This window comes from Lentzea roselyniae, from assembly GCF_039537795.1.
Taxonomy (GTDB): Bacteria; Actinomycetota; Actinomycetes; order Mycobacteriales; family Pseudonocardiaceae; genus Lentzea; species Lentzea atacamensis.
In genome coordinates, this window is record NZ_BAABBE010000020.1 from 54,417 (window position 1) to 153,643 (window position 99,227).

Genomic DNA, 99,227 nt, shown 5'->3' on the forward strand with positions numbered 1-99,227 from the left:
CGCGCTGGTCGCGGAGGCCCGAAAACACATTTCCGATGAAATTGTCAACGTCCTCCGCGCGATGGACGGCGCCGACACCGTCGTGAACGACGGAGTGCGTGTGCATGTTCGTCAAAACACGCTCGAAATTGGCCAGGAAGGCGCTTTCGCGGAATTCAATCGCATCTCGTTTGGGACCGTTGGAGGCGTGGTCGGCGCGATTCAGCGGGGCATTCGCGACAATCTCGCGCAGGCGGCCGAGCACCGCTCGATTCGGACCGGCGGGCCGTTCTGCGAGCGTGTGCCGGGGCTGCGTTACCCGATCGCGCAGGGGCCGATGACGCGGGTCAGCGACCAGCCCGCGTTCGCCGCGGCCGTCGCAGAGGGTGGTGCGCTGCCGTTTCTCGCGCTCGCGTTGATGGAGGGCACCGCCGTCCGCGAGCTGCTCGAAGAAACCTCGCGGAAGCTCGGAGACCGGCCCTGGGGCGTTGGTCTGCTCGGCTTCGCGCCGCCGGAGCTCAGGGCGCGCCAGCTGGAGGCCGTGCTGGCGGTGCGGCCGAAGTACGCGATCGTCGCCGGTGGCACGCCCGCGCAGGCGCGCGAGCTGGAGGACGCGGGGATCGAGGCGTTCCTGCACGTGCCGTCGCCCGCGTTGCTGCGCCGGTTCCTCGACGAAGGCGCGCGCAAGTTCGTCTTCGAGGGCTCGGAATGTGGCGGTCACACGGGTCCTCGAACCAGCTTCACGTTGTGGCAGCAGCAGATCGACGTGCTGCGCGGGCGTGAGAAGGACGTCACGGCACTGTTCGCGGGCGGCATCCACGACGCGCGCTCTGCTGCCATGATCGATGCGATGACCGTGCCGATCGCGGCACGCGGTGCGGCGATCGGTGTTCTCGTCGGCACGGCCTACCTGTTCACCGAGGAAGCGGTCACGCACGGCGCGATCCAGCCGGTGTTCCAGCAGGTCGCGCTCGAGTGCGAGGACACCGCGCTGCTGGAGACCTCGCCCGGCCACGCGGTTCGCTGTGCGCAGACGTCCTATGTGGACACGTTCGAGCAGAAGCGGGCCGAGCTCGCCGGCCTGCCCAAGCAGGAGAGCTGGGAGCGGCTCGAACAGCTCAACCTCGGCCGGCTCCGGCTCGCGAGCCGCGGGCTCGTCCGCGATGCCGGCGGGCTCAAGGAGGTCGGCGAGGACGAACAGCGCCGCGAAGGCATGTTCATGATCGGCCAGGTCGCGACGCTGCGGTCCGAGCGCACCACGATCGCGGAGCTGCACGAGGACATCGTCTCCGGCGCGCTGCCGGAGACCGGCTCGGACGTCGCCGAGCAGGAGCCGCTGGACGTCGCCATCGTCGGCATGGCCGCGATCATGCCCGGCGCGCGGGACGTGGCCGAGTTCTGGGCGAACGTGCTCAAGGGCACGGACTCCATCACCGAGATCCCGCCGGACCGCTGGTCGCCCGAACGCTACGGCAGCCCGTTCAGGTGGGGCGGGTTCATCCCGCGCACGGCGTTCGACCCGCTCGCGTACGGCATCCCGCCCACCTCGCTGACCTCGATCGAACCCGCGCAGTTGCTGGCGTTGGAGGTGTCGGCCCGCGCGTTGAAGGACGCCGGGTATGCGACGCGTGTGTTCGACCGCGAACGCACGGCGGTGATCTTCGGTGCCGAGGCCGGTGCCGATCTCGCGAACGCCTACACGATCCGCACCGCGTTGCCCGCGCTGGGAATCCGCGGCCTCGACGACCACCTGCCCGCGCTGACCGAGGACTCGTTCCCCGGCGTGCTGGGCAACGTGATCTCCGGTCGGGTGGCGAACCGGCTCGACCTCGGTGGCGCCAACTACACGGTCGACGCGGCCTGCGCGTCCAGCCTCGCCGCGCTCGACGTGGCGTGCAAGGAACTCGTCGGCGGCACCAGCGACATGGTGTTGTGCGGCGCGGTCGACCTGCACAACAGTGCGCACGACTACCAGATGTTCGCGTCCGTCAAGGCGTTGTCCGCCAAGGGGCGGTGCGCCACGTTCGACTCGGCTGCGGACGGCATCGCGCTCGGTGAGGGCGTGGCCTGTCTGGTGCTGAAGCGGTTGCCGGACGCGGAACGGGACGGCGACCGGGTCTACGCCGTGATCAAGGGCATCGGCGTGTCCAGCGACGGCCGCTCGATGGGCCTCACCGCGCCACGTCCGGAAGGTCAGCAACGAGCGCTGCGTCGTGCCTACGCGTCGGCTGGTCTGCCGGTCACGTCCGTCGGACTGGTCGAGGCACACGGCACCGGAACCGTGGTGGGCGACCGGACCGAGCTCGCGTCGCTGACCGAGATGTTCACCGGCGTCGAGCCGGGCACGTGCACGATCGGCTCGGTGAAGTCGCAGATCGGGCACACCAAGTGCGCGGCGGGCCTCGCGGGCGTCATCAAGGCGGCGCTGGCCGTGCACACCGGACTGCGGCCCGGCACGTTGCACGTCAAGCAGCCCAACGCGTTCTGGGACGCGCGGACCAGCCCCTTCGCGTTCGGCCACCGCACGTGGGCCCGGCCGACCGGCGAACGCGTGGCGGGCGTGAGCGCGTTCGGCTTCGGCGGCACCAACTTCCACACCGTCATCGCCGGGTACTCCGGCGCCGACGAGCCACGCCACGGCCTGACCGCATGGCCCGCCGAACTGTTCCTGATCCGCGGTCAGGATCCCGCAGCCGCGCAACGGGAAGCAGCTCGCCTCACCGCGTTGGTGGACGAGCGCACACCGTTGCGTTCCCTGGCTGCTGCATGCGGCAACGGGCCTGTTCAGGCGGCCTTCGTTGTGAGCGATCACAACGGCCTGCGGGCAGCGCTCGCGGACGTCGAGGCCTGGTGTTCGAGCGAGACCGTCCGGCTGCGCGACGGTGAGCGGCCGAAGGTCGCGTTCCTCTACCCCGGCCAGGGCAGCCAGCGACCGGGCATGCTGCTCGACCTCGTCACGGCCTTCCCGCGACTGCAGGAGTTCGTGGACGCGCGGTACGAGCGGGTGATGTACCCGCCGGTCGCGCTCACCGCCGACGACGTCGCGAAGCAACGCGCGGAGATCACCGACACGCGGATGGCACAGCCGACGCTCGGCATCGCCGGGCTGATGGTCACCGCGCTCCTGGAATCCGTTGGTGTGCGGCCGGATCTGGCCGGTGGCCACAGCTACGGCGAACTGGTCGCGCTCGCGGCCTCCGGCGTGTTCGAGCCCGCCGCCCTGCTCGACCTCAGCGCCGCCCGTGCCGAGGCGATGCTGGAGGCCGTGGGGGAGGACCCCGGCACGATGGCCGCGGTGTCCGCACCGCTCGTCGACGTCGAGGCGCTGCTGCCGCCGGACGTCGTGGTGGCCAACCACAACGCGCCCGACCAGGTCGTGATCTCCGGTCCCACCAAGGCCGTGGAGAACGCCGTCGAAGTGCTGCGGAACGCCGGGTTGAGCGTGAAGAACATCCCGGTCGCGGCCGCGTTCCACAGCCCGTTGATGGCGGGTGCCCGTGACAGGTTCGCGGCCCGTCTCGCGGAGATGTCCATCGGTGAGACGGCTTTCCCGGTCTGGTCGAACGTGACCGCGCAACCCCACACCGACGTGCGGGAGGGCCTGTCCGCGCAGCTCGCGGGCCGGGTGCGGTTCGTGGACCAGATCGAGTCGATGTACGCGGCCGGCGCGCGGATCTTCGTCGAGGCCGGACCGGGTGGCGTGCTGACGTCGTTGGTGGGCAGGACCCTCGGCGACCGGCCGCACCGGGCGTTGCGCTGCGACGACCACGTGACGTTCCTGCGCACACTCGCGGAGCTCGCGGTCGCCGGCGTCGAGGTGGACGCCGCACCGCTGTTCGAGGACAGGGCCGCACCGGCCACGGCCGTGCCGCAGCGGCCGTCCTGGTACGTGGATGGAGGTCTCGTGCGCGACGCGAACGGCGACGCACTGCCCGGCGGGCTGCGGCCCGCCACCGAGTTCCCGACCCTGCGCGCCGGAGCGGGGCTCAGTCGTGACGAGATCGTCGAGAAGTTCCTGGACGGCATGCGGGACGCGGTCAGCGCCCAGCGCGACGTCCTGCTGAGCTACCTCGGCAACGCTCCCGCCGCTCCGGCGCCGATGCCGGTGATCGAGCAGGCGAAGGCGCCGGAACCGCAGGCGAAGCCGCAGGAGGACGTCGCGACGGTGGTGCTGCGGACGATCAGCGACCGCACGGGTTACCCGGTCGAGATGCTGCAGCCGGGCCTGGACCTGGAAGCGGACCTGTCGATCGACTCGATCAAGCGGACGGAGATCGTCGGCGAGCTGGCCCAGGAGCTGGGCGCCGCCGGGTCGATCGACGAGCTGGCGCAGATCAAGACGATCGAAGGCATCGTGGGCTGGTTCGGCGCCACGCCCGCCAGTGCTCCGGCGAAGGATGTCAAGGCGATCGTGCTCCAGACGATCAGCACCCGCACGGGTTACCCGGTCGAGATGCTGCAGCCGGGCCTGGACCTGGAAGCGGATCTCTCGATCGACTCGATCAAGCGGACCGAGATCGTCGGCGAGCTGGCCCAGGAGCTGGGCGCGACCGGTGAGATCGACGAGCTGGCGCGGCTGAAGACGATCGAGGCGATCGTGGCGTGGTTCGGCGCCGGGCAAGTGGCGTCTGCAAGCACCACCAACTCGCAGCCGGCAGCACTTGCAGACGCGCCGACGACGGGCCGTCTCGTGCGGCTCGTGCCGCAGGTCGTGCCGTGCGAGCCCGCCGAACCCGCCGACCTCACCGGCAAGACGGTCCTGATCGTCGACGACAACGGCATCGGTCTCGAGCTCGCCGACCTCCTGGAACGCCACACCGCCCGCCCGCGCGTCGAACCGGTCTTCCCGGACGACCTGACCGGCATCGACGTCGTGGTTCGGCTCGGCGGACGGCTGCCGGAGGCGTTCAGCGAGGTCAAGGCCAGCGTGACCAAGGGTGTGAGCCTCCTCGTCGTCACGACGGGCGGCGGCACGTTCGGCTTCGACCACACCCCGGACGAGCTGCCCGCGGACATCGGACTGCACGGCCTGATCCGCACGGCCGCGCTCGAGCACCCGGACCTCGTGGTGCGCGCGGTCGACGTCAACACCAAGGAAAGCCACCGCGACATCGCCACCGCCCTGCTCACCGAGATCGGCCCCGGCCCCGCGGTCGTCGGCTACCACGCGGGCAGGAGGCAGGTCATCGAGGCGGTGCCGGCGGAGCTCGCGCCGAGCACCCTCAACCTCGACGCCGACAGCGTGGTGCTGCTGACCGGTGGCGCCCGCGGCATCACCGCCCTGGTCGCGACCGCGCTCGCCGAACGCACCGGCTGCCACATCGAGCTGCTCGGCCGCACCCCGATCGCGCCGGAGGACCACCGGCTCGCCCACGCCACGACCGAGCCCGCGCTCGTGAAGGCGTTGTTCGAGCTGGGGCACACGACGGACGTTCCCGCGATGGCGCGCAAGGTGCTCGCCGAACGCGAGGTCCGTCAGACCGTGGAACGCCTGCGCGCGAAGGCGTCGAGCGTCAGGTACCACGAGTGCGACGTCACCGACGCCGTAGCCGTCGCGAAGGTGCTCGACGACATCAAGGCGCGGTTCGGCCGGATCGACGGCGTCATCCACGGTGCGGGCGTGCTGGACGACAAGCTGATCGCGGACAAGACCCAGGAGTCGTTCAACCGGGTCTGGGCCACGAAGGTGAACGGCGCCAAGGAGTTCCGCGACGGCTTCCTGGTTCTCTTCGGCAGCGTCAGCGGCGTGTTCGGCAACCGCGGCCAGGCCGACTACTCGGCCGCGAACGACGCCCTCGACCTGATGGCGAGGTTCTGGGGCACGCAACGCCGGGTCGTGGCCGTCGACTGGGGTCCCTGGGCCGGCGCGGGCATGGCGGTCGGGCTCGCCGGCGAGTACGCGCGCCGCGGCATCCCGCTGATCGACCCGGAGCAGGGCGTCACCGCGCTCCTCGACGAAATCGCCGGCGGCTCGGACGTCCAGGTGGTCTACCGATGGGAGGCATAGCGATCGTCGGCATCGGTGCGGTCTTCCCCGGCGCCCCTGATGCCACGACGTTCTGGCGCAACATCGTCACCGGTGTCGACGCCATCGGGCAGATCCCGGCAGGACGCTGGGACCCCGCCACCTACTACGACCAGGACAGCACCACCGGCGACAGGTTCTACTGCCGCAAGGGCGGGTTCGTCGACGACCTGGCCGAGTTCGACCCGACCAGGTTCGGCATCATGCCGTCCACAGTGGACGGCGCGGAGCCCGACCAGCTGCTCGCCCTCGCCACGGCCGCCGAGGCCATCGCGGACGCGGGCGGCGAATCGGCTCTGCCGGACCGGAATCGGGTCGGCGTGGTCGTCGGACGCGGCGGCTATCTGACGCCCGGCTGTGCGCGGCTCGACCAGCGGGTCCGGCTCGCTGACGAGGTCGTCTCGGTGGTCCGCGACCTCTTCCCGAACCTGACCGGCGCGGACCTGGACACGGTCCGCCGGACCATCCGCGATCGCCTGGGGCCGGAGCAGCCGGAGTCGTCCATCGGCCTCGTGCCGAACCTCGCGGCGTCGCGGATCGCCAACCGGTTCGACCTCAAGGGCACCGCCTACACGGTGGACGCGGCCTGCGCGTCCGGTCTGGTCGCCGTCGAGCACGCCGTCCGCGAGCTTCAGGAGGGCCGCGCGGACGCCATGCTCGCCGGGGCGGTGCACGTCTGCCACCACCCGACGTTGTGGAGCGTCTTCACCCAGCTCCGCGCGTTGAGCCCGAGCGAGCGCATCAGGCCGTTCGACGCCGCCGCGGACGGCACGCTGCTGTCCGAAGGTGTCGGCATGGTCGTGCTGAAGCGGCTGGAGGACGTCGGCGACGAGCGCGTCTACGCGGTGATCCGCGGCATCGGCACGGCCAGCGACGGACGCGCGACCAGCATGATGACGCCCAACCCCGAGGGCCAGCTCCTTGCCGTGCAACGGGCATGGGCCAGTGCGGGACTCGACCCGCGCAGGGACGGGCTCGGCCTGATCGAGGCCCACGGCACCGCCACCCCCGCCGGTGACGCCGCCGAACTGCAGACGATGATCAACGCGTTCGGCGACCAGGGCGACGAGATCGGCATCGGCACGGTGAAGTCGATGATCGGTCACGCGATGCCGGCGGCCGGTATGGCGGGGCTGATCAAGGCCGCGCTCGCGTTGCACCACAACACGTTGCCGCCGACCCTGCACGTCGAGAAGCCGCACAGCGCCCTGCGGGGCACCAGGTTCACGCCGGTCAGGGAGGCGCGCGAGTGGAGCGGGCCGCACCGCGCGGTCGTGAACGCGTTCGGGTTCGGCGGGATCAACGCCCACGCCGTCCTCGACGGCCACACGATCGCCAAGCCGCGCAAGCCCGTCATGACGTTCGCCGCCGACACCGCGGAAGAGCTGGCCAGGGCACTGGAAGAACGCCGCTGCTCCAACGCCGACCGGGCGTTCCGGCTCGCCATCGGCAATCCCGACGAGCGCAAGCTCAAGCTCGCCGAACGCGTGGTCGCCCAGGGCAAGGCGTGGCCCGGCCGGCACGACATCTGGTTCGCCCATCAGCCGCTGCTGACCAGCACCGACCAGGTCGCGTTCCTGTTCCCCGGATTCGAGCGCGAGTTCAGCGGCGAGGTCGTCGACCACGCCGTCGGGTTGCTGCAGGACGGGCGGCGCGAGGCCCGCGAGCTGATGGCACTCGGCATCACGCCCGGTGCGCTGGCCGGCCACAGCATGGGCGAGTGGACGGCGATGGTCGTCGGCGGGATCTACCCGACGATCGACGAGTTCGTCAGCGCGCTCGGACCTGGCGCGGTCGCGGTCGTCGACATCGCTTACGCCGCACTGGGTTGCTCGGCCGACATCGCGCAAGAGCACCTGATCGACGGCGTCACGATCAGCCACGACAACTGCCCGCACCAGTCGGTGATCTGCGGCCCGATCGACCAGCTCGAAGTCGTGCTGGAACGGCTGAAGGCCAACGGCGTCATGGCGCAGCTCATGCCGTTCCGCACCGGCTTCCACACCCCGGCGCTCGCCCCGTACCTCGGCCGCGCCAAGGAGATGCTCGACCAGCTGCCGGTCCGCGCGTCGGAGATCCCGGTGTGGTCGGCGAACTCCCTCGAACCCATGGGCGCCGACGAGGTCCGCGAGCTGGTGCTGCGCCACCTGGTCGAGCCGGTGAAGTTCCGGCCGCTGCTGGAGCGCCTGCACCAGGCGGGCTTCCGCGCGTTCGTCCAGATCGGACAGGGCAGCCTGCCCGGGTTCGTCGCCGACACGCTGTCCGACCGGCCGCACCTCGCCGTGAACGCCGACATCGCGCCGGAAGCGCTGTGGGCGTTCGGGCTCAAGCGCGGCACCACGCACAAGGTCAAGCTGCGGCTCGGTACCCCGAAGATCAAGGTCGACCCGCTCGGCACCGAACCGGTGCTGGTCGCCGACGACAGCCCGATGTCGGCCGCGGTCAACGCGCTGCTGGCCCACACGAACGCCGTCGCGCGCGAGGTCGTCGGCGCGCTGCGGCCGAACGAGGCCGGGTTCACCCGCGAGTTCTCGTTGCGCACCATGCCGGAGCTCGTGGACCACTCGGTGTTCCCGCAGCCGCCCGGCTGGCCGGACCTCTCCGACGGGTTCCCGATCGTGCCGGCGACCGGCCTGCTGGAGGTGTTCGCGGACGCCGCCAGAAGGCTCACCGGCGGCACCGTCCACGGCTTCACGCAGGTCAGGGCCAAGCGCTGGCTCACGGCCCTGCCTGCCACGACCGTGAAGGTCTCCGCTCGCGCGGAAGACCCGGCCCGCGTGGTGGTGAAGGTCGGCGACTACGCCGAGGGCGTCGTGCTGATGGCGCCGGTGACCGCGCAGCCGGTCGGCAAGGAACTGCAGGGCGTCCGCGAGGCACCGGTCGACGCGGAAGCCCTGTACCGGGACAACTGGATGTTCCACGGACCTGCCTTCGCGGGTGTCACGAAGATCGACTGCCTGGCGGACAACGGAATCGCCGGTGTGCTGACGCCGTTGCCCGCGCCGGGAGCGTTGCTCGACAGCGCCGGTCAGCTGATCGGCCACTGGATGCAGGTCACGCACACCGTCGACCAGACGGTGCTGCCGACCGGCATCGAACAGGTGTCGTTCCACGGACCCGCGCCCACGGGCGACGTCCGGTGCACGGCCTGGATCCGTTCGGTGACCGCCCAGGAGATGGTCGCCGACGCCGAGCTGACCGTGAACGGCGAGCTGTGGTGCCGGATCACCGGCTGGACCACCCGCCGGTTCACCACGGACGACCGGATCTGGCAGGTGAAGCTCCGCCCCGGCACCGAAATGCTGTCCACCCGAGACGGTGAGTGGCTGCGGGTCGAGGAGAACTGGTCGGACAGCGCGACCCGTGACCTGATCATGCGCCGCTACCTGAACTCCGCCGAGAGACTGCACTACGGCGGACTGGACGTGCCGGCTCAACGGGACTGGCTGCTGCGCGTGATCGCGGTGAAGGACGCCGTGCGCGCGTCGCTGTGGGATCGCGGTGCCGGGCCGATCTACCCGGCGGAACTGACGGTGGACGCCGATGTCAACGTGCGCGGTGCCTTCGCCGTGCCCCGGATCGAAGTCGTTGCGGAACAAGGCAGAGCAGCCGCCCGCGTGAGGACGGAGAAGTGATGGACGAGGTGCTGCGGCAGGTGGCCGAGATGATCACCGAGGTGGTCGGGCCCGACTTCCTGCTGGGCGTGGAGATCACCCGTGACACCACGTTCAGCGACGACCTCGGCCTGGAGTCGATCGAGTTCGTCGCGCTGGCGGACAAGCTCAACGCCCACTACGGCGTCGACCTCGTGGCGTTCCTGGCGGACATGGACATCGACGAGATCATGGCGATGTCCGTCGGCCGTCTCGTCGACCACATCACGGCTCGTGTCTGACGTTCACGCCCGAGGGCTGCGCTTCCACGTCCAGCGGCTCGGGCCGACAGATGCGCCGACGGTGGTGTTCGTGCACGGCCTGGTGATGGACAACCTGTCCAGCTTCTACTACACGCTCGCCGCGCCGCTGGCCCAGGCCGGCTTCGGCACCGTGCTGTTCGACCTGCGCGGGCACGGGCTGTCCGAGCGGCCGCCCTCCGGTTACACGCCCGAGGAAAGCGCGCTCGACCTCGTCGCCGTGCTGGACGAGATCGGCGTGACGGAACCGGTCTACCTGGTGGGCAACAGCTACGGCGGTGTGGTCGCGATGCACGCGGCCGTGCAGTCTCCCGAACGGGTCGGCGGCGTCGTGCTGGTCGAGTCAGCGTGCGGGGGAGTGGTCGGCGACGCGTGGTTCGAGGACATCACCAACACGCTGACGGTCGCCGCCCTGGGCCTGGAGTTCGACCGGACGCAGGACCAGCTGATGGCGCTCGGCCAGCGCAAGATCGCGAAACTCGCGGTGAACGCCAACGCGTTGCTCAACGGCACGACCCTGATCGACGATCTCGGTTCCGGGACGAAGCTTGATCTCACGCAGGTGCGGTGCCCGGTGCTCGGGGTGTACGGCGCCGAGTCGGAGCTGATCGGGGCGGCGGCGGAACTGCAGGAGCGGATCCCGTCCTGCCGGCTGCACGTCGTGTCCGGACTGGGCCACACGGTGCTGCGCGAAGCCACCGCGGAGTTGCTCGACGTGCTGCTGGACTGGTTGCCGTCATGAGCCGGTTCCTGTTCGTGGTCCCGCCGCTGACCGGCCACGTCAACCCGACCGCGTCCGTGGGCGGCGAGCTGCTGGCGCGCGGGCACGAGGTGGCGTGGGTCGGGCATCCGGGCACGCTCGCGCCGTTGCTGCCGGACGACGCGGTGGTGTTCCCGGCGATCGACGATCTGCTGGAGGCGGACATCCGGGCGAAACGGGAGCGCTGGCTCGCGTTGCGCGGGATGGCGGTGGTCAAGTTCTTCTGGGAGGAGTTCCTGATCCCGCTCGGGCACGCGATGGTGCCAGGGGTGGCGGACGCGGTCAGGGAGTTCGCGCCGGACGTGGTCGTCGCGGATCAGCAGGCACTGGCCGGGCCGCTGGTGGCGGGTCACGCGGGCCTGCCGTGGGTGACGTCGGCCAGCACGTCCGCCGAGCTGATCAATCCTTTGCGGACGATGCCCAAGGTCGACGCCTGGGTGCGGGATCTGCTGCACGGCTTCGCAGGCGGGGACATCAGGTTCTCCGACCGGCTGGTGCTGGTCTACAGCTCGGCGGCACTGGTGGCGGGGGAGTTCGGCGAGGAAGTGGCTTTCGTCGGGCCCGCGCTGACGCATCGCGTCGAACGAGTGGAGTTCCCCTGGCACCGGTTGACCGGTGGACGCCGGGTGCTGGTGTCGCTCGGGACCCTCAACGGCCCCGCCGGCGAGCGGTTCCTCAACCAGGTGCTGGAAGCGGTCGTGGACCTCGACGTCCAGGTGATCATGGTCGCGGAGCCGCGCCCGTGCCCGCCGAACGTCCTGATGCTGCCGTCCGTGCCGCAGCTGGCGCTGATGCCCCACCTGGACGCGGTCATCACGCACGGCGGCCACAACACGGTGTGCGAGGCGTTGGCCCACGGCTTACCGCTGGTCGTGGCACCGATCCGGGACGACCAGCCGACCGTCGCCGCCCAGGTCGTGGCAGCCGGCGCCGGAGTGCGGCTGACCTACTCGCGGGCGCGCGCCGCAGATGTTCGCAGTGCACTGGAATCCGTGCTGGACGAGCCGGAGTACGCGGCCGCCGCGGAGCTGGTGCGGGAGTCGTTCTTGGCGGCTGGTGGCGCAACTGCCGCGGCCGACCGACTTGAAAAGGTGGTGGCCGGGTGATTCTCACCGTGCTGGTGGTGCTCGTCGTCCTGCTGGACGTCCTGCGCCTGCGTTCCCGCGCGTCCAAGCTGCGAGTGCTCGCCAAGGGCGCGGGTGAGCACTCGCTTCTCACCGCCACCGGTGTCCATCCCGAGGGCTCGTGGGAAACCGACGCCGACCTCGTCGACCTCGTGCCGCGCGACCTCCCGACGGTCGCCGCGCTGGACCTGCTGGGTTCGGTCGATCCGGCCAAGTACCGCGAGGACCAGTGGGCGCGTGGGATCAGCGCCTCGCAGGCCGTGCTGGTGCGTGAGCAGTACCGCGAGGACGTCAACCCGGACGACCCGACGGAGTTCGTCGCGTACGTGCGCAGGGTCAAGGACCACGTGCGGGCGCAGGTCGACATCGCGGTCGCGCCGGGGCTGAAGGCCGGGCCGTACGACCTCGGATACCGCGCGGCGACGTTGCGGCAGCTCGGAAAACGGCCGTCGCTGTGGATCGCGGGCTCGGTCATCGGTTACGCGACCGTCGCGGCGGCGCTGGTCACGGCGTGGCCGTGGGGGCTCGTTGCGCTGGCCGCGTACTGGGCGCACCCGATCCTGGTGTTCGCCGGAACGCCGCTGCGGCCACGTGACCTGTGGGTGCCGCGGTTCCTGCGCACCCCGTACCTGTGGGTGAAGACCGCCGGTGGCGAGAAGTCCGCGGCCGAGAAGCGCCAGGCCGAGCACCTCAAGCAGGCCACGCCGTGGTACGAGCAGAACCGCGACAAGAACTTCCACGAGGCCCGGCGCGACAACTGCCCGTCGTGCGGGAGCACCGACTTGCGCCGGTGGGTCACCGCGACGGATCTGGTGCAGCGCAAGCCCGGCACGTTCACGATGGACCGTTGCGTCCGATGTGGACACGTCTGGCAGAACCCGCGGCTGAGTGAAGAAGGCCTGGGATTCTACTACCGGGACTTCTACGACGGCCTCGGCGAGACGTCGGCGGAGGCGGTGTTCTCCGGCAAGACCGATCCGTACTACGGGCGGGCGCGCATGGTCGAGCCGTTCACCAAACCCGAGCGGTGGCTGGACGTCGGCTCCGGGCACGCGCACTTCTGCCTGGGCGCCAAGGAAGTTCTGCCGTCCACCGTGTTCGACGGGCTCGATCAGGGCGCGGCCATCGAGGACGCGGCGCGGCTAGGGCGGATCGAGCAGGCCTACCGGGGCAGCTTCAAGGAGTTCGCGGGCGAGCTCAAGGGCCGCTACGACGTGATCAGCATGCACCACTACCTGGAGCACGTGCGGGATCCGTGGGAGGAGCTCGACATCGCCGCGGACGTCCTGCCGGAGGGTGGCTACCTGCTGATCGAGCTGCCGGACCCGGAGTGGCGGCTCGGGCGGTTGTTCGGCCAGTACTGGATGCCGTGGTTCCAGCCGCAGCACCAGCACATGATGCCGATCGGCAACCTGGAACACGCGCTCGCCGCCCGCGGACTGGCCACAGTGGCCAAGGAACGCTCGAAAGCCCACCTGTGCAACGACTTCACGCTGGCGTTGTTGCTGTTCCTCGGCAACATCGCACCCCGCACGCCGGCGCCGTGGCGACCGGAACGGGTGCGCCTGCGCAGGACCCGCAGCTTCCTGGTGTGGTCGCTCGGCATTCCGGCGTTCTTCGTCGCGATGGCGCTGGACCAGACGGTGAACCGGTTCCTCGCTCATCGCAGTGACCGCGGCAACGCCTACCGGCTGCTGGCCCGGAAAACGGCACAGGAGAAATGACGGACATCGCGGATCGGCCTGAGATCGCGCCGGAGCTCAGGCTGGTGCCGCACGCGTTCCGGCGGACGTTCGGCAGGCCCGCCGAGGGTGTCTGGTACGCGCCAGGCGTGCTGAACCTGCTCGGTGGCGCCGTGAAGGTGCCCGCCAAGTGGGGCGCGATCGTGGCGGGGGATCGGCGTGACGACGGCAAGCTCGAGCTCGTGTCGGTCAACCGGCCGACCGAACGCGCCGTGCTGCCGTCCGGTGAGATCCCGGCGTGGGCGGCACCTGTGGCCGGCAGTTCCGGTGGCGCGACGTTGATGTGCAGCGTCGATCTGCCGCAGGGGAGTGGCCTGTCGGCGGGTGAGGCGCTGAGGACGGCGGTCGGGCTGGCGTTGCGCGATCTCGCGGGAAACGCTTACGAGGGGCCGGAAACCGCCGAGCTGGATCTGCCAGGTCAACGGCTGCTCGTCGTCGACACCCGGATCCGGCGTCAGGAACCGCAGGAGGAACGGCCGTACACCCCGGACACAGAGGATCTCGGGGCGGCTTTGACGGCGTACCACCGGGCGCAGGACCCGGACCCGGAGCAGGACGCGGTGGTCCGCGCAGCACTGGCCTCCGGTGCGCGGGGTGCCAGCATGCTGGTCGACCCACCGGGCAGGCCCGCTGTCGTGCTCGTCGACGCGGACCTGGTCCCTGCGGTGAAGAGGGCGATCACGAAGGCGGTGGAGATTCCTCCGCGCTACCTCACGATCGTTCCGGCTCCGTTCAGAACTGAGGCTTTACGGTGAACTCCGCCCGGCGCAGGTCCTTCGAACTCGGACCGACCAGGAGGACGAACTCGCCGGGCTCGACCACGCGGCAGCCGTGCTGGTCGACGATCGTGCAGGCGGCGACCGGGAGCTCGAGCTCGACCGTCGTGGTCTCGCCGGGACCCAGGTCGACCTGCTTGAACGTCTTGAGCTCCTTGTCCGCCCAGCTGACAGACGTGACGGCGTCGCTCACGTAGACCTGAACGGTCTCGCGGGCGGGCCGGGTGCCGGTGTTGGTCAGCGTGATCGAGGCCTGCACCGTCTCGTCCGGCCGCAGCACCGCCGTCTCCACGTGCAGGTCGCCGTACTCGACCGTCGTGTACGACAGGCCCTCGCCGAACGCGAACGCCGGCTCCTGGGTGAGGTCGGCGTAGCGGGAGCCGTGCTGGCCGCGGATCTGGTTGTAGTAGGTCGGCTGCTGCCCGGCGTGCGCCGCGAACGAGATCGGCAGGCGGCCGCTCGGTTCGATCAGGCCGTGCAGCAGCTCGGCGATCGCGCGGCCGCCCTGCATGCCGGGGTTGGCGACCCACAGCAGCGCGGCGGCGTTGCGCGCCGAGTCCGGCAGCACCAGCGGCTTGGACGCGAGGAGCACGACGATCAGCGGCTTGCCCGTCTCGGCGAGCGCGTCCAGCAGGGCGATCTGGCCGCCGATCAGGTCGAGCGTGGCGGTGGAACGGCCCTCGCCGACGAGTTCGATGCGGTCACCGACAACGGCGACCACGTAGTCGGCTGCTTCCGCCGCCGCGACGGCTTCCGCGATCAGGTTCGCGTCCGGCGGGCACGGCTGGACGATGTGCGGACGCGGCTGGCCGTCCGGGAAGGTCTCGCCCTCCGGGTCCGGTTCGAGCGTCAGGATGTCGGCACCGCGCGCGTACGTGACCTCCTGCGAGGAGAGCTCGCGCAGGCCGTCGAGCACCGTGGTGATCATGTCGCGCGGCTGGCCGTCCGGCAGCCAGTCGGCCTGGCCGGAGGAGCCGGCCCAGTCACCGAGCTGGGTCTGCGCGTCGTCGGCGAGCGGGCCGACGACCGCGATCCTGCCCTTCTGCAACGGAAGCACGCCCTCGTTGCGCAGCAGCACCAGTGACCGTCGCGCGACCTGAAGGTTCAACGCCGCGTGGTCGTCGTGGTTGATGATGACCCGCTGGCGCTCGGTGTCCGGCCTGCGCGGGTTCTCGAACAGGCCCAGGTCGAACTTGAGCGTCAGGATGCGGGTGACGGCTTGGTCGAGGTCCTTCTCGTCGAGCAGCCCGTCCTCGACGGCCTGCAGCGCGCCCTCGAAAAACTGCGGGGTCGTCATGATCATGTCGTTGCCGGCCCGGACGGCGGCCGCGGCTGCGTGGGCGTGGTCGGGCTGCAGCTTCTGCTCCCAGACCATGCGGCCGACGTTGTCCCAGTCGGTGACCAACGTGCCCTTGTAGCCCCACTCGCCGCGCAGGACCTCGTCCAGCAGCCACGAGTTGACCGTGATCGGCACACCGTCGGTGGTCTGGTAGCCGAGCATGAACGTCGCGCAGCCCTCTTTCGCGACCCGTTCGAACGGCGGCAGGAACCACGACCGGAGCTTGCGCCGCGACAGGTCGGCCTCGCTCGCGTCACGGCCGCCCTGCGTCTCCGAGTAGCCGGCGAAGTGCTTGGCGGTCGCGAGGATCGCCGTCGGGTCCGCCAGCCCGTCGCCCTGGTAGCCCCTGACCATGGCCGCCGCCAGCTCACCGATCAGCACGGGATCCTCGCCGAACGTCTCGTCGACGCGGCCCCAGCGCAGGTCCCGCGCGATGCACAGGACCGGCGAGAACGTCCAGTGCACTCCGGTCGCCGCCGCCTCGACGGCGGTGACCCGCGCAACCTGCTCGACCAGGCTCGGGTCCCACGTCGCGGCCATGCCGAGCTGGGTCGGGAAGATCGTGGCGCCCTCGTGGAACGAGTGGCCGTGGATGCAGTCCTCTGCGATGAGCAGCGGGATCTTGAGCCGCGTCTGCGTGGTGAGGTCGTGCGCGCGCAGCACCCGTTCCGGCGAGGTGTGCAGGATCGAGCCGACGTGCTTGCGCAGCACGTGGTCGTCCAGGTCCTCCCTCGAGTCCAGCTGCATCATCTGCCCGACCTTCTCGGGCAGCGTCATGCGGCCCAGGAGGTCGGCGACCCGTGTCGCGGTGGGCAGCGTGGCGTCGAGGTAGGGCACGTCGTCGCGATCCATGTGGTCTCCGGGAGGGCTCGTGCGGCGGCAGCGTCTGTGGGAGCGCTCTCACAATGTCTAGCCGAAACCGGTTCCGCGCGAAACCGGTTTCCCGGATTCCGGTACAAACGAATCGGTCGAGCTGCCCCGAACGCGACAAACCGGCTGCCCGTCCGGACAGCCGGTTCCAGTGTGTGTCCTGAGCGTGACGCCTTGTCAGCGCCGGAATTCCGGCCTAGTGGCGTGACCCGGAACGTCGGCTGGGTAGTTCGCGCTCAGCAGGGCACCTCGCGGCACCGCCCCCGTACATCCAGCATGAGGACGCGGGGGCGGCACCACGATGCACCCGTCTGACCGCGAATTCGCCCAGAAACGGTCCGGGCCACGCCACTAGCGCGCGGCCTTGGTGCCGTTCGGCGCGATCGCGAACCAGCGGCCGTCGATCCCGTGCCCCTTCGCGTCACCCGCCTGCTCGTCGTCGACGTACCGGTGGACCGGGTGGCCGCCGAGGGTGACCTGCTCTGTGCCGTCAGGTCGTTTCACCGTGCCGAGCAACGCCTTGTCGAGTGCCGGGGCGTCGAACTGACCGCCCTTCGCGAGCAGCGGCGGCCACACGAGGGTGCACTCGGGTTCGAGGCAGGTCGGCTTGGGCGGGTCGGTGCTGTCCTGGGTGTTGAGGTAGAGCGTGTAGTGCTCGCGGTCGGCGACGACGGGGCCGACCGCGGGCGACTGTTCGACCTGCAGTTTCGCGATGTCTCCCGGCAGCACGGGGGTCGGGCCGGCGACGGGGCCGGCGGCGGCCTCCAGTTGCTCGAGGGTGGCGGTCTCCTCGGGCTCTGCCGAGCAGGCGGCGAGGAGCAGGGTCAGCACGAGAAGGGCGAATCGGCTCACGCCAGGGAACTACGGACAGCGGGCCCGGCGCGGTTCAGCGCGGTCGGTAGGCGTCGTTGACGTCCATCGGCGCGCCGCCGCCGCGGTTGCCGCCGCCGGGGATGTGGATCGTGTCGCCGACGCCGACGGCCGCGGTGCCGTGGCGGGGGATCGGCATGGGCGCGAGCTTCTCCCAGCGGTTGCGACGGGTGTCGTAGGCCTCGGTCTCGCTGAAGACGGTGTTCACGCCGTTGACGACCTTGCCCTCGCCGCCGAACGTGTAGATCTTCGTGCCGACGACGGCCGACGCGATGCCACCGCGCGGCGTCGGCATCGGAGCCCGCTCGGTCCACCTGCCACCGGCGAACGCGTAGACGGTGTCACGCACGTTGATCTGGCCGCGGTCCCGGCCACCCAGGACGTAGAACGTGCCGCCGACGAACGCGCCGCCGACGTGGTCACGGGCCTCGGGGAGGGACGGCAGGGTCGTCCAGCGACGGGTGATCACGTCGTAGGAGTGCACGTCGGCAACGGTGTCCTGCAAGCCGCCGGGGCCGGGCGTGAGGGTGCGCATGCCGCCCGCCAGGTAGACGCGCGTGCCGTGGACGCCCGTGGCGGCGCTGCCTCGCTCGACGCCCTGCGGCATCGGCGGGAGAGCGGTCCAGCGGTCGGTCGCCGGGTGGTAGACGAAGCTGTCGCCCAACGCCTGCCAGGACGCGCCGCCGGACAGTCCGCCGAGCACGTAGAGCTTGCCGCCGAGCGCGACGACGTTGGGGTGGTTCATCGGCACCGGCAGCGGAGCCACCTTCCGCCACGTGTCGGCGCGGGTGTCGTAGACCTCGACGTCCGGGACGGTGACGACGCCGCCGTTGCCGTCCGGGCGGATGCCGCCGACCACGTACACGTGCCGGCCGATCGCGGCGACGCTGTGCTCCTGGCGCGGTCCGCCGGCGATCGGGGCTCGCTGCTGCCAGCCGTCGCCGTACACCGGGTTGACGACTGCTGTTGGGGCCGTCGGGTGGTCGGGGTGTGCGTGTGCGGTGGCGGGCAGGGCCAGCGCGGCCACGGCGGCGGTGATGATGATGCGTTTCACGGGATTCCTCCAGTTCACAGACGGACGAGGCCGTCGAAGGTCTTGCCGGGGTACCAGGGAGTGGTGAGCAGGTCGGCGAAGCCGGGGACGGCTTCCAGGTGCCGGACCATCCGGTCGCGCAGGCGCTGATCGGGCAACGGACCGCGCAGCGCGCCGAGGTTGTCGACGACGTGATCGGGGTTGGTGGTGGCCGGCAACGCGCACGTCACGGCGGGATGCCCGATCACCCACTTCAGGAAGAACTGCGCCCATGACGTGGCGCCGATCTCGGCGGCGAACCCGGGAAGCTGCTGGTTGCGCAGCAGGTGGTGCAACCGGGCCTTCTCGAGCGGCATGTTGACGAGCACCGCCGTGCCCTTGTCGGCAGCCAGCGGCAGCAGCCGTTGCTCGGCCGCACGGTTGCGGATCGAGTAGGAGACCTGCACGAAGTCGAGGTCGCCGTCTCGGACGTACCGCTCCAGGAACGGCAGGTACGCCGGGTCGTGGTGGGTGACGCCGAGATAGCGGATGCGGCCCTCCCGTTTCCAGGTCCGCAGCACGGGCAGGATCGCGTCGGCGTTGACGAGGCTGTGCACTTGCATGACGTCGATCTGCGTGCGCCACACGCGGGTGAGCGACTGCTCGAACTGGCGGCGCACCTGGCTGTCGTCGCCGAGGTACTCACCGGTGGCCCAGGCCTTGTCGGCGATGAAGAGGTCGAGGCCGTTGCCGAAGTCGCCGACCGTGACCTCGGACAGCCCGTACAACGGCGAGGTGTCCACCACGCGGCCGCCACCTGTGTGGAACCGGTGCAGCACCTCACGCAGGTGGTCGCGAGGTGCGCCCGGCTTCTTGTCGAACGTCATGAACGTGCCGAGCCCGATCGCGGGCACCTCCTCGCCGGTGCGCGGGATGCGCCGGGTGATCACGGGCTGTTGCGTGGCCTCCTGGGCGGATTCCTGGGCGGACGCGGTGCGGGCGGCGGTGCCGAGCAGGGCTGCCGCGCCGCTCGCCTGCAAAACCGCACGCCGGGACAACGGGGACATCGGCCCTCCGAGGGTATCGGTGTTAGCGTGTATTCCGTATCGACGCTAACATGAAGCATGTAACGGTGACAATGCCTGGTATAGTGCGGTTATATGAGCAGGGAGCGGATCCTGGCCGCGGCAATCGAGCTGGTCGACGCGGTGGGCGTGGAGGGCATGTCGATCCGTGACGTGTGCGCCGCCGCCGGCGTCACTCCGCCGACCGTCTACCACTACTTCGGCGACAAGAAGGGGCTGCTCGACGCCGTGGTCGCGGCGGGCTTCGAGCGCTACCTGCAGGAGAAACGGGATCGTGCCGAGTCCGCCGATCCGGTCGAGGACCTGCGCAGGGGCTGGGACGGGCACGTCGAGTTCGGCCTGCGCAACCCGGCCCTGTACGGACTCATGTACGGCGGCGCGCGGACTTCTCAGCACCCAGCCGCGGCGGAGGGTGAACGAATCCTGCGCCGCATCGTCACGCGGATCGGCGAGGCAGGGTTGCTGACGATGCCGGTGGACGACGCCGTGCAGACCATCCACGCGGCCACTGTCGGGGCCACGATCCTGCTGATCACGAATCCCGGCGCGGCCGGACTGTCCGCGCGGACCAGGGAAGCGGTGCTCGGCTCGGTGCTCGTCACGGGGCTGGCGAAGACCGATCTGGCCTCCGCCGCCGACTCGCTGCTGGTGCAGCTGGGCCGTGGTGACGTGCCGCTGACGCCGGGGGAGCTCGCGATCCTGCGGGAGTTGCTCGTCAAGCTCGGTGGATCAGGGGAGGACCAGTCGCAGGAAGTGGGCGACCAGGAAGAGCGCGGGCACGAGCAGTAGCACCTTGCCGTACACCGCGAGCAGGTGGCTGTTGGTCCGCATCCCCATCGCCCGCCTGCGCGCCTCGATCGACCGCAACGCTTCCTGCATCGCGCGGGCCACGTAGAAAACCGTGGAGCCGTACCGGTTCTTCTCGCCGGGAAACGGCCCGACCGGCTGCACGACCGGAGTCCAGTCCTCCCTGAAGGCGACCACCGCGGACGTCCACCGGCCGGGGATCGCGTCCTTGATCCCGGCGGGGACCGGAAGGTGGGCGTCCAGCCGTTCGGTGAGGTCCGGCCGGTCGCCGGGGATCAGCAGGACGAGCTTGCCCGGCGGCTGCCCGGCCACCGCCTGGTCGACCTCCCACCACACCCCTTCACCTTCGCCGAGCCGCAACACGATGAGCTGGGACAGCTCCATCAGCCGCAGGACACCGGACTGCCAGTCGTCACCTGGCAGGTAGAACCGCGCCGCGCCGAGGTGCGGCAGCCGCTCGCCCGGCCTGCCCACCGCGACGACAGGGCCGAACGCGCCGAGCGCCCCGATGAGGTGCTCCTCCCGCGAGTGGATGCTGAGCAACCCGGCCGACAGCGCGCCGGGGCAGTTCGTCGACGACCGCGGCGTCCGGGTCGTCGCCGAAACCGCGCAGGTAGCACCGGCTTGCGCCAGTCGGCCCGCAACGCCTGCGCCGCACCTCGCGCGGCCCTCGGGCGTGAGTGCCGCAGGACGAAGCAGGCGACCGGCAGCGCCGCGACGCCGCCCGCGAGGAGGAATCCTCTTGCGGCCCAAGGCAGGTCGTTGGCGCGGGTTGCCGCGACGACCGCCAGGAAGCCGCACACCAGGAGTGTGTGGCCGATGCCGCTGACGACAAGGAAGACAGGGCGTCGCCACCGCGGCTTCGGCGGCACGTACTGCAGGACCAGCTCGACCACCTCGGCGTTGGCCGCACGTCGCCGGTGTCGCAGGACCAGTGCGGCTGCGGTGAGGAGCGTGCCGATCACCAGAAGCCACGGCACTGCTCGCGACCACGCCTCGGAGGTCGTCCGGTCCAGCGCTTGTTGGTCCTGCTCGATCTTCGCGGCTACGTCGTCGGTGTACCGGCGGGCCAGGTCGAGGTCGCCGTCTTCGGCGGCGCTCGCGCCCAGCGAGATCGAGGCGGCGGCGGTGCTGGTGGATGGTGAGTGTTTGCGGAACCAGCTGGCGACTGCGCGGAGGTCGGTGGTTGAACCGGTGTTCAGGGCGGCGACGAAGGCGGCGTACTGGGCGGGGGCTTCTCGGAACGCGTTGCGTTCGCGCAGGTCTTGGCCCGCGGTGATCGCCAGGATCAGGGCCACGTAGCCGACCACGGCTGCTGCCGCTGTGACGAGCCTGGCCACCGTGCGCACGGTGCCATCTGATCACGGTCGCTGGGGCTGTTGGGCCGGTTCGGTGGTGGGGTCGCCCGAACCGAGCAGCGGGCTACGGCCGCGTGATCGCGGCCAGCATCAGCTCCCGGATCTCCGCGGCGATCTCGTCGATCGCGAGCGGCGGCTCGTGCGCCTGCCACTCCCGCAGCAGCCCCGTGATCGCCCCGACCAGGGCGATCGCCGTGAGCCGGTACGACCTCTGCGGCGCCACCCCGGCCGCCGCCGCGCGCAGGGCCTCGGACTCGATGAACTGCGCCCACGTGTTCACCCATCGCACGTGCTGCTGCTCGATCTCCGCGTTCACCCCCACGGCCTCCACGTAGTTGAGGCGCGGCGCACGGGGATCGGCGGTCACGGTGCCGACGAACACGTCCAGCAGTGTGATGATCCTGGTGCGCACGTCGGCGGTTTCCAGCGAGGTGAGCGCGGTGCGGACCTCGTTGAACGCCGTGGCGTTGATCAGGTCGTGCAGCTCGCGCAGCAGGTCTTCCTTGGAGCCGAACTCCTCGTAGAAGTTGCGGGTGGAGACGCCGGCCTCCGTGCAGAGTTCGGTGATCTTGGTGGTGGCGAAGCCCGTGGTGGTGAAGAGGGCCAGGCCGGCCTGCAGCAAGCGGGACCTGCGCTCGGCTCTGCGCTGCTCGGGTGACACACCGCCGTAGGCACGGGCCACTGGGAGGGCTCCAATCCGGTAATCGTGGTTGTCAGATTACGTCGGCGCAACCTCGTGCGCACCCCAGGCGTCTAGACCTTTGCACGAGCGCTCAGCTGCCGGTCGCGCTCTTCTCCAGCGGGGGACAGCCTCCCGTGGCGTAGCCGGCGTTGTACTCGAAATGCCACTGCTCGTTTTCGTAACGGCGGCACCAGCCGAAGGTGCTGCCGTTTTTCTCGACCCATTTCGCCGATTCGATCGGCTGGATGTCGACCGCCAATCCGATGACGTGCATCGAACGGTCCGGCGGGTTCAGCACATAGCGCGACGCGAGTTCTTCGGTGCCGAACTTCTCCACCGCGTCGTCGAACTCCTTCTGCTGTTGCTGGCGGCTGCGCTTGCCGTCGTTCAGGCAGAGCTGAACGCCCTGCTCAGAGGCCTTCGTGCGCAACGCCTGCCATGCCTGCCGCACGTGTGGGGGCAGGCCTTCCGGGGCCTCGTCGAGGTAGCGCGCGTCGATTGCGCACTTCGGTCCGTCCGGCGGGCCCGGCACTTCCTCGAGAATCGCCAGCGGCTTTCCCGGCTGGCGGTCGAACACGAGCGTCAATCTGCCCAGGTATCCCAGCACGCCGCCGGTGGAAACCACGAGGGCGATGATCAGCAGCACGCCGAACACGACGCGTCTGGAGGTCTTGGACATGATTTGAATAATACGTCGGCGCGCGGCGGTGTCTGTCAGCAACCCGTAACAGTCCGTCGGCAGCTGTGTCCCGGTGGACGTGGCGGGGAACACATCCGTTCGGCCCAATCACGCTTTTGGCGGAGTGCACAAATGTGATCGGTGAACAAGTGCTGGCCCCTTTCGCGGCGACGAAACATGGTGGCAACATCTGCGGCGGCCGAGAACCGGCCCGTTTTTATGAGGTCTCAGGAGGACCGCTTTCATGTTCGGCCGCTTTTTTGCGATCGTTGCAGTGCTCGCGTCACTTTTCACCTTCGCCGGCACCGCGCAGGCCGCCCCCACCGCAGACCGGGGCACCGCGCTGTTGCTGACGGTGCAGTACTCAGAGGTCGAGGGCAACGCCTTCAAGGCGACCGTCCTGACCTGCGAACAAGGCGATCGGCACCCTCTCGGTGCCCGAGCTTGCGCCACCCTGGCGGCCACCGGCGCCGACCTGCAGGCCATGGGGCCTGACGGCCGTGCCTGCACGTTCATCTACGCGCCGGTCGAGGTGACCATGTTCGGCTTCTGGCGAGGTGAGCCCGTCTCGCAGGTTCAGACCTATCCGAACTCGTGCGTCATGCAGGCGCACACCGGTGCCGTGTTCGATTTCTAAACATCGGTCACGCATCGGAAATAATGTGCAGCGGGGCGCGGCAGGGGCGCTCCGCTGCACATTTTTCGCACTCGAAACCATTGATGAGCCGAATGGCGGAACGCCTGCGCGACGTGCGAAGGTGTGATCATGGCCGCCATCTCACGCTTCCCGCTGCTGTCCTGGACGACCATCACCCCCGTGCTCGGCGTGCTGCTGCTCGCGCTGGCCTGGGGGCGTGACCTCGCACCGGTGCTCGTCGCGCTGGTCGCCGTCGTGCTCGCCGCGACGGTGCTCGCCGCCGTGCACCACGCCGAGGTCGTCGCACTGCGGGTGGGGGAACCGTTCGGATCGCTGGTCCTCGCGGTCGCGGTCACGATCATCGAGGTGGCCCTGATCGTCACGCTGATGGTGTCCGGCGGGCCCGAGGCGTCGTCGCTCGCGCGCGACACCGTGTTCGCCGCCGTCATGATCACCACGAACGGCATCGTCGGCATCGCTTTACTGCTCGGTGCCCTCAAGCACGGCACCACGCTCTTCAACGCAGAAGGCAGCGGCGGCGCGCTGGCCACGGTGATCACGCTCGCCACCCTCACGCTGGTGCTGCCGACGTTCACCACGAGCACGCCCGGCCCCGAGTTCTCCGGCCCGCAGCTCGCGTTCGCCGCTCTCGCCTCGCTGGCCCTGTACGCGCTGTTCGTCTTCACCCAGACCGTCCGGCACCGCGACTTCTTCCTGCCCGTCACCGGGGACGGCGTGATCGAGACCGAGGAGCACGCCGAGGCGCCGTCCGGGAAGGCCGCGCTGGCGTCGCTCGGCCTGCTGCTCGTCGCACTGGTCGCGGTGGTCGGCCTCGCCAAGATCGAGTCGCCCGCGATCGAGGCCGGCGTGCGGGCCGCCGGCTTCCCGCAGTCGTTCGTCGGTGTCGTCATCGCACTGCTGGTGCTGCTGCCCGAGACGATCGCCGCCGCACGGGCCGCGTTGCGCGACCGCATCCAGACGAGCCTCAACCTCGGCTACGGCTCGGCGATCGCGAGCATCGGCCTCACGATCCCGACGATCGCCCTCGCCACGGTGTGGCTGGACGGGCCGTTGCTGCTCGGCCTCGGTCCGATGCAGATGGTTCTGCTGCTGCTCACCGTTCTGGTCAGCGTGCTGACCGTCGTGCCGGGCCGCGCGACGCGGCTGCAGGGTGGCGTGCACCTGGTGCTGCTGGCGGCGTTCCTGTTCCTGGCTGTGAACCCGTAGTGCCGTAACCAGGACCGGTCCGCGAATCCGTTGTGGCCCGGTTCGCCGGGCTCCTACGTTCGTGACATGTTGCGTCGCAGGGCACTTCTCCAGACCGCCGCACTGGCCTGGCTGGGCAAGTCCACAATGGACGTCCAGCTGATCAGGCCGGGTGACGCCGCCTACCGGGACGCCAAGCTGGGCTACTTCACGCAGTACGACGGTCAGCGTCCCAGTGCGATCGCCAGGATCACCTCACCCGCGGACGTCCAGCGCTGCATCGAGATCGCGCGCCGGGACGGGACGCGGATCACCGCGAGGTGCGGCGGCCACAGCTATCCCGGTTACTCCACGGCGGACGGTGCCCTCGTCGTCGACGTCCGCGGTCTCAACCGCGTCGACGTGAGGCCGGACGGCACGGCCGAGGTCGGCGCTGGCGTCCTCCTGATGGATCTCTACGTCGCCCTCGCCAACGCGGGCCGCATGATGCCGGCGGGCACCTGCGCCACGGTCGGCATCTCGGGGCTCACGCTCGGCGGCGGCATCGGCGTGACAGCGAGGCAGTTCGGCCTCACCTGCGACCGCCTGGTCAGCGCGAAGATCGTGACCCCGGACGGCGTGCACCGGACCGTCTCCGCGACCGAGCACGCGGACCTCTTCTGGGCGCTGCGCGGCGGCGGTGGCGGCAACTTCGGCATCGTCACGTCGTTCGTGTTCCGCACCGAACCCGCCCGCAACCTCACGACGTTCAGCCTCACGTTCCCGTCGGCGGCGCTCCCGGCGCTCCTCAGCGTGTGGCCCGACTGGCAAGCAAAAGCACCCGACGCCATGACCACCACGGTCGGCGTCGGCAGCGGCAGGAACCCGCACGTCGAGGTCTCCGGCTGTTTCGTCGGCACGAACGCCAAACCGCTGCTGGACGACCTGGTGCGCCGCGTCGGCTCACCACCGACCGCCCGCCGCGAGCAGGAGCAGACCTTCCTCTCCGCGATGGAACGGTTCGCGTGGTGCAAGACCACCGACGGCTCGTGCAAACCCAGCTGGAACGGCGGCGGAGGAACGCAGGGCCGTGGCAGCTACGTCGCGACGTCGCGGATGCTGACCCGCCCGATCACCGACCCGCAGCGACTCGCGGAGATCTTCAAGAACACGCCCAACTCCTACAACATGATCGACGCGATGGGCGGCGCGGTCGGCCGCGGCCCGGCGTCCGCGTTCCCGCACCGGTCCGCGCTCGCGAGCATCCAGGTCGAGCTGAGCCTGCAGGCCGGTGAGGCCAACGCGCGCAGGGCGATGGGCGTCGCGCGCGACGAGCTCGCGAAGATGTTCGGCGCCACGGGGTACGTCAACTACCTCGACCCGCAGATGCCGGACTGGGCCGGCACGTACTACGGCTCGTCACTCGGCCGGCTCAAGGAGATCGCGAGGAAGTACGACCCCGATCGGGTGTTCGCCTTCCCCCAAGGCCTGGTGTGAATCCATAAAGCCGAAAGCGCTATTGCCACGTTACGACGTTCGGCCCTACATTGCGGTAACGCCGGTTACCACAAAGGGGTCCCACCGATGCAGCTCCGCACCCTGCTCACCGCCGTTCTCCTCTTATCAGCCCTGGTCACACCCGCTGCCGCCGCCGCTCCCGGCGAGCTGGTCAGCAGCAGGGAGGTGGCATGGCATCCGGAGCCCCTGCGGTTGCTGCCCGCTCCTGTGAAGGCCTACGAAATCCGCTACCGCTCGACGTCCGCGACGGGCACGGGCAACGTCGTGTCCGGCATGGTCCTCGTGTCGCCGCTGCCGTGGACCAACGGCCCGCGCCCGATCGTGGCGTACGCGATGGGCACGCAGGGCATGGCCGACCGTTGCGCGCCGTCGCAGCAACTGCAGAACGGCACCGAGGTCGAGATCGCGTTCCTCGCCCAGGCCATGTTCAACGGCTGGGCGGTCGCGGTCACCGACTACGAAGGCCTTGGCACGCCGGGGGATCACACCTACGCCGTGGCCCGCTCGGAAGGCCGCGCACTGCTGGACGTCGCACGCGCGGCGAGCAACATCCCCGGTCTGTCCGTGAACGCCCCCATCGGCGTTTTCGGTTACTCACAAGGTGGTCAGGCCGCGTCGGCCGCCGCCGAGCAGTGGAAGTCCTACGCGCCCGCGCTGAACGTCGTCGGTGTCGCGGCCGGCGGGGTGCCGGCCGACCTGAACGCGGTCGCGAAGTTCAACGACGGCAACGCCGGTTCCGGACTTGTGTTCGCGGCAGCCGCCGGGTACGCCGCGGCCTATCCCGAACTGCCGCTGGCCGAGGTCCTGAACGCCCGTGGCCGGCAGGTCATCGACCAGATCCGCAACTCGTGCGTCGCCGAAATCGCTTTGGTGGCACCGTTCACGCGGCTGAACGCGCTGACCACGCGGCCGGACGTCATCCTGGATCCGTTGTGGCAGAAGAGGTTGACGGAGAACGCGCTCGGTTCGGTCAAGCCAGCCGCGCCCGTGTACCTCTACCACGGGACGATCGACGAGCTCATCCCGTTCAGCGTCGGGCAGAAACTGCGATCGCAATGGTGTTCACAAGGTGCTGACGTGCAATGGACCGCACTGCCGCTGCTCGGGCACATCGCCGCGGTCAGCGCGTGGGGCTCCAACGCCCTGAACTGGCTCGGCGACCGCTTCGCCGGCAAGGTCACGCACCCCAACTGCTGATCGCGGCGGCGGCGAGAGCCGGGAACCAGGCCACTGGCGCGAGCATGGCGTGCGCCATCGTCAGTGGCCTCTTCGCCGTGTACTTCGCCGCTTGGAGGTAGGCGTTGCCGGTCGCGCCGGGATGACGCTTCCGCCAGCCCTTCACCATCAGCTTGTCCCCGAAGGTGTTGTGCAGGGTGAGCACGGCGAACCCTGCCCACGCCAGCACGGGCGAACCCGCGGCCATGAAGGCGATCCAGATGCCGAGCCCGACGAACGCCGTGACGAGGTGGTAGTAGGCGAGGGCCGGTATCTGTCTTCGCGCTCTGAGCAGCCGCGCCAGCAGCACCAGCCCGACCACGATGTTGAGGATCCACCCCACCAGGGCGATTGTCGCTGTCATGACTCGACGGTACTACGATCGTAGTGTCAAGTCACTACGTCTATAGTGAAGTTGTGACCTCGAACAGGGACCGCGCTCTCGCTGCGGCGATCGAACTGCTCGGCACCGAAGGGCTGCGCGGGTTGACGCACGCGCGGGTGGACGACAAGGCCGGGCTGCCGAAGGGATCGACGTCGAACTACTTCCGCACCCGCGCCGCCCTGCTCGACGGCGTGGGGGACGCGATGCTGCGCCGGGAGGTCCCGGTGGTCGAGGCGGCGCTGAAACCGGAGTCGGCGGACGACCTGGTGGACGCGTTGTGCCGGCTGTACGACTTCATGACCGGGCCCAACGAGGTCACGACCACCGCGCGCATGGTGCTGTGGATGGAGTCCGCGGCCAACGAACGAGTCCGGCAGGCGTTGCTGAGCGGCCGGGCCGTGATGGCGGCGATGCTCGTGCCCGCCCTCGCCCGCCTCGGCGCGCGTGATCCCGTCGCGGCGTCGGACACCATCGGCGCCTGCTTCCAGGGGATGTTCCTGCAGCGCTTCGCGAGGAGTGAGGAGATAGATCCCCGTCCGCTGCTGGAGATCATCGTGCGTGGGGCTCTGGCGCCGGATACCTCCGCCGGAACGTGAACCCGTCCGGCGTCGGGCCTTCCCGCCGCACGAGGTCGAGCTTCGCGAGCCCTTCCTCGGTCGTGGGCTGATGCCCGGCGGGCACCCACCACATCACGTCGAAGGCCGTGGCCGGGTCGAACCACTGCGCACTGCGCTTCACCGCCTCCAGGTGGATGCCGCTGAACGTGAAGGCCCGCAACGACTCGATCGACTCCCACACGCTGAGGTTGAACGCCTCCAGCATCGGGTCGCGCCCCAGCCGGTACAGGTCCGCCATCATCCGGTCCGACGTCGGCCGCCACACGAAACCGGGAGCCTGCTGGGCCAGGTCGTTGATCGAGTCGACCCTGCTCGCGAACCCGCGCATCCTCCAGTGGTCGAACGGCCAGCGCCCGGTCGTGATGTTGGCCTGTGCCAGGTGGAAGTCCCCCATGACCCCACTCTGACATGATCAGCCCATGAGGTGTGTGGTGCTGGACGACTACCAGGGCGTCGCTCTCGCGAACGCCGACTGGTCGGGCCTCGACGTGACGGTGCTGCGCGACCACCTCGACGACCCGGCGCAAGCCCTGGCCGACGCCGAGTGCGTCGTGATCATGCGTGAACGCACCCCGTTCCCCGCCGAGTTGTTCGCCAGGCTGCCAAAGCTCCGGCTGCTCGTCACCAGCGGCATGCGCAACGCCTCGATCGACCTGGCCGCCGCCCGCGAGCACAGCGTCACGGTCTGCGGCACCGGCAGCGCGAAGACCCCGCCGACCGAGCTGACCTGGGCGCTCATCCTCGGCCTCGCCCGGCACATCGCCACCGAGAACGCGGCCTTCCACGCCGGTGGCCCGTGGCAGAGCACCGTCGGCGTCGACCTCGCCGGCGCCACCCTCGGCCTGGTCGGCTTCGGCAACCTCGGCCGGGCCGTCGGCCGCATCGGCAAGGCGTTCGGCATGGACGTCGTCGCGTGGAGCCAGAACCTCACCGCCGAGCGCACCGACGCCGAAGGTGTGCGCCTCGCGTCCTCCTTGCACGACCTGCTCGCGCAATCCGACTTCGCCTCGATCCACCTCGTGCTCGGCGACCGCAGCCGGGGCCTGGTCGACGCGGCCGCGCTCGCGGCGATGAAGCCGACGGCGTTCCTGGTCAACACCTCGCGCGCGGCCATCGTGGACAACGCGGCCCTGCTGGAGGTGTTGCGCGAGCGCCGGATCGCCGGCGCGGGCCTCGACGTCTTCGAGATCGAACCGCTGCCGCTGAACGACGAGCTCAGGACGTTGCCGAACGTGCTGGCGACGCCTCACCTGGGCTATGTCACGGCGGCCAACTACCGGACGTACTTCGCGGAAGCCGTGGAGGACATCCACGCGTTCCTCCGTGGCACGCCCGTCCGTGAACTGTCGTAACAGGACCCACTCCCAGTAGAGCGCCCGGCGACTGAACGGGTGAATGCCAGGCGTCCCGCTGTTCGAGCGGTAACGACGCCATCCGGACGGGCGACTTCTCGCTTGGCGGCACAGCTGTGCGCTGCGTCACTCCACATCGGATACCTGGCAACGAGGCGTCGGGGGCCTTACGCCGAGAGGGCGGGTAGGCCATGCGGTCTTCGCGGAGCATCAGGCGGCGGATGACGGCGGTACTGACCAGCGGCGCGCTCGCGCTGTGGGGGCTGGCGGCGGTGAGCCCACCGGCGGTCGCCCAGGCGCAGGACGTGCAGAAGATCCTCGCCGGGATCAGCTCGTTCGGTGACTTCTCCGAACAGCTCGCGAGCGTCGGCAAGCTGGGGGAGGCCCTGCCACTGCTGGGCGTGAGCCCCGGCGCGGCGCTCGGCTTCGGCGATCTCGTGGCCAAGACGGTGCACGATCCGCTGAAGGACAAGGAGAACTTCCCCGACCTCGCGGGCACGTACCAGCTCGGCGGCAACCGGCCGGGCACGTTGAACGTGCAGACCAGCGACACCAACGGGATCAAACGCGTCGACGCGACGCTGCACGTCACGACGGTCGCGGACAAGCAGCCGATCAGCGTCGCAGACCCGTCGGTCAGCTTCACCACGTCTGGTGCTGTCGACGTGACGTTCACGCTCGACGCCAAGTTCCGCTTCGCCTACCAGGAGTCCACCGACTCGTTCTGGGTCGTGCGCGACGGCGACTCGCCGAAGTTCACCGTCGGCGCCAAGGGCGAGTTCGACCCGGACGCCAACCCCACCGCGGGCTTCGGCATCCTCGGCGTCGACCTGGACAAGGGCGCCAGCCACGTCACGGTCGAAGCGAACATCACCGCGTCCGCAGACGACCCCAACGGCGACGGCAAGCTCACCGAGATCAGCGAGCCGGGCGCTGCCGCCGGGCTCTTCCACATCGGACTCGGCGCTCCCGCCGGCAAGGTCGACGCGAGCCTCAAGTTCACCTCCCAGCCCCTCGCCGGTGCGAACGTCGGCGGGCTCACCGGCACGGTCGGCGTGCAGTGGCCGGACATCGCGAGCGGCACGCCGTCGATCACCGTCACCGGTCCCGACCTGGCCCAGCTCAACCGCTTCACCACGCTCAGTCCGCGCGACCTGCTCGAAGGCCTGAGCCACCTGGTCAACTCGATCGACGCGGTGCAGCGCGCCCAGTGGGGCTCGACGGCCGACCCGGTCGGCAACGTGAACCTGCCGTTCATGCGCGGCACCGTCGCCGACGCGGTCAAGGCGGGCAGCGCGCTCGCGAAGTTCGTCGACGCCAACGTGTTCAAGCCGGAGGAAGACCCCGCGAAGGCCGGCCTGCCGAAGTTCAGCTCGGTCCAGGAGCTCTTCACCAAGCTGAACGTCGCCCCGATCTCCGTGACCGGCGTCAACTACCGCGACGACGTCAAGAAGCTCGAGTTCACGCTCACCATGAAGGAGGACGCGCCAGCCGACGGCAAGCCGCTCGACGTCGTCGCCGAGCTGACCTCCGGGCAGGGCGACAACGTCAGCTACACCGACACGACACTCAAGCACATCAACAAGTCCAAGCCGTGGATCGTCGACTCCTTCAAGGGGCGCATCGTGTCCGCCGGCACCTCGCAGGGTGTCGTGAAGAGCAACACCGCAGACGAGATCACGCTCGAAGAAGGCTGGCAGGGCGGAAAACCGGCCGACAAGTCGCCGTACAAGGTGAACGCGCCGGATCCGATGACCGGCCAGGTCACCTTCGGCGACACCTTCGCGAGCAAGGGCCTCAAGGGCGCCAACGCGTTGAACGCCACCGCGACGGTGAAGCCGTCGTACGAGGCCGCGGCAACGCTCGTGCTCGACCTGCGTGACCCGATCAAGGGCGACGCGTGCAAGCCGCTCGACCCCGACGCCGCGACCACCGGCTGCCCGTTCGCGGACAAGAACCCCGACGGCACCACGACCCTGGTCTCGACCCTGCCCCGCACGCCGGACCGGTTCCTGCTGCGCACCGGCGGCCAGCTGCTGAAGGCCAGCGCTCGGGTCGACACCAAGGTGGACGTCAACGGCAGCGTGGGCTACCTCAAGGTGCACCTGTCCGGTGACCTGAGCATGTCCACGAAGGACGGTTCGACGGACATGCTGTCGATCAGCCTGAAGAAGCTCGGTGACAACGACGGCGACCTGCCGTTGTCGCAGATCTTCGCGAAGGTCGTGGACAACCCCGAGACGCCTGCGCTCGAACCGGAGAACCTGCTCACCGTCGCGGTCGGTGCCAAGGCCACGGCCACGGTGAAGCTCGACGTGCCGGGCATCCAGGACTTCTTCGGCGGACCGGTGGAGGTCGGCGTCACCATGCCGGACATCACCGACCCGGCGAACCTCCAGTTCACCGGCCTCGACGCGCTCGACAAGGCCAAGGCGTTCGACTTCGACCCGGACAACCCGCGCGCGATGTTCGGTCAGATCATCAAGGCGCTGCAGGTCCTCAACAGCTCGCTGCAGGCCGTCGAGGGCGACGGCAAGGTCAAGAACGCGCTGACCACGCCGTTGCCGGTCGTCGGCAAGTCGCTGTCCGAGCTGCTCGGCAGCGCCGACACCGGATCGGGCAAGTACGGCAACACGACGCTGAACGGCAAGAGCGTCGGCTTCCTCCGCGACGACACGAGGACCGGCGACAAGGCGTTCGGCGCGGACCTGCAGGGCCGGGCCGTGCTGGTCGGCACCCAGGTCGCCGTCATCGTGGCCGCCGACCCGCAGAACAACCGCGTGCTGCTGGCAGAACCGTGGGGCCAGGTGCCCTCCGACGGCACGGCCTACGCGTTCCGCAGCCCGCTGGAGGACGCGGTCGACAGGCTGACCGCCGCTCCGCCGGACTACCTGCAGGACCTCGTCGCGCAGCTGGACGCCGCGCTGCCCGCGGACAGCGGCATCTCGTTCGCCCACCAGATCGTCGACTCCAAGCCGTCGATCGTGCTGAACATCGACGTGAAGCGGAAGGTCGCGACCTCACAGCCGGTCCGGTTCTCCTTCACCGACGACAAGGGCACCGCTCGCTCGCTGGTGGGCGCCGAGGGCGAGGCCACCGCGAACCTGGCGCTGACCGGCTCCACCAAGATCGGTTTCCTGCTTCCGCTGCAGGCGGGCGACGGGCCGGCCGACGCGAGCGCGCTGAAGGTGCTGCCGAACTCCACTGTGGACATCACGGCGCACGGTGGGATCACCGGGGTCGTCAAGTCCTCGGTCGGGCCGCTGTCGATCGCGCTCGGCAACCCGAAGGGCACCGAGAAGGCGGTCGCGAACGCGCACTACAACGCGCACCTCGGCTACAGCGGGCAGAACCCGGTGTCGCTGAGCGACTTCGTGAAGGGCGTGTCGCTGACTCTCAACGGTGACAACCAGCCCGTCACGTGCGCCGGTGACCCCGCACAGGGCACCGACCTCGCGCTGTGCGCGGTGCTGCCGGTGTTCGTCAGCTCCGACAACGTCAACTGGACCAAGCTGTCCAGCCCTGGTGACTCGTTCATCGTCCGGTTGCCGCGTCAGGTCAGCGATCTGGACCAGGCGTTCTCGTTCAGCCCCGACCTGCCGGGCGGCGTGAAGCGGTTCGAGATGCCGACCGACATCGGGCAGAAGATCCTCGACGCGCTGCTGGACTTCTCGCAGTTCGGCGACGGCATCGAGAAGTACCTCGCGATGATCGAACGCGCGCTGCGCACGGCCGCGTTCGACGGCAAGCTGCCGCTCGTCGGCGACGACATCCAGCAGGGCGCCGACAAGTTCGGCCAGCTGCGCGCCAAGATCCAGGAGGCGATGGCGAAACTGCCGGGCGGCGGCCGGGTCAACAACACCGGTGAGCTGCAGACGTGGGTCAACGACCACCTCAAGCCCGCGGTCGGCAGCGCGGTCACGGTCGGCTTCACCTGTGACGCCACGCTGCAGCCCGCGACCGAGGCGAAGGCGACGGCGCAGGGCACGACCGGGTCGAAGAAGTACGTCTACGGCGTCGTCGCGACGGCGCAGGGCAAGGACGCGCCACCGGCTCTCGCCGAGGTCACCAACGGCGCGGATCCGTTGACCAACACCAACTTCAACCGCATCGAGTGGAAGAAGTCGCAGTACGCCACCGGATACAAGATCATCCGCAAGACCGACCCGAACGCGAACAACTGGGTCGTGATCAAGGGTGACCTGGGTGCGGACGCCGTCCTGTTCGACGACAAGAACACGCCGAACGGTGCCGCGTACACACCGGAGACGACCAACCCGAAGCTGACGGACTGCCCGGCAGCGGCGGCGTTGCAGGACATCACCGGTGCCACGTTCACGTTCGACGTGTGCGACGGCGACGTGTTCGGCAACGACTGCGACAAGGAAACGCTGGCCCTGGAAAGCCCGCTCGACATCGGCATTCCCGGTCTGTCGCTCAAGGCGGCGGAGGGCGCGCCGAAGATGAAGGCCGCGCTGGCCTACCACCTGCACGTCAAGGTGGGCGTCGACAAGAGCAGCGGGTTCTTCGTGGCCACGAAGGACGGGCCGAACCCCGAGCTCGGGGTGAAGCTGAGCTTCACGCTGCCCGACGCGATGAAGGCACGCCTCGCGTTCCTCGACGTGAACCTCAAGCAGCACGCGGGCGGCGCGACCGACCTGTTCGCCGGCACGTTCGTCGTCGACCTGCACAAGAAGGGGCAGGCGGCGTGCTACGAGAACTGCGGACCGGCCAACGACGACCGGATCACGCTGGCCGACCTCGCCGACATCGGCCAGGTCGCGAGCGTGTCGCTGAAGGCCAAGGTCGGCATCGACTGGGACTTCGACGTCAGCGCCGGACCACTGCCCGGCATCAACGGCTGGTTCCACCTGAAGTGGGAGTGGAACGCGTTCGGCGGCAAGCCGGGTGACGGCACACCGGAGATCGCGTTCAACAACATCCAGCTGAACGCGGGCAAGTTCCTCGGCGAGGTGCTCAAGCCGATCGTCGAGAAGATCGCCCTGTTCACCAAGCCCATCCAGCCGATCCTCGACCAGCTCTACGCACCGATCCCGGTGCTGTCCGACCTCTCCCGCGCGGTCGGTGGCGGCGACGTCAACCTCGTCACCATCGCGAAGGAGTTCTCGACCATCGCGGGCGGGCCGGACCTCGAGTTCGTGGACAAGGTCCTGCGGGCGATCCAGCTGATCGGCAAGATCACCCAGAACGGCGGGGCGATCGACATCGGCAGCTTCACCGTCCTCGGCGACAAGGCGAAGACCACGACGAACTCGCCGGACAACGCGGCCTCGCTGATCGTGCCGAACCTCGCGCAGGGCGACCTGGCGGCGAAGATCGACGCGTCCGCCGGTGGCACGAAGATCGTGTCCGAGGGCGAGGAGGGCAACAAGGCAGGCTTCACGTTCCCGATCCTCAAGGAACCGGCGAAGCTCTTCGGCCTGATCATGGGCCAGGACGTGGACCTGATCAAGTTCGACTCCGGGCCGTTGCGCCTCGGCTTCTCCTACAGCCAGTCGTTCGGCCCGGTGTACGCGCCGCCGCCGGTGCTGGTGACGATCTCCGGCAGCGCGTCGGTCGAGGCGCGGTTCCGCGCGGGCTTCGACACGTTCGGGCTGCGCAAGGCGATCGAGTCCGGCAAGGCCGCGTCCATTCTGGACTCGATCTACCTGGTGACGACCGACGACGCGGGCAAGCCGCTGCCGGTCGTGACGTTCCGAGGGGAACTGGCCGCGGGCGCGGCGGTGAGCGTGGTGCTGATCGAGGTCGGCATCAAGGGCGGTGTCGCGCTGACGATCAACCTCACCTGGGCGGACCCGAACAACGACGGCAAGTTCCGGTTCTTCGAGTTCTCCAAGGTGGCGCTGAACAACCCGATGTGCCTGTTCAACATGGACGGACGACTGAGCCTGTTCCTGAAGGTGTACATCACGCTCGGGTTCTCGATCTTCAGCGTCTCGTTCGACTTCACGCTGGCCGACATCACACTGCTCGACTTCTCCGTGAAACCCGACTGCTCACCGCCACCACCAGTGCTCGCGCACAAGAGCGGCTCAACGCTGGTGCTGCACATGGGCAACGGCGACATCGGCAAGCGCGGCCACTCGGCGTGGACCGCCAACAACAACGAGGAGAAGTGGACGATCACCCAGCTCGTCAAGGACGGCGGCGGGTTCGACGGCTTCGCCGTGAGCGCGCTGGGCTTCCGCGAGGAGTTCCGCGACCCGAACCTGACCAAGGTCCTCGGAAACGCCACCGGTGACACCGGGAAGCGGATCATCGTGTTCCAGGGTGACGGCGACAAGAGCGGTGCCGCGAACGACGCCAAGGCCGAGGCCAAGCCGTTCGACAAGGAGGTCGAGGTCACCGGTGGTTCCGGCGACGACTCGGTCAAGACCGGCATCGGCAAGTCCGTGGTGAACGGCGGTCCCGGCAAGGACCAGATCACGACCGGCGACCTCGCCGCCGCGTTCGGCGGCAAGGGAACCGCGACCGTGACCGGTGGCGACGGCGACGACGTGATCACCGTCGGCGGTGCTGACGACACCGTCAGCGGTGGTCCCGGCAAGGACCGGATCGCGGCCGGGCTGGGCAAGAACCGGATCGACGGCGGCGCCGACGACGACAACATCGGCATCGCCTCCGACAGCCCGCTCGCGGAAGGCAAGGTCAACCCGCCGGCGCACCTCGTCGCGCAGGCCAACGTGATCATCGGCGGCACCGGCAGCGACCGGATCTCCGGTGGTTCCGGCGGCGACACGATCTACACCGGTACCGAGGTGCAGACCGGCGTCGACGAGCACGGCCCTGCCGACAAGGGCTTCAACGGCGACAACAACAAGGACGCGATCAACGTCGTGGACACCGGCACGGGTTCGGACACCGTGTACGGCAGCCAGGGCGTGGACTTCGTGACCGGCCACTCGTTGAAGGAGCAGGTCGACGACATCCGCGGTGGCGGCAACAACGACGTGCTGACCGGTGGCTACGGCAAGGACAAGGTGTACGGCGGCCCGCACGACGACTACGTCATCGCGGAACCGTCGGACGTGGGCGACGTGGCCGGCAGCGGTGTCTTCGGGCCGATCCGCGACGTCAAGCACCGCGTGCTGCCGGCCGGCGTCACGCCGTCGTCGAAGCTGCTCGTCGGTGGCTACGGCAACGACCACGTCATCGGTGGTGACGGCGGCGCGGAGATCTTCGGTGACAAGCACGCGAACCCGTGCACGCCGCCGAGTGACAACCCCGTGTCGATGCCGCCCGCCGAGCCGGAGGACAACCAGGACGGCCGCGATCTGATCTCCGGTGGCACCGGGGTGGAGATCGTCGCCGCCGGCGGTGCCGCGGACAACGTGGACGCCAAGTCCGGCAAGGACCGCGTGTGCGGTCAGCTCGGTGACGACGTGCTCGGCGGAGGCAACGACGACGACACCATCTACGGCGGTGGTGGCAAGGACGTGGCCTACGGCGACGCGGGCGTCGACAACATCTACGGCAACAACGACGACGACACCTTGTACGGCGGCACTCAGGACGACGTCATCGAGGGCAACAACGGCGTCGACCGCGCGTTCGGTGGTGCGGACAACGACCGTGTCATCGGCGGTACGCGCAAGGCGGGGGAGCCGGATGTCGGCGACTTCCTGTACGGCGACGCGGGCAACGACATCGTCATCGGTGACAACGGCGTGGATGGACCGTTCGACCTCGACGGCGCGAACGCCGCCGCTGGTGGCGCGGACTTCGTCTTCGGTGGTGACGGCGAGGACCGGGAGTTCGGCGGTCTCGCGCACGACGAGATGTCCGGTGGCCCGAAGGACGACTACCTGGAGGGCAACAACGCCGACGACGTCATGCACGGTGACGGCGGCGAGGACCGGATCATCGGCGGCAGCGCCGAGGTGGCGTCCACTGTGGACGGGCACAAGGTCGGTCGCCCGGACACGGGTGACAGCCTGTTCGGCGACTCGGACGCCGACCTGATCGCAGGCGACAACGCGGTGCTGTCCCTCGTGGACGGTGCGCAGGCCACGCCGGTGACGCTCGGCAGGCAGTTCGCCAAGGCGCACAAGGTCGAGCTGCTCGACCTCGGTTACACGCCCGCCGACGGCACCTCCGGTGGCGACAAGATCAGCGGCGGTAACGAGTCCGACGTGATCTTCGGTCAGAACGGTGAGGACACCATCACCGGTGACGGCTCCGACGACTACGCAGAAGGTGGCCCGGCGCGCGACAAGATCGACGGCAATGACGGTCAGGACGACCTGGTCGGCGGTTCGTCGACCGAGGAGACCCCTGGCGTCGGCCAGCCGGACACCGGCGACGTCATCCACGGCAACAACGACCAGGACGTGGTGCTCGGTGACAACGGCGCGCTGGTGCGCGGCGGGACACCGCACCGGGTCGTGCAGGAACGCGGCCTGACCGCACGCGCGATCTCCCTGTACGACCTCGGCCTCACCCCGCACGCCGGTTCGTCCGGCCCGGACGAGGTCGACGGCGACGACGCCAACGACGTGATCTTCGGCCAGGCCGGTCCCGACCGCTTGAAGGGCAACGGTTCCGACGACTACGTCGAGGGTTCGCAGGGCGTCGACTGGATCGAGGGCAACGACGGCGGCGACGACCTCGTCGGCGGCAGCAGCACCTCGCTGTCCGGTGCCGGTGACACGACGACCGGTCAGCTCGACGCGTCGGACGCGGTGTTCGGCGGGCCGGGCAACGACGTCGCCATCGGCGACAACGGCATCGTGCTGCGGCCGGCGCAGGGGGAGACCCCGACGCGGGCGACGATCAGGCTCGCCCCGTCCGGTGGAAACCCGATGGCGCAACGGCTCGTGCAGCGCTACGACCTGCAGGCCGGTCCGGCCGACAGGTTCGGAGACGACCGGATGTCCGGTGGCTCCGGAGTGGACGTGCTGTGGGGCCAGGACGGCGGGGACTTCCTCGCCGGCGACGGCAACGCCGACTACCTGGAAGGCAACGGCGGCGGCGACGTGCTGCGCGGCGACCGAGGGCTCGGCTCCCCGTCCTCGGAAACCACCGTGGTCCCGTTGAACGACGCGGACTGGCCGGGCAGCCCGAGCGGCCCCGACCAGCTGGTGGGCACCGCTCCCGACGGTCAGGACGACATGATCGGCGGCAGCACCATCCAGGGCTTCCGCGACGGTGGCGACGCGTTCGAGGGCAACGGCGAGGACGACGTCCAGCTCGGTGACAACGGCTCCTTGAAGCGCACGCTCCAAGGCCAGCCGGGGTCGATGACCGAGCAGGTCTACGCCGAGCGCTACAAGTCCGGTGCGGTGCCTTCGAACGCAACGGTGTCGCGCATCGCCGACATCGGTCCGTCGACTCGCTTCTGCACGACCGCGCAGGCCACGTGTGAACCTGGCGGCGCGTTCGGCAACGACACGATGTACGGCGACGACGGCAACGACGGCATGTGGGGCCAGGACGGCAACGACACCATGCACGGCCAGAACGGCGATGACGACATGTACGGCGAGCTCGGCGACGACGTGATGTTCGGCGGCGACGGCGAGGACGCGATGCTCGGCGACCGCGGTGGCGTGGTCAACGAGTACATGAACGCCAACGACGTGGCCGCGCGCGGCTTCACCGTGCAGCTCAACTCGGTGCCGCAGGAGAGCTACACGGGCTTCCGCGCCGACTCCTACGACCGTCGCGTGGACCTGCTGCACGACGTCAACGGCGACCAGTTCGTCGGCGGCCCGACCGCACCGGCCATGCCGCACGACGGCATCACCGAGGGCGGCAACGACCGCATGCGCGGTGGTCAGGGCAACGACAACATCCACGCCGGCTTCGGAGACGACCTGGTCAACGCCGACAGCGGCGGCGACCAGACGTTCGGCGGCGACGGCGCGGACGTCCTGTGGGGCGGCAAGGGCTGCGACCAGGTGGTCAACGCGGCCACCCCGGACTGCCTGGTCAACGGCACGTTCGACGCCTCCTCACGTGGCACGAACGACAGGTTCGTCGACCACACCTTCGGCGGCGTCGGCGGCACTTCCGCCGCCTCGCAGCAGGGTGCGCTCGGTTCCGACGTCCTCGACTTCAACCCGCGCGGCTCCTACCCCGGCGACTGCGCGCCGGGCCTGTGGCCGCTGACGCTCGGCGACGGCGCGATCGACCCGTGCCTGTGGTTCGAGATGACCGAGAAGACCAACGACAACCCGGCGGTGCCCTCGACTCTCGCCGACAACCAGCACCACGACGGCACCGACTGGATCTACGGCGGCTGGGACCGCGACGTCCTGCAGGCCGACCGCGCGCAGAACGGCCCCAACCCCGGCGACCGCCTGATCGACTGGGCAGGCGCCTACAACCTCTACACGCACTGCCCGGCCTCGTACGGCGGCTACAACGACATCCGTCAGCGCAGCCCGGGCATGGAGACGTTCCTGCAGAAGCTGGCCTGGGGCTCCGGCGCCGGCCAGACCGTCAGCGACGCTCTCACCAGCGGCACGTCGGCGTATCGCGAGCTCGCCCTGGTGTACCCGGCCGACAACAACGCCCACGGCGTCGGCCCCGCCTATCCCACGACACCGGGACACTTCGACTCACCGGTGTCCTGCACGGACTGAAAGGAGCTGGCGGTAGTTACCTACTGGTAGTAAGTTCCACTGCATGACGCCTGACGCTTCCGCGCACATCGACGTGGCAGCCTCGCCGCAGCGAGTGTTCGAGCTGGTCAGTGACCTGCGCAGGCTGGGTGGCGTCGCAGAGGAGTACTCGGGAGGCCGGTGGCTCGGTGCCACCGGCCCTTCCGTTGGAGCCCGCTTCCGCGGGGTGAACCGGCGCGGCTGGCGGGTGTGGCCGACGGTCTCCACCGTCACCGACTGCTCGGCCTCGCGGTTCGCGTTCGAGGTCCGGTCGCTGGGCCTGCCGGTGTCGCGCTGGCAGTACGACATCGAGCCGACCGCCTCCGGGTGCCGCGTGACCGAGTCCACCTGGGATCGCCGGCCCGGCTGGTACAAGCCGATCACCGTTCTGGCGACCGGGGTGACGGACCGCGCGGTGACCGACCAGCGCAACATCGAGGCGACGCTGGAGCGGCTGAAGAAGGCTGCGGAAGCCTGAGTCGTTGTCCGATGACAATCGGACAGAACCGTTCACCTCTTCACTCGCACGCCGACAGCCGCGGACACGCAGCGCTGTAGCCGTGAGCTGCAGACATCGGAGGACCGGAACAAAGCCCGGTCGCGCCAACCCGTTGAAAACGCTCTCAAGCTCGTGAGAGCGTGCCCAAACGACGGTTGACACCCTCGTAACGCCTGCGTTCAATGCCTGTCAAATATCCTATAGGATCAGAGATCCGAGGAGTTGGCGTGGCAAAGGTCCTGCGGGCCGAGGCGTTCCAGGTCGACGTTCCGGTCGAGACGTTGCGCACCGACGCGGTCCAGCAGTTCGTCAAGCAGGAGACGGTTTTCGTCGAGATCACGACCGATGACGGCCGCACCGGACTCGGCTACGCCTACACGATCGGCACGGGCGGCAGCGCCGTGCTCGCCCTCCTGAAAGACCACCTGCTGCCGCGGCTCGAAGGCGCCGACGCGCGCCGGATCGAGGCGATCTGGCAGGACCTGTTCGCGAGCACGCGGTCGACCACGGTCGGCGCGATCACCTCGCTCGCGTTGGCCGCCGTCGACACCGCGCTGTGGGACCTGCACTGCCTGCGCGCCGGGGAACCGTTGTGGCGCATGGCGGGCGGCTTCCGGCAGGAGGTGCCGTTGTACGACACCGAGGGCGGCTGGTTGCACCTGCCCACCGAGGAGCTCGTCGCGGGTGCCAAGGAGACCGCCGCCCAGGGCTGGCAGGGCATCAAGATGAAGGTCGGCAAGCCCGATCTGACCGAGGACGTCGAGCGTCTCGACGCCGTCAGGGAAGCGGTCGGCGAGCGGTTCGCGATCATGGTGGACGCCAACCAGTCCATGACGTCGGCCGAGGCGATCCGGCGCGCGGACGCCTTCAAGCACGTCAACCTCGCCTGGCTCGAAGAACCGCTGCCCGCGGACGACGTCAGCGGGCACGCACGGCTCGCGCGGACGACGCCCATCCCGATCGCGGTGGGGGAGTCGCTGTACTCGGTGGCGCAGTTCCGCGAGTACCTCGAACGCGGTGCCGCCTCGATCGTCCAGGTCGACGCGGCGCGGATCGGCGGCATCACGCCGTTCCTCAAGGTCGCGCACACCGCGGAGGCGTTCAACGCCGACGTCTGCCCGCACTTCCTGATGGAGCTGCACGTCAGCCTTGCCGCCGCGCTGCCCAACGGGAAGTTCGTCGAGCACATCCCGCAGCTGCGCGCGATCACCAGGGGTGAGCTGACCGTCCACAACGGACACGCACTCGCCCCGGACACGCCAGGTCTCGGCATCGACTGGGACCGAGACGCCATGGAAGACCTGCGGGTCGCCTGAAACGAAGGAGTGGTCTTGAGAGCGTTAGGTGTCGTTGCCGGCCTGCTCGCGTCACTGATCGCGGTTCCAGCGGCCCAGGCCCAACAGCAGGCGCCCGTGCTGGGCGAGAAGCCTTACATGGGCTGGAGCAGCTGGACCCTGCAGGCGACCAACTACCCCGGGGTGAACCCGGACGGTCCGGCCAGCTGGCTCAACGAGAAGAACGTGCTGGCGCAGGCGGACGTGCTCGCGGCGAAGTACAAGAAGCACGGCTACGACCACGTGAACGTCGACGCGGGCTGGCTGGGCTCGTTCGACGAGTACGGGCGGCCGGTGGTGGACGCCAAGAAGTTCCCGCGCGGCTTCAAGTGGCTCGGAGAGTACGTGCACGGCAAGGGTCTCAAGTTCGGCTCGTACCTGGCGGTCGGGCTGGACCTCAAGGCCTACAACGACGGCAGGACGCCGATCTACAACGCGCCCGGCTGCACCACCAAGGACGTCGTCTACCCGGACCTGCGCAGGACCAACGGGTGGGACATGGCCTACAAGATGAACTTCGACAACCCGTGCTCGCAGAAGTACGTCGACTCGCTCGCGCAGGTGCTCGCGGGGTGGGGCGTCGACTTCCTCAAGCTCGACGGCGTCGGCCCCGGCAGCTTCAAGGGCGGTGAGAACTACGACAACACGAGCGACGTGAAGGCGTGGAACGCCGCGCTCAAGCGCACCGGCCGCCCGATCCAGTTCCTCATCTCCTGGGCGCTGAGCCACCGCCAGGCCGACGTGTGGAAGGCCAACACCAACGGCTGGCGCGTCGACACCGACGTCGAGTGCTACTGCAACACGCTCGTCACCTGGAACCAGTCGGTGAAGCAGCGCTGGAACGACGTCGTGCAGTGGATCGACGACGCCGGTCCCGGCCGCTGGAACAACCTCGACAGCCTCGCCGTCGGCAACGGCCAGATGGACGGCATCACCGAGGCCGAGCGGCAGAGTTACATGACGCTCTGGGCGATCTCGTCCTCGCCGCTCTACATCGGCGACGACCTCACCAAGATCGACGACTACGGCCACCAGCTGCTCACCAACGACGAGGTCATCGCGATCAACCAGGCGGGCCTCCCCGCCCGTCCGGTCGACCAGTTCTCCGACCAGCAGGTCTGGTACGCCCGCAACCGCGACGGCAGCTACACCGTGGCGCTGTTCAACCTCGGTTCCAGGCCCGCCACCGTCACCGCGGACTTCGCACAGCTCGGCATCAACGGCACCGCCAAGGTCCGCGACGTGTGGTCCCGCAAGGACATCGGCCAGGCCAAGGGCTCGTTCAGCGCCGACCTGCCGGTGCACGGCACGAAACTGCTGAAGATCACCCCACGCACCGCCGTCTCGCCGGGCGTGGTGCAGGGCACCGGTGCCACGCCGACCAGCGTCTCGCTCAAGTGGCAGGGCAAGTCCGGTGTCCGCTACGACGTCTACGCGGGCGGCAAGAAGGTCGCGACGACCACCTCGACGAACGTGACGGTGACCGGCCTCACTCCGGCGACCTCCTACGAGTTCACCGTGGTGCAGAACGGCAGCCGTTCCAAGCCGGTCTCCTTCGTGACGCCGAAGGAAACCGTGACGTACGAGGCGGAGAAGGGCAGCCCCGCCGGCGGCGCGACCGTCTACGGCTGCGCGTGCTCGAACGGGTCCAAGGTCGGGTTCATCGGCGGTAGCGGTGTTCTCACGATGCCGACGGTGACCGTGCCGCGCGAGGGCACCTACCTGGTCGAACTGTCCTACGTGGACGCGAGTTCCAGCAGGACGGGCATCGTGACGGTGAACGGCACCAGCTTCAAGCTGCCCGTCGCCGGCTCCAACGACGACAACTGGAACCTGCCGCAGAAGGTCACCGTCCCGATCTACCTGCTGGCCGGCGACAACACGATTCGCTTCGGCAACCCCGACGACTCCGTGTTCGACGTCGACAGCATCCGCATCTAGCCCGAGACCAGGAGGCGTCGTGGTGACAACCGTGCAAGACTCCAGCGCCCAGGTCGTGCGTGGACCTGCCACCACGGCGCCTCCGCCTGAACCTCGGCGGCGCAAAGGCCCGGCGTCGCGCCGCGACGACACGTGGGTCGCGTGGCTGCTGGTCGCGCCGGCCATCCTCGGGTTCGGCGTGTTCTTCGCCTATCCGATGCTGCGCGGCATCTACCTGAGCTTCACCGAGTTCCACATCCTCACCCCGCCGGTGTGGACCGGGCTCGCGAACATCCACGAGCTGATCAACGACGGCAGGTTCTGGCACTCGCTGGGCGTCACCGCGTACTTCGTCGTCCTGTCGGCGGTTCTCGGTGTCGGTGTCTCGCTGGTCACCGCCGTCGTGCTGCACCGCCTGGGAGTCAGCACGACGGTCCGCGGGCTGATGATCCTGCCCTTCCTCATCTCCGGTGTCGTCACGGCGCTGGTGTGGACGTGGATGCTCGACCCGCAGCTGGGCATCGTGAACCAGCTGATCACCCGGGTCACCGGCGAGCCGGTCATGTTCTTCGGCTCCGACGCCTGGGCGGTGCCGACGCTGGCCGCGCTGAACGTGTGGAAGACCATGGGCTACAACGCGGTGCTCATCTTCGCCGGCCTGCAGACGATTCCCGCGTCGATCTACGAGGCCGGGCGGATCGACGGCGCGTCGGAGTGGCAGATGTTCCGCTCGCTCACGCTGCCGTTGCTGCGGCCGATCCTGGTGATGGTCGTGATCCTCAACGTCATCAGCGCGACCCAGGTCTTCGACATCGTCCAGGTGAGCACCAAGGGTGGTCCGGCGGACGCCTCGCTGGTGCTGCAGATGTACATCTACGACAAGGCTTTCGGCCAGTTCGACTTCGGTTACGCCGCCACCATGTCGCTCGCCCTGTTCCTGTTGCTCGTCACGGTGACCTTCACGCAGCTGCGGATGGCGCGTGCGGGTGAGTCGGACACGAACTGAGGAGCTGCGGTGAAACTCGGCAAGGCTGTCGCCTGGAGCTACCTGATCGTCGTCCTGCTGATCACGATCTTCCCGTTCTACTGGATCCTGCGAACCGCGCTGTCCAACAACTTCGCGATGTCCACGGACCCGTCCTCGTTGCTGCCGGTGCACTTCACGTGGGGTCCGTTCAAGCGCGCACTGGGGCTCGCCACGCCCGCTGAGGCCGCGGCGGAGGGCGGCTCGGGTGCCAAGATCGACCTTGCGCTCGCGTTGTGGAACTCCGTTGTGTACGCGGGACTTCTGACGCTCTGCACCGTCGTGTTCTCCGCTCTGGCGGCTTATGCGTTCGCCAGGCTGCACTGGAAGGGCCGCGATGTCGTCTTCGGCGTGCTGCTGACCGCGCTGATGGTGCCCTCGGTGTTCACGCTGCTGCCGAACTTCGTTCTGATGAAGGATCTGGGGCTGCTGAACACGTTCGGCGGCATGATCCTGCCCGGCGCGTTCTTCTCCGCGTTCAACATCTTCTTCCTGCGGCAGTTCATGCTCGGGCTCAGCAACGAGGTCGAGGAGGCCGCGATCATCGACGGCGCCGGGCCGTTGCGGGTGTGCTTCCGGATCGTGCTGCCGATGAGCGTCGCGCCGATGGCGACGCTGACGCTGCTGACGTTCATCACCACCTGGAACGACTACTTCTGGCCGTTGCTCGTCACCAACGACGAGTCGGTCCGCCCGCTCACCCTCGCGCTCGCGGTGTTCAAGCAGTCGTCACCGCAGGCGTCGCTGGACTGGGCGGGCTTGATGGCGGCGACGCTGGTCGCGGCGCTGCCGATGCTGCTGCTGTTCCTGGTGTTCGGGCGGCGGCTGGTCAACTCCATCGGGTTCACGGGGATCAAGTGAAACTGCACTGGGCTGCGGCGGCAGGGGAGTGGACCGAGGCGGTGCCCGTCGGGAACGGACGCCTCGGCGCGATGGTGTTCGGTGGGGCCGGGCGGTCCCGCGTGCAGGTCAACGACGCGACCGCGTGGTCGGGAACGTCGGACGGACCGTCTCGGGCCCTGGCCGATGTGCTGGCTTCCGGCGCTGGTCCGGAGCGGCTCGCGCAGGTGCGCTCGGCGATCTTCGGCGGTGACCTGGAGCAGGCGACTGAGCTGCTGATGTCGTTCGAGGGTTCGTACAGCCAGACGTTCCTGCCGTACGTGGATCTGTGGGTCACGCTGCCCGAGGGCGAGTCACACGGTCGCACCCTGGATCTGAGCACCGGCGTGGTCACCGAACGGCTGACCATCGACGGCAACGAGGTCGTCCGGCGGGTTTGGACCTCGGAAACGGCGCTATGTGTGGAGATCGCCGGCGCGGTGCCGCTGGAGGTGGAGCTGACGACGCCGTTGCGCGAGGTGTCGCGCGACGGGTTGTTCCTCGTCGTCGACCTCCCGATCGACTCGGCGCCCAAGCACGAACCGCAGGTTGACGCGCCGGTCTACGGTTCCGGCGAGCGCGGCACGGTGTCGGCCGCGGTGAAGCGGACTCCCGATCGCTGGCTGCTCACGCTCACCAGTTCCACCACGACCGAGTCGCGGTGGAGCGGCACCCGCCGCAGCAACCGCCAGACGCTCATGGACGCGTGCGACGTCCGGTTCGGCGATCTCCCGGACGTGATCGACGTGCCAGAGCTGTTGTCCGGCAAGGACGAGCAGCTCATCGCGTCGGTGCTGTTCGCGTACGGCCGCTACCTGCTCGTCTCGTCGTCGAGGCCCGGCGCGCCGCCCGCGAACCTCCAGGGCATCTGGAACGCCGAGCTGCGACCGGCGTGGTCGTCGAACTACACGATCAACATCAACACCCAGATGAACTACTGGGCGGCGGAGGTCACCGGGCTCGCCGAGTGCCACGAACCGTTGCTGGAGTTGCTGGAGAAGCTCGCGGTGACCGGCGCGGAGGTGGCGCGCTCGTTGTACGGGACGCGCGGCTGGGTGGCGCACCACAACACCGACGCGTGGGGCTGGGCGCTGCCGGTCGGCATGGGCCACGGCGCGCCGTCGTGGGCGATCTGGCAGATGGGCGGCGCGTGGCTGGTCCAACACGCCTGGGACCACTACGACTTCGCCCGCACCTGGTCCACGTTGGAGCGAGCGTGGCCGTTGCTGCGCGGCTGTGCGGAGTTCTGCCTCGACTGGCTGGTCGAGGGCCCCGACGGCTACCTCGACACGTGCCCGTCGACCTCGCCGGAGAACTGGTTCCTCGACGCTGCCGGCACACCACAGGCGCTCAGCTGGTCCGCGACCATGGACGTGGTGCTGATCAGGGCCGTGTTCGAACGAACCCTGGCGCTGGCACTGGCATCGGGCCGCGCCGATCCGCTGCTCGCGGAGATCTCGGCCGCGCTGCCGCGCCTGCGACCGGTGCCGGTCTTCGACGGGCGGCTGGGGGAGTGGGTGGCCGACCTGCCGGAGGAAGATCCGATGCATCGGCACCTGTCGCACCTGGTGTCCGTGTACCCGCTCGGCCAGATCGTCGCGGGCACGCCGCTCGGGGACGTCGTGGCGGCGTCGATGGACCGGCGCGGCAACGGCGCGATGGGCTGGTCGTGGGCCTGGAAGATGGCTCTGAGGGCCCGGTTGGGCGATGGAGAGACGGTGCGTTCGCTGTTGTCCGAGGCCTCACAGGCGTTCACCGGCGACCGGCACCGGGACGCGCCGTTCGACGGCTCGGAGTGGGGCGGCCTGCTGCCGAACCTGTTCAGCACCCACCCGCCGTTCCAGATCGACGGCAACTACGGCTTCACCGCCGCACTCGCGGAAGTCGTGGTGCAGAGCCACACCGGCGTGATCGACGTCCTGCCGGCGCTGCCTTCCGGCTGGTCTCGCGGCTCGGCTCGGGGGCTGCGCTGCCGGGGAGGCCTCGCCGTCGACGTGTCGTGGCACGACGGGGACGTCCTCGTGCGGGTGCGGCGGTTGTCCGGTGAGGCAGCGGAGGTCGTGCCGGTGAGCATCAGCGGAGAGGTCACCGACGTCGTGGTGAACGACGTCGTGGAAGTGCGCGGGAGGATCTCGTGCTGACCGACCTGGACCTGGGCTCCCTGTGGGCGTACCGCAGCTCGTACCGGCGGCCCGCCGACTTCGACTCGTTCTGGGACTCGACATTGGCCGAGGCGCGTTCGCTGGAGCTGAAGGTCGAGGCGGTACCGGTCGACACGCCCCTGCGGACCCTCGACGTCTTCGACGTGACGTTCCCGGGCTTCGGCGGAGATCGGATCCGCGCCTGGTTGCGGACTCCGCGCGGTGCGTCCGGACTGCCCGCGGTGGTGCAGTACCACGGATACGGCGGCAACCGGGGGAGCGCGGCCGAGAACCTGACGTGGGCGAGTGCCGGGTTCGCGCACCTGCAGGTCGAGGTGCGGGACCAGCGTGGTGGCACCGGCTTCATGACCCGCGGGATCGCCGACCGCTCCACCTACTTCTACCGGCGGGTTTTCGTTGACGCGGTGCGCGCGGTGGACGCCGTGCGGGCGCTGGGTTCCGCTGACGTCGCCGTGATCGGCAACAGCCAGGGCGGAGGAATCGCGCTGGCGGTGGCCGGGCTGGTGCCCGACCTGGTCGCTGTGCACGCGCAGGCACCGTTCCTGTGCGACTTCCGCCGCGCGCTGAACGTCTGCGGCCGCCCGCCCTACACCGAGCTCACGACCTACCTCGCCGAGAACCGCCGTTCCTCCGTCTTCCCGACTCTGTCCTATTTCGACGGTGTCGGGTTCGCCGCCAGAGCGATCGCCCCCGCCTGGTTCTCGATCGGCCTGATGGACGACATCGTGCCGCCCTCCACCGTGTTCGGCGCCTACCACGCCTACGCGGGTCCACGCCAGATCCAGGTCTGGGAGCACAGCGCTCACGAGGCGGGCGGCTCCGACGACCTCGACATCGCACTCGACGCCTTCCGTTCCCGACTGGAGATGCCATGAAAATCGCCGCCTTGGCCGCCGTGACAGCGCTCGTGGTCGCGGGCTGCGGGAGTTCCGCAACGGGCTCCGGCAACACCGTGAACTGGTGGACCTGGGACGACAAACAGGCAGTCGCCTACGGCGAGTGCGAGAAGGCGTTCGAGGCCGCCAACGCGGGCGTCGACGTGAAGATCACCCGCTACAACGTCGACGACTACTTCACCAAGCTCACCGCCGGTTTCGTCGCGGGCACCGCGCCCGACGCGTTCCAGAACTCCGTGCAGTTCCTCCAGGCCTACGCCTCGCAGCACCAGCTGATGCCGCTCGACGACCTCATCGCCAAGTCCAACCTGGACCTGAAGAAGTACTCGGTCGGCGTCGACACGTGGAAGTTCACCGACGGCAAGCAGTACGCGCTGCCGCTGGACTGGGCCGCCGCCGGCATGTACTACAGCGTCGGCGCGCTGACCAAGGCCGGTGTGTCCGAGGCAGACGTCGCCCAGATGACGTGGAATCCGGACGACGGCGGCACGTTCGACAAGATCGCGGCGCGCCTGACGGTCGACAAGAACGGCAAGCGCGGCGACGAGCCCGGCTTCGACAGGAACGCCGTCGCCACCTACGGCGTCGGCGCCATCGCCGGCCGCAGCTTCATCGGCGAGACGTCATGGGCGCCTTTCGTCTCGACACTGGGCTGGCGGCTCGGCGACAAGGACCAGTGGCCCACCAAGTTCAACTACACCGACCCGCGCTTCACCAAGACCATGAAGTGGGTGACGTCCCTGACCGACCGCGGCTTCTCGCCGAAGCTCGGCACCTTCACCACCGGCAACCAGTCGACCATCTCCGACATCGACCTGGTCGGCTCCGGCAAGGTCGCGATGACGGTCGGCGGCTCCTGGTCCGCACCGTCGTTCGGCAAGATCCCCGGCGTGAAGGTGGGCATCGCGCCAACCCCGCTCGGCCCTTCCGGCAAGCGCTCAGTGCTGTCCAACTCCAACGGCAACAACATCTGGGCCGGCACTCGCAATCCTGACCTGACCTGGAAGTGGGTCAGCTACATGGGCAGCGAGGAGTGCCAGACCAAGGCCGGCGCCACGGGCACGTTCTTCCCGTCGATTCCGGCCGCCATGGACAACACCGTCACGTCGATGAAGTCGCAGGGCGTAGACCTGACCGTCTTCAACCAGTACGTGAAGGACGGCGTGCTCTACCCGTCCACCGCCTACGCGAACGGCTCGGCGATGCAGTCCGCCGAACAGCCGCTCTTCGAGGCGTACTTCGGCGGCCGGCGCTCAGATGACGTGTTCGCCGAGATGGAACGCGTCAGCCGAGAGATACTTGCCAAGAGCTGACAGAGGAGTGGTGTTGCGGATACCGAGCAGGCGCGTGCTCGCGGACGACGTCTACGAGCAGATCCGTGCGCTGATCATGAGCGACGGCATCGCGCCGGGGGCCCGCGTCAACATCGACGAGGTCGCCCGCCAGCTCGACGTGTCCCCGACCCCGGTCCGCGAGGCGCTGGCCCGCCTCGAGTCCGAAGAGCTGGTCAGCAGGCTCCCGTTGCGCGGCTACCGCGTGACGGAACTGCTGAACCGCAAGCAGGTCGACGACCTCTACGCCCTGCGCCTGCTGCTGGAACCGCCCTCCGCGGCGCTGGCAGCAGGCCGCATGACGCCCGAGAACGTCGCGCTGATCCAGGAAGAACTGGCCACCTGCCCGGCCGCGCCCGCCGACGACGCCTATGACGACTACAAAAACCTCACCGCCCACGACCAGAGGCTGCACGAGCTCATTCTGCGGATCGCGGGCAATGACGCGGTGTTGCAGGCCTTTGCCAAGACGCACTGCCATCTGCACCTGTTCCGGTTGAACTTCCAGCAGCCGTTCGGGGTGCAGACCATCACCGAGCATCGCGCGATCGTGGACGCGCTCGTCGCGGGGGATGCGGTGGGGGCCAGCGACGCCATGACCGTCCACCTGGAGGTGGCGCGGGCTCGTTTGCTGGACCGGATGTAGGCCTGTTCTTTCAACCGCGATGGCGAACCAATCGCAAAGGCGAAGCCGAGCCGGGCAGGGCAATGCCACACCGTACAACCGGTAATTCCCGCACCCGGACGTCCTACGTGCCCACGTACGCAGGCGATTGGGGCTTGACTTTGGGTGCGAGGTGCCGATCGTGCTCGATCGGCCGGGCGCTTCACATGCCCGGCTTTTTCAGGCCGATGAGCGCCTCGCAAGGGCCCCGAAGTCAAGCCTCGATCGCTATCGTCGCGAAGCGGCGATGAAGTGACCCGGCTCGTCAAGGCCCACGCAACCATCTGCGCAAGGTGACCACCCGCACTGCAAGCGACCACTCCGCTGAAACCGGTGCCCACCACAGCAACGGCGTCAGCCTCCGCCACGCAGCTGGATCCCCAACCCCAGTCGAACGGCGAAGCCGGCCACTGTCGAATCCAGTCGAACGGCACAACCCCCGATCGGCCCGTCCTGACGCCTCCCGCGACCTCCCGCAGCCCCGTCGCCCGACGATGAAACAGCCGACCCGCAACGCCCGGCAAATGCCACTTGATCAGCGAGAACTCCAAGCGCCACAACCTTAAATGCATTTAAAAACGAACGTGGTCTAGTCCGATTTGAACCCCGTCCGTGACCTCGCCGTAGTCATCGGTACAACACCGATCGACCCCCCGAGGAGAATCGAATGGGCGCTCGACACCGCAAGCCCGCCATGATCGGCGCGGGCGCCATGCTCGCGGTCGCTGCTGTCGCCGGTGGCATGTTCGCCTTCAGCGGCACCGACTCGAACGCGGCTGAGGACTGCGGCGGACTTGACCAGGCCCTGCAGAACAACCTGAACTTCATCGCCGGGCAGCAGGCGAACCCCGACGCTCAGTCGGACGCTCGCATCGCCAACCGGCAGGCGGTCGTGAACCTGATCAACCAGCGTCGCGCGGCGGCCGGCTGCGGCAACCAGGTCGAGGCGCAGAAGCCCCAGCAGGGGCAGGCTGCCACGTCTGGCGAGGACTGCGGTGGGCTGGACAAGGCGTTGCAGAACAACCTGAACTTCATCGCGGGGCAGCAGGCCAGCCCGGACGCGCAGTCCGAGGCGCGCATCGCGAACCGGCAGGCCGTGGTCGACCTCATCCAGCAGCGGCGCAAGGCGGCGGGCTGCGAGGGTGACGGTGGCGCGGGCAACGCCGGACAGGGCAACAACGCCGGCAACAACAACCAAGGCAACAACAACGCCGGCAACAACCAGGGTCAGGCAACGGCCCAGCCCGCCCCCGAGCAGCAGAACGGCGGCGCGTCCGGCCGGCAGGTCTGCAACGGTTCGACCGTGACGCTGTCCGGCGAGGGTGGCGCGCCCGCCGCGTCGAGTGGCGAGTTCCCGATCGGCACCACGCTGAAGGTCACCAACCTGGACAACAACAAGTCCACCACCGTCAAGGTGGCGTCGGTGTCCGGCAGCTGTGCGTTGCTGAACAACGCGGCCTTCGAACAGGTTCGCGAGCCCGGCAAGTTCCTGATCCGCCGTGCGCGGATCGAGAAGATCGGCTGACGACTGTCCACAACGGACGGGCATGCCCTGGCGCGGGGTGTGCCCGTCCGTTGTGCTGTGCGGCGGTGTCCGGTCAGCGGTGTCTGGTCAGCGGCGCGCTCAGATGAGATCTTGGTCTTCCCGGCCCGACGGGGAGGAGCGAGGCCAAGTGACCGAGAATGCGACGCCGGCGGCGCCGTCGGTCTTTCGAAACGTGGCTTTCCTGCGGCTGTGGACGGGTACGACCGCGTCGGGGCTCGCGATGTGGGCGCTGCCGTTCGTGCTGGGCCTGGCCGTGCTCGAACGCTCGATCACGGCCGTCGAGCTGGGGGTTGTGCTGGCCACCAGAACGGCGGGGTTCCTCGCCGCGGTGCCCGTCGCCGGGGTGCTGGCCGACCGGCATTCACGCCGGGGCGTGGTCTTCTGGTCCTGTGTGACGGCGGCGGTCGCGACACCCGTCATCGCGGTGGGCATGGGGAGGTCGCTGCTGCTGATGGCTGTCGCCGCGACGATCGTCGGAGCGGGGCAGGGTGCGTGCCGGCCCGCGTTCCAGGCGCTCGTGGCGGAGGTGGTGCCGGAGTCCGGGCGGCAGCAGGCCAACGCGGCGATCACGCTGGCCGTGCGGGTGATGTCGTTGGTTGCGCCGAGCATGACCGCGCTCGCGTCACTGCTCGTGGACGCACGCGCGCTGCTGGCGCTGACCGGGGTGGTGTGGCTGTGCGCCGCGCTCGTGCCACCCGCTGGGACGGCCGGACCGGCGCCGATCAGCACTCGGGCGGGCTTTGTCGCCGACTTCGTCGAGGGCATCAGGGAGGCTCGCCGCCATCCGTGGTTTCTCGCCGGGCTGGGCGCGCTGACCGTCGTGATCGCCACCGGCTATTCCGCGTCGGCCGTCCTGCTGCCGGTGGTGAGCAGGGACCGTTACGGCGCGGAGGCGGTGCTGGCGGCCGCCACGACCGCGTACACCATCGGCGCTCTCGCGGGTGCGGCGCTGATCGCCCGCTGGCGGCCGCGTGCGGCGGGATGGGTCGCGCTGGCCGGACTCGGCTGCTACGGCCTCATACCGCTGTGTCTGCTGCTACCGGTGCACCCGTTCGTCCTGATCGCCGCGTACGCCGTCACGGGGATCGGCATCGAGCTTTTCAACGTGCCCTGGTTCACCGCGACGCAGCGCGAGGTCGAACCCGGCAAGCTCGCCCGTGTGTCCTCTTTGGACTTCCTGCTGTCGTACGGGCTGGCGCCGGTCGGACTGGCCTTCATCGCGCCCGCGGTCGACCAGTTCGGGGTGAGCGCCGTGCTGGGTGGCTGTGCGGTGATCTGCTTCGCCGCTCCCGCGGCCGCCGCGCTGGTCCCGTCGTCGCGGGGGTTCCGCGCCAGGGCGTGACCTCACCAGTCCCAGCGGAACCCGCGCACTCCCGGCTGCACGTCGAGGGAGACGTCCAGCAGCGTCCGGCTCGGTTCCACCTGCGAGTTGTCGGCGAGCTGCACGACTGAGGCCGGCGCCGCCCCCTCGAAGGTCAGCTCCAGCACGTACTCCCGCGTGGGCAGCCGGAACGCGCGCTCGTAGCTGAAGGCGAGCGGGGAGAGCTCCTCGTCCTGGTTGACGAGCTCGTGCTCGATCACGATGCTCTCACCCTTGCGCAGCACCCGGTCGAACATCAGTTCGGCGACCAGGAAACCCCGGTCCTCGTCCTGCACCAGCCGCCCGATCTCGCAGTTCTTCAGGGCGCGCAGCTCTGGCAACGGCCGGCCGTACTCGTCGCTGTTCATGATCACGACCCAGCGGTCCGGCCCGTTCATCGACGCCGACAGCACCTGCCGCGACCGGAAGGAACGCTCGGTCCGGTCCGCCCCGACGGTCACGAAGTCCTGCTGGCTGACCCGGATCAGCTGGTCGTCCCACCGCGTCTCCACGTCGAGCAGCGCGTGCTCGACGTGGGACGGGTCCGGCCAGAACGCCGACATCGGCGCCGGAGCCTTGCGCAGCCACCGGCCACGCGGCCTGGGCGGCCCGAGGAGCTCGGAGAGGTGCCCGGGAGGCACCTGCAGGATGTGTTCCAAGTGGACGACGGCCTGCAGCGACTTCATGCGCTCCGGCCGGCTGCGGCCCGTCTGCCAGTAGCTCAGCGTCGTCATGGAGACCGACACGCCGTGCTGCGCCAGGTGTTCGCGCAGGCGCTCCAGGCCGAGACCGCGATTCGTGATCGCCGTCCGGAGCGCCTCCGCGAACTCTTCCACGCAGGTCACGCTAATGCATCTGCACGCCGGGCTGTACCCCCTGGCGCAGCCGGTAGGTGACCTGGCGGCCGTCCATCACCATCTCGACGTCGACGGTCTCCTCGAACGGCGGACCCATCGGCCGGAGCAGGACCACGTTGCCGTTGGGCTGGTGGATCCGCACGTTGACGCTCAGCCGGGTCGCGATCAGGTGACCGAGCAGGTCGCGCGCGTTGCCGGCGCCGGTGTTCTCGGCCGGGTCCGCCTGCATGTGCCAGTTGATGTTCTCCACCAGCGCGCCGTACAGATGGCCCTGGTGCATCGGCCGGTTGACGGTGAAGTCGGCCACGGCCCTGCTCACCGCCTGGTGGGTGGCGGCCAGGCTCACCACCTGCTGGCGCAGTGTCGCCGGATCCACGTTCCTGGCCTGCCCGATCGCGGCGTAGAGACCGTTGGGGGAGGTCGGCGGGGTGGGCTGGCGGACCAGCACGTCCTCGTTGAGGTACCGCAGCTGCTGCTGGGTGGACGGCGCGGGCATCGGCGCCGGCACGGCCGGGTTGGTCGCCGGTGCGCCGAGCTGGGTCTGCATCGTCCTCTGCGGACTCCACGTGTTGGTGGTCTGCCCGTTGGCCGGTGGCAGGGTGCTCGCCGGGGCAGCGGACGGCACCACCACGTCCTCGTCGACCATGCCGTTGTCCTGCAACGTGGTCTTGGGCTCGGCACCCGTGGCCGCACCGAGCCCGGTCCTGTTGTGGCTGACGGCCTTGCTGATCGTCTCCGACATCCGGTGTGCCCAGCCGTCGAACGCGGTCCGGCTCTCCGGCGTGCCGAGGTCGCCGAACTGTTGCAGCTGAGCGCTTTCGATGATCGGGCGGCCGAACTCCCGGTTGAACGACCGCGCGACCGCCTCGACACCGTGCCGCTGGATCATCGTGGCGATGTCGTCGGCCCTGGTGTCGAGCACGACCGACGCCCGGAGCAGGTCCAGGCCCGCCTCGTGGTCGAGGTAGGTGCCGGGGTTGGTCCGCAGCGCGGCCTCCACGTCCCTGGCGAGCGGCGAGGCGTTCTGCATCGCGTCCGCCGTCAACGCCTTGAGGTGGCTGTCGATCACCACGTCGGGCACGTTCCTGGGCGCCCGCGTCTCGGTGGCAGCCGTGTCGTTGCCGGAGGCGCTCGGTGCGTCGGGAGGCGGCGGCGCGCTCCTGGTGGACTCCGCCTCGACCCGCGGGTTGTTGTACTCGGCGATCTTCTGGTCGACGACCGCTTTCTTGTCCCACCACTGCTTCTGCTTGTCGTCAGCGGCACGGCGGGCGTCGTCGAGCTTGGTCTCCGCTTCCTCGATCCGCGCTTCGTGCGCCGCGCGGTCCGCGTCCAGCCGTGCGACTTCCTGCTCGTGACGGGTCTCCGCCGCCGTGCGGGCTGCGTCGGCCTGAGCGACGATCTCCTGCTGCGCCGCGAGGTCCGCACTCCGGGTCTCCGCCTCGCCGCGCTGCACGACCAGTTCGGCCTCAGCGTCCGCGAGCTGTCGCTGCGCCTCGTGCAAGGCCGTCCGGGCGGCGCCTGCCTCCGCCTCGGCCGTCCGCACCGCGGCTTCCGCGTCAGCGTGCGCCAGACGGGCGGCGTCGACCTGCTCGCGCAGGCCGGCGGCGTCGGGTGTGCGAGCCAGCTGGTCCTCCAGCGACCGCAGCGACTCCGCCTCGGCGTCGCGATCGGCCTTGGCGCCGTCCACTTCGTACTGCGTGCTCAGCGCCACGGCACCGAGACCGTCGACCCGGGGCTTCAGCTCGGCGACGGTGTCGAGCGTGCGAACGGCCTCGCGGCTCGCGGTCTCCGCCCGCGCCTCCAGCGGTGGCAGCTTGGCCTGCTCGTCCAGGTGCCGCTCGATCGCCGCGTTGTAGTCGATCTGGACCTGCGTGAACTCCGAGTCGTTCCTGGCGAGCTTCGCCGCGGCCTCGTTGATCACCCGCTGGGCGTCGTGCCGGGCGGTGTCGACCGCGACCTCGGCGGTCCGCCAGTCGTCCGCAGCCTTCTTGACTTCGGCCTGCGCGTCCTTCAGGTCCTGGCCGAACTCGTGGCCCAGCACCGTCTGCGCGTCCGCGGCCGGCATCCGGACCGCGGCCGAGTTCGGCACGGACAGGTCGACGACGGAGGTCTTGCCGCCGATCGTGGCGACGACGCGGTACTCGACGCCGAACTGGACCAGGCCGGTCGTGGCCTTCGGCTTGAGGTTGTTCGTCTTGTTGTCGGTGGGACCACCGGAGTTCGCGGTGGAGTCCTCGGCGGCGTGACGCAGCTCGACACCGCTCACGCCGACGCTGACGTTGTCCTTCGGATCGGTGTTCTGCTTGATGCCCGCGCCACCGGTCGCGAGCCCGACGGACACGTCACCGCTCTCGGTCACCTTGGCCTCGCCGCTGGTCGAGGTGGCCTGCGACTTCGGGTTCTCCATCGCCACGTTGTCGCTGAGCGCGCCCAGTGACGGGTCGACCAGCTTCGCGTAGACCTTGACGTCGGCGTCCTGGCCGAACGTCAGGGCGGCCTCGTGCAGGCCCGGCACGGTCAACGGCCCGGACAGCATCGACGGCAGGTGCGGCTGGAGGTTCTCCGGGCTCAGCGTGGCCAGCAGGCTGTTCAACGAGCCCGTGCCCTTGCCGGTCAGGCCCTTGCCCGCGCCGGCGTCCTTCAGCGCCCGGATCGTCGCCTCGCGCAGGTCCTTGGCGCCGCGCAGGTTCTCCACCGACGCGCCCGGCATCAGGGTGGCGGGGTTGCCGTTCATCTGCCACTGCGAAGCGGCCTGCGGGCTGCCCTGGTCCGCGGTGCGGGTGTGGATCTCCGTCCAGTACGGCTTCGGGTTCGCCTGTCCGGCGACCTTCTGGTTGTCCGCGTGCAGCCGGACGGTCATCTCCTGCGGGCCGCTCGGGGCCGTCGCGACGACCTTGTCGCCCTTCTCCACGACGAGCTCGAACTCGATCGGCACGGTGTAGCGCGCCGCCGGTCCGCTCGCGGCGCGGAAGTGGCCGAACTGGTCGGTCGTGGACGTGGTGACCGAGCTGCTCTTCGACTGCCCGATGTTCGCCGCCGCGATCACACCCGCGGTGCCGGACACGTTCGGGTTCGCGCTGCCGGGAGCCGCGAGGCCCGGCGCCTTGAGGCCGAGACCCCAGCCCGTGCCGCGGCCCTGGCCGTCGCTCACCTTGTGCGAGCCGGAGATCGTGGACTCCATCTCGACGCCGTCGTTGACGACCTCCTGGAACTTCGGCGTGTCCGCCCTGGCCCGCAACGTGACCTGGTAGGAGTCCTTGCCGAACGTGCCGGGCTGGTGCACCAGCAACGGCACGCCGCCGTCCAGCGCGCTGTCGATCATCGCCTTGACGCTGGCGGGTGAGCTGAAGTCGACCAGGCGCTGCAGGTTGCTCATCGAGTCCCTGAGCACCGAGTCCGGCAGCAGCGGGTCGCCGAACCGCTTCGCGGTCTTGGCGTTGACGTCCTGCGTGAGCTGCGCGACCACACCGGACAGGTCCGGTGCACTCTCCACAACGGACAGACCCAGTGCGCCGGGCTGGTCCTTGGCCACCGTCGAGGGCGGCGCCATCTTCGGGAAGTCCGGCCTGGGTACGCTGGGCTGGACGTCGGGCAGCAGACCCATGTCCCGCGCGACGTCCTCGGTCACGCGCACGAAGACGGACTTCGGCAGGGTGACCGTCGCGCCCTCGGCCTTCGGCGTGCCGCCGTGCAGGAAGTTCCCCGCCCGGCTCTCGCCGACCACCGTGACGTCCGCGTCGAGCTGCACCAGCACGGTGCGCGCGCCACCGGGTGTCACGAAGTTGCGGTCGTGGCTACCGCCGACCTCGGTGGACGACGACTTCGAGTCCGACCACGGCGTGACCTTGCCTGCCACCGCGGCACCGCCGGAACCGCTGGCAGGCGTGGGCTCACCGGCGGGCGGCGCGGTCACGTTCGGCTTGACCGGGACGTTGACGCCACCGGTGATGTCGGCCGAACGGCTGGTGGACGACGACTGGCTCGCCTTGTAACCGCCGGTGTGCGCGTTCTCCGTGCCGGTGTTGTCCGAAATGGACACGAGCCTCGGGTTGGCCAGCTGGAACGAGACGCCGATCGCGCCGGTGCGGTCGGTGACCCGCCGGTCGTACTTCAGGCCCTGCTCCTGCATGCCGGTCTCGGTCAGCTTGCGCAGGTTCGCCTTGATGTTCTCAGGGGAGAACATCTTGTCGATCTGGGCGCGCGACGCGGTGCCCGGCACGGTCAGCGCCGAGTCGCCGCCCGCCGCGCGGTTGAGCGCGTCGACGGCCTGGTCGCGCAGCGCCGTCGTGTTCGCCACTGCCTCCACGTGCAGGAAGTCCGGCGACTTCTCCTTCGGCCCGGTGGTCAGCAGCTGCTGGACCGTCGGCGCGTTCCTGAGCACCTTGGGTTCCGGGTCACCGGGCTTGAACCCGTTGCCGGGGTTGGTGTCCAAAGTGGAGCTGTCGGACACCCAGAGGTTGACCCCGCCCTTGATCGGCTTGAGGCCGCCGTCCCCGGTCTTGGCGACGGTGCTCTGCTCGGGCGAGTGGAATCCCGGCGCGCCGGGCACGATCCGCCGCACCCACGCCCGAGGCCGGGTGAACGTGGTGATCTCGACCTCGAACTCCACGTCGCCCCGGAACACCTGGGCGTTCGGGCTGCCGACGTTGAGCGAGGTGCTGTTGACCGTCGGGCCGGCCGAGGTCTTGTCGGTCCACGAGTGGTTGTACTTCACGCCGAACTGGGGCGTCGGGGTGAGCGAGGCGACGCTGGTCTTGGCCGGGATCGTCACCTTGCCCTCGACGCCACCGCTCCAGCCCTTGGTGGTCGCGGTCGAGCTGTCGAGCTTCGGGCCGGTCGACGACGACTCGCGGACGTTGCGCGCGTCGGCCTGGCCGAGGTGCACCGGGTCCGACACCTTCGCCTTGACCGTGATGTTGACGTAGGTGTTGCTGGTCTTGCCGCTGTTCTTCAGCTGCACCTGGACGCCGGGGCCCATCAGGCTGTCCATGTTGGCCTTCAGCGCCGCGGGCGAGAGCTGTGAGGTCAGCCTGCGCTGGTTCGCGAGCTGTTCGGCGACGTCGCCGAAGCTCTGGCCCTTGCTGCTGCGCGGGTTCGCGTCCGGGTTGTTCCAGTTGGGCAGGAACTTGCCGAAGCCGGGCAGGTCACGCAACGCGCCCTCGACCTGGCTCTGCACCTCGGAAGCCACCTCGAACTCGCCGACCTTGGCGTTGCCCGCGGCGAGCGCGTCGCCGAGGTAGGGCGGAGGGAACTTCTTGCCCTTGTTGGACTCGTCGACGATGTTGTTCCTGGTGCCGTCCGGTGTCGGCAGGCCCAGCGCACCTGCCTCCGGCAGCCCGAGCCGCAGGTACGTGGTGACCGGGATCTTGACGTCGGCACCGCTGGGCGTGCGGACCTCGACCTCGGCGGTGACCTTGTACAGACCGGTGTCGCCCTTGAGCTGGATGCCGGTGCGGTGGCTGGTGTTGGTGCCCGCGTTGACGTTCTCGGCGACTCGCGCGGAGTAGCCGAGCGTGGCGCCGACCTGGCCGCCGACCGCGTTGGGCACACCGATGTTGCCGCCGAACCCGGCGGTGACGTCACCACCGGACTTGGTCGTCGAGGACACACCGCTGCTGTGCGAGGCGACCTCGTGCAGCCGCAGCTGTCCGGTGTCGAGCGTGCCGACCAGTTCCGCGGTGTGCAGCTTGGCCGTCATCTGCACCGCCGCGCCCTTGCTCGCGTGCGGGCTGATCAGGTCCGGCGAGGTCACGTAGGCGCCGCCGAGCATCGCGCCGAGGTTGTTGCGGATCTCGGTGGGGCTCAGGAAGTTCTGCAACGCCTCCCGGCCGGGCGAGCCGACCTTGGTGATCGACGGGTGCAGCTTCGCCGCGACGTCGGCGAACGCCTTCTGCTGGTTGCCGACCGACACCGCCTCCGGTGCGGGGTGCTCGATCTTCGCGCCCCACTTGGCGTCCGGCGGGGTGACCGCGGCGGACGCGGCACCCGAGTTGACGATTTTCGCGAGGTCGTTCGGGATCTGCAGCGTGACTTCGGTGCCGGTGGTGACCGGGTCGATGGTCGTGACGCGGCCGTTGGCGTCGGTCAGTGTGATGTCGTAGGACACCTGCACGGTGGCCTGCGTCGAGCCCTCGCCCGCGCGGATGATCCGCTGGTCGGTGAGCGAGGACGACGTGCTCTGCGCCTGCGCCGGCGTTGCCAGCTGCGCCTTGCCGCCGAGCGAGCCGTACGGGCCCATCGCGACACCGGCCGTGGCCGAGCCGCCGATGTCGTTGGCCGTGGCGACGGTGTGCGTCGTCGAGGACGAGTTGCCCGACTGCGCACCCATGTCGACCTTGACGCCCGGTGCCTCCACCGGTGCCGTGGCGGTCTGCGCCTGCATGGTGGCGCGGACGTTCGCCTCGTACCAGGTGTTTCCGATCTTGACCTGGAAGTTGCGGCCGTTGTCCAGGAACGACTCGAAGTCGCCGTTGAGCGCCTGCTGGATGCGGGCGGCGTCGGCGGGCTTGAGGTTCGGGATGGCGCTGGTGACGTTCTCGGCGCCACGCACGTCCGTCGGCGCGATCGTGCCCAGCGCCTTGTTGCTCTGGAAGAACTCCGGCAGGTCCTGGGTTCCAGGCATCACCTGGCCGACCGCGGGCGGCGCCTGGACGGTCATCGGGATGACCGGGTTCGGCGTCGGCCTCGGCGGTGCCGGTCGCGTCTCCACGTCCGGTGCGGGCGGCGCGGGGCGCGTGTCGGTGTCCGGTGCGGGCGGTGCGCCCCTGGTCGACGGGCCGGGATCACCGTCGTCGCGGGACGGGCCGGGGTTGCCGCGCGACGTGTCGGGATCCACGTCCATCGGGCCGCTGCCGGACGGGCCCTCACCCGGATCGTCGAGCCGCTGCGGCGGGTTCGCCGGGTCGTGCGGCGTGAAGCGCGTCTTGCCGTTCGGCTGCGGGTGCCCGTCGAGCTCCAGCGGCGGCGGGAACGTCGGCGGCGCCCAGTTCCCCGCCTTCTTGATGTCCGCGGGCTTGGACTTCGAGTTGATCTCCGGCGCGGGTTCGTAGAACGGCTCTACGGTCGTCTGGGTGCCGTTCGGGCCGTGGATCGTGATCGGCCGGCCGATCTCCGTCGCGAGCAGTTTGGCGGCGAGTTCCTCCGCCTTGGCGGTCTTGGCGTTGTCGGCCTTCTTCTCGGCGGCGTTCTCCTTGGCGTCGGCCTCGGCTGCAGCGGCGGTGGGCGGTGTCCAGTTCGGGTCCTCGGTGGAGTTGTCGACCGCGACATCGCCGGAACCGGGGTTGAAGTGCGCCGGGATGTCGGTCTTCGGCGCCGGGCCCGGCTCGATGAGCGCGGTGACCAGGTGGCCGTTCTCCAGGCCGTGCTCCTGGCGGAAGTTCGCGATCTGCTTGGTGATCGCGGGTGACGCGATCGACCCCTTCTGGATCGCGCCCGCGCGCAGGTCCTTCGCGGACTTGATCTCCGGAGCGGCGTTGCCCCTGCCCCTGCCCTTCTTGGAACCGGACGGGGCGGGGTTGGCCGCGGCGTTGGAGACCATGGCCTCGTGCACGGCGTTGAACATGCCGTCCGGCCGCGGGTCCGCCGCGATCGGCAGGACGCCGTGTTCCAGCGTGCCGAACGTGCGGGTGACGTTGCTCGGGTTGGACGACAACGCCAGGTTGAGCATCGCGGCCATTTTTTCCTGCTTGGCCGTCGGGTCGATGCCCATGTGCCCGTGCCCCTCGACCGGGGCGGAGACCGCGGTGCTGAGGGTGTTCTTGTCCTGGATGCCGAGCTTCTTCGCGTCGGCGTCCGACGGGTTCCAGCCGCCCTGTTTGCCGGTCTCCGTGTGCCTGACGAGCTGCTGGGCTTCGCGCTGCTCGTGCGGCTTGTTCTTCGGGTTCGCCCTGCCGTCCGCCTTGGGCTTCTTGTCCTGGAACTCGTCGCGGATCTTCGCACCGGACACGTCGGCCTTGGCCGCCCGGTCGGCCTGGGGGTCGACCTTGCCGGTCGCGTCCGGGACACCGGCGTACATGCGGCTCGTCACCGAGGTGAGCGCGACGTGCGACTGCGGCCACGACTTGCCCTCGCTCTTCGCGAAACCGAGCGCGAGGCGAGACAGGTCGGTGCCCACGGCGCCGTTGACGAAGTCGCTGGTGAAGTTCTCGCCGCGGTAGGGGTTGCGGTTGGTCTTCAGGTCGACGTCGATGCCGGAGTCGACGACCATCTGCTCTGCCTTGCCCGTGAACTCCGGATCGGCCGCCGCGCGGATCTCCTTGGCCTTGATCTCGGCGTCGAGCGAGGCGAGAACCCTGGCCTGGGCGGGGCTGGGCGTGCCGCCCTGAGCCCTGATGTCGGCTTCGAGCTTCTCCTTGGCCTGCTTGACGTCCTGGTTGAGCTCCGGCTTCTGCAGCTGGTTCTGGTGGATCTCGGCGATCTCGTTGCCGGCGAACTTGTTGATCGACTGGCTGAGGCCGCCGAACTCGTTGCCGTCCTTGCTGAACTTCACGTCGGGGTCGACGACCGTGACGTTCGCGTCCATGAAGAGGTTGGGCTCCGGCGAGTACGGCAGCAGCGGAGCCGAGTCCTTCTGGCGGTTGCGCGCGTCCATGTCGTCGCTCATCGCCTGCTGGAACTTCTGCACGAACTCGGCGGGGTTCTGGAGCTGCTGCTCCGCGACGCGCAGTTCTTCGAGTTTCTCCGCCTTCTTCTCGGGCGAGAGCTTCGTGTCGCTGTTGACCTTGTTGCGTTCGCTGTCGATCCGGGCCCGGGTGTCGTTGACGAGCGCGTTCGGGTCGCCGACGCGGTACCCGCCGGAGTACAGCAGCGGGCGGATCGGGCCGGCGCCCGGCGGGTTCAGCGAGTCCTTGAAGTGGTTGAAGATGTCCTTCTGGTCGCCGGTCACCTTGCGCGAGCCGGTGTCGAAGTCCTGGAACGAGATGTACGGGTGCGTGCCCTTGCCGTTCAGCGCGCCGATGGCGAACGTCGTGGCAGGGCTGTGCATCGTCTCGTTGCGCATCGTGCCGTAGGGGAAGCCGTCCTTCGGGTCGAAGGTCGGTAGCGGCACGAGTGCGATCGGCTCGGGCCTGCCGGAGACGGCGGTGTTCGCCTGGGTGATGCTGGAGGCGATGCTGGCGCCGGAACCGTTGGGGCCGTTGACACCGACCACGAACACCATGTCCTTGCCGGTGGGCCCGGCGTCGGCGGTGATCGAGTTGATGACGTCGTTGATCCTGCCCAGATCGTTGTGGCTGACGATCATGTTGACCACGAAGGACGGGCGCTTGTCCGCCTCGACGCTCTCCTTGAGCTTGGCGAGGTAGTTGTCCTTGGTGGGCAGGTCGAAGCCGTCGTTCGCGAGGTCCCCGAACGCCTTGTTGTACTGGACGTTGCCCAGGGACAGGTCGTTGAGCGCGTCGGTGAGGGCGTCGACCTGGCTGTCGGTCTGGGCGTCGTGCATGTCGACGTCGGCCTGGGTGTTCTGGTCGGCGTCCACAGTGGACGGTCCGGCGTTGCTGGGGCCGGGCTCGCCGTACGACGGGCCGTCGTACTTCTTCTTGGTGGGACGCTCGTCGAGCGGGGGTGCGTCGGTGTCCGAGTCGCTGTCGCTGTCCCAGCCGGCGGCGCGTTTCGGCATGCCGCGGGTCTCGGTGTCCTGGCTGGTGCTCGGCGCGGTGTCGGTGTTGGTCGTGGTGTCGGGCGCCGGGTTCGTGCTGCTCGGCGGGGTCCAGCCGGGCGGGGGTGGCACGGTGGCGGGGCCGGCCGGGTTGATCGTGGTGTCGGGCACCATGACCTGGCTGTTGGCGGTGCGTTCGATCAGCCACAGGTGGCGCGGCCGGATGCCGGGGTCTGGCAGGTGGACGTCGGCGCCCATCAGCCCGCCGTCGTTCTGGTGGACGCCGGAGTTGGTGTCGTGCTGCTGGAAGACCCGGCTGGAGTCCTTGTACTCGTCGGGAATGCCGAGGTAGTGCAGCGTCTCGTGAGCCAGGACCTCCTGGCTGGTGTCCGGGTTCCAGTGCGTCTGGTCGACGTTGGGGTTGTTCGGGTCGACCTTGATGCTGGTGTGGGCGTCGGCCTTGTTGTCGGTGAACTCGAGGTTGAGGTGGAACTGGTCACCGCTCGGGAGCCGGAAACCCTGGTTCAGCAGGTTGTTCACGCCGGCGGTGGCGTTGTCCTTGACCTGCTGCACGACGTCCGGGTCGACGTCCGCGGCAGGGTCGACGTGCACCTTGACGGTGTACTCCTGCACGAAGCTGCCGGGGGTCGTCTCGATGCGGCGCAGGTCGTAGTTGATGAGTCCCTGGTAGGACTTGATGTTCGACGGCGTGCTGTCGGTGCGGACGTCGTGGACGACCACGTCGACGGTGCGGACGTCGGTGTCGTTGCGGCGGTCGGCCCAGGTGCTGCGGTCGGCCGGGTTGTTCGGCTGGGACCAGTCGGCGGTCTTGGCCGGGTCGTGCCGCCACGACTCGTCGGTGAGGACGTCCTTGCCCCGGTGGGATTCCGGGGTCGGCGGGGTCATCGCCGGTGGGGCGCCGCCGCTGCGGACCTGCTTCGGTGCGTCGGTCTTGGTGTCGGCGTTCGTGTTCGGGCTGGTGTTCGTGTTCGGCGCGGGGTGTGCCGGCGGGGTGTCCCTGGTCGGTGCCGGACGGTTGTCGCCGGTGTTGTTCTGCGCGGAGGCGTTGTTGTCCACGGCCGTGTTGGTGTCGGTGTCGGGGCTGCCCTCGCGGACGGCGTCGCCCAGCACCTCGTAGCCGGTCGTGGTGCCGGGCGGGGTGTTGTGCTCCCGGTGGGGGCGGTCCTGCTCGAACGTGGCCGGGTTCTGGTCGAGGATCTTGTACGACCCGTACTCGGCGAGGTCGTCGAAGACCTCCTTGCGGAACGCGTCGCCGAGCGGGTTGTCCTTGGTGATCGGGAACGCCTCGAAGCGGCTGGCCCACTGCTGCCGGTCCGCGGCGCGGCCGGTGTCCCAGACCGTCTCCCAGACGGCCTCCTTGAACGACCCCGGCTTCGCGGCGGCGTCGACCGTCTTGCCGAGGTTGGCGGTGTCGATGTCCTGGTGCATCGCGAACGCGTGCACGTTCGCGTCCGATCCCTTGTGGTCGCTCAGGTACTGCTGCAGCTGGTGCTGCGCCGACACCAGCGACAGACCGCCCTGCGTGTAGTCGATCAGCACCACGTTGCGGTCCGGGGGCAGATTCCCCAGGAACTCGTCGAAGTGGGCGTTCAGCATCTCCTGCTGCTGGGGCGTCAACGGATCGACCTTGCCGCCGTGTGCCGCGTACGACGGGGCGAGGATCGAGTTCGGGTCCGAGGGCGGCGGCCGGAAGTTCGACAGCGGGATGGACACCGCGTCGTGACCTTGGTTCTGCAGCGCGGCGACCACGGCGGCCGGACTGCGACCCAGGCCGACATAGGCGAAGTCGCTCGGCGGGTACCGGTTGGTGATGTGGTTGGCCACGTCGTTCACCGCGTCGACCAGGTGCTGCTGGCCCTGGATGTGCTTCTCGCGGGCCAGGCCCATCAGCTCGTTGTGGAAGTCTGCGGCGTTGTTGATGCCGTACGACTCGGGCTTGCGGTTGCCGCCGCCCACCTCGGGGTCGTAGAGCAGCGGCATGATCGACTCGTTGACACCGCTGTTCGCCGGCACGTCGATCCCGCTGTCCGCCAGCCACTGCTTGGCCATGTACGGCGTCAGGCCGATCGTGGTGTCAGCGTCGACGTGGATGCCGACGAACTCCGACGGCTGGTTCGGCAGGTACTTGAACCCGTCCGGCGTCACCTGCCAGCGCGAGTCCTGCCTCGGGTCATCGGCCTTGTAGCTCTCGATCCGCTGCTCGACCGTCTGGTCCGAGGCGTCCTCGTAGACGGAGTCGGTGTCCGAGTCGCTGTCGGACTGCGCCTGGTTCGAACGCGACGGCGCGTTCGGGCCGGGGCTCGGTACCGGCGCCACGACGACGTCGGGTGCGGCGGTGGTGTTCGCCGTGGTGTTGGTGCTGGGCGACGTCGAGGGAACGTTCGCCGCGGGGGCCGGACGCGTCTTCACGCCCGAGTCGCCGGGGTTGGGCGTGGTGGTGGGCGGCACGTTCGGCGCCGGGTTCGGCGACGGTGTGTTGACCGGCGGGCTGCTGGGGGTCGGCGCCGGGTTCGCCGGCGGCACGTTGGTCGCAGGTGCGTTGACCGGCGGTGTGTTCGGGTTGGGCGCCGGGGACGGCGTTGTGGCCGGTGGGACGTTGGTCGCCGGGTTCGGCGATGGCGTGTTGACGTTCGGCGCGGGTGCCGGCGGCGCGGCCGGTGGCACGTTGGCCGCCGCGTTGGGCGCGGGCGTGTTCGCCGGTGGCGTGTTCGGGCTCGGCGATGGCGTATTGGCGTTGGGCGCGGATGGGGGCGAGACGTTCGGCGTGGGTGTGGCCGGTGCGGGCCGCGTCTGCACGGGTGGCGTGTCGGCCTTGGGTGGCTGGGCGTTGGGTGCCGTGTCGGGCCTGGGGGAGGGCGTGTTCGCCGGTGGGACGTTCGGCGGCGGCGTGTTGGCGTTCGGCGCGGGTGCCGGCGTTGCGGGCGGTGGCACGTTGGTCGCCGGGTTCGGCGCGGGCGAGACGTTCGGCGTCGGCGTGGCCGGTGCGGGCCGCGTCGGCGCGGGTGCGGTGTCGGCCTTTGGCGGCTGCGTGGACGGCGTCGTGTCCGGCCTGGGGGACGGCGTGTTCGCGGGCGGAACGTTGGCCGTGGGTGCGCTCGTCGGAGGCGTGTTCAGCGGCGGCGCGGCTGGGGCCGGGCGCGACTGGGTGGGTGGTGCGGTGTTCGTGTTGGGGCCCGGAGTGTTCGGGGTGGGCGTGTTCGGGGTGGGCGCGTTCGGGCTGGGCGTCGACGCCGGCGGCACCGTCGACGCCGGCGGCGGTGAGAGTGGGGTCGGCTTCGGGGCCGGGGGTGGGGTCGACGGCGAGGTGCCTGGGGCCCTGGAGATCGTGTTGTCGGGGGTGCCGGGCTTGGGCGCGTCGAACACGCCCTTGCCCGTGTTCGTGGGCGGGGGCGTGAACTTGCTGCCGCCGCGTTCGGACGTGCCTGCGCCGGGGTTCGCTCCGCCCGGTGCCATTGGCGGGGTGGCGGCGGCTGCGGCTGCTGCGGGAGGTGTGGCCCCTGGGGTGATGCCGCCGCGTGGCGGGCTGTTCTGAGGCTGTGTGGTCACCGCGCTCTGCGAGCCGGGGGTTGCGGGGGGCGGAGTGCCTGGGGTTGCCGGAGGCGGGGTGGCGGGGACGCCTGGCTTCGGCGAACCCGGAGTTGCCGGCGAGCCCGGAGTGCCCGCGGCCGGCGATCCGGGGGTGCCTGGCTTGGGCGCGGGCGGGGGAGTCGTGGTCGAGCCGGGTGGGGGCTTGGAGATGGTGCTGTCGGGGGTGCCGGGCTTGGGCGCGTCGAACACGCCCTTGCTGCTGCCAGGGCCACCGAACTTGTTGCCGCCCCTCTCGCCTCCGGTCTGAGCACCGGGGGTGCCGGGAGCCATGGGCGGGGCCATGCCAGGGGCGCCGGTGGGAGGTGGGGTGCTGCCGCGCGGGCCGCTGGTCGACGGGGACGTCACGGCGTTCTGCGGGCCGGGTGGGGTCACGCCGGGCTTGGAGCCAGGGGTGGTCGAGCCGGGTGTGGTTCCGCCTGGCACAGAAGGGATTCCGGGGCCCTTGCCACCTGGCGTGCTGCCGGGCCTCGAGGACGCGGGGGAGCCGGGGGTGGCGCCGCCGATGACCGGGGGCGCCACCACACCCGGGCCGCCTGGGCCCTTGGCGCCGCCACCGGAAAGTGGAGCGGTGCCGCTCTTGATGTTCGGCGTGGCGCCGACGGCAGGACCGCCGGGAGTCTTGGTGCCACCGGTCGAGACGGGGCCCGCGCCGCCCGCGATGGTCGGCACGGCACCGACTGAGGGACCACCGGGACCCTTGGCGCCACCGGTCGTGACCGGGCCGGTGCCGCCCTTGATGTTGGGCACGGCGCCGACAGCGGGGCCGCCGGGCGTGTTCACGCCGCCACCGGAGACGGGACCGCTGCCGCCCTTGATGTTGGGCACGGAACCGACGGCAGGACCGCCGGGAGGCTTGGCCCCGCCACCGGTGAGACCGCCGCCGCCCTTGATCGAGCCCGGTCCGGTCACGTGCGGGCCGCCCTGGACGTTGTTGCCCTTGGTGTTGATGCCGCCGCCGGCGATGGAGCCGGGGCCGGACACCTTGGGGCCGCCTTGGGCGTTGTTGCCCTTGGTGTTGACGCTGCCGCCGCCGGCGATGGAGCCGGGGCCGGACACCTTGGGGCCGCCTTGGGCGTTGTTGCCCAGCGTCGTGTTGGCCGCGCCGGGTGGTGGCTTGGCGTTGGTGGAGGTGTCGAACGAGCCGAAGGTCTTCTGCTGGTTCGCGTCGGTCTGGACGAACGTCTGGTGGGTGGCCTTGAGGTTCGCCTGGACGTCGGTGAACGCCTTGGCGCCCTTGTCGGCCTGGGAGACCGCGTTGTCGTTGGACGCGTTGAGCGCCGGTACCGCGAACAGGCCGATCGGGCCCAGCGCGTTGCCGCTGAAGTTCAGGCCGCGCAGGCCGCTCGAGATGCTCGCCAGCCGGGACCCCAGGTCCCCTGCCTTGCTCTGCAACCCCTGCATCGAGGAGTCGTTCATGGAGAAGCCGCTGTTGCCGGTGGGGAGGTTGCCCCCACCGGTACCCGTGGGCGAGGGGGTGGGCGTCGGGTTCGGCGCCGGGTTCGTGTTCGGCGACGGCGACGGTGCGGGATTGGCGTTCCCCTTGGCCATGAGCGGCTTTTCTCCAGTGCTGCGTCAGAACAAAGCAGGGTTGGCAGGGTCCCGGCTGGGGACTACTCCGACGGCCTGGTGGACCGCTCGTGGATCACGGCCGGGCGGAGCGGCTGGACCGGGGCGCCGCCGGACTGGGCGGTCGTCTCGTAGGCCGCGGCGCGCTGGAGCGGTTCGGAGGCCTCGGCCGGGGCCGAGTAGGCCGTGTGCGCCTGGAGCGGGTTGTAGTTCTCCCTCGTCGGCTCGAGAGCCTCGAAGGTGTGCGACATCTGGGTCCGCGCGAGAGGCTCGAACGCCGCCGCCTGCTGCAGCGGCTCGGCCGGGGTGGCCTCGACGCTGCTGTACATCTCCCGCGCCTGCATCGACTGGACCGGCGTTCCTGCCGTCATCGAGACACCGGACGCCACGGTCGAGTCCGAAGCCGCCGCCATGCGATGTGCCGCCTGGAACGGCTCGGCCTGGACGGCCTCTACGCGGTGCGCCGTCCGGAACGGCTGCAACGGCTCGGCCGCGACCACACGCTCCGTGGCCTGCATCGGCCGCAACGCCTGCATCGGCTCGGCGACGTGCATCGGCTCGGACGCGGCCATACGCCTCACCGCGTGCATGGGCTCAGCCTCAACCGTGTTCATCTGAGCCCGGGAGAGGGCCTGCATGGTGGGCGCTTCCGCCTGGACCGTGCCAACACGGGCGTTGGCGACCGCGTTGGGCGCGTAAGCCGTAGCGGTACCACCACCGGACTGGTTGTTCGCCACCGCCTCGTCGATCTTCTTGTCGACACCGTTCGAAGCCTTCCAGCCCTCGTAGCCGATCTCGGCGACGTCGGCGGAGTTCTCGAAGCGCTCCCAGCCCTTGCTGATCTTCGCCATGATGTCGTCGAGGTCGCCGATCCGCTTCATCTGCCGGCCGAGGGCGGCGACGACGCGGGCCACGCGGGCCGCGATGTTCGTGCCCAGCGCGACCGCCTTGCCGACCGCGAAGCCGATGAAGGCGGGGATCGAGGCACCGAACGTCGGGATCATCGTGGCCGCCGCGATCAGCGCACCGCCGATCAGCGAACCGATCAGCTGGGCGATCAGGTCGCGGACGATGTCGCGCAGGACGGTGACCAGCATGCCCATGATCGCGACGATCTTGGCCTTGGTCTCGACGGCGCTGGCGAGCTCGTCCAGCTCCTGCGACATGCCGTCCATCGACGCCTTGAAGCGCTCGGACGACGTACCGGTCCAGCCGTCGAACGTCGCCAGCCCGTTCTTGTGGTCCTCGGCCAGCACCCGCAGCTCGGCCGCGCGCGCCTTGGTGGCCTCGACGTTGGCCTGGATCTCCTCCGGGTTGCCCATCAGCTGGTTCAGGGCGTCGCGGAGGAACGACACGTGTTCGATCAGCCAGCCGACACCGGCGCCGATGATGCTGCCCAGCGGGTCGATCGCCAGCATCACCGTGGCCGAGGCCGCGCCGATCGCGTTGAACGTGATGTCGAGTGCCTTCTCGGCCTCGGACTCCGCGTCCTTGCTGATGCCGTCGATCAGGCTGCCGTAGGCCTCGATGAACAACGAGCCCTTGAGCTTGTTCTCCTCGGTGATGTTCATCCCGGGAGGAGACGGGAGTGGGGTTTGGGGAGCGGTCATCGCTGTGTCCTCACCAGGGCTGGTTGTCGTCGTCTTCGTCGTCGTCCGCGCGGCGTCGTCCGCGGACGGGCTGCGGCTGCGGGGCTGCCGCCGGCCTGCTCACCGGGGGAGCCGGAGCGGGTTCCGGCTCGTCGTAGGAGTCGATCTCCTCGTAGGGCTCGGTCTCGTCGACCTCCTCGTCGGACGGGATCGAGTCGGACACCATCTGGTACGCCTCGGTGCCCTCACCGAGCGGCTTGAAGATCTCGAGGACCTTCTCCGCCGCCTGCTTCTGGGCGTGCCGCGCGGTCTCCAGGATCACGGCGGTGAGCCGGGCGGAGCCCAGCTCGACCGCGCGGTGCCCGAGAACGAGGTTCTGCAGGCCGCCGTTGGGGCCCACGGTCACCGTCACCGAACCGTCCTTCGACGTGACGGTCGCGGTGGACGCGGCGAAGTTCTCCTGCAGGTCCTCCGACTTCTTCTTCAGGTCGGCCAGCTTGGCCTCGTACTCTTCGACCCACTGGGTGGGGTTCGCGGGATTCACACGTTCCTCCGGCGGCGGCGGTTCAACTGCGACCAACGCGTTTTCACGCGAGCACAGCGTCGATTCGGGTGGCGATGCGGTCGTTGTCGGTCGGCGAGAGGCTCAGCCAGCCGTCCGAGTTGACCATCAGGTAGCGGCCCTGGTGGGTGTCGAACCAGTTGATCACGACACCGGAGCGCGCCCGGCCGCGGGTGACGCCGAACTGGCCGCCCGCGACGCGGTTCGCCGCGAGCTCACCGAACTGCTTCGCGTCCTGAGTGGACAGACCGGCCCGCTGCAACGCGGCCCGGTCGTCCATCTCGTCATCGGCCGCTCCCCACGGGTCTTCGGAGTCGTCCTCCTCCGACTCCTGGAGTGCGACGGCCTCCTGCAACGTCTCGACCCGCACGTTCACCGCGGTGCCGGGGCCGGGCTCACCGTCGGGCAGCACCCGCACGATCTCGCGGGCGAGGCCGGTCTCCCGGATCGCCAGCAGCCCCACCCGGTCGTTGTCGATGATCGCCAGCACGGCCCGCTCGCCGTTGGAGACGGCGAGCGCCCGCACGGTCCGGTCCAGCCCGGCGACCGCGTCCACGGACACGTCGTGGTCGTCGAGCAGCCGCAGGTACTCCTCCAGCCGGTGGTTGTCGGCCAGGCCGCGGTGCCGAAGCTCGTCGAGCGTCTTCTCGCGCAGCACGCGGCGGTCCTGCTCGGTGTCGCCCTCGCTCGGCACGTCCAGCGGGTAGGGCATCCGGCCGAGCCGCAGCTCGTGCCACAGGACGTCGAACTCGCGGGGCGACAACAGGAACTCGGGGGTGATCACGAGGCGTCGGTGCCCTTCTTCTTGGGCTTCGCGCCGCCGATCACCGACGGGGGCAGGTTCTCGCCGGGGACCTCGAACAGGTCGCCGCCCATGATGTAGCTGGCGGACCGGTGTTCCTTGTCCTCCTCGCCCCTGCCACCGGCAGCGGGAGCGCCGCCCATCGGCGCGCCGGCCATGCCGGCACCGGCCGCGGCGGCCGCGCCGGGACCCGCCATGCCCATCGGCATGCCGGGACGGGCCTGGCCCTGCACACCGGCCGTGCCACCCGGCTGCATCGCGCCACCGGCGCCACCGGCACCGGCCGCGCCGCCACCGAAGCCGCCGCCACCACCCGCGGCGCCGAAGTTCGGAATCGCGCCGGGCTTCATGCCCGACGAGGCACCGCCGCCACCACCGCCGCCGCCCGGACCACCGGGCATACCGGGTCCCGTCGTCATTCCCTTGGGCGAGTTCGGGTTCTGCGGCGTGTAGTTCGGGTTCGGGATGTCCCTGCCCACCACGGGAACCTTCGGGATGTTCGTGTTCGGCCGCTGCGTGCCGGACGGGCCCGTGCCGGTGTACGGCGTGCCGCCCGTCGGGAACTGCGGCGTGTAGTTGCTGCCGCCGCCGCTGGTGTACGTGGTGCCGGGGTTGGGCGGTGGTGTGTAGCCGGGAGCCGTCGGCGTGTACGTCGCGGCTGCCGCGCTCGTGTTGCCGGGGTTGTAGTTCGGCATCTGCGGCGTGTAGCTGCCGCCTCCTCCGCCACCACCCGCGCTGGGCGGTGGGGTGTAGCCGGGCGCGGACGGCGTGTAGGCCGCGGCGGCGGGCGTGTTGACGCCGGTGCCCTGCGGCGAGCCTCCGGTCGGCGCACCGGCGGGAGCGGGCGCGGTGGCCGTCGCGGCACCACTCGCGGCGGCGTGCGTGGACATGAGGCCCTCGGCACCGTTGAGCGTGGGCGCTCCGGCCGCGCGAGGCAGCGCCAGCACCGGCTCCTCGATCCGGCCGGTGGTCGGGTTGAACGGCGGCTTGAAGACCGGCACCGACGTGTCGATCTGCCGGGAGCTGTTCTCCATGTTGGTCATCACGGAGACCGCCTGGTCGTGCGCGGCGCGCGACGCGTTGTTGGCCGCCGCGATGTCGGCGGAGGCCAGCACGAACGCGGGTGTGCCCGGCTGGGACAGCGCGGCGGCGGCCTTGTTCCAGTCGAACTGGATCGGCGCCGGCATCTGCGCTCGCGCGTTCTCCATCACGCGGCCCTGCTCGGCGACCTTGTTGCCGACCTCGACGGCGGTGCGGGCGGTCTCGTCGACCCACGTCCCGAGCTTCTTCATCGCCTCACGGGCGGCTTCGGCGGCGGCACCCGTCCACTTGGACTCCGACGCGGTGATGACCGCGTTGATCGTGCGGGCGGCCTCGGTCAGCTCGGAGCCGTACTTGCCCCACTCGGAGCTGATCTGGCCTGCCTGACCGGGATCGTTGTTGTTGTGCACAGCGGCGTAGAGCTCTTGGTGCGAGCGTGACGCCCAGTTCTGGGGGTCCGTCAGGACCGGCTTGTTCTCGAACTCGCTCGGGTCGGTCTCGGGGGGCATGACCGGCTCGCCTCTCGCGTCGATGGAGTCAGCTGGATCCGAGCCGGGATCAGCTGTTCATGATCTTCTTCAGTTCGGTCTGCTGGTCCTCATCGAGGCGGGTGAAGTTCTCGATCGCCTCGACGATCGAGTTCTTCGTCTGTTCCAGCACCGTGCGGTACGCGGTCATGACGCTGACGAACGAGTACTGCTCACCCTCGGCCCGGTGGGTGAACTTGTCGCGCATGGCGTCGCCGACCGGGTTGGCGCCCAGCGGTGCGGGACGGGCGATGCTGGTGTTGGCGTGTTCGATCCACGCGTCGACCTGGTCGATCTGAGCCTGGAACTGCTTGCGGAGCTCTTCGCCCGCGGCCGGGTCGAGTTGCACCTGACCCGAGCTGACGGTGTCGCGCAATGCGACAGCGTCGTTGTCACCGACGATGTACATGCGTGCAGTATCAAGTAGCTTCATGTACATCGCTTACTTTCCACGCCGCGGGTAACCAATTGAGACTCGCGTTCACAATCTGTTGCGGCGCAGTGAAACGGGCCACCGCCGGGTTGACGACCGGTGATCGTAAAGATCGTTTCCCCAGGTTGTGAGAGCGCTCTCGATCCAGTGCCCGAACGGGCATCCGACCTCTGTTCACATCACCGGATCGGGCCTTGACCGGGGTCCTGTGTGGCCTAAATCACACGCGTCTCGGATCGGTTCTTAGGCTTGTCTTGATCTCGATTCCGCAACGGCGAGTGTCGCCGATCCGAGTGATTTCAACCGATGAGACGAATTCGGGCGCACACCGGAGTGCGCGCCCGAATGATCAATGACAAATATTGTCCGGTTCCGGGAATGTCAGGCGAGAACGGTGTCGATTCGGGTGGCGATGCGGTCGTTGTCCGCGGGGGAGAGGCTCAGCCAGCCGCCAGAGTTGACGACGAGATAGCGGCCCTGACGGGTGTCGAACCAGTTGATGACGGCGTCCGCGCGCTGACGTCCGTGCGTCACGCCGAACTGGCCACCCGCGACCCGGTTGGAGGCGAGCTCACCGAGCTGGCGTGCGTCCTGTGCGGACAGACCGGCGCGTTGCAGCGCCCGGGTGTCGTCGAGCTCGTCGTCGGCCGCGCCCCACGGGTCGTTCGACTCCTCCTCAGGCTCGGCTTCCTGCAACGCGGCGGCCTGCTGCAACGTGTCCGCTCGCACGGACATCGCGCTGCCGGGACCGGGTTCGCCCTCGGGCAGCACGCGCACGATCTCGCGGGCGAGACCGGTCGGCCTGATCTCGGTGAGGCCGACGCGGTCGCCGTCGATGATCGCCAGCACGGCCCGGTCACCGCTGGAGGCCGCGAGCGCCCGCACGGTGCGGTCCAGCCCCAGCACGGCGTCCACGGACACCTCGTGGTCGTCGAGCAGCCGCAGCAGGTCCTCGAGCCGCTCGTCGTCGGCCAGTCCGCGTTCGCGCAGCCGGGCGAGCGTCTGGTGCTGCAGGGTCCTGACCTCCTGCTCGGTCGCTCCCTCGCTGGGCACGTCCAGCGGGTAGGGCATCCGTCCGAGCCGAAGCGTCCGCCACAGCACCTCGAACTCACGCGGCGACAGGAGATATTCGGGCGTGATCACGACAGCAGTATCGGGGAGGGCACGGGGAACTGGCCGCAACCGGCCCGGATCTGCACCCGGACGAGCCTGACATCGGTGTGTACGTGACCGGCGGGTGAACTTCGGGCGGGTGCGGCGGCCGTTGCCCGTGACCAAGGCCTTGGACGACGTGCTGGTCGCCTGCGAGATGAACGGTGCCGAGCTGCCGGTGGACCACGGTTATCCGGCGCGGCTGGTGGTGCCGGGGTGGGTCGGGATCGCGAGCATCAGGTGGCTGGGGTCGGTGGAGGTGTCGGAGACTTCGCTGCATTCGCCGTGGGACACGGAGTTCTACCGGGTGCTCGGACCCTCCTGTCCGGCTGCGGGCACGTTGGTGACCACGCAGGTGGCCAAGAGCGCGTTCGAGCTGCCGTGGGACGCGACGTTGCCTGCCGGGCGGCGGTTGCTGACCGGACGGGCCCGCGCGCCGGGCGGGGTGCGGCGGGTCGGTGTCCACGGACGGGCGGACGTGGCGGCCGGTCACTCCGGTGTCGCGCGGCGCCCTGGACCCGGTGGCAGGCGACGCCGGGGTCCCACGTGCTGCGGGTGCGGGCCGGCGACCAGCCGGACGAGTCGCCGTACAACACGAAGGGCTACCTCTTCGGCGCGGTCGTGAAGCATCCGGTGACGGTGGTCTGAGTCAGGCGCTTTCGCGCACGACGAGGGTGGACGGGAAGCACGTGACGCGGTCGGTGCCACCGCGGTCGAGCACGGCTCGTGCCGCCGCCGCGGCGATGTCCTCCACCGGGTGCGTGGACGTGGTGAGCGCCGGACGGCTGAGAGAGGCGAACGCGATGTCGTCGAACCCGGCGACCGCCACGTCCCCCGGCACATCGACGCCGAGCGCGTGCAGTCCGTCGAGGACACCCAGCGCGGTGAGGTCGCTGAGCGCGAACACCGCGTCGGTGTCCGGCCAGTGCGCCATGATCTCGGCGGCGGCCGCGGCACCGCGAGCGGCCGTGAAGTCACCGGGAACGACCCTGGTCTCGCCGCCGATGTCCCGCATCACCCTGGTGTAGGCCTCGACGGCACGATCGCCGCACGGCAGCCATGACGGCCCGGTGACCATCGCGATCCGGCGCCGGCCGGTGCTCACCAGGTGGCGCACGACTCCGTCGGTGCCGGTGCGGTTGTCCACGTCGAACGACGGCACGTGACGCGTGCCCACCCCGATCGCGGCGACCCGGCCGCGCAGGTCCCGCGGCACCGTCTCCAGCGCCGGTCGCGTCGGGTTGACCACCAGCAACCCGCCGAGCCCGCGCCTGCCGGCCAGCGCGGCGAGTGTGACCGGCTCGTTCAGGGGTAGCCAGTGCAGGGAGACGCCGACCTCGCGCTCGGCGGCGATGTGCGCGGCCGTGGTCAGGACGCGCCCCACGTAGGGGTCGTCGAGCACGGCGGCGGTGTGGCCGATGACGGCGATGGCGAGACGGGTACCGCTGCGGGAGGCCAGTGCGCGGGCGGCGGCGTCCGGCACGTAACCCAGCCGGGTCACGGCGGCGGTGACCCGGTCGCGTGCCTTCGCGGACGCCGGGCCCTGACCGGTGACCACACGTGAGGCCGTCGCTCGTGACACGCCTGCGGCCCGTGCCACGTCATCCAGTGTCGCGCTGCGTTCTCCCGTCATCTCCACAGTATTGCGGTGGAAGCGCTTCCATGTGTGGGGTATGTATTCCGTATCGAGAAAGGGGGGCCTGGATGACGGTCACGTCGCCACGCCGCGAGGTCCGGGCCGCCGCAGCGGGGGTGGCGGTCACGTTCGGACTGAACGGCGTCGCCGTGGCGACCTGGTTCGCCCGCGTACCCGCCGCCCGCGACGCGCTCGGCCTGTCCGCGGGCGCGCTGGGCTTGCTGCTGTTGTCGATTTCCGCGGGCGCCTTCCTGGCGATGCTCACCGCGGGCGAGGTCACCCACCGGCTCGGAGCCCGGCGCACGGTGTGCGTGTCGGCGGTGGTGGTCTCGGCAGGTCTCGGGGTGGCGGGTGCCGGCATCGGAGCCTTCCCGTCGGTCGCGCTGACGGCGATCGGCATCTTCGTGCTGGGCTACGGCTCCGGCACCTGTGACGTGGCGATGAACGTCGAGGCAGCGGAGGTGGAGCGCGCTCTCGGTAAAACTGTGATGCCGCGCTTCCACGCCATGTGGAGCCTCGGCACCGTGGCCGCCGCGGGCCTCACCTCCCTGGTGGCGTGGGCGGTCCTGCCGGTGACCACGCACCTGGTGCTCGTGGCGGTGGTGGTCGCGGTCGGCTCGTTGCTGGCGGCGCGGACGTACCGGTTCGGCGGCGACGCGGAGCACGGTCGCGGCAGCGGGGTCATGGCGGCGTGGCGGGAACCTCGCACGCTGCTGGTCGGCATGCTGGTGCTGGTGCTCGCGTTCACCGAGGGCACCGCGAACGACTGGGTGGCGCTGGCGTTCATCGACGGCCACTCGTTCGACCCGGCGATGGGCGCGGCGGTGTTCGGCGTGTTCGTCACGACCATGACGTTCGGCCGGATCTTCGGCACGATCGCGCTGGACCGGTGGGGGCGGGTGCCGGTGCTCGTCATCACGATGCTGCTGGCCGCTGCCGGTGTGGGGCTGGCGGTGTTCGGCGGGTCGCCGGTGGTGGCGGTCGCTGGTGTCGCCGTGTGGGGGCTTGGTACCGCGCTCGGGTTCCCGGTCGGGATGAGTGCCGCTGCGGACGATCCTGCTCGCGCGGCTGCTCGGGTGAGTGTTGTCGCGGTGATCGGTTACACGGCGTTTCTCGCCGGGCCACCGGTGGTCGGGTTTCTCGGTGACGAGGTCGGGGTGTTGAGGGCTTTGCTCGTGGTTCCGTTGCTGTTGCTGCCGGCGCTGGCGTTGGTGCCTGCTTTGCGGCCGCCTGAGTCTCGTTAGGTGCGATGTGCGCGCACCACACACACGGCGTCGGCCGGGTTCCCCCAGTTTCAATCCTAGAACTCGGGACCGACAGTTCGGCGAGGCGCGGGCAGGGGTGTGAAGATCGAGCGGTGACTGTCTCCGCGTGGGCACCCCTGCGCCGCAGTGCCTTCCGGGCGCTGTGGCTCGCCCAGTTCGCCTCCAACATCGGCACCTGGGCGCAGACCGTCGGCGCTCAGTGGCTCATGGGTGACCTCGGCGGCTCGGCCCTGCAGGTCGCGCTCGTCCAGACGGCCACCACGCTGCCGGTGTTCCTGCTGGTCGTGCCGTCCGGCGCGCTCGGCGACATCCTCGACCGCCGCCACGTCCTCATGTCCGGCCAGGCACTGATGCTGGCGGGCGCGGCGGGGCTGATGCTGCTCGCGGGCACCGACAGGGCGACGCCGTCGACCCTGCTCGGGCTGCTCGCGTTGATGGCGATCGGTCAGGCGCTGTCGATGCCGTCCTTCCAGGCCATCCAGCCGGAACTGGTGGGGCGCGAGGAGATCCCGCAGGCCGCGCTGCTCAACGGCGTCAACATGAACGTCGGCCGCGCCATCGGGCCGGCGCTCGGCGGGCTGCTCATCGCGCTGGCGGGGCCGGAGGCGGCGTTCGCGTTCAACACCGTGTCGTTCCTCGGCGTGCTGATCGTGCTGGGGCGGTGGCGGAGGCCGTCGGACAACCGTCCACTCGGGACGGAGCACATCGCCACCGCGATGAGGACCGGGGCGCGGTACGTGGCGAGCTCGCCGTTGTTCCGGCGGGTGCTGACGAGGCTTTCGCTGTTCATCGTGTTCGGCAGCGGGTTGTGGGCGCTGCTGCCGGCCATCGCGCGCGGGCCGCTCCGGCTCGACGCCAGCGGGTACGGCGTGTTGCTCGGCAGTGTGGGCGCCGGGGCGATCGGTGGCGCGTTCGTGGTGCCGAAGTTGTTGCAGCGCATGAGCAAGAACCGGATGGTGCTGTTCGCGACGTGGCTCTACGCGGCGGCCACCAGTACCGCGGTGCTGACGGAGAACTTCGTGCTGGTGATCGTGGCGATGTTGCTGACGGGTGCGTGCTGGATCGCGACGCTCTCGACGTTCAACGCCACCGCGCAGGTGTTGCTGCCGTCGTGGACGAGGGCTCGGGCGCTCGCCTACTACCAGCTGATCCTCATGGGCGGGCAGGCGCTGGGCGCGGTGGTGTGGGGTGTCATCGCGGACGCGTACGACCTCAGAGTCGCCATGATCGTGCCCGCGGTGGCGATGGCGGTGGCGGTGCTCGTGGCGACGAAGTGGTTGCCGCTGCTGGACCGCCCGCTCGACGTCAGCCCGGCGACGTACTGGGAGGCTCCACCCGAGATCGACGACACGGACGCCGGACCGGTGCTGGTCACCGTGGAGTGGCCGGTGGCGAGGGAGAACGAGGACGAGTTCGTCGCCGCCATGCAACGGGTCGGGCGGGCGCGCAGGCGCACCGGCGCCACGATGTGGGGGTTGTTCCGCGACACGGAGAAGCCCGAGACGTTCCTGGAGACGTTCACGGTGGCGACGTGGCAGGAGCATCTGCGGCAGCACCTCGAGCGCGGCACGGTCGTGGACCGGCAGAACCAGGAAGCCGCACGTGCGCTGGCCAAGGACGACCCGCACGTGCGGCACCTGATCTTCGCCGAGCCGAAGAAGCCCGGCTAGGCGTTGTACGCCTCGACGGTCACGCGAGGTTGTTCCGACGTGAGATCGCGCTTGTGCCACGACAGCGTCACCGAGCGGGTCTCGCCGGGCAGCAGCCACAGGTAGTTGTCGCTGTAGAAGGTCGGCAGCACCCGCCCGCCGGAACGCCTGTCGCGCAGCCCGAGACGGGTCATCGCCGCGACGACCGTGCCCGTGTTGCGCACCTTCACGGTCAACCGCCGCCGGTCACCGTCACGACGCGTGCTGCCGACGTCGACGGAAAGCCTGGTGCGACCGGAGGAGTTCAGGGCCTGCAGGTCCGACGGCGTCCGGTAGCGCCAGTAGGTGTTCTCGGACAGCAGGCGGTCACCGTCCAGCAGCCGCAGCCGCACGAGGTGCAGCGGCGACGCGTGCGGGGTCACCTCGAAGAGCTGAGCCCGCCCGGACGCGCCGACCTCCACGTCCGCCTTCTGCGCGCTCAACACTGCGCCGGACAACGAGTGGACGGTCGCCTCGACGCGGCCGCGCAGGACACCGGTGGTGTGGTTGAGGACCGAGACCCGCCAGGTGTCCAAAGAGGCCTGGACGTGCAACGGTTCGCACGCCTTCTTCGCACCGAAGTACGTGCCGTTGACGTCCATGTCGTAGTCGTAGGTCTGCCACACCGTGGAATGCCAGGCCGGGTGCGACATCCACAGCAGCAGAGCCGAGGCGTCGTCCCACAGGTTGGCGTTCCAGGCCTCGAACATCGCGCGCATGTTCTCGTAGTTCACGAACTGCGCCTTGCGGCAGAACTCGTCCAGGCCGGTGGAAGCGCCGAGGCGGGCGTCGATCGCGGCCTGGTAGAGCTGCGGGCGCTGGTTGCCGTTCGTGCACCAGTCGTGGGCGTACCAGACGTCGCCGATCGGCCAGGCGACCTCGGAGCCGACGAGGTTGCGCATCGTCTCGGCGACCGGGACCGTCGGCATGCCGATCTCGGTGTGGAAGCCGAAGTTGAACGTGTCGTAGGTGTTGGGGTCGAAGTACTTCTGAGGTTCGACCCAGTAGTACGGGCCGTGGCCGGAGACGCTGCCGTCGGCGGAGTGGCTCTGGTAGTGGACGTCGCCGTGCTGCTCGGCGACGATCTTGCGCAGGCCCGCGTCGGTGTTCGGGGGCGGGGAGGCCTCGTTGGCGCCGCACCACACCACGATGCTCGGGCGGTGGCGGTACCTCATCACCGTGTCGCGGGCAGTGTCGAGGTAACCCGGGATGTCGTCGGGGAAATAGCCGACCACCCAGAAGTCGTTCCACACCAGGATGCCGTGCCGGTCGCAGGCTGCGTAGAACTCGTCGCGGTTGCTGGCGCCGATCCAGTTGCGGATCATCGTGAAGTTCATGTCGCGGTGAAGCGCGATGACGTTGTCCATGCGCTCGGCCGGCATGCGGCGCAGGAGCTCGTCGAAGCCCCAGTTGCCGCCGCGGCAGAAGATCGGCACGCCGTTCACCCGGATCTTCAACGGCTTCGGGGCGTTGCTGACCTGCTCGACCTCGCGCCAGGTCTGGCCGTCGTCGGAGACCTGCACCTGGTAGAGCGACGCGTAGGCGCGTTCCCACGAGATCACGACCTTGCTGAACGACACCTTGGTGCCGAGGTCGACCTGGACCCACTCGTCGTCGCGGTATTCCGACGACCAGCGGGTTCCGGGGTCGCCGTCGACGACGTTCGGCGCCTTGTTCCACTCGTTGTCGAATGAGGACGCGGTGGCCACCTTGCCGCGCGCGAGGTCCGTCTCACCGTCCATGATGGACAGCGACCACATCGACACGCCCCAGCCGGTGGCCCTGCGCAACGCCGTGACCCGCACGTGCTGTGCGGTCTGCGGACCGAGGTCGACGGTCTGGGTGACGGCGTTCTGACCGGGCGGGAACTCGATCGGCAGCTCGTGCTCGTAGGAGAACTCGCGGATGCCGAAGTGCGTGGTGCGCTTGTCGCTCTCAGCACCGTTCGCGGTCACGGTCAGGACCGTCTCGTGCAGGTACGGGTCGCCGTAACCGTTCGGCCACCACAGCTTCGGGTCGGCCATGGTGTGCGTGCCGAGAGCGACTTCCGACGTCCCGGGCGGCAGCGTGACGGCCTTCGCGAGCTTCACGCCGGAGAACGCCGCCTGCACCGTCACCGGCAGGGGAGACGTGCCGGTGTTGCGCACGGGCACGCTGATCGCGATGTCGGCGGATTTGTGGTCGGACGACAACGTTGTCACGATGTGCGGATCGCCGATGACCGCGTCACCGGTGGCGCGCAGCCGGATGTGGTCCCAGATCCCGGTGCCGCGGTCGCGCACGGCGGGCATCCAGTCCCAGCCCGAGATGCACAGGTAGGTGGGGGAGTCGAGGTAGAGCTTGCCCGAGTTCGGGAACGCGCCGCCGTCGCTGCCCTTGTCCGTCGGGCTGCCGGGGTGCGCCATCGGGTTGAGCCGCAGCGCGAGCACCTGCTCGCCGGAGGCGTTCAACGCCGGCGTGATGTCGAACGCGCCGCGGACGAACGGGTTGGTGACGTCGCCGATCCTGGTGCCGTTGAGCCAGATCTCGGCGTGCTGCATCACGCCGTCGAACTCCAGCCACACCCTGCGGCCGGCGAAGCTCCTGGGCAGCGGGAACGCGCGGCGGTACCACCAGGAGTGCCGCGACAGGGCCTCCGGGATCTTCATGTTGTGCATGGCGGCCACCGGGTCCGGGAAGTGGCCCTGGTCGACCAGCGACGTCAGCACCGTGCCGGGCACCGTCGCGTCGAGCCACCTCGACGTGTCCACACCGGACCTGGCCAGCGCTGCGCCGTCGGCGGTGCCCGCGAAGTCGTCCATCGTGAGGTGCCAGCCGGAGTTCAGCTCCACCGTGTGGTCCGGGCCCGGCTCCAGCGCGGGCACGGTGCCCTTGCTGCGCCAGCCGGTCCAGCCCCGCACCGCCGGCCGTTGCTCGCGGGTCGTGCCGTAGACCTGGAAACCGTTGAGTCCCAACGGGTTGTCGTTCGACCGGCGGGTGGCGACCAGTCGGACGTAGCGCGCGTCGACCGGCTTCCCCAGCTGGATCCGGGTTTCCGCGCCCTGTCCGTCGTCGGTGCGGTGGACCTCGCGCCACGTCCGGTTGTCGGTGCTGACGTCGAGGCGGAACGACAGCGCGGCCGCGGACAGGATCTCCGCGCCGGTCGTGTCGGTGCGCGGCTGGTAGCTGGGTGACGGGACGAACGTCGGATCGCCCAGCTTCGCCTCGAAGACCAGCACGAACGAAGAGACCTGGCAGACCGCCTGCAGGTCGACGACCACCCACTGCGGGTCACCGCCGGCCGCGCGCCAGCCGGAGCCGCGCACGCCGACCTGCTGCAGACCGTCGGTCACGAAAGGCGGGGGAGTGGCGGCGTAGGCGGTGGAGGAGGCGGAAACAGGCCGGTTGAGGGCGAGATCGGTCACCTGCGGGGCCGCCTTCTCCTCGCTCGCGAGTGCTTTGGGGGACAACGCGACGCTGGCCAGCAGACCGGCGTTCGCGGCGAGGAAGACACGACGAGAAAGCTCGTGCGACCTCAACTCTCCATGCGATCGGGCGCCCACGGACAGCTTTGGTGGCTGATCCTTTCGGGGTCAAGAGGACAAGCGAGACAAGATGACAAGGTTGTCCAACGCCTGTCCCATAGTGGCGCCCTATGAGCGGAAGGAATGTTCGGGGCTCCGCGAGCGGTGTGACGCTCCTCAGCACCTCACATCCCCTGCGGAGGACACCGATGCGATTAGCCGTACTCGTCCTGACACTTCTGGCCGGACTCCTGGTCCCTGCGGCAGCGCAGGCGGCACCCGTCCAGGGCGCGCCGAACAGCCCCCTGCTGCCGCCCGAGGTCGCCAGGAACCTCCACCACGCGGCACCCGAGTCGACGATCTACGCGGCCGTCACCGACTACCCGGCCGAGCTGCGCGCGTTGACCCACGTGCTGGACAACTACACCAAGGCCGACGACGCCACCGTGCACGCGGGCATGATCATGCTCTACTACGGCCACAGCCACGCGGACTTCGTGGCCGCGGTGAAGGCCGAGCCGGAGATCCTGCGGGCGCTGCGCCGGTTCGTGGTGCGGCATCTCGGTTTCTTCGGCACCGACCGCGCCTACCTGGTCCACAACGCGACCCGCGAGCTCGGCCGGTTCCTGCAGCACCGCGACATCGCCCCGCGCGTGCGGCCGCTGCTCGCCGGCCTGGCCAGGCGCGGCGACGTCGTCGGCCGCCTCGCGCCGATGTGGGTCGGCGTGGCCGAGATGGCCGACTGGTACGACAAGGCGAACTGCCGCACGTACCGCACCTGCGACTTCCGCGAGCGCATCAACCGCAGGGTGCTCGGCGTCCGGCACACCTGCAGCGCCACCCTGCGCATCCGGGCCCAGCAGCTGACCTCGGACGAGCTCAGCCGGACGTGCACGAGCCTGGCAGGCCAGGACGCGGTCTTCCACCAGATCGCGCGGGATCCCGGCCCGGTCGCCGACGACCTCAACACGACGCTCGAGGTCGTCGTGTTCGACTCCAGCACCGACTACCGCACGTACGCCGGGGTGCTGTTCGGCATCGACACCAACAACGGCGGCATGTACCTCGAAGGCGATCCGGCGAAGGCGGGCAACCAGCCGAGGTTCATCGCGTACGAGGCCGAGTGGCTGCGCCCCGACTTCCAGATCTGGAACCTCAACCACGAGTACACCCACTACCTCGACGGCCGGTTCGACATGTACGGCGACTTCGAGGAGAACATGAAGACCCCCACGGTGTGGTGGGTCGAGGGCTTCGCGGAGTACGTCTCGTACCACTACCGGGGCGTGGTCTACGACAGGGCGATCGCTGAGGCGAAACTGCGCACCTACGCGTTGAGCGCGCTCTTCGACACGACCTACGACCACGACGCGAAGCGGGTCTACCAATGGGGTTACCTCGCGGTCCGGTACCTGATCGAGAAGCATCCGGAGGACGTGGCGGCTGTGCTGGCGAAGTACCGCGTGGGTGACTGGGCCGGTGCGCGGGACCACGTGTCGCGGGTGATCGGCACGCAGTACGACACCGATTGGCAGGGGTGGCTCGGCACCCTGTCGTGACGACGGCGGGGCGGCTCAGTCCGCTGCGGCGAGCGCCGCCCCGCGCTCCTCCCACCACGACCGGAACACCGGACTCGCGAGCGCCTGCTCCGAGTAGGCACCCAGCACCTCGGCGAACACGCGGCTGGCCTGACGGAAGGTCAGCCGCTCCCGCCGCCAGCAGAACACCAGCCGCATCCGCATCGGCGCCCCCGCCAGCGGCCGCACCGCCACCCCCGGCCCGCCCTGCGAGGTCGGCTCGACCAGCTGCACCGCCTTGCCCGCCGCGATCAGCTGCCGCCCGGCCCCGCTCGGCACCTCGAACCGGATGCGCGGCACGAACCCCGCCGCCCGGCACGCCGCGCGCAGCGTCGTCAGCGACCCGTCCTCGGCGCCGGGCGGCCCCACCCACGCCTCGCCGGCCAGGTCCGCCAGCTCCACCTCTGGTGCCGAGGCCAGCGGATGAGCAGCGGGAAGAGCGATGTGCACCGGCACCCACGGCACCACGATCCGCTGCGCCACCCCGCGCGGCAGCCCCAGGTCACCCTCCTCGTCGACCGCGATCACCGCCGCGTCGAGGTGACCGTTCGCCAACGCCAGCGCGAGTCCGGTCGACGACGGGTCGACCACCAGCGTGACGTCGTCCAGCGCGTCCTCGAGCCGCGTGTACAACGCCGCCACGCACTCCATGTGCACCGACCCGAACCGGATAGGCCCGTCCCGCCCGGCCATGTCCGAGCCGAACGCCTCCAGCTCCACCAGCAACAACCTGGCCCGCTGCAGCATCTGCGCGCCCAGTGCGGTGGGAACGGCTCCTGACCGGCCGCGTTCGAACAGCCTCCCGCCGACGAGACGCTCGACCCGCTGCAGCAGGGTGGTGAGCGACGGCTGGGAGATCCCGAGCTGCGTCGCCGCGCGCGAGAGGCTGCCCGCGTCGCCGATGGCGCAGATCGCGCGCAGGTGCCGGATCTCCAGTTCCATAGCCTGAGGCTATCCCCGATCTGGATTGGCGGGCTCCCTCCGTTGGGAGGGAGGCTGGCGGGGAAGGACGTTCCCCGAAAGGACCGGAATTGGCTCGGACACGCCGCGACATGGCGAAACTGGTGGACGCGGACGGCTTCCGCACGTACATCCGCGACGGCTGGGGTGAGTGGGACAGCCACATCGACCTGCCGAAGGGCACCGCCGAGGCCGCCGCGGCGCACCGCGCCAAGCTCGTCGCCGCTCTGCCGGGCAAGCGGATCGCCCTGGCAGCGGGCCGCGCGCACGTCCGGTCCAACGACACGTTCCACGAGTTCCGCGCGGACAGTGACTTCGTGTGGCTGACCGGCTGCCAGGTCGAGGGCGCGGTGCTCGTTCTGTCCGCGGAGGACGCCACGCTGTTCGTGCCGGTGCCGTCGGAGGCCCACAGCGTCGACTTCTTCGGCGACGCCGACCGCAGCCCGTTCTGGATCGGCGCCGCCGCCGGGCCGAAGGAGTGGGGCGAGGCGCTCGGCATCACGGCCCGCCCGCTGGAGGATCTCGCGCACGCGCTGCGCGGCCGTCACCCGGAGACGCTGACCGCCAAGGGCGTCGACCCGCTGCTCGACGCGCTGACCGGTTCCCACAGCGACGAGCTGCGCACCACGCTCGCCGAGCTGCGCCGCATCAAGGACGACTGGGAGATCGACCAGCTGCGCCAGGCCGTCGACGCCAGCGTCAAGGGCTTCGCGGACGTCGCCATGGAGCTCGGCCAGGCCGTGCGCGGCGGGGGAGAGCGCTGGTTGCAGGGCACGTTCGACCGCCGCGCCCGCACCGAGGGCAACGGTCCCGGCTACACCTCGATCGTCGCCGCCGGCCCGCACGCCCCGGTGCTGCACTGGACGCGCTGCGACGGCCGCGTGAACGAGACCGACCTGCTGCTGCTCGACGCCGGCGTCGAGATGAACTCCCTCTACACCGCGGACGTCACGCGCACGTTCCCGGTCAGCGGCGAGTTCAGCGAGCCCCAGCGTCAGGTGTACGACCTCGTGCACGCCTCGCACGTCGCGGCGCTCGCGGAAGTCAGGCCCGGCAACGACTACAGCGCCTTCCACCACACCGCGATGCGCGTGCTGGCCGAGGGCCTGCACGACTGGGGCCTGCTGCCGGTCAGCGTCGACAAGGCGCTCGACCCGAGCGGCCAGCACCACCGGCGCTACATCGTCTGCGGCACCGGGCACTTCCTCGGCCTGGACGTGCACGACTGCGCCGACGCGCGCCAGGAGACCTACCAGCAGGGCATCCTGGAGCGCGGCATGGCGCTGACCGTCGAGCCCGGCCTCTACTTCCACCCTAACGACGAGACGCTGCCGCCCGAGCTGCGTGGCATCGGCGTGCGCATCGAAGACGACCTCGTCGTCACCTCGACGGGCGCGGACGTCCTGTCGGACGCGTTGCCCATCGAGGCGGACGACGTGGCCGCCTGGGTGCGGAAGCAGCGTTCCTAGTCCTGTAAGGCGATCAGCGCTGGAGCGTCAGCAAGGCCGGCCGCCAGGGCAGGGAGTTGTACGGGAGGCCGTCCGAGCTGGGGCTGCGCCCCTGGTAGAGCAACTGCAGGTTGCACGGGTCGATGGTCTTGGTCTGGTCGGGGTTGGTGCGCACGAGATCGCCGTGACTGATGTCGTTGCTCCAGGTCGCGCCGCTGTTGGCCTTGCCGGCGAACGGGTTGCTCTCGGTGGCGGCCTGCGGCGTCCAGGAACCGCCGAGGCTGGTGGCGGTGAACGAGCGGAAGTAGCGCCCGTTCACCCCCATCGCCTCGACGAGCATCAGGTACTGGTTCTGGTCCTTGACCTTGTAGACCTCGACGCCCTCGAACAGGTTCTCCCTCGTATCGGTCATGATCGTCGTGTACGACGTGCCGAAGCTGCCTGGGAAGTTCCCGATGGGCATGATGGACCGGTAGATGTTGCCGTTGTCACCGGCGAAGAACATGTACACGTTCTGGCCGTCGGCGATCAACGTCTGGTCGAGGGCGCCCCCGCCGGGGATGTTGCCGCGGAAGAGCTCCTGCGGCGCCGACCACCCGTTGGCGTTGGTGGGGTCGCTGGTGGTGCGGTAGCTGAAGGTCGTCGGCCCCCACTGGTAGGCGAGCACCCAGATGTTCTTCGGGGCGAAGTAGAACAACGTGGGCGCGACGGTGCCGATGTTCATCGTGTTCTGCGGGGCAGAGGCCATGTCCGACCAGCTGGTGAACGGCCCGAAGTTCATCGACCCGTAGTTCTGCCCCGCCGAGTCGACCGTCGACCCGTAGACCAGGTGCTTGCCGTTGTGGACGACGGTGGAGAAGTCCTTGAGCGAGACCCAGCCCGCCTTCGGGTTCGCCAGCGGGCCCGTCGACGACCAGCGGTAACTCGACGGGAGCTGGCACGACCCTCCCGTGTCGCCCGCGCGGACGAGCTGCCACTGCTGGTTGGACCCGTTCCAGTCGCCGTACTGCACGACCGCCGCTCCGTCCGCGGTCGACAGACCGGTTACCTCAACGGCCTTACCGCTGTTGCGGTTGATCAGCCTGACGTGGCCGCCGTCGGAGTCCGCGAGCCGGAACTGCTGGTTGGTGCCGTTGAGATCCGTCCACTGCTGGATCTTCCCGCCGTCCGCGGTCGACCAGTTGTCCACGTCGAGGACCTTGCCCGAGTTCCTCGACTTCAAGCGGTAGTAGCCGTTCCCGGAGTCCACGAACTGCCACTGCTGGTTGGCCCTGTCGTGACGGGACCACTGATGGATGCCCGCCCCGTCGGCGGTGGAAGCACCCGCGACGTCCATCGCCTTGCCACTGTTGCGGTTGACCAACACATACCACGCGTTGGTGTCGACGGTCGCCGCCGACGCCGCACCGGTGTCGTGCGCGACCGCCGCGGCAACCGCGAAGACGGTGGCGAACACGGTGCTCAGCGCGCGCCGGAAGCGGGCCGCACGGCGCGGCCGGTTCGGTGAAACTTGGCCCATCGAATCCACGGTGATTCTCCGCTCTACTGCTTCGACGCAGTGTTAGCGCTAACATTCGCCCGTGGAGTTGAAGCTGCCAGATTCTTTCCGAACGTTCAAGAGGTAAACCGCTGGCCGCACGGGCGTGCGACCTGCGGCGTTGTCGAACGGCATTCGACATGGGAATCGTCGAACAACGGTCGTTTCGACTTGTTTTCGAAACTTCAGAATGGCTGGCGCGCTCGCGTGCGGAAATTGCGACCCGTGCCCACCTGACGTGAGGAAGGCTCCATTTTGCTCGGGTCGCCGTTCTAAGTGGACGGACTGGAGCGGGCCCACGCGAACGTGAGCTCGATGGCCCGCTTCCAGTTCGCGTACTCGTCCTCGCGGTGCCGGGCGTCCATCACAGGGTTCCACCGCGCGGCCAGATGCCAGTTGCGGCGCAGGCCCTCGAGATCCGGCCAGTATCCGGCGGCGAGGCCCGCGGCGTAGGCGGCACCCAGTGACACGGTCTCCGCGACCAGCGGCCGCATCACCGGGATGTCCAGCACGTCCGCGATGAACTGCATCAGCAGGTGGTCGGCGGTCATCCCGCCGTCCACCTTCAGAACCGGCGTCGGCGCCCCGAGATCGGCGTTCATCGCGTCGACGACCTCACGCGTCTGCCACCCGGTCGCCTCCAGCACGGCCCGTGCCAGGTGCCCCTTGTTGATGTACGAGGTCAGCCCGACGACGAGCCCGCGTGCCTGCGCGAGCCAGTGCGGCGCGAAGAGCCCCGAGAACGCCGGCACGATGTAGCAGCCGCCGTTGTCCTTCACCGTGCGCGCCAAGGTCTCGATCTCCGGCGCGCTGTGGATCAGCCCGAGGTTGTCGCGGAACCACTGCACCAGCGACCCCGCGACGGCGATCGAGCCTTCCAGTGCGTACGCGGGCTCGCCGCCGATCTGGTAGCCGATCGTCGTCAGCAGCCCGTGCTTGGACCGCACCAGCTCGGTGCCGGTGTTCATCAACAGGAAGCCGCCGGTGCCGTAGGTGCCCTTGATCGACCCCTTCTCGAAGCACGTCTGCCCGAACAGCGCCGCGTGCTGGTCGCCCAGCGCCGCCGTGATCGAGATGCCCGGTACGACGCGCGTGGTCGTGCCGCGGATCTCGGTCGACGGCCTGATCTCTGGCAGCATCGCCGCGGGCACGCCGAAGAAATCCAGCAGCATCGGATCCCATTGCCGCGAACCGAGGTTCATCAGCATGGTCCGCGACGCGTTGGTCACGTCCGTGACGTGCAGGCCGCCGTTCACGCCGCCGGTGAGGTTCCAGATCAGCCAGGTGTCCATGGTGCCGAACAGGACGTCGCCGCGTTCCGCCTTCGCCCGCAGCCCTGCCACGTTGTCCAGCATCCAGCGCAACGACGGCGCCGAGAAGTAGGTCGCGAGCGGCAGGCCGCAGCGCTCGCGGACCTCCTCGATGCCCGGCTGTTTCCCCAGCTGGGCAACGAGTTCCTCGGTGCGGATGTCCTCCCACACGATCGCCCGGCCGATGGGGACGCCGGTGTGGCGGTCCCACAGCACGAACGTCTCGCGCTGGTTCGTGATGCCCAGCGCGACGACCTGGTCGGCCGTGATTCCCGCCTGCCGCAACGCCTGCGGCATGATCCGGTCGACGTTGCGCCAGATCTCGACGGCGTCCTGCTCGACCCAGCCCGGCCGCGGGTGGTACTGGCGGTGTTCGCGCTGGGCGACCGCGACCAGCCGGGCGTTCTGGTCGAACACGATGCAGCGCGTCGACGTCGTCCCCTGGTCGATCGCCATCACAAACCGTTGCACGGCTCGCCTTTCAGTTCTCGTCGACCAGAGACGTGGTGACCGCTTCCGCGGCCTGGGACACCTGGCGCACCAGCGTCGCGCGCGGCCGTCCAGCGGAGTCGCACAGCCGGTCGACGGGGCCGGAGATGCCGATCGCGCCGACCACGAGGCCGCCGGGGATCCGGATCGGCGCGGCGATGCTGGCCTCGCCCGGCATGTACTCCTCGGCCTCGCCCGCCCAGCCCTGCGCGCGCACCTCGGTCAGCACCCGTTCCAGCGCCTGGGCGCGCGTGATCGTCCTGCGCGTCAACGACGTCAGCTCGCGCCGGCGTGCGGTCGCCGACAGGTCGGGGTCGTAGGCGAGGAGCACCTTGCCCAGCGCGGTCGCGTGCAACGGCAGCATCGCGCCGATGCCGAGGGTCTGCACCGAGTCGTCCGGCCGGAACACGTGATGCACGACGAGCACGGCACCGTCGTGGTGCATGCCGATCCTGACCTCCTGGCCCGAGCGTGCGGCCAGCGTGTCCGCCCAGTTGATCGACCGCGAGCGCAGCTCGTTCGCGTCGAGGTAGGAGGTGCCGAGGTGCAGCAGCGCAGCACCGAGCCGGTAGCGGCCGGTGGCCTGGTCCTGCTCGACGAACTCGACCCGTTGCAGCGTGCGGAGAATCCCGTGCGCGGTGCCGCGCGCGAGGCCGAGCGAGTCGGCGATCTCCGTGAGACCGTGATGGCCGGAGCCACGCGCGAGCAGCCGCAGCACGGCTGCGGCGCGTTCGATCGACTGGATTGGTCCCGGCACGGCGAGAAACGTAATTGAGACGACCCGTGTCGGCAATGTCGAACCGCTACCGCGACCATCGCCCCAGGAAAACGGCCTGAAACGCCTTGTCTGAGCGCAGCGTGACCGAGTGGTCACAGCTTTGCACCCGGTAGGTGTCGACATTGTCGAAACGTCCCCGTTGAGCAGGCGTGACGTGGGTCATTACGTTCCGCCTCAATCACCACCGGGTGATCAGCCGTTCAAGGACGAATGGGAGGCCAGCGTGGGTCTCGGGTCAGTGTTCCTCAGCGAGGTGCTCGGTACGGGCATCCTGCTGTTGCTGGGTGCGGGCGTGGTGGCCAACGTGCTGCTCGCCAAGTCGAAGGGGTTCGACGGCGGGTGGCTGTTGATCAACTTCGGCTGGGGCCTCGCGGTCTTCGCCGGCGTGTACGTCGCCTACAAGTCGGGCGCGCACCTCAACCCGGCCGTGACCGTCGGCATTCTGACCAGCGGTGCGGCGGAGTACGCCCCTGGTGTTCCGGTCAGCGCGGGCTCGACGATCGTGTACTTCGCGGGTGAGATGCTCGGCGCGTTCCTCGGCGCCGTCCTTGCGTGGCTCGCGTACAAGCCGCACTTCGACGAGACGCCCGACGAGGGTCTCAAGCTCGCCGTCTTCTCCACCGGCCCGGCGATCCGCAGCTACACCTGGAACCTGGTGTGCGAGATCATCGGCACGTTCGTCCTGGTCTTCGTGATCCTCGCGTTCGGCAAGACCCCGACCCAGATCGGCCCGCTGGCCGCGGCGCTGCTGGTCGTCGGTATCGGTGCCTCGCTCGGTGGTCCCACCGGCTACGCGATCAACCCGGCCCGCGACCTCGGCCCGCGCATCGCGCACGCCCTGCTGCCGCTGTCGTACAAGGGCACCGACGGTGAGGCCATCGGCAAGAAGGACTCCGACTGGGGTTACGCCTGGGTGCCGGTCGTCGGACCGATCGTCGGCGGTGCCATCGCCGGTGTCGTCGCCTCGCTCGTGTTCTGACCATCCTGAAAGGACTTTTCGATGACGCAGTACGTTCTCGCCGTCGACCAGGGCACGACCAGCACCAGGGCGATCATCTTCGACCACAGCGGCTCCATCGTCGCCGTGGGCCAGAAGGAGCACGAGCAGATCTTCCCGCGGGCCGGCTGGGTCGAGCACAACCCGCTCGAGATCTCCGAGAACACGCGGTTCGTGATCGGCCAGGCGCTCGCCGCCGCCGACCTCAACACCGGTGACCTCGCCGCCGTCGGCATCACCAACCAGCGCGAGACCGCGGTGGTGTGGGACAAGAACACCGGCGAGCCCGTCTACAACGCGATCGTCTGGCAGGACACCCGCACGCAGGCGATCGTCGAGGAGCTCGGCGCGCTCGGCGGCGGTGCCGAGCGGTACCGCGCCAAGGTCGGCCTGCCGCTCGCGACCTACTTCTCCGGCCCGAAGATCCGCTGGATCCTCGACAACGTCGAGGGCGCCCGTGAGCGGGCGGAAGCAGGCGACCTGCTGTTCGGCAACACCGACACGTGGACGCTGTGGAACCTCACCGGCGGCCCCAACGGCGGTGTGCACGCGACCGACGTGACCAACGCGTCGCGGACCATGCTGATGGACCTCGACACCCTGCAGTGGGACGCGGAGATCGCCGCCGAGATGGGCGTGCCGCTGTCGATGCTGCCGGAGATCCGTTCCTCGTCGGAGGTCTACGGCACCGGCTCCGGCGGCGTGCTCAAGGGCGTGCCGATCGCGGGCATCCTCGGCGACCAGCAGGCCGCGACGTTCGGCCAGGCCTGCTACGAGCCCGGCACCGCGAAGAACACCTACGGCACCGGCAACTTCATGCTGCTGAACACCGGCACCGAGAAGGTCGCGTCGAAGAACGGCCTGCTGACGACGGTCTGCTACAAGATCGGCGACGAGGCTCCCGTCTACGCGCTGGAAGGGTCGATCGCGGTCACCGGCTCGCTGGTGCAGTGGCTGCGCGACAACCTCGGCATCATCGGCTCCGCCCCGGAGATCGAGACGCTGGCGCGGTCGGTGGAGGACAACGGTGGCGCGTACTTCGTGCCCGCGTTCTCCGGCCTCTTCGCCCCGTACTGGCGGGCGGACGCGCGTGGCGCGGTCGTCGGCCTGACCCGGTTCGTCAACAAGGGCCACCTGGCGCGTGCCGTGCTGGAGGCGACGGCGTTCCAGACCCGCGAGGTTCTGGACGCGATGAACGCCGACTCCGGTGTGCCGCTGACCGAGCTGAAGGTCGACGGCGGCATGGTCGCGAACGAGCTGCTGATGCAGTTCCAGGCCGACGTTCTCGACGTGCCGGTGGTGCGTCCGGTCGTCGCGGAGACGACCGCTCTGGGCGCCGCGTACGCCGCCGGTCTCGCTGTCGGCTACTGGTCGTCGCTGGACGAGCTGCGCGCGAACTGGGCTGAGGACAAGCGCTGGACGCCCGAGCTCGCCGCCGACGAGCGCGAGCGCGAGTACCGCAACTGGAAGAAGGCCGTCACCAAGTCGTTCGACTGGGTCGACGCGGATGTTCGATAAGACAGGCGTTCGCTGACTCTCTTCTAAGGAGCCGAAGTTGTTCGCAAGGCTGGATCCGGCTCGGCGTGCTGACTCGGTGCGGTCGTTGGGCTCGACGGAGTTCGACGTGCTCGTGGTCGGAGGTGGTGTGGTCGGTGCGGGCGCCGCTCTGGACGCGGCGTCGCGCGGGCTCTCCGTCGCGCTGGTCGAGGCACACGACTGGGCGGCGGGCACGTCGAGCCGGTCCAGCAAGCTCGTCCACGGCGGGCTGCGGTACCTGGAGCAGCTGGAGTTCAAGCTGGTCCGGGAAGCTCTGAAGGAACGCGGCCTGCTGCTGCGCCGGCTCGCACCGCACCTGGTGCGGCCGGTGCCGTTCCTCTTCCCGCTGGAAAAGCAGTGGGAACGCGCTTATGTCGGCGCAGGTGTGCTGCTTTACGACACGATGGGTGGCGCCGGGGCGGTACCGATGCACCGGCATCTGTCTCGCGGCCGGATGGCTCAGGTCGGGCCGTCGCTCGATGTTTCGAAGTTCGCCGGGGCGATCCGGTACTACGACGCGCAGATGGACGACGCCCGGCTGGTCCTGACCCTGGTGCGCACGGCCGCCCAGCACGGCGCCACGGTCCTGTCGCGGGCTCGGGTCACGTCGCTGCTGAGGTCCGGCGGCCGCGTGTCGGGCGCGCGTGTTTCGGTGGACGGGTCTCTGATCGACGTCCGGGCGCGGCGGGTGATCAGTGCGACCGGTGTGTGGACCGACTCGCTGAACGCGATGAGCCCCGGCAGGCCGCCGTTCCACGTGCGGATGTCCAAAGGCGTGCACGTCCTGGTGGACCGCTCGAAGATCCAGCTGGACGGCGGGCTGATCACGCGGACCGAGAAGTCGGTGTTGTTCGTGATCCCGTGGGGGCGTCACTGGATCATCGGCACCACGGACACGCCGTACTCCGGCGATCCCGCCGCCGTCACCGCGACGTCCGAGGACGTCTCCTACATCCTCGACCACGTCAACGCGGTGCTGCGCTCGCCGCTCTCGGTCGACGACGTCGTTGGTACTTATGCGGGTCTGCGGCCGCTGCTGGACGGCGCGTCCGGCGACACGGCCAAGCTGTCGCGCGAACACGCTGTGGCACAACCGGAGCCGGGCTTCTTCGTGATCGCCGGTGGCAAGTACACGACCTACCGCGTGATGGCGGCGGACGTCGTGAACTCCGCGGTGTCCGGTCTCGGCCGCGCCGTCGCACCGTCGCTGACCGCCCGGCTGCCGTTGTGCGGCGCGGTCGGCTACCACGAGCTGTGGGCGGACCGGGCTCGAGTCGCCGCCGAGTCCGGCCTGCCCACGTCCACTGTGGAGCGTCTGCTGCGACGCCACGGCTCCGCGGTGTCCGACGTGCTCGCCCTGATCACCCAGGACCCGTCGCTCTCGGCCGACGTGGCCGGGTACCTGGCGGCGGAGATCGTGTACGCGGTGACGCACGAGGGTGCGCTCGACCTCGAGGACGTGCTGGCGCGGCGCACCCGGATCGCGGTCGAGCACCTCGACCAGGGCGCGTCGGTGGCCGATCAGGTGGCTGATCTGATCGCCGGTCCGCTGGGGTGGTCCGGTGCCGAGCGCGACGCGGCGGTGCTGGCCTACCGCGAGTACGCGGAGATGGCGGCGAGATGAGATGGACGGCGCGGAGCTGATCGAGCGGTTGCGGCGCGAAGGTGGGTTCCGGCTGTTACCGCTGCTGGGCAACACCGGGCAGGTCGCGGGAGTGCACCTGACCCGGTTCCTGCCCGGCGGGCATCTCGACGTGATCCAGGCCTGGGACGAGAGGTGGGCGGTCTGGGCCCGGTTGCCCGACACACCGGACCTGGGCTCGCCGTTCGCCGGGCCGGTCGGCGGGGCGTTCCGCAGCGGGCCGCTCGCCAGGGTGGTGGCACCGCTGCTGCCGATCCAGTCCGGGATCGTCAGTGGTGCCGAGTAGGTTGAGCTGCGAGGGGACCCCTGCGCCGGCCTGGCGATTCAACCCCGGCTTACCGCCTCTTAAGCGGCCCGCGCGAGTGTGCGAGCCATGATGAGAGCACTCGCGCTGGCCCTGCTGGCCGTCGTGGCGACCGCCCCGGCCGCCCACGCCGCCAGTCCCGTCAGCCTCACCGACGGCTTCTACGTCGACCCGGACTCCAACCCCGCCGTGTGGGTGCGCAACAACCCGAGTGACGGCCGGAACGCCGCGATCAAGAACAACATCTCCTCCAAGCCGATCGCCCGCTGGTTCGGCAGCTGGAGCGGTGACATCAAGACGGCGGTCGGCGGTTACGTGAACAAGACCGGCACCAAGCTGCCGGTGCTGGTGGCGTACAACATCCCCGGCCGCGACGCCTGCGGTGGCCACTCGGGCGGCGGTGCCGGCACCCCCGAGGCCTACCGCGCCTGGATCTCCGCGTTCGCGTCGGCCATCGGCTCCCGTCCCGCGGTCGTGGTGATCGAGCCGGACTCCCTGGCGGACTTCAACTGCATGACCGACGCCAAGATCGCCGAGCGCACCGCGATGATCAAGTACGCCACCGAGCAGTTCAAGGCCAAGGCGCCCAACACCTGGGCCTACCTCGACGCGGGCAACGCGCAGTGGGTGCCCGCCGGCACCATGGCCACTCGGCTCAACAACGCCGGAGTGCGCAACGTGCGCGGCTTCTCGATCAACGTGTCGAACTACCACACCACCGCGGCGTCGACGACGTACGGCAACGCGGTCAACACCGCGCTCGGCATCACCAAGCCGTACGTGATCGACACCAGCCGCAACGGCAACGGCCACAACGGCGAGTGGTGCAACCCCGGCGGACGCAAGCTCGGCCCGCCCGCCCGCACCGGCGGTGGCGCGGAGATGCTGTTGTGGGTCAAGGTGCCCGGTGACTCGGACGGCAAGTGCGGCAAGGCGCCGAACGTCGAGGCCGGCAAGTTCGATCCGCAGCTCGCGTACGACCTGGTCTACGGGTACTGACGGACGAGGCCGCCCACGACCGTGGGCGGCCTCCGAGCTCTCAGGCCTGAGCCGGGGCGGGAACGCGTGACCCCAGCGCCGGGCGGCCGAGTTCTGCCGTGGGACGCCGGAACGTCTCGCGTCCCGTGGCGATCGCGGCCGCACTCAGCACGCACACCGCCGCCGTGAAGATCGCGACACCGACCCAGTCGTCGCGGCCGGAGCCGATCGTCGACACCACGCTCGGCGCGAGACCCGCGATCGCGAAGCCGACCTGCGTGCCGATCGCCATGCCGGACAGCCTGACCTCGGTGCTGAACATCTCGTCGTACAGCGACGGCCGGATGCCGTTGATCGCGGAGTAGGCCACCCCGAACAGCTGCCAGCCGATCGCATCAGCGCACTGCGGGAGCACTCCGTGCTCTACGACCGCGACGAGCACGGCGAGTTCCTGCACTTCTACACCGAACTGGCGGGTGCGAGGGTGTTCTTCGAGGTGGTCGAGCGGATCGGTGACTACCGCGGCTTCGGCGTGGCCAACGCGGCCGTCCGGATGGCGGCCCACCACGAGGCGAGGCAGTGCGCGGGCAGAGCTTGATCACGGCGCTATCGTGAGAGCCGGGCCGCCGCCTGACGAAGGGACATTCGTGATGAGGCGGCCCTGGTTCCCCGCTCTCCTCGCGGCCGTGCTGGCCCTGTGCGCCCTGACCGCACTCGGCTCCGCACCCGCCGCGGCGCAGCAGTCACCGCGATCGGCGATCTTCGGCGGTGGCCCGTTCTACTCGGACGGGCAAGCCGTGATGAACACCCTGCGCGCCTCCGGGTTCACGACCGTGATCCTCTGGAGCATCCACGTCCACCCCAGCGGCGACCTGTACTACAACGACGTCCTGATCGTGCGGGACGGCCGGTACGTCGGCGATGCCGGCTGGCCCGCGCGGTTGCGGACGCTCAAGCAGGCACCGACGAGCGTCAACCGGATCGAGGTGTCGGTCGGTGCCTGGGCGGTGCCGGACTGGGAGAACATCGCCAAGCTGATCAGCTCCCAGGGCACCGGGCCGTCGAGCATCCTGCACCGCAACTTCCAGGCGCTGAAGACCGCCACCGGTGCGGACGCGATCAACAACGACGACGAGTCGTACTACCAGGTCGGCCCGACGGCGGCGTTCGCGCGGATGGCCGCGGGGCTCGGGTACTCGAAGTTCACGTTCGCGCCGTACACGAACCAGTCGTTCTGGGCGAGCCTGAAGAACAACCTCGGCACGATGGTCGACCGCGTGTACCTGCAGGGCTATGCGGGCGGCGCCGGCAACAACCCGGCCACCTGGAACCGGGCGCTCGGCATGACGGTGGATCCCGGACTCTGGAGCAAGCACGGTTCCGGGTGCTCGGCCGGTGACTCGCCCGCGACCGTGGAGAGCAAGATGCGGTCGTGGCGCGGTTCGGCCGGGATCACCGGTGGCTTCATGTGGCTCTACGACGACATGAAGAAGTGCTCCGCGCAGGGGACCGCGGCGGCCTACGCGCGCGCGATCCGCAACGGCGTCAGCTAGATGGTTGATTCCGTGAAGTTGGTGTCAGTGATCGAACGCGGTCAGTGAGCGTTTGCTGGTCACGCCCGCCTCCCAGTTGTGCCAGATGCCGGCGGCCATGGCCAGCAGGCGCTGAGCGACACG

The 99,227-nt window shown here is 69.5% G+C and carries 62 protein-coding genes and 2 pseudogenes (1 of these 64 only partly in view); 38 read left to right on the forward strand and 26 right to left on the reverse strand.

Annotated features, from left to right (window positions below):
• The 7 genes in view from ABFX45_RS30830 to ABFX45_RS30860 are tightly spaced (each overlapping or abutting the next) and all read left to right on the forward strand, a layout consistent with a single transcriptional unit that may run on beyond the window.
• Positions 1–5,986 carry the 3' portion of an SDR family oxidoreductase gene (locus ABFX45_RS30830; protein WP_346133708.1) on the forward strand. 518 nt of this gene lie to the left of the window's left edge, so the window shows 5,986 of its 6,504 coding nt (coding positions 519–6,504); its start codon lies off the left edge, out of view; the stop codon is at positions 5,984–5,986.
• A complete protein-coding gene (locus ABFX45_RS30835) occupies positions 5,974–9,639 on the forward strand; it encodes a beta-ketoacyl synthase N-terminal-like domain-containing protein (protein ID WP_346133710.1) in 3,666 nt (1,221 codons plus the stop codon). The genes ABFX45_RS30830 and ABFX45_RS30835 overlap by 13 nt, the downstream gene beginning before the upstream one ends.
• Positions 9,639–9,899 (forward strand): acyl carrier protein, encoded by a 261-nt coding sequence (locus ABFX45_RS30840; protein ID WP_109638054.1) that lies wholly within the window; start codon positions 9,639–9,641, stop codon positions 9,897–9,899. The genes ABFX45_RS30835 and ABFX45_RS30840 overlap by 1 nt, the downstream gene beginning before the upstream one ends.
• Positions 9,892–10,659, forward strand: coding sequence for an alpha/beta fold hydrolase (locus tag ABFX45_RS30845; protein ID WP_112227211.1), 768 nt, complete (start codon positions 9,892–9,894; stop codon positions 10,657–10,659). Before ABFX45_RS30840 ends, ABFX45_RS30845 begins: the two co-directional genes overlap by 8 nt.
• Positions 10,656–11,783: a glycosyltransferase gene (locus ABFX45_RS30850; protein ID WP_109638056.1), complete on the forward strand. Its 1,128-nt coding sequence runs from the start codon at positions 10,656–10,658 to the stop codon at positions 11,781–11,783. The genes ABFX45_RS30845 and ABFX45_RS30850 overlap by 4 nt, the downstream gene beginning before the upstream one ends.
• A complete protein-coding gene (locus tag ABFX45_RS30855) occupies positions 11,780–13,525 on the forward strand; it encodes a class I SAM-dependent methyltransferase (protein WP_346133714.1) in 1,746 nt (581 codons plus the stop codon). The genes ABFX45_RS30850 and ABFX45_RS30855 overlap by 4 nt, the downstream gene beginning before the upstream one ends.
• Positions 13,522–14,298, forward strand: coding sequence for a hypothetical protein (locus ABFX45_RS30860; RefSeq protein WP_346133716.1), 777 nt, complete (start codon positions 13,522–13,524; stop codon positions 14,296–14,298). Before ABFX45_RS30855 ends, ABFX45_RS30860 begins: the two co-directional genes overlap by 4 nt.
• On the opposite strand, the gene ABFX45_RS30865 is transcribed toward ABFX45_RS30860, so the two are convergent.
• From ABFX45_RS30865 to ABFX45_RS30880, 4 genes are all read right to left on the reverse strand, one after another.
• Positions 14,276–16,510 carry an exo-beta-d-1,3/1,6-glucosidase gene (locus ABFX45_RS30865; protein WP_112227215.1) on the reverse strand — a complete coding sequence of 745 codons (2,235 nt, stop codon included), beginning with the start codon at positions 16,508–16,510 and terminating at the stop codon, positions 14,276–14,278. The genes ABFX45_RS30860 and ABFX45_RS30865 overlap by 23 nt on opposite strands.
• Before the next feature lie 369 nt (positions 16,511–16,879).
• Positions 16,880–17,380 carry a COG4315 family predicted lipoprotein gene (locus tag ABFX45_RS30870; protein ID WP_112227216.1) on the reverse strand — a complete coding sequence of 167 codons (501 nt, stop codon included), beginning with the start codon at positions 17,378–17,380 and terminating at the stop codon, positions 16,880–16,882.
• A gap of 34 nt (positions 17,381–17,414) precedes the next feature.
• Entirely contained in the window at positions 17,415–18,452 is a 1,038-nt protein-coding gene (locus ABFX45_RS30875; protein WP_346133718.1) for a Kelch repeat-containing protein, read from the reverse strand.
• A 14-nt stretch (positions 18,453–18,466) separates the two neighbouring features.
• Positions 18,467–19,477, reverse strand: coding sequence for an aldo/keto reductase (locus ABFX45_RS30880; protein ID WP_346133720.1), 1,011 nt, complete (start codon positions 19,475–19,477; stop codon positions 18,467–18,469).
• Positions 19,478–19,570: 93 nt separating this feature from the next.
• Here ABFX45_RS30880 and ABFX45_RS30885 point away from each other — a divergent pair, with 93 nt between their 5' ends.
• Positions 19,571–20,284 carry a TetR/AcrR family transcriptional regulator gene (locus tag ABFX45_RS30885; RefSeq protein ID WP_109638063.1) on the forward strand — a complete coding sequence of 238 codons (714 nt, stop codon included), beginning with the start codon at positions 19,571–19,573 and terminating at the stop codon, positions 20,282–20,284.
• Here ABFX45_RS30885 and ABFX45_RS30890 read toward each other — a convergent pair.
• The 4 genes from ABFX45_RS30890 to ABFX45_RS30905 all read right to left on the reverse strand — a co-directional run bounded on the left by ABFX45_RS30890 (position 20,225) and on the right by ABFX45_RS30905 (position 23,021).
• A complete protein-coding gene (locus ABFX45_RS30890) occupies positions 20,225–20,776 on the reverse strand; it encodes a hypothetical protein (protein WP_346133722.1) in 552 nt (183 codons plus the stop codon). The two genes, ABFX45_RS30885 and ABFX45_RS30890, sit on opposite strands and share 60 nt — an antisense overlap.
• On the reverse strand, positions 20,686–21,642 hold the full coding sequence (locus tag ABFX45_RS30895) for a hypothetical protein (protein ID WP_346133724.1): 957 nt from the start codon (positions 21,640–21,642) through the stop codon (positions 20,686–20,688). The genes ABFX45_RS30890 and ABFX45_RS30895 overlap by 91 nt, the downstream gene beginning before the upstream one ends.
• A gap of 82 nt (positions 21,643–21,724) precedes the next feature.
• Positions 21,725–22,342, reverse strand: coding sequence for a TetR/AcrR family transcriptional regulator (locus tag ABFX45_RS30900; RefSeq protein WP_109638066.1), 618 nt, complete (start codon positions 22,340–22,342; stop codon positions 21,725–21,727).
• A 91-nt stretch (positions 22,343–22,433) separates the two neighbouring features.
• The gene (locus tag ABFX45_RS30905; RefSeq protein WP_346133726.1) at positions 22,434–23,021 is read right to left on the reverse strand and encodes a D-alanyl-D-alanine carboxypeptidase family protein; all 588 of its coding nucleotides are present in this window, start codon (positions 23,019–23,021) and stop codon (positions 22,434–22,436) included.
• 244 nt (positions 23,022–23,265) lie between these two features.
• On the opposite strand from ABFX45_RS30905, the gene ABFX45_RS30910 reads away from it, so the two are divergent.
• From ABFX45_RS30910 to ABFX45_RS30925, 4 genes are all read left to right on the forward strand, one after another.
• Positions 23,266–23,658, forward strand: coding sequence for an SSI family serine proteinase inhibitor (locus ABFX45_RS30910; RefSeq protein ID WP_109638067.1), 393 nt, complete (start codon positions 23,266–23,268; stop codon positions 23,656–23,658).
• A 129-nt stretch (positions 23,659–23,787) separates the two neighbouring features.
• Positions 23,788–24,885 (forward strand): calcium:cation antiporter, encoded by a 1,098-nt coding sequence (locus ABFX45_RS30915; RefSeq protein ID WP_109638279.1) that lies wholly within the window; start codon positions 23,788–23,790, stop codon positions 24,883–24,885.
• A gap of 66 nt (positions 24,886–24,951) precedes the next feature.
• On the forward strand, positions 24,952–26,340 hold the full coding sequence (locus ABFX45_RS30920) for an FAD-binding oxidoreductase (RefSeq protein ID WP_346133729.1): 1,389 nt from the start codon (positions 24,952–24,954) through the stop codon (positions 26,338–26,340).
• A gap of 87 nt (positions 26,341–26,427) precedes the next feature.
• On the forward strand, positions 26,428–27,558 hold the full coding sequence (locus tag ABFX45_RS30925) for a lipase family protein (RefSeq protein WP_109638069.1): 1,131 nt from the start codon (positions 26,428–26,430) through the stop codon (positions 27,556–27,558).
• Here ABFX45_RS30925 and ABFX45_RS30930 read toward each other — a convergent pair.
• Complete coding sequence (locus tag ABFX45_RS30930; protein WP_346133731.1) at positions 27,539–27,940, reverse strand: hypothetical protein; 402 nt, start codon at positions 27,938–27,940, stop codon at positions 27,539–27,541. The genes ABFX45_RS30925 and ABFX45_RS30930 overlap by 20 nt on opposite strands.
• A 53-nt stretch (positions 27,941–27,993) precedes the next feature.
• Here ABFX45_RS30930 and ABFX45_RS30935 point away from each other — a divergent pair, with 53 nt between their 5' ends.
• On the forward strand, positions 27,994–28,557 hold the full coding sequence (locus ABFX45_RS30935) for a TetR/AcrR family transcriptional regulator (protein WP_109638071.1): 564 nt from the start codon (positions 27,994–27,996) through the stop codon (positions 28,555–28,557).
• On the opposite strand, the gene ABFX45_RS30940 is transcribed toward ABFX45_RS30935, so the two are convergent.
• Positions 28,511–28,972: a DUF3291 domain-containing protein gene (locus ABFX45_RS30940; RefSeq protein WP_109638072.1), complete on the reverse strand. Its 462-nt coding sequence runs from the start codon at positions 28,970–28,972 to the stop codon at positions 28,511–28,513. The two genes, ABFX45_RS30935 and ABFX45_RS30940, sit on opposite strands and share 47 nt — an antisense overlap.
• A gap of 25 nt (positions 28,973–28,997) precedes the next feature.
• Between ABFX45_RS30940 and ABFX45_RS30945 the strand changes: the two genes are divergently transcribed.
• From ABFX45_RS30945 to ABFX45_RS31005, 13 genes are all read left to right on the forward strand, one after another.
• Positions 28,998–29,930 carry a D-2-hydroxyacid dehydrogenase family protein gene (locus ABFX45_RS30945; protein ID WP_346133733.1) on the forward strand — a complete coding sequence of 311 codons (933 nt, stop codon included), beginning with the start codon at positions 28,998–29,000 and terminating at the stop codon, positions 29,928–29,930.
• Between the two features lie 221 nt (positions 29,931–30,151).
• The gene (locus tag ABFX45_RS30950; protein ID WP_346133735.1) at positions 30,152–40,537 is read left to right on the forward strand and encodes a calcium-binding protein; all 10,386 of its coding nucleotides are present in this window, start codon (positions 30,152–30,154) and stop codon (positions 40,535–40,537) included.
• A 43-nt stretch (positions 40,538–40,580) separates the two neighbouring features.
• Entirely contained in the window at positions 40,581–41,033 is a 453-nt protein-coding gene (locus ABFX45_RS30955) for an SRPBCC family protein (RefSeq protein WP_346133736.1), read from the forward strand.
• 248 nt (positions 41,034–41,281) lie between these two features.
• Positions 41,282–42,370 carry a mandelate racemase/muconate lactonizing enzyme family protein gene (locus tag ABFX45_RS30960; protein WP_211337421.1) on the forward strand — a complete coding sequence of 363 codons (1,089 nt, stop codon included), beginning with the start codon at positions 41,282–41,284 and terminating at the stop codon, positions 42,368–42,370.
• A 15-nt stretch (positions 42,371–42,385) separates the two neighbouring features.
• The gene (locus ABFX45_RS30965) at positions 42,386–44,329 is read left to right on the forward strand and encodes an alpha-galactosidase D (protein ID WP_346133737.1); all 1,944 of its coding nucleotides are present in this window, start codon (positions 42,386–42,388) and stop codon (positions 44,327–44,329) included.
• Between the two features lie 22 nt (positions 44,330–44,351).
• Entirely contained in the window at positions 44,352–45,314 is a 963-nt protein-coding gene (locus ABFX45_RS30970) for a carbohydrate ABC transporter permease (RefSeq protein WP_346133739.1), read from the forward strand.
• A 9-nt stretch (positions 45,315–45,323) separates the two neighbouring features.
• Complete coding sequence (locus ABFX45_RS30975) at positions 45,324–46,193, forward strand: carbohydrate ABC transporter permease (protein WP_109638077.1); 870 nt, start codon at positions 45,324–45,326, stop codon at positions 46,191–46,193.
• Positions 46,190–48,352: a glycosyl hydrolase family 95 catalytic domain-containing protein gene (locus tag ABFX45_RS30980; protein ID WP_346133742.1), complete on the forward strand. Its 2,163-nt coding sequence runs from the start codon at positions 46,190–46,192 to the stop codon at positions 48,350–48,352. Before ABFX45_RS30975 ends, ABFX45_RS30980 begins: the two co-directional genes overlap by 4 nt.
• Entirely contained in the window at positions 48,346–49,248 is a 903-nt protein-coding gene (locus tag ABFX45_RS30985; protein WP_346133744.1) for an acetylxylan esterase, read from the forward strand. The genes ABFX45_RS30980 and ABFX45_RS30985 overlap by 7 nt, the downstream gene beginning before the upstream one ends.
• Complete coding sequence (locus tag ABFX45_RS30990; protein ID WP_346133746.1) at positions 49,245–50,582, forward strand: ABC transporter substrate-binding protein; 1,338 nt, start codon at positions 49,245–49,247, stop codon at positions 50,580–50,582. The genes ABFX45_RS30985 and ABFX45_RS30990 overlap by 4 nt, the downstream gene beginning before the upstream one ends.
• Positions 50,583–50,592: 10 nt before the next feature.
• Positions 50,593–51,246: a GntR family transcriptional regulator gene (locus tag ABFX45_RS30995; protein ID WP_346133748.1), complete on the forward strand. Its 654-nt coding sequence runs from the start codon at positions 50,593–50,595 to the stop codon at positions 51,244–51,246.
• Positions 51,247–52,135: 889 nt separating this feature from the next.
• Complete coding sequence (locus ABFX45_RS31000) at positions 52,136–52,789, forward strand: hypothetical protein (protein WP_428834205.1); 654 nt, start codon at positions 52,136–52,138, stop codon at positions 52,787–52,789.
• A gap of 22 nt (positions 52,790–52,811) precedes the next feature.
• Positions 52,812–54,152 (forward strand): MFS transporter, encoded by a 1,341-nt coding sequence (locus ABFX45_RS31005; RefSeq protein ID WP_346133752.1) that lies wholly within the window; start codon positions 52,812–52,814, stop codon positions 54,150–54,152.
• Between the two features lie 2 nt (positions 54,153–54,154).
• Here ABFX45_RS31005 and ABFX45_RS31010 read toward each other — a convergent pair whose 3' ends face one another.
• From ABFX45_RS31010 to ABFX45_RS31045, 8 genes are all read right to left on the reverse strand, one after another.
• The gene (locus ABFX45_RS31010; protein ID WP_233439665.1) at positions 54,155–55,006 is read right to left on the reverse strand and encodes an XRE family transcriptional regulator; all 852 of its coding nucleotides are present in this window, start codon (positions 55,004–55,006) and stop codon (positions 54,155–54,157) included.
• A gap of 10 nt (positions 55,007–55,016) precedes the next feature.
• A complete protein-coding gene (locus ABFX45_RS31015; protein WP_346133755.1) occupies positions 55,017–69,779 on the reverse strand; it encodes a hypothetical protein in 14,763 nt (4,920 codons plus the stop codon).
• A 62-nt stretch (positions 69,780–69,841) separates the two neighbouring features.
• Positions 69,842–71,368: a WXG100 family type VII secretion target gene (locus ABFX45_RS31020; RefSeq protein WP_346133757.1), complete on the reverse strand. Its 1,527-nt coding sequence runs from the start codon at positions 71,366–71,368 to the stop codon at positions 69,842–69,844.
• Between the two features lie 49 nt (positions 71,369–71,417).
• On the reverse strand, positions 71,418–71,930 hold the full coding sequence (locus tag ABFX45_RS31025; RefSeq protein ID WP_109638088.1) for a YbaB/EbfC family nucleoid-associated protein: 513 nt from the start codon (positions 71,928–71,930) through the stop codon (positions 71,418–71,420).
• 43 nt (positions 71,931–71,973) lie between these two features.
• A complete protein-coding gene (locus ABFX45_RS31030) occupies positions 71,974–72,732 on the reverse strand; it encodes an ESX secretion-associated protein EspG (protein ID WP_109638089.1) in 759 nt (252 codons plus the stop codon).
• On the reverse strand, positions 72,729–74,300 hold the full coding sequence (locus tag ABFX45_RS31035) for a PPE domain-containing protein (RefSeq protein ID WP_346133759.1): 1,572 nt from the start codon (positions 74,298–74,300) through the stop codon (positions 72,729–72,731). Before ABFX45_RS31035 ends, ABFX45_RS31030 begins: the two co-directional genes overlap by 4 nt.
• Before the next feature lie 49 nt (positions 74,301–74,349).
• Positions 74,350–74,727: a hypothetical protein gene (locus ABFX45_RS31040; protein WP_346133762.1), complete on the reverse strand. Its 378-nt coding sequence runs from the start codon at positions 74,725–74,727 to the stop codon at positions 74,350–74,352.
• 405 nt (positions 74,728–75,132) lie between these two features.
• Positions 75,133–75,894, reverse strand: a complete 762-nt coding sequence (locus tag ABFX45_RS31045) for an ESX secretion-associated protein EspG (protein ID WP_346133764.1) — start codon at positions 75,892–75,894, stop codon at positions 75,133–75,135.
• A gap of 94 nt (positions 75,895–75,988) precedes the next feature.
• Here ABFX45_RS31045 and ABFX45_RS31050 point away from each other — a divergent pair, with 94 nt between their 5' ends.
• Positions 75,989–76,528 (forward strand): molybdopterin-dependent oxidoreductase, encoded by a 540-nt coding sequence (locus ABFX45_RS31050; RefSeq protein ID WP_346133766.1) that lies wholly within the window; start codon positions 75,989–75,991, stop codon positions 76,526–76,528.
• A 24-nt stretch (positions 76,529–76,552) separates the two neighbouring features.
• Here the strand turns inward: ABFX45_RS31050 and ABFX45_RS31055 are convergent, their stop codons facing one another.
• Entirely contained in the window at positions 76,553–77,503 is a 951-nt protein-coding gene (locus ABFX45_RS31055; protein ID WP_211337424.1) for a LacI family DNA-binding transcriptional regulator, read from the reverse strand.
• 104 nt (positions 77,504–77,607) lie between these two features.
• Between ABFX45_RS31055 and ABFX45_RS31060 the strand changes: the two genes are divergently transcribed.
• On the forward strand, positions 77,608–78,783 hold the full coding sequence (locus tag ABFX45_RS31060) for an MFS transporter (protein ID WP_109638093.1): 1,176 nt from the start codon (positions 77,608–77,610) through the stop codon (positions 78,781–78,783).
• A 113-nt stretch (positions 78,784–78,896) separates the two neighbouring features.
• On the forward strand, positions 78,897–80,474 hold the full coding sequence (locus ABFX45_RS31065) for an MFS transporter (protein ID WP_233439669.1): 1,578 nt from the start codon (positions 78,897–78,899) through the stop codon (positions 80,472–80,474).
• Here the strand turns inward: ABFX45_RS31065 and ABFX45_RS31070 are convergent.
• Complete coding sequence (locus ABFX45_RS31070; protein ID WP_346133769.1) at positions 80,471–84,010, reverse strand: discoidin domain-containing protein; 3,540 nt, start codon at positions 84,008–84,010, stop codon at positions 80,471–80,473. The two genes, ABFX45_RS31065 and ABFX45_RS31070, sit on opposite strands and share 4 nt — an antisense overlap.
• Before the next feature lie 194 nt (positions 84,011–84,204).
• Between ABFX45_RS31070 and ABFX45_RS31075 the strand changes: the two genes are divergently transcribed.
• The gene (locus ABFX45_RS31075) at positions 84,205–85,554 is read left to right on the forward strand and encodes a collagenase (protein WP_346133771.1); all 1,350 of its coding nucleotides are present in this window, start codon (positions 84,205–84,207) and stop codon (positions 85,552–85,554) included.
• A gap of 15 nt (positions 85,555–85,569) precedes the next feature.
• On the opposite strand, the gene ABFX45_RS31080 is transcribed toward ABFX45_RS31075, so the two are convergent.
• Positions 85,570–86,514 (reverse strand): LysR family transcriptional regulator, encoded by a 945-nt coding sequence (locus tag ABFX45_RS31080; RefSeq protein ID WP_346133773.1) that lies wholly within the window; start codon positions 86,512–86,514, stop codon positions 85,570–85,572.
• 110 nt (positions 86,515–86,624) lie between these two features.
• On the opposite strand from ABFX45_RS31080, the gene ABFX45_RS31085 reads away from it, so the two are divergent.
• Positions 86,625–88,001, forward strand: a complete 1,377-nt coding sequence (locus ABFX45_RS31085; RefSeq protein WP_109638098.1) for an aminopeptidase P family protein — start codon at positions 86,625–86,627, stop codon at positions 87,999–88,001.
• Positions 88,002–88,014: 13 nt separating this feature from the next.
• On the opposite strand, the gene ABFX45_RS31090 is transcribed toward ABFX45_RS31085, so the two are convergent.
• From ABFX45_RS31090 to ABFX45_RS31100, 3 genes are all read right to left on the reverse strand, one after another.
• The gene (locus tag ABFX45_RS31090) at positions 88,015–89,499 is read right to left on the reverse strand and encodes a non-reducing end alpha-L-arabinofuranosidase family hydrolase (protein ID WP_346133775.1); all 1,485 of its coding nucleotides are present in this window, start codon (positions 89,497–89,499) and stop codon (positions 88,015–88,017) included.
• A 290-nt stretch (positions 89,500–89,789) separates the two neighbouring features.
• Positions 89,790–91,283: a glycerol kinase GlpK gene (gene glpK / locus ABFX45_RS31095; protein ID WP_346133777.1), complete on the reverse strand. Its 1,494-nt coding sequence runs from the start codon at positions 91,281–91,283 to the stop codon at positions 89,790–89,792.
• A gap of 25 nt (positions 91,284–91,308) precedes the next feature.
• On the reverse strand, positions 91,309–92,073 hold the full coding sequence (locus ABFX45_RS31100; RefSeq protein ID WP_346133779.1) for an IclR family transcriptional regulator: 765 nt from the start codon (positions 92,071–92,073) through the stop codon (positions 91,309–91,311).
• Between the two features lie 244 nt (positions 92,074–92,317).
• On the opposite strand from ABFX45_RS31100, the gene ABFX45_RS31105 reads away from it, so the two are divergent.
• From ABFX45_RS31105 to ABFX45_RS31125, 5 genes are all read left to right on the forward strand, one after another.
• Positions 92,318–93,073 (forward strand): MIP/aquaporin family protein, encoded by a 756-nt coding sequence (locus ABFX45_RS31105; RefSeq protein WP_109638102.1) that lies wholly within the window; start codon positions 92,318–92,320, stop codon positions 93,071–93,073.
• A gap of 21 nt (positions 93,074–93,094) precedes the next feature.
• Positions 93,095–94,609: a glycerol kinase GlpK gene (gene glpK / locus ABFX45_RS31110; protein WP_109638103.1), complete on the forward strand. Its 1,515-nt coding sequence runs from the start codon at positions 93,095–93,097 to the stop codon at positions 94,607–94,609.
• A gap of 37 nt (positions 94,610–94,646) precedes the next feature.
• A complete protein-coding gene (locus ABFX45_RS31115; protein ID WP_346133782.1) occupies positions 94,647–96,251 on the forward strand; it encodes a glycerol-3-phosphate dehydrogenase/oxidase in 1,605 nt (534 codons plus the stop codon).
• Position 96,252: 1 nt separating this feature from the next.
• Positions 96,253–96,555, forward strand: a complete 303-nt coding sequence (locus tag ABFX45_RS31120) for a hypothetical protein (RefSeq protein ID WP_109638104.1) — start codon at positions 96,253–96,255, stop codon at positions 96,553–96,555.
• Positions 96,556–96,642: 87 nt separating this feature from the next.
• Positions 96,643–97,572: a glycoside hydrolase family 6 protein gene (locus tag ABFX45_RS31125; protein WP_109638105.1), complete on the forward strand. Its 930-nt coding sequence runs from the start codon at positions 96,643–96,645 to the stop codon at positions 97,570–97,572.
• A 40-nt stretch (positions 97,573–97,612) separates the two neighbouring features.
• Here ABFX45_RS31125 and ABFX45_RS31130 read toward each other — a convergent pair whose 3' ends face one another.
• Positions 97,613–97,966 (reverse strand): hypothetical protein, encoded by a 354-nt coding sequence (locus ABFX45_RS31130; RefSeq protein ID WP_346133784.1) that lies wholly within the window; start codon positions 97,964–97,966, stop codon positions 97,613–97,615.
• On the opposite strand from ABFX45_RS31130, the pseudogene ABFX45_RS31135 reads away from it, so the two are divergent.
• Both ABFX45_RS31135 and ABFX45_RS31140 read left to right on the forward strand, forming a co-directional pair.
• A pseudogene (locus ABFX45_RS31135) lies at positions 97,931–98,149 on the forward strand (sugar phosphate isomerase/epimerase and 4-hydroxyphenylpyruvate domain-containing protein); the annotation flags it as partial. The gene ABFX45_RS31130 and the pseudogene ABFX45_RS31135 overlap by 36 nt on opposite strands.
• Before the next feature lie 52 nt (positions 98,150–98,201).
• Positions 98,202–99,104: a lysyl endopeptidase gene (locus ABFX45_RS31140; protein ID WP_109638106.1), complete on the forward strand. Its 903-nt coding sequence runs from the start codon at positions 98,202–98,204 to the stop codon at positions 99,102–99,104.
• Between the two features lie 24 nt (positions 99,105–99,128).
• Here the strand turns inward: ABFX45_RS31140 and ABFX45_RS31145 are convergent.
• Positions 99,129–99,227: pseudogene (locus ABFX45_RS31145) on the reverse strand (IS982 family transposase); the annotation flags it as partial.

What these genes read in the sequence shown, in the direction of transcription:
- ABFX45_RS30835 (WP_346133710.1), top strand. Translation starts at nt 5,974, where the DNA reads ATGGGAGGCATAGCGATCGTCGGCATCGGTGCGGTCTTCCCCGGCGCC.
- ABFX45_RS30840 (WP_109638054.1), top strand. Translation starts at nt 9,639, where the DNA reads ATGGACGAGGTGCTGCGGCAGGTGGCCGAGATGATCACCGAGGTGGTC.
- ABFX45_RS30850 (WP_109638056.1), top strand. Translation starts at nt 10,656, where the DNA reads ATGAGCCGGTTCCTGTTCGTGGTCCCGCCGCTGACCGGCCACGTCAAC.
- ABFX45_RS30860 (WP_346133716.1), top strand. Translation starts at nt 13,522, where the DNA reads ATGACGGACATCGCGGATCGGCCTGAGATCGCGCCGGAGCTCAGGCTG.
- ABFX45_RS30865 (WP_112227215.1), bottom strand. Translation starts at nt 16,510, where the DNA reads ATGGATCGCGACGACGTGCCCTACCTCGACGCCACGCTGCCCACCGCG.
- ABFX45_RS30880 (WP_346133720.1), bottom strand. Translation starts at nt 19,477, where the DNA reads ATGTCCCCGTTGTCCCGGCGTGCGGTTTTGCAGGCGAGCGGCGCGGCA.
- ABFX45_RS30885 (WP_109638063.1), top strand. Translation starts at nt 19,571, where the DNA reads ATGAGCAGGGAGCGGATCCTGGCCGCGGCAATCGAGCTGGTCGACGCG.
- ABFX45_RS30905 (WP_346133726.1), bottom strand. Translation starts at nt 23,021, where the DNA reads ATGTCCAAGACCTCCAGACGCGTCGTGTTCGGCGTGCTGCTGATCATC.
- ABFX45_RS30910 (WP_109638067.1), top strand. Translation starts at nt 23,266, where the DNA reads ATGTTCGGCCGCTTTTTTGCGATCGTTGCAGTGCTCGCGTCACTTTTC.
- ABFX45_RS30915 (WP_109638279.1), top strand. Translation starts at nt 23,788, where the DNA reads ATGGCCGCCATCTCACGCTTCCCGCTGCTGTCCTGGACGACCATCACC.
- ABFX45_RS30920 (WP_346133729.1), top strand. Translation starts at nt 24,952, where the DNA reads ATGTTGCGTCGCAGGGCACTTCTCCAGACCGCCGCACTGGCCTGGCTG.
- ABFX45_RS30925 (WP_109638069.1), top strand. Translation starts at nt 26,428, where the DNA reads ATGCAGCTCCGCACCCTGCTCACCGCCGTTCTCCTCTTATCAGCCCTG.
- ABFX45_RS30930 (WP_346133731.1), bottom strand. Translation starts at nt 27,940, where the DNA reads ATGACAGCGACAATCGCCCTGGTGGGGTGGATCCTCAACATCGTGGTC.
- ABFX45_RS30940 (WP_109638072.1), bottom strand. Translation starts at nt 28,972, where the DNA reads ATGGGGGACTTCCACCTGGCACAGGCCAACATCACGACCGGGCGCTGG.
- ABFX45_RS30945 (WP_346133733.1), top strand. Translation starts at nt 28,998, where the DNA reads ATGAGGTGTGTGGTGCTGGACGACTACCAGGGCGTCGCTCTCGCGAAC.
- ABFX45_RS30950 (WP_346133735.1), top strand. Translation starts at nt 30,152, where the DNA reads ATGACGGCGGTACTGACCAGCGGCGCGCTCGCGCTGTGGGGGCTGGCG.
- ABFX45_RS30955 (WP_346133736.1), top strand. Translation starts at nt 40,581, where the DNA reads ATGACGCCTGACGCTTCCGCGCACATCGACGTGGCAGCCTCGCCGCAG.
- ABFX45_RS30990 (WP_346133746.1), top strand. Translation starts at nt 49,245, where the DNA reads ATGAAAATCGCCGCCTTGGCCGCCGTGACAGCGCTCGTGGTCGCGGGC.
- ABFX45_RS31005 (WP_346133752.1), top strand. Translation starts at nt 52,812, where the DNA reads ATGCCCTGGCGCGGGGTGTGCCCGTCCGTTGTGCTGTGCGGCGGTGTC.
- ABFX45_RS31015 (WP_346133755.1), bottom strand. Translation starts at nt 69,779, where the DNA reads ATGGCCAAGGGGAACGCCAATCCCGCACCGTCGCCGTCGCCGAACACG.
- ABFX45_RS31020 (WP_346133757.1), bottom strand. Translation starts at nt 71,368, where the DNA reads ATGAACATCACCGAGGAGAACAAGCTCAAGGGCTCGTTGTTCATCGAG.
- ABFX45_RS31035 (WP_346133759.1), bottom strand. Translation starts at nt 74,300, where the DNA reads ATGCCCCCCGAGACCGACCCGAGCGAGTTCGAGAACAAGCCGGTCCTG.
- ABFX45_RS31040 (WP_346133762.1), bottom strand. Translation starts at nt 74,727, where the DNA reads ATGTACATCGTCGGTGACAACGACGCTGTCGCATTGCGCGACACCGTC.
- ABFX45_RS31060 (WP_109638093.1), top strand. Translation starts at nt 77,608, where the DNA reads ATGACGGTCACGTCGCCACGCCGCGAGGTCCGGGCCGCCGCAGCGGGG.
- ABFX45_RS31075 (WP_346133771.1), top strand. Translation starts at nt 84,205, where the DNA reads ATGCGATTAGCCGTACTCGTCCTGACACTTCTGGCCGGACTCCTGGTC.
- ABFX45_RS31080 (WP_346133773.1), bottom strand. Translation starts at nt 86,514, where the DNA reads ATGGAACTGGAGATCCGGCACCTGCGCGCGATCTGCGCCATCGGCGAC.
- ABFX45_RS31085 (WP_109638098.1), top strand. Translation starts at nt 86,625, where the DNA reads ATGGCGAAACTGGTGGACGCGGACGGCTTCCGCACGTACATCCGCGAC.
- ABFX45_RS31090 (WP_346133775.1), bottom strand. Translation starts at nt 89,499, where the DNA reads ATGGGCCAAGTTTCACCGAACCGGCCGCGCCGTGCGGCCCGCTTCCGG.
- glpK (WP_346133777.1), bottom strand. Translation starts at nt 91,283, where the DNA reads ATGGCGATCGACCAGGGGACGACGTCGACGCGCTGCATCGTGTTCGAC.
- glpK (WP_109638103.1), top strand. Translation starts at nt 93,095, where the DNA reads ATGACGCAGTACGTTCTCGCCGTCGACCAGGGCACGACCAGCACCAGG.
- ABFX45_RS31120 (WP_109638104.1), top strand. Translation starts at nt 96,253, where the DNA reads ATGGACGGCGCGGAGCTGATCGAGCGGTTGCGGCGCGAAGGTGGGTTC.
- ABFX45_RS31125 (WP_109638105.1), top strand. Translation starts at nt 96,643, where the DNA reads ATGATGAGAGCACTCGCGCTGGCCCTGCTGGCCGTCGTGGCGACCGCC.
- ABFX45_RS31140 (WP_109638106.1), top strand. Translation starts at nt 98,202, where the DNA reads ATGAGGCGGCCCTGGTTCCCCGCTCTCCTCGCGGCCGTGCTGGCCCTG.